This is a genomic window from Sedimentitalea nanhaiensis DSM 24252 (assembly GCF_000473225.1).
Classification (GTDB): Bacteria; Pseudomonadota; Alphaproteobacteria; order Rhodobacterales; family Rhodobacteraceae; genus Sedimentitalea; species Sedimentitalea nanhaiensis.
In genome coordinates this window covers 224,657-326,789 of record NZ_KI421509.1, presented here as the reverse complement: position 1 = coordinate 326,789, position 102,133 = coordinate 224,657, and the positions used below count along the sequence as shown (strand labels likewise).

General features: G+C 60.1%; 92 protein-coding genes, 5 tRNA genes and 3 pseudogenes (1 of these 100 only partly in view). 62 read left to right on the top strand and 38 right to left on the bottom strand.

What is annotated here, in order from left to right; translation table 11 throughout:
• A tRNA-Met gene (locus NANH_RS0103185) sits at positions 1–99 on the top strand.
• A 626-nt stretch (positions 100–725) separates the two neighbouring features.
• On the opposite strand, the gene drt3b is transcribed toward NANH_RS0103185, so the two are convergent.
• From drt3b to NANH_RS25290, 3 genes and pseudogenes are all read right to left on the bottom strand, one after another.
• Complete coding sequence (gene drt3b / locus NANH_RS0103180) at positions 726–2,807, bottom strand: antiviral reverse transcriptase Drt3b (RefSeq protein ID WP_027260734.1); 2,082 nt, start codon at positions 2,805–2,807, stop codon at positions 726–728.
• The gene (drt3a, locus tag NANH_RS0103175; protein WP_081710407.1) at positions 2,800–3,843 is read right to left on the bottom strand and encodes an antiviral reverse transcriptase Drt3a; all 1,044 of its coding nucleotides are present in this window, start codon (positions 3,841–3,843) and stop codon (positions 2,800–2,802) included. The genes drt3b and drt3a overlap by 8 nt, the downstream gene beginning before the upstream one ends.
• A 143-nt stretch (positions 3,844–3,986) precedes the next feature.
• Positions 3,987–4,943, bottom strand: a pseudogene (locus tag NANH_RS25290) (IS5 family transposase).
• Between NANH_RS25290 and NANH_RS28340 the strand changes: the two are divergent.
• Positions 4,834–5,340 carry a thermonuclease family protein gene (locus NANH_RS28340; protein ID WP_139236684.1) on the top strand — a complete coding sequence of 169 codons (507 nt, stop codon included), beginning with the start codon at positions 4,834–4,836 and terminating at the stop codon, positions 5,338–5,340. The pseudogene NANH_RS25290 and the gene NANH_RS28340 overlap by 110 nt on opposite strands.
• 167 nt (positions 5,341–5,507) lie before the next feature.
• On the opposite strand, the gene NANH_RS28335 is transcribed toward NANH_RS28340, so the two are convergent.
• Positions 5,508–5,858, bottom strand: coding sequence for a hypothetical protein (locus NANH_RS28335; RefSeq protein ID WP_139236686.1), 351 nt, complete (start codon positions 5,856–5,858; stop codon positions 5,508–5,510).
• A 216-nt stretch (positions 5,859–6,074) separates the two neighbouring features.
• On the opposite strand from NANH_RS28335, the gene NANH_RS0103160 reads away from it, so the two are divergent.
• The 3 genes from NANH_RS0103160 to NANH_RS0103150 all read left to right on the top strand — a co-directional run bounded on the left by NANH_RS0103160 (position 6,075) and on the right by NANH_RS0103150 (position 7,719).
• A complete protein-coding gene (locus NANH_RS0103160) occupies positions 6,075–6,545 on the top strand; it encodes a hypothetical protein (protein WP_139236688.1) in 471 nt (156 codons plus the stop codon).
• A gap of 147 nt (positions 6,546–6,692) precedes the next feature.
• The gene (locus tag NANH_RS0103155; protein ID WP_027260730.1) at positions 6,693–7,316 is read left to right on the top strand and encodes an SEL1-like repeat protein; all 624 of its coding nucleotides are present in this window, start codon (positions 6,693–6,695) and stop codon (positions 7,314–7,316) included.
• Between the two features lie 40 nt (positions 7,317–7,356).
• Positions 7,357–7,719, top strand: a complete 363-nt coding sequence (locus NANH_RS0103150; RefSeq protein WP_139236690.1) for a hypothetical protein — start codon at positions 7,357–7,359, stop codon at positions 7,717–7,719.
• 483 nt (positions 7,720–8,202) lie between these two features.
• Here NANH_RS0103150 and NANH_RS0103145 read toward each other — a convergent pair.
• Positions 8,203–8,301, bottom strand: a tRNA-Met gene (locus tag NANH_RS0103145).
• A 123-nt stretch (positions 8,302–8,424) separates the two neighbouring features.
• On the opposite strand from NANH_RS0103145, the gene NANH_RS28330 reads away from it, so the two are divergent.
• A complete protein-coding gene (locus tag NANH_RS28330) occupies positions 8,425–8,589 on the top strand; it encodes a hypothetical protein (protein ID WP_154665558.1) in 165 nt (54 codons plus the stop codon).
• Here NANH_RS28330 and NANH_RS0103135 read toward each other — a convergent pair.
• The gene (locus NANH_RS0103135) at positions 8,571–9,278 is read right to left on the bottom strand and encodes an IS6 family transposase (RefSeq protein WP_027260728.1); all 708 of its coding nucleotides are present in this window, start codon (positions 9,276–9,278) and stop codon (positions 8,571–8,573) included. The two genes, NANH_RS28330 and NANH_RS0103135, sit on opposite strands and share 19 nt — an antisense overlap.
• Positions 9,279–9,695: 417 nt before the next feature.
• Here NANH_RS0103135 and NANH_RS29770 point away from each other — a divergent pair, with 417 nt between their 5' ends.
• Complete coding sequence (locus tag NANH_RS29770) at positions 9,696–10,031, top strand: hypothetical protein (protein ID WP_407694671.1); 336 nt, start codon at positions 9,696–9,698, stop codon at positions 10,029–10,031.
• A gap of 562 nt (positions 10,032–10,593) precedes the next feature.
• Here the strand turns inward: NANH_RS29770 and NANH_RS0103130 are convergent.
• The 3 genes from NANH_RS0103130 to NANH_RS0103120 form a co-directional block, all read right to left on the bottom strand.
• Positions 10,594–10,911, bottom strand: coding sequence for a type II toxin-antitoxin system RelE/ParE family toxin (locus NANH_RS0103130; RefSeq protein WP_027260727.1), 318 nt, complete (start codon positions 10,909–10,911; stop codon positions 10,594–10,596).
• 4 nt (positions 10,912–10,915) lie between these two features.
• The gene (locus NANH_RS0103125; protein ID WP_027260726.1) at positions 10,916–11,170 is read right to left on the bottom strand and encodes a ribbon-helix-helix domain-containing protein; all 255 of its coding nucleotides are present in this window, start codon (positions 11,168–11,170) and stop codon (positions 10,916–10,918) included.
• Between the two features lie 99 nt (positions 11,171–11,269).
• A complete protein-coding gene (locus tag NANH_RS0103120) occupies positions 11,270–11,575 on the bottom strand; it encodes an XRE family transcriptional regulator (RefSeq protein ID WP_175543445.1) in 306 nt (101 codons plus the stop codon).
• Between the two features lie 250 nt (positions 11,576–11,825).
• Here NANH_RS0103120 and NANH_RS25285 point away from each other — a divergent pair.
• Positions 11,826–12,422: pseudogene (locus tag NANH_RS25285) on the top strand (recombinase family protein); the annotation flags it as partial.
• A gap of 52 nt (positions 12,423–12,474) precedes the next feature.
• Here NANH_RS25285 and NANH_RS0103110 read toward each other — a convergent pair.
• Positions 12,475–13,179 (bottom strand): IS6 family transposase, encoded by a 705-nt coding sequence (locus NANH_RS0103110; RefSeq protein WP_027260724.1) that lies wholly within the window; start codon positions 13,177–13,179, stop codon positions 12,475–12,477.
• A 31-nt stretch (positions 13,180–13,210) separates the two neighbouring features.
• Entirely contained in the window at positions 13,211–14,077 is an 867-nt protein-coding gene (locus NANH_RS27350) for a LysR family transcriptional regulator (RefSeq protein WP_051372219.1), read from the bottom strand.
• A gap of 93 nt (positions 14,078–14,170) precedes the next feature.
• On the opposite strand from NANH_RS27350, the gene NANH_RS0103100 reads away from it, so the two are divergent.
• The 10 genes and pseudogenes from NANH_RS0103100 to NANH_RS0103050 all read left to right on the top strand — a co-directional run bounded on the left by NANH_RS0103100 (position 14,171) and on the right by NANH_RS0103050 (position 26,515).
• On the top strand, positions 14,171–14,395 hold the full coding sequence (locus NANH_RS0103100) for a hypothetical protein (protein WP_027260723.1): 225 nt from the start codon (positions 14,171–14,173) through the stop codon (positions 14,393–14,395).
• A 64-nt stretch (positions 14,396–14,459) separates the two neighbouring features.
• The gene (locus tag NANH_RS25275; protein WP_051372218.1) at positions 14,460–14,990 is read left to right on the top strand and encodes a GNAT family N-acetyltransferase; all 531 of its coding nucleotides are present in this window, start codon (positions 14,460–14,462) and stop codon (positions 14,988–14,990) included.
• A gap of 644 nt (positions 14,991–15,634) precedes the next feature.
• On the top strand, positions 15,635–17,377 hold the full coding sequence (locus tag NANH_RS25270; RefSeq protein WP_081710405.1) for a PHA/PHB synthase family protein: 1,743 nt from the start codon (positions 15,635–15,637) through the stop codon (positions 17,375–17,377).
• 3 nt (positions 17,378–17,380) lie between these two features.
• Positions 17,381–18,154 carry an enoyl-ACP reductase FabI gene (fabI, locus tag NANH_RS0103085; protein ID WP_036049330.1) on the top strand — a complete coding sequence of 258 codons (774 nt, stop codon included), beginning with the start codon at positions 17,381–17,383 and terminating at the stop codon, positions 18,152–18,154.
• Positions 18,144–19,553 carry a bifunctional enoyl-CoA hydratase/phosphate acetyltransferase gene (locus NANH_RS0103080; protein ID WP_036049327.1) on the top strand — a complete coding sequence of 470 codons (1,410 nt, stop codon included), beginning with the start codon at positions 18,144–18,146 and terminating at the stop codon, positions 19,551–19,553. The genes fabI and NANH_RS0103080 overlap by 11 nt, the downstream gene beginning before the upstream one ends.
• Complete coding sequence (locus NANH_RS25265) at positions 19,550–20,752, top strand: acetate/propionate family kinase (protein WP_051372217.1); 1,203 nt, start codon at positions 19,550–19,552, stop codon at positions 20,750–20,752. The genes NANH_RS0103080 and NANH_RS25265 overlap by 4 nt, the downstream gene beginning before the upstream one ends.
• 569 nt (positions 20,753–21,321) lie before the next feature.
• A pseudogene (locus NANH_RS0103065) lies at positions 21,322–22,507 on the top strand (IS3 family transposase).
• 347 nt (positions 22,508–22,854) lie between these two features.
• Positions 22,855–24,078, top strand: a complete 1,224-nt coding sequence (locus tag NANH_RS0103060; RefSeq protein WP_027260720.1) for an ABC-three component system protein — start codon at positions 22,855–22,857, stop codon at positions 24,076–24,078.
• A complete protein-coding gene (locus NANH_RS0103055; protein ID WP_027260719.1) occupies positions 24,075–24,563 on the top strand; it encodes a three component ABC system middle component in 489 nt (162 codons plus the stop codon). The genes NANH_RS0103060 and NANH_RS0103055 overlap by 4 nt, the downstream gene beginning before the upstream one ends.
• Entirely contained in the window at positions 24,560–26,515 is a 1,956-nt protein-coding gene (locus NANH_RS0103050) for a DUF3732 domain-containing protein (RefSeq protein ID WP_027260718.1), read from the top strand. Before NANH_RS0103055 ends, NANH_RS0103050 begins: the two co-directional genes overlap by 4 nt.
• Positions 26,516–26,775: 260 nt before the next feature.
• Here the strand turns inward: NANH_RS0103050 and NANH_RS0103045 are convergent.
• A tRNA-Met gene (locus NANH_RS0103045) sits at positions 26,776–26,874 on the bottom strand.
• A gap of 123 nt (positions 26,875–26,997) precedes the next feature.
• On the opposite strand from NANH_RS0103045, the gene NANH_RS28325 reads away from it, so the two are divergent.
• The 3 genes from NANH_RS28325 to NANH_RS0103030 are packed head-to-tail and all read left to right on the top strand — an operon-like array spanning position 26,998 to position 29,317.
• Positions 26,998–27,225: a DUF3489 domain-containing protein gene (locus tag NANH_RS28325; RefSeq protein WP_051372216.1), complete on the top strand. Its 228-nt coding sequence runs from the start codon at positions 26,998–27,000 to the stop codon at positions 27,223–27,225.
• Positions 27,222–27,641, top strand: coding sequence for a DUF2924 domain-containing protein (locus tag NANH_RS0103035; protein ID WP_074920537.1), 420 nt, complete (start codon positions 27,222–27,224; stop codon positions 27,639–27,641). The genes NANH_RS28325 and NANH_RS0103035 overlap by 4 nt, the downstream gene beginning before the upstream one ends.
• Positions 27,638–29,317, top strand: coding sequence for a recombinase family protein (locus NANH_RS0103030; protein WP_027260716.1), 1,680 nt, complete (start codon positions 27,638–27,640; stop codon positions 29,315–29,317). The genes NANH_RS0103035 and NANH_RS0103030 overlap by 4 nt, the downstream gene beginning before the upstream one ends.
• Before the next feature lie 34 nt (positions 29,318–29,351).
• Here NANH_RS0103030 and NANH_RS27345 read toward each other — a convergent pair whose 3' ends face one another.
• Complete coding sequence (locus tag NANH_RS27345; RefSeq protein ID WP_051372215.1) at positions 29,352–30,068, bottom strand: DUF5681 domain-containing protein; 717 nt, start codon at positions 30,066–30,068, stop codon at positions 29,352–29,354.
• The gene (locus NANH_RS0103020; RefSeq protein ID WP_027260715.1) at positions 30,065–31,366 is read right to left on the bottom strand and encodes a site-specific DNA-methyltransferase; all 1,302 of its coding nucleotides are present in this window, start codon (positions 31,364–31,366) and stop codon (positions 30,065–30,067) included. Before NANH_RS0103020 ends, NANH_RS27345 begins: the two co-directional genes overlap by 4 nt.
• A 136-nt stretch (positions 31,367–31,502) precedes the next feature.
• Here NANH_RS0103020 and NANH_RS0103015 point away from each other — a divergent pair, with 136 nt between their 5' ends.
• Together NANH_RS0103015 and NANH_RS0103010 are read left to right on the top strand one after the other, a co-directional pair.
• Positions 31,503–31,832, top strand: coding sequence for a helix-turn-helix domain-containing protein (locus NANH_RS0103015; protein WP_027260714.1), 330 nt, complete (start codon positions 31,503–31,505; stop codon positions 31,830–31,832).
• Positions 31,833–31,841: 9 nt separating this feature from the next.
• On the top strand, positions 31,842–32,714 hold the full coding sequence (locus NANH_RS0103010; protein ID WP_161631357.1) for an ImmA/IrrE family metallo-endopeptidase: 873 nt from the start codon (positions 31,842–31,844) through the stop codon (positions 32,712–32,714).
• A 383-nt stretch (positions 32,715–33,097) separates the two neighbouring features.
• Here NANH_RS0103010 and NANH_RS0103005 read toward each other — a convergent pair.
• A tRNA-Ser gene (locus NANH_RS0103005) sits at positions 33,098–33,187 on the bottom strand.
• A 295-nt stretch (positions 33,188–33,482) separates the two neighbouring features.
• Between NANH_RS0103005 and NANH_RS0103000 the strand changes: the two genes are divergently transcribed.
• The 8 genes from NANH_RS0103000 (at position 33,483) to NANH_RS0102965 (ending at position 41,353) form a co-directional block, all read left to right on the top strand.
• On the top strand, positions 33,483–34,433 hold the full coding sequence (locus NANH_RS0103000; protein WP_027260712.1) for an SPOR domain-containing protein: 951 nt from the start codon (positions 33,483–33,485) through the stop codon (positions 34,431–34,433).
• A gap of 16 nt (positions 34,434–34,449) precedes the next feature.
• Positions 34,450–35,610, top strand: a complete 1,161-nt coding sequence (locus NANH_RS0102995; protein WP_027260711.1) for a D-alanyl-D-alanine carboxypeptidase family protein — start codon at positions 34,450–34,452, stop codon at positions 35,608–35,610.
• Positions 35,607–36,245 (top strand): dTMP kinase, encoded by a 639-nt coding sequence (gene tmk, locus NANH_RS0102990; protein WP_027260710.1) that lies wholly within the window; start codon positions 35,607–35,609, stop codon positions 36,243–36,245. Before NANH_RS0102995 ends, tmk begins: the two co-directional genes overlap by 4 nt.
• Positions 36,242–37,369, top strand: coding sequence for a DNA polymerase III subunit delta' (locus NANH_RS0102985; protein ID WP_027260709.1), 1,128 nt, complete (start codon positions 36,242–36,244; stop codon positions 37,367–37,369). Before tmk ends, NANH_RS0102985 begins: the two co-directional genes overlap by 4 nt.
• A gap of 18 nt (positions 37,370–37,387) precedes the next feature.
• Complete coding sequence (locus NANH_RS0102980) at positions 37,388–38,194, top strand: TatD family hydrolase (RefSeq protein WP_027260708.1); 807 nt, start codon at positions 37,388–37,390, stop codon at positions 38,192–38,194.
• On the top strand, positions 38,194–38,991 hold the full coding sequence (locus NANH_RS0102975) for an MBL fold metallo-hydrolase (RefSeq protein WP_027260707.1): 798 nt from the start codon (positions 38,194–38,196) through the stop codon (positions 38,989–38,991). Before NANH_RS0102980 ends, NANH_RS0102975 begins: the two co-directional genes overlap by 1 nt.
• Positions 38,992–39,043: 52 nt before the next feature.
• Complete coding sequence (locus NANH_RS0102970; protein WP_027260706.1) at positions 39,044–39,976, top strand: AEC family transporter; 933 nt, start codon at positions 39,044–39,046, stop codon at positions 39,974–39,976.
• Positions 39,977–40,090: 114 nt separating this feature from the next.
• A complete protein-coding gene (locus NANH_RS0102965) occupies positions 40,091–41,353 on the top strand; it encodes a SulP family inorganic anion transporter (RefSeq protein WP_027260705.1) in 1,263 nt (420 codons plus the stop codon).
• Here NANH_RS0102965 and NANH_RS0102960 read toward each other — a convergent pair.
• Positions 41,350–42,081: an aspartate/glutamate racemase family protein gene (locus tag NANH_RS0102960; protein WP_027260704.1), complete on the bottom strand. Its 732-nt coding sequence runs from the start codon at positions 42,079–42,081 to the stop codon at positions 41,350–41,352. The genes NANH_RS0102965 and NANH_RS0102960 overlap by 4 nt on opposite strands.
• A gap of 139 nt (positions 42,082–42,220) precedes the next feature.
• Between NANH_RS0102960 and NANH_RS0102955 the strand changes: the two genes are divergently transcribed.
• From NANH_RS0102955 to NANH_RS0102935, 5 genes are all read left to right on the top strand, one after another.
• Positions 42,221–43,471, top strand: a complete 1,251-nt coding sequence (locus tag NANH_RS0102955; protein WP_027260703.1) for an NAD(P)/FAD-dependent oxidoreductase — start codon at positions 42,221–42,223, stop codon at positions 43,469–43,471.
• A 42-nt stretch (positions 43,472–43,513) separates the two neighbouring features.
• On the top strand, positions 43,514–44,485 hold the full coding sequence (locus NANH_RS0102950) for a TRAP transporter substrate-binding protein (protein ID WP_027260702.1): 972 nt from the start codon (positions 43,514–43,516) through the stop codon (positions 44,483–44,485).
• Positions 44,486–44,548: 63 nt separating this feature from the next.
• Positions 44,549–45,262 carry a TRAP transporter small permease gene (locus tag NANH_RS0102945; RefSeq protein ID WP_027260701.1) on the top strand — a complete coding sequence of 238 codons (714 nt, stop codon included), beginning with the start codon at positions 44,549–44,551 and terminating at the stop codon, positions 45,260–45,262.
• Entirely contained in the window at positions 45,259–46,569 is a 1,311-nt protein-coding gene (locus NANH_RS0102940; protein WP_027260700.1) for a TRAP transporter large permease, read from the top strand. The genes NANH_RS0102945 and NANH_RS0102940 overlap by 4 nt, the downstream gene beginning before the upstream one ends.
• Positions 46,570–46,575: 6 nt before the next feature.
• Entirely contained in the window at positions 46,576–47,499 is a 924-nt protein-coding gene (locus tag NANH_RS0102935) for a hypothetical protein (RefSeq protein WP_027260699.1), read from the top strand.
• 15 nt (positions 47,500–47,514) lie between these two features.
• Here NANH_RS0102935 and NANH_RS0102930 read toward each other — a convergent pair.
• The 3 genes from NANH_RS0102930 to lon all read right to left on the bottom strand — a co-directional run bounded on the left by NANH_RS0102930 (position 47,515) and on the right by lon (position 50,696).
• Positions 47,515–47,590 (bottom strand) — tRNA-Val (locus NANH_RS0102930).
• A gap of 54 nt (positions 47,591–47,644) precedes the next feature.
• The gene (locus tag NANH_RS0102925) at positions 47,645–48,214 is read right to left on the bottom strand and encodes a histidine phosphatase family protein (RefSeq protein ID WP_027260698.1); all 570 of its coding nucleotides are present in this window, start codon (positions 48,212–48,214) and stop codon (positions 47,645–47,647) included.
• Between the two features lie 70 nt (positions 48,215–48,284).
• Positions 48,285–50,696, bottom strand: a complete 2,412-nt coding sequence (gene lon / locus NANH_RS0102920; RefSeq protein WP_027260697.1) for an endopeptidase La — start codon at positions 50,694–50,696, stop codon at positions 48,285–48,287.
• 413 nt (positions 50,697–51,109) lie between these two features.
• Between lon and NANH_RS29210 the strand changes: the two genes are divergently transcribed.
• Positions 51,110–51,715: a VPLPA-CTERM sorting domain-containing protein gene (locus NANH_RS29210; RefSeq protein WP_245601384.1), complete on the top strand. Its 606-nt coding sequence runs from the start codon at positions 51,110–51,112 to the stop codon at positions 51,713–51,715.
• A 66-nt stretch (positions 51,716–51,781) separates the two neighbouring features.
• Here NANH_RS29210 and tgt read toward each other — a convergent pair whose 3' ends face one another.
• Complete coding sequence (gene tgt, locus NANH_RS0102910; RefSeq protein WP_027260695.1) at positions 51,782–52,912, bottom strand: tRNA guanosine(34) transglycosylase Tgt; 1,131 nt, start codon at positions 52,910–52,912, stop codon at positions 51,782–51,784.
• Between the two features lie 121 nt (positions 52,913–53,033).
• On the opposite strand from tgt, the gene NANH_RS0102905 reads away from it, so the two are divergent.
• The 6 genes from NANH_RS0102905 (at position 53,034) to NANH_RS0102875 (ending at position 58,530) form a co-directional block, all read left to right on the top strand.
• Entirely contained in the window at positions 53,034–53,924 is an 891-nt protein-coding gene (locus NANH_RS0102905) for an SPFH domain-containing protein (RefSeq protein ID WP_027260694.1), read from the top strand.
• The gene (locus NANH_RS0102900) at positions 53,924–54,193 is read left to right on the top strand and encodes an NfeD family protein (RefSeq protein WP_027260693.1); all 270 of its coding nucleotides are present in this window, start codon (positions 53,924–53,926) and stop codon (positions 54,191–54,193) included. Before NANH_RS0102905 ends, NANH_RS0102900 begins: the two co-directional genes overlap by 1 nt.
• A gap of 303 nt (positions 54,194–54,496) precedes the next feature.
• Positions 54,497–56,578, top strand: a complete 2,082-nt coding sequence (locus NANH_RS0102890; RefSeq protein WP_027260692.1) for a hypothetical protein — start codon at positions 54,497–54,499, stop codon at positions 56,576–56,578.
• On the top strand, positions 56,571–57,617 hold the full coding sequence (locus NANH_RS0102885) for a type 2 periplasmic-binding domain-containing protein (protein WP_051372214.1): 1,047 nt from the start codon (positions 56,571–56,573) through the stop codon (positions 57,615–57,617). Before NANH_RS0102890 ends, NANH_RS0102885 begins: the two co-directional genes overlap by 8 nt.
• Positions 57,618–57,776: 159 nt before the next feature.
• Positions 57,777–58,139, top strand: coding sequence for an SUF system Fe-S cluster assembly protein (locus tag NANH_RS0102880; protein ID WP_027260690.1), 363 nt, complete (start codon positions 57,777–57,779; stop codon positions 58,137–58,139).
• A 37-nt stretch (positions 58,140–58,176) separates the two neighbouring features.
• Entirely contained in the window at positions 58,177–58,530 is a 354-nt protein-coding gene (locus tag NANH_RS0102875; RefSeq protein WP_027260689.1) for a HesB/IscA family protein, read from the top strand.
• A gap of 2 nt (positions 58,531–58,532) precedes the next feature.
• Here NANH_RS0102875 and NANH_RS0102870 read toward each other — a convergent pair whose 3' ends face one another.
• Positions 58,533–59,450, bottom strand: a complete 918-nt coding sequence (locus NANH_RS0102870) for an isopenicillin N synthase family dioxygenase (RefSeq protein WP_036050359.1) — start codon at positions 59,448–59,450, stop codon at positions 58,533–58,535.
• Positions 59,451–59,558: 108 nt separating this feature from the next.
• Between NANH_RS0102870 and tpiA the strand changes: the two genes are divergently transcribed.
• Positions 59,559–60,311, top strand: a complete 753-nt coding sequence (tpiA, locus tag NANH_RS0102865) for a triose-phosphate isomerase (protein ID WP_027260687.1) — start codon at positions 59,559–59,561, stop codon at positions 60,309–60,311.
• An 80-nt stretch (positions 60,312–60,391) separates the two neighbouring features.
• On the opposite strand, the gene NANH_RS0102860 is transcribed toward tpiA, so the two are convergent.
• Positions 60,392–62,011, bottom strand: a complete 1,620-nt coding sequence (locus NANH_RS0102860) for a long-chain-fatty-acid--CoA ligase (RefSeq protein ID WP_027260686.1) — start codon at positions 62,009–62,011, stop codon at positions 60,392–60,394.
• A gap of 195 nt (positions 62,012–62,206) precedes the next feature.
• Here NANH_RS0102860 and NANH_RS0102855 point away from each other — a divergent pair, with 195 nt between their 5' ends.
• Positions 62,207–62,683 (top strand): acyl-CoA thioesterase, encoded by a 477-nt coding sequence (locus NANH_RS0102855; RefSeq protein ID WP_036049315.1) that lies wholly within the window; start codon positions 62,207–62,209, stop codon positions 62,681–62,683.
• A gap of 125 nt (positions 62,684–62,808) precedes the next feature.
• Here NANH_RS0102855 and pgi read toward each other — a convergent pair whose 3' ends face one another.
• Genes pgi through zwf form a run of 3 tightly spaced genes read right to left on the bottom strand, consistent with a single transcriptional unit; the run spans position 62,809 to position 66,560 of the window.
• Positions 62,809–64,431, bottom strand: coding sequence for a glucose-6-phosphate isomerase (pgi, locus tag NANH_RS0102850; RefSeq protein WP_027260684.1), 1,623 nt, complete (start codon positions 64,429–64,431; stop codon positions 62,809–62,811).
• 3 nt (positions 64,432–64,434) lie between these two features.
• The gene (pgl, locus tag NANH_RS0102845) at positions 64,435–65,106 is read right to left on the bottom strand and encodes a 6-phosphogluconolactonase (protein ID WP_027260683.1); all 672 of its coding nucleotides are present in this window, start codon (positions 65,104–65,106) and stop codon (positions 64,435–64,437) included.
• Entirely contained in the window at positions 65,103–66,560 is a 1,458-nt protein-coding gene (gene zwf, locus NANH_RS0102840) for a glucose-6-phosphate dehydrogenase (protein WP_027260682.1), read from the bottom strand. The genes pgl and zwf overlap by 4 nt, the downstream gene beginning before the upstream one ends.
• Positions 66,561–66,872: 312 nt before the next feature.
• Between zwf and NANH_RS27340 the strand changes: the two genes are divergently transcribed.
• Positions 66,873–68,438 (top strand): caspase family protein, encoded by a 1,566-nt coding sequence (locus NANH_RS27340; protein ID WP_051372213.1) that lies wholly within the window; start codon positions 66,873–66,875, stop codon positions 68,436–68,438.
• 21 nt (positions 68,439–68,459) lie between these two features.
• Here the strand turns inward: NANH_RS27340 and NANH_RS0102830 are convergent, their stop codons facing one another.
• Positions 68,460–68,729 (bottom strand): usg protein, encoded by a 270-nt coding sequence (locus tag NANH_RS0102830; protein WP_027260681.1) that lies wholly within the window; start codon positions 68,727–68,729, stop codon positions 68,460–68,462.
• Between the two features lie 206 nt (positions 68,730–68,935).
• Between NANH_RS0102830 and gyrA the strand changes: the two genes are divergently transcribed.
• A complete protein-coding gene (gene gyrA, locus NANH_RS0102825; protein ID WP_027260680.1) occupies positions 68,936–71,680 on the top strand; it encodes a DNA gyrase subunit A in 2,745 nt (914 codons plus the stop codon).
• A 93-nt stretch (positions 71,681–71,773) separates the two neighbouring features.
• On the opposite strand, the gene NANH_RS0102820 is transcribed toward gyrA, so the two are convergent.
• The 3 genes from NANH_RS0102820 to NANH_RS0102810 all read right to left on the bottom strand — a co-directional run bounded on the left by NANH_RS0102820 (position 71,774) and on the right by NANH_RS0102810 (position 75,202).
• Complete coding sequence (locus NANH_RS0102820; protein ID WP_027260679.1) at positions 71,774–73,243, bottom strand: carboxypeptidase M32; 1,470 nt, start codon at positions 73,241–73,243, stop codon at positions 71,774–71,776.
• Positions 73,240–74,394 (bottom strand): heme A synthase, encoded by a 1,155-nt coding sequence (gene ctaA, locus NANH_RS0102815; protein WP_027260678.1) that lies wholly within the window; start codon positions 74,392–74,394, stop codon positions 73,240–73,242. Before ctaA ends, NANH_RS0102820 begins: the two co-directional genes overlap by 4 nt.
• A 61-nt stretch (positions 74,395–74,455) precedes the next feature.
• Complete coding sequence (locus NANH_RS0102810) at positions 74,456–75,202, bottom strand: RNA methyltransferase (RefSeq protein ID WP_027260677.1); 747 nt, start codon at positions 75,200–75,202, stop codon at positions 74,456–74,458.
• Between the two features lie 137 nt (positions 75,203–75,339).
• On the opposite strand from NANH_RS0102810, the gene NANH_RS0102805 reads away from it, so the two are divergent.
• The 4 genes from NANH_RS0102805 to NANH_RS0102790 all read left to right on the top strand — a co-directional run bounded on the left by NANH_RS0102805 (position 75,340) and on the right by NANH_RS0102790 (position 78,654).
• On the top strand, positions 75,340–75,981 hold the full coding sequence (locus NANH_RS0102805) for a thiamine phosphate synthase (RefSeq protein ID WP_027260676.1): 642 nt from the start codon (positions 75,340–75,342) through the stop codon (positions 75,979–75,981).
• An 85-nt stretch (positions 75,982–76,066) separates the two neighbouring features.
• The gene (locus NANH_RS0102800) at positions 76,067–76,963 is read left to right on the top strand and encodes a PfkB family carbohydrate kinase (protein WP_027260675.1); all 897 of its coding nucleotides are present in this window, start codon (positions 76,067–76,069) and stop codon (positions 76,961–76,963) included.
• A complete protein-coding gene (locus NANH_RS0102795) occupies positions 76,960–77,874 on the top strand; it encodes a pseudouridine-5'-phosphate glycosidase (protein WP_027260674.1) in 915 nt (304 codons plus the stop codon). The genes NANH_RS0102800 and NANH_RS0102795 overlap by 4 nt, the downstream gene beginning before the upstream one ends.
• Before the next feature lie 78 nt (positions 77,875–77,952).
• Positions 77,953–78,654 (top strand): DUF502 domain-containing protein, encoded by a 702-nt coding sequence (locus NANH_RS0102790; RefSeq protein ID WP_027260673.1) that lies wholly within the window; start codon positions 77,953–77,955, stop codon positions 78,652–78,654.
• 52 nt (positions 78,655–78,706) lie between these two features.
• Here the strand turns inward: NANH_RS0102790 and NANH_RS0102785 are convergent, their stop codons facing one another.
• Both NANH_RS0102785 and NANH_RS0102780 read right to left on the bottom strand, forming a co-directional pair.
• Positions 78,707–79,741, bottom strand: coding sequence for a patatin-like phospholipase family protein (locus NANH_RS0102785; RefSeq protein WP_027260672.1), 1,035 nt, complete (start codon positions 79,739–79,741; stop codon positions 78,707–78,709).
• Positions 79,742–79,817: 76 nt separating this feature from the next.
• Positions 79,818–80,591, bottom strand: coding sequence for a 3-hydroxybutyrate dehydrogenase (locus tag NANH_RS0102780; RefSeq protein ID WP_027260671.1), 774 nt, complete (start codon positions 80,589–80,591; stop codon positions 79,818–79,820).
• 321 nt (positions 80,592–80,912) lie between these two features.
• On the opposite strand from NANH_RS0102780, the gene NANH_RS0102775 reads away from it, so the two are divergent.
• Together NANH_RS0102775 and NANH_RS0102770 are read left to right on the top strand one after the other, a co-directional pair.
• Positions 80,913–82,730, top strand: coding sequence for an extracellular solute-binding protein (locus tag NANH_RS0102775; RefSeq protein WP_036049311.1), 1,818 nt, complete (start codon positions 80,913–80,915; stop codon positions 82,728–82,730).
• Positions 82,731–82,873: 143 nt separating this feature from the next.
• Positions 82,874–83,110, top strand: a complete 237-nt coding sequence (locus NANH_RS0102770; RefSeq protein WP_036049308.1) for a hypothetical protein — start codon at positions 82,874–82,876, stop codon at positions 83,108–83,110.
• 14 nt (positions 83,111–83,124) lie between these two features.
• Here NANH_RS0102770 and NANH_RS0102765 read toward each other — a convergent pair whose 3' ends face one another.
• Positions 83,125–83,748 (bottom strand): helix-turn-helix domain-containing protein, encoded by a 624-nt coding sequence (locus tag NANH_RS0102765; RefSeq protein ID WP_027260668.1) that lies wholly within the window; start codon positions 83,746–83,748, stop codon positions 83,125–83,127.
• A 64-nt stretch (positions 83,749–83,812) separates the two neighbouring features.
• Here NANH_RS0102765 and NANH_RS0102760 point away from each other — a divergent pair, with 64 nt between their 5' ends.
• From NANH_RS0102760 to NANH_RS0102740, 5 genes are read left to right on the top strand one after another with little or no spacing between them, the layout of a single operon-like run.
• A complete protein-coding gene (locus NANH_RS0102760; RefSeq protein WP_027260667.1) occupies positions 83,813–85,330 on the top strand; it encodes a class I adenylate-forming enzyme family protein in 1,518 nt (505 codons plus the stop codon).
• Positions 85,327–85,992: a DsbA family oxidoreductase gene (locus tag NANH_RS0102755; RefSeq protein WP_027260666.1), complete on the top strand. Its 666-nt coding sequence runs from the start codon at positions 85,327–85,329 to the stop codon at positions 85,990–85,992. The genes NANH_RS0102760 and NANH_RS0102755 overlap by 4 nt, the downstream gene beginning before the upstream one ends.
• Entirely contained in the window at positions 85,989–86,384 is a 396-nt protein-coding gene (locus NANH_RS25245; RefSeq protein ID WP_051372211.1) for a potassium channel family protein, read from the top strand. Before NANH_RS0102755 ends, NANH_RS25245 begins: the two co-directional genes overlap by 4 nt.
• A 48-nt stretch (positions 86,385–86,432) precedes the next feature.
• Positions 86,433–86,579 carry a hypothetical protein gene (locus NANH_RS28315; RefSeq protein ID WP_154665556.1) on the top strand — a complete coding sequence of 49 codons (147 nt, stop codon included), beginning with the start codon at positions 86,433–86,435 and terminating at the stop codon, positions 86,577–86,579.
• Between the two features lie 55 nt (positions 86,580–86,634).
• Positions 86,635–88,299 (top strand): hypothetical protein, encoded by a 1,665-nt coding sequence (locus tag NANH_RS0102740; RefSeq protein WP_027260665.1) that lies wholly within the window; start codon positions 86,635–86,637, stop codon positions 88,297–88,299.
• 246 nt (positions 88,300–88,545) lie between these two features.
• On the opposite strand, the gene NANH_RS0102735 is transcribed toward NANH_RS0102740, so the two are convergent.
• The 3 genes from NANH_RS0102735 to NANH_RS0102725 form a co-directional block, all read right to left on the bottom strand.
• Entirely contained in the window at positions 88,546–89,040 is a 495-nt protein-coding gene (locus tag NANH_RS0102735) for a DUF992 domain-containing protein (protein WP_036049303.1), read from the bottom strand.
• Between the two features lie 87 nt (positions 89,041–89,127).
• A complete protein-coding gene (mfd, locus tag NANH_RS0102730) occupies positions 89,128–92,649 on the bottom strand; it encodes a transcription-repair coupling factor (protein ID WP_027260663.1) in 3,522 nt (1,173 codons plus the stop codon).
• Between the two features lie 31 nt (positions 92,650–92,680).
• The gene (locus tag NANH_RS0102725; protein WP_027260662.1) at positions 92,681–93,208 is read right to left on the bottom strand and encodes a hypothetical protein; all 528 of its coding nucleotides are present in this window, start codon (positions 93,206–93,208) and stop codon (positions 92,681–92,683) included.
• A 118-nt stretch (positions 93,209–93,326) separates the two neighbouring features.
• Here NANH_RS0102725 and hemB point away from each other — a divergent pair, with 118 nt between their 5' ends.
• The 3 genes from hemB to NANH_RS0102710 all read left to right on the top strand — a co-directional run bounded on the left by hemB (position 93,327) and on the right by NANH_RS0102710 (position 97,095).
• Entirely contained in the window at positions 93,327–94,325 is a 999-nt protein-coding gene (gene hemB, locus NANH_RS0102720; RefSeq protein WP_027260661.1) for a porphobilinogen synthase, read from the top strand.
• 217 nt (positions 94,326–94,542) lie between these two features.
• Entirely contained in the window at positions 94,543–96,297 is a 1,755-nt protein-coding gene (locus NANH_RS0102715; protein WP_036049300.1) for a M10 family metallopeptidase C-terminal domain-containing protein, read from the top strand.
• A 186-nt stretch (positions 96,298–96,483) separates the two neighbouring features.
• Positions 96,484–97,095 (top strand): lipid-binding SYLF domain-containing protein, encoded by a 612-nt coding sequence (locus tag NANH_RS0102710; protein ID WP_051372209.1) that lies wholly within the window; start codon positions 96,484–96,486, stop codon positions 97,093–97,095.
• A 55-nt stretch (positions 97,096–97,150) separates the two neighbouring features.
• On the opposite strand, the gene NANH_RS0102705 is transcribed toward NANH_RS0102710, so the two are convergent.
• On the bottom strand, positions 97,151–98,023 hold the full coding sequence (locus tag NANH_RS0102705; RefSeq protein ID WP_027260658.1) for an NAD(P)-dependent oxidoreductase: 873 nt from the start codon (positions 98,021–98,023) through the stop codon (positions 97,151–97,153).
• A 117-nt stretch (positions 98,024–98,140) separates the two neighbouring features.
• Here NANH_RS0102705 and NANH_RS0102700 point away from each other — a divergent pair, with 117 nt between their 5' ends.
• On the top strand, positions 98,141–100,609 hold the full coding sequence (locus tag NANH_RS0102700; protein ID WP_027260657.1) for a penicillin acylase family protein: 2,469 nt from the start codon (positions 98,141–98,143) through the stop codon (positions 100,607–100,609).
• Positions 100,610–100,648: 39 nt separating this feature from the next.
• Here the strand turns inward: NANH_RS0102700 and hflX are convergent, their stop codons facing one another.
• Positions 100,649–101,920: a GTPase HflX gene (gene hflX / locus NANH_RS0102695; RefSeq protein ID WP_027260656.1), complete on the bottom strand. Its 1,272-nt coding sequence runs from the start codon at positions 101,918–101,920 to the stop codon at positions 100,649–100,651.
• Positions 101,920–102,133: the 3' portion of an RNA chaperone Hfq gene (gene hfq, locus NANH_RS0102690; protein ID WP_027260655.1), read on the bottom strand. 26 nt of this gene lie beyond the right edge of the window; the window shows 214 of its 240 coding nt (coding positions 27–240); the start codon falls outside the window, past its right edge; its stop codon occupies positions 101,920–101,922. Before hfq ends, hflX begins: the two co-directional genes overlap by 1 nt.

The following is a 102,133-nucleotide window of genomic DNA, read 5'->3' as shown; positions in this document are numbered from 1 at the left end:
GCGGGTCCGGCGCAGTGGAGCGTGACGAGGCTCTCGCTGAACCACGATGCGGTTCAGGCTCATAACCTGAAGGTCGTAGGTTCAAATCCTACTCCCGCAACCAAAATAATACAGTATTATCAATACGCTAGAAGCCACCTCCGGGTGGCCGCGCGCGTTCCCGAAACACCACTGGAAGCACTGTGGAAGCAAACGGACGCGGTTCGGATGTGTGACGCAAGCGCAACACACAAGCCAGATCAACACATCCAGAACCAGTGCAACCACAACCGCGAACGGCCCAAACCGGTCATTCCGAGGGGCCTCCTCGCGGCGTTGCCGACTCCGAAAAGCTGACATTCGAAAATGAAGCATCCAACCCCATTCAACCCATGAATATGGTTTCAGCAGACACACCATGCGATCTTTGAACTAAAGGTATGAACCTAGTAGATTTTTAATAAGAGGCGTGAACATCTACTTGAATTTGATGTCCACGCCAATAACCCGACCTTAGGTGTGTGCAGCATGCTTCAACAAATTCCGCCTCTAGAAGGCGTGCAGATCAGCAGACATGCCGCCCTTCCTAAGAAGTAATGTCCCGAAAGACACAACGCCAATCAACCCGCAAACACAGTACTGGTATCGACTGAACGTAGTCAGTACGGCCAAGCGTTCTGCTGCAAATCTCGCGAAATTACTGCAAAGCGATGACGCCGGAAGGCAGAGTCGCCCTAGTTGTTAGACTAAGCATATGAACGCTTCAATTCTTTCTTCTCAATAAGGCGGAGGAGATTGATGCTGTCCCACGTCGTGAACCAAGGATTCTGCTCAAAATTCGTGATTGCAGCAGCGACATGCTCATTTGTCGGTATCTGGATCGAACCACCGCCACCTCCCAGCCGTTGTTGCCCATTGTAGCCCGTCAAAATTCTCCTGACCATTTTTCTTCGATAGTCAGCGCTTATGAACGGGCAGCCCATCAGATCAAGAAATAGATGGAGGCGTTCGGAGCAAGTCGCCAAATTAGGCTCCTTCAGGATGAAAGATTCCGCACCCTGCAGTAGTTCCAATTGCTTCGTTTTGCACTTTGGATCATCTCCAAGAACAAACAACTTGGCGACAACTTCAAAATACCCTACCTTCGAGGAAGCTCCTTTAAACTCATCTAGAAGCTCAACATAGTAAACACCCCCAAAGTCAAATGGTTTGGTCGCGCAAATTACATTGAGTATCTCGATTGAGGTCGAATACTGCCGTTCGTCCAGATCAGTAAGTGAGCTGCTGCCAACAAGACGCGAAACCCAAAGCTGTACCCGTTCCTTGGTGGCCAAAAAGTCATCCGGGGTATGTTTTTTTAAGAATTCAGCAGTTTGAACAAGGACATATGAGATATCTAAAGAAGTGTTTACGCTCGGAGCAAGAGAGAAAAGATGAAACGCAACCTCAAGATAGAAATCATAAAGATCAGTGGCTTGTGACAGGCACTCCTCTCGGCTTATCACACTTCCATCAAGCAAAGCGATTTCTTCGGGCAAAGCCAGCAACTGTTCGCTATCTCTTGTAAGTTGATGCGTCCTCCACTTTATGGCCGCCAACATATAAGCAGACACGCCCTCATAGCCCAATTCGGCATCTACACAAATTGCGCGAACTCGCTGAACAAGTGCGCGCATTAGCTTATGCCTTGATCGGATTCTCTTAGCTGTCACCAACACAACATTTGTTTGCTGTCTGCCCGGAACACCTGCGATCTGGTTTGGACGCGTTAGGTTGTCGATAACATCAGCAACTAAAGTATTGGCTTGCTGTATTGCCGAAGATTTTTTGCTGGCGAAGGGACGATACGTGATCTCCGCTTTTCCGGGATTTAGATGAAGTTTGTATTCGTCCAGGCAGTCAGAAAGTTCGGCGGAAATCTCGTCACAGTTTCTTCGATTTCCACTGAAAAAATAGTAATTGTCGACATATCGAAAAGCTGAATAGTCTACGCCATTTGTGAGCCCTTTCTTCGTAAGCCGCCGCTCTAGCTCATCATCCACCGCTGACAATATAGTTTCAGCGAATATTCGACTGACTTCTGGGCCAACAATGATTCCGTTGGTTTCATTCCTATTCATTGACTGCATAAGACGATCAAAGGAGGCCCCGTACATTTCGGCACTAGTATTTCTTTTGGCTTCTTTGAGCGACCTTGTGGCCCAAGAAATCGAGTGAGTATAAATACTGTGGAAGCACTTCGAAATATCTTGCGAGGACATAAAGTGGAATTTTCGTTCTAATGAATCGAAGAGCCTTGATCCCAAAAAGTTATGAAGTCTCCCGTAACCGGCGTACGCAAAGAAGCTGGCTGGATGCTTTGTAAACTTATCTTTGTCCACGGTTGAAATCGTAGAGAACTTGAGCTCGTTACTGGCTTCTAAGGGACCTGCGATATAATATTTGCTCGCAGTGCAGACAGGCCGTCGGATAGAGAATGAGCTGGTGTTACAGTAGTACGTGAGCAGTGAGTCATATCTAGAGTAAAAGTTGCAAATTTCGAGTTGCGCGCGAGGATGCGGCAAGCCGAGTTTGCGTAAGGATTCGGCATCTTTGACGATTTTGTAAGAAAGTGGCTCCGTGGCTTGCTTGCCAGAATTTGGAGGAAGAACAAAGGTTTCGATTATTGTCTTTGAGAATGTATCAAACTTCTTCCAATCACGGATGTTAAGGTAGAAGCCATCGTTTCCGATAGGAATAGGTAGCTCAGCCGGAGTCGTGTCGCTGAGGAGAGCCCGGTTGAAGTCGCTTGGATCAAGTAAGATCTTCTGAACAGTCTTCCTAGGCATGTTGCCAAGCCTTCATCAAATGGACGAGCTTCTGCTCATTGAATCCGACGTACTTCTTCTTTTGAACGTGGGCGCATAGGTCAAGGTACTGAATTCTCTTCCGATTCCGCCTTGTAAGCGGTGCAAGTGCAAGCCTTGCAGCCAGATTTGAGGATCGTGACGAAAGGACGCTGTGATAAAAGGATGAAAGCTCGCGCAGTGCTGGCGAGGGATGGTCAATTAATGGGTAACTGTTACACATTCCGCTAGACAACCATCGCTCGGAGTTTCTATCGTAAAACCTATAGCCGCTGTTTATTAGAAGAAACCTGTCTAAGAGATCATCTTGGTTTCCATCTCGAAGGTATTGCTTGATGGACAAGATAAATCTTGTTTTACGCTTGTCGATCTTCGATTTGCTTATGTCGATCGTTAGCTTTCGGGCATTTAAAGTCTTGTCATGGTTCGCTTCAGAAAGAATTTGCGAAACGGTGAACTTGTATCCCAAATAATCCAAAGCATACCTGTTGGTGCTTCCCTTGTTTTCCTTCTTCGGCAGTAGCTGGAAGGCTTTTTTATTTTGAGACGGATTAGGCATTAAACCTGTCGGAAGATTAACCTCGATCCGCTGGGTCAGGTCGGGTTCAGTGATATGTGGGGCGGCGACAATTACAATATCGTCAACATACCTTGCATAGAAATGAACTCCCTCAGACCGAGAGATTTCCTTGTCCATATTTAACAAAAATACCTCGCTCAGGGTGCCATTTAAAGCCAAACCTGCAGGAATTCCAGAAGCACCGGCGGCCTCTAAATCGGCTAAATACTTGTCGAGCATTCTTATTGTCGTGCCTGAACTGCTCAAGCGCTTATGGCAAGCTTTGCGCAGCTCATCCCTATCAATCGAAGCGTAAAACTTCTTTATGTCATATTTTGCGACAACATACGGCAGCCCATTCCCCAAGAGTTGACTTAGGCGAGATACGACATAGTTCCTGTCAGCCTGTCGAACTCTTACTATGCGCCTAATATTCTCGTTCAAGCGCCTAAGAAGTATGGGAACGTCTGATCAACCGGTTCGGCTGCGCCGAGATTTTGGCTTGATGGTCTGGCAAGGCGTGAGACAGGTTGTTTGCGGCCGGTCAAGCGGCTTCAGGGCTGCCATTTCGGCGTTTTGGCGTATTCTGGGCGGACTCATCCTCATGCCATCAGCCTCCGTCGCACCAGAAACAGGTTCCCGAGTGCGAACAGCGTGAAGAGCTGGGCGCGGTTCTTGGCGAGGCCCCGGTAGCGGGTTTTCACGTGGGCAAACTGGCGCTTCACGATCCGGAACGGATGCTCGACTTTGGCTCTCACCATCGCGATCACCCGGTTGATCCGTTCGTCGAGGGAATGCAGCTTGCCACCCTTGGGCGCCTTGCGCATGACGCCCCAGAACTTGCCCGGTCCCGTGAACGCCGCCTCGCGCTCGGCGCTGACATAGCCCTTGTCGGCCCAGACCGAAGTTTCCTCGCCGTGCAGCAGGTCGTCCCAGACCTGGCTGTCGTGCAGTCTGGCGGTCGAGGTGTCCAGGCTGTGAACAACGCCGCTGTCCGCATCGACGCCGATGTGGGCTTTCATACCGAAATACCAGTCATTTCACTTCTTCGTGGACGACATCTCGGGGTCGCGTGCACCCGCCTTGTTCTTCGTCGAGGACGGCGCGTCGATGATGGTCGCATCGACCAAAGTCCCCGAGCGCAGGGTGATCCCCTTGTCTGCCAGATGCGCGCTCACCTCCGCGAAAATCGCCTCAGTCAGCCCATGCCGTTCGAGCAGGTGGCGAAAGTTGAGGATCGTAGTCTCATCCGGAATGCGGTCGTCACCCAGCTCGATCCCGGCAAAGCGGCGCATCGCATCGCTGTCATACAGCGTCTCTTCTGCCATCGGGTCGCTCAGGGCATACCAATTCTGGAGGAAATAGACCCGCAGCATCATCTCCAGCGGCATCGGCGGGCGACCGCCCTTGGAGCCGACTTTCGGGTAGTGCGGAGCGATCAGCGCCAGCATGCGGCCCCAGGGCACCACCTCATCCATCTCCGCCAGAAACTGTTCCCGCCGCGTCACCTTCTTCTTCATCACATCGCGAAGACCGGGAAAAACAGGTTGCTTTGGCATCGGAACGGCTCCTTGGCGGGTTGCCTCAAGTCTACCAGATCACGCCAGAAGCGGCAGGTTTTTCAGATGTTCCAGTGGTACAAAGATACGAATTGCCGGAATTGATGCACCGGAACTGGATCACCCATGGGGGAAAAAGTCAAAGTTCGCGGTCGTAAAGATGTGCAAAGGCGAAATTGTGACTGCCGAAATTAGCGAAGAGGTTTCTTACGACCGCGTCGTTGCAAAGTGCTTTCTGTCCGATGGTACGGACATTGCCGCTGAACTAGTCAAGCAGGGCTTGGCTTTGGATTGGCCGAAATATTCTGGCGGGGCATATCGTCAGCTTGAACCTGACGGAACTAGAAAAAAGCTATGGCGCGCTGCCGCGAGGCAACGCGGAAAGATGAACCCTTAGGCCAGTTTCGTTCTCTCACAGGCCCGAACCTTGCCGCCACAGATTCTGATGTCTCATAGGAAATTCGTTACCTGCCGCTTACCACTCTTGGTGGAAAGGTCTGCTCTCAGCCCGAACTCGACATTCGAGCCACACGTAGCGACAGCTATGCTGCGAATGCGAAAGGCTCAGTCGATTTCCCCATAAGCAGCGCTCAGGCGACGCAGTTCTGAACAGGCTTCATGCAGCGCTGAAAAGGCATTGCCGACACCCTGCCTGATATCACCGGCTTCTGCCGCATTCCGCACGGCAGTGATCACTTGCGTCGCAATTTCGGACGCATACCCGGTTGCCGTGGATTGGACGGCAGCTTCGATCTCGCCGAGATATAGCGGTATGTTGTCTTGAATATCGCTTTCAGACAAGCGCGCAATGAAGGACTGCGAGGGCATTTGTTCCGCTAGCCTGGCGAGCAACCGGATGTCACTTTCCAATTCCTCTTTTGTCGCTGGACCATCGATCTGGATTCTACAAGCCACGCAAATTTCCCTGTTTAGGAACGGTAAACTCTCTGGACCCGGCTGCCCAGACAGGTCAAGACCGGAAAAGATCGCCAAAACAGAGTGCCACGATCGCGCCGTGTGGTGAGCAATTGCGGGACGCAACTATGTAAGGTTAGTATCCCAAAGTACATTTCATGGGGACACCGGCCCAAGCATGTAGCCCAAAAGTCACGTTTCTCAAGGATGCTAAAATTGAAGACCATTCTACTGACCTGCCTTGCTGTTCTTGGCTTTTTGCAAGCCGCGCACGCGGAGGAGGAGAACCGCTGCGGATTGCCGTCTGCCCAGGACGCTGATGAACTCTGCGAGGGGCTGACACATTTGCTCCCTCATTTCGCCGATGACTTCGATCTATCCCGGCTTGATGGCCGCTATGCATTGGCTTGCGGGATGATGAAGGGCATCGAGCTCTCCGGCGCGTCCGCCGAGAACAAAACACGGGTGCTTGTGGATCAGCATGAGGCAACCGGTGTCTTCCAGCCTAAAGCCTTTTTTGGTCCCTCGAGCGGCCCTTTGAGCTTCATCCTGGCGATTGCCTACACGGACCCTCAAACCGGCGAGGAGAAAACCTTTTCGGTGAATGGAGATCATCAAGGGTTTTACATACTGGAGGATTGGGACGGAGTTCGAAGGTTGTCAAAATGTTCGGAGGCCGCGGAATAGGCCGGGGCATTCTGGAAGGCGCCACAACTATGAATTTCCAAGCTTCCAAGTGAAACCGCAAATTCCACAGCACGCTAAGCGTGCAATTCATCTTCGGGTACAACTTTAGCGACATGTACCATGCATGCACCAAATAGGAACTTGAAAATGTTTAAGAATTTTATTTTTCTTCTTATTTTTCTCAGCGCGCCTTTAGCCGCTTGGGCTGACACGACCAAGAGTGATATCTACTGGGCCGTCCTCAGATCTGACAGTGCCAACCTGGTACACCCAGGGATTGAAATATTCAATTTCCAAGAGCAACGACAGTTTTCCAATGAACTCTCGGACAGTGCTTGCGAAGGCAATCAAGTCGCATATGGCAAACTTGAAGCGGCTGCGTCTCTGGGAAATGCAACGGCGAATACCGCTCTCGCATGGCTTTACGGAGCACAGCACTGCCACTATTTTCAGAACAACCCTGAACTGGTCACGAGCCTGTACAAGCGCGCTGCAGAACAAGGGTACCCCATTGCAATGACCAGTTATGGGATCAAGTTGCTTCGAGGCGAAGGAACCGCAAAAAATCATTATGTTGGAACCGTTTACCTGTTGAATGCCGCCTTATCCGGTTGGGGTAATGCGGGCTTGTTCCTCGCCGAGCATATTCTTCTCGGTGTGAATGCAGAATATGACCGGGACGTTGCGCAAGCTCTCTATGATGAATTCCGCTACAGCGCGTATAACGACGAATTGATTGGAAGCGTTGAAAACCTATTGGCGCAACACTGAGCAGGCGGCGTCAATATAGGTGAAATCTGCGGGGTAAATGATGCCCGATACACATGCATTCTCCTCCAGACTGCACGTGCCCATTGAGCGGTACAAGCAAGCTCTGGAAGAACTCGCCCGCCGTGCAGATGCCTGCGGCATATCAGGCTATGAAGAGGAGGGCGATATCGTCCTTCCTCCGCTCTATGACAGCGAAGCGCATGTTGAATTTTTTGACAGTATCACCCGGCAACCGGAGCAGTATCACGCGTTACTGTTGCTGCAAAAGGTGAACCTGCTGGAGGACACCCTTGTATATCTACAGCAGTTTGGTAAGCCTTATGCCGATACGGCCATTCAGGAGTTGATCCGCGTTTTGCGAGGTCCGGCGGTGGGTATTGCCCCCATAGATCCTGAAGCCTAAGGAGGCGGATCCCTCCGGACTACCCGGCGCGAGGGAAATCCTCCCGTTTTTCGGGGGCTTGGTGGTGGAATTTCCGCGGCCGTTTTCAGTGTTTGGGCAGGCGGTCATCCCGCCGTTACTCAACTTGGGACGATCATTTTTGTCCCGCAGTGTGTGAATTCACCGGCTCCAGAACCTCGCAGTCGTAGCGAACGGCGGAAACGGCGGGCTGCACCGCAGCAGAAAACCTCGGCTGGTTGCGTCAAGCGGCCGAGGTTGCAATGGGCGCTTCCTGCGCAGTGCTGCCGTTGGACTTGGATACATCGGATGTCAGCATTCCACTTATCTTGCTTCATGCTTTTCGGACCTGGGCACCGAGGCCAGATCTCGAGGGGCGTTTTACTTGTCTGAGCGTAGCACCGTTGTAGCACCATGGGGAAACGTCGGAACGCCGAAAGCGCCCCGAGGGTCGCTAGCGTGTTGTAATTGATGTATTATTTTGGTTGCGGGAGTAGGATTTGAACCTACGACCTTCAGGTTATGAGCCTGAACCGCATCGTGGTTCAGCGAGAGCCTCGTCACGCTCCACTGCGCCGGACCCGCCGATGGAAACAACTGGACTACTTGCCCGAACCACGCATCACTGGACCCAGGCCCGACGCGTTCGGGCTCTCCCCGGTACCGGGGCGCGGCAACATGCCAGCCTCGAAATCCGAGGAAAGATTCATGACAAAACGCGAAGAGACCAAGGCAGCCAAGGTGCAGGCGATGCTTCGGCGCCCCTCCGGTGCCACCCATGTCGTCGATGTCACCGCAGACGGTGCTGTCAGACCGATTCTAACCAGTCTCAGTTTTCGTCAAACCACCGGAACCTATGCTGAACAAAGCTGACGCCACTCGGCGAGAGCGGCGGTACGGTTCAGCTTGAAGTTCTGTCTGGTGTAGAGATGGCGCTCCTGGTTGAAATGGTTAAGGACCGAGGCGTGGACGGAAACGAATTTCTGCAAACTTCGCATCCGCCGGAAGCACTGCATTGCCCGTTCTCGTCGTCGAAACGGCAGGTGCGAATTTTCGGCCCTGTTGTTCGACCAGCGGCCGGTTTCTTGTCGGTGTGACGCGCCGATGACCTTCAACGCGGCGCCGTACGAGCGAAGCAAATCTGTCACGAACACATGCGGACGACCGTGCCGCTTCATGGATTTCTTCAAGAATTTCAAGGCGGCTTTCTTGTCCCGCGTCTTCGTCACGAAACTTTCCAGAACCTCGCCCTCGTGATCTACAGCCCGCCAAAGATAGTGGCGCTCGCCGTTGATCTTCACGAACATCTCGTCGAGATGCCAGCGCCACTGCGGCGCGGATCGCATGCGGTCCACGCGCTTGCGCCGGATCTCAGAAGCGAATTTCGGCCCGAACCGGTTCCACCAGAACCGCACCGTTTCGTGGCTGATGTCGATGCCGCGCTCATGCAGCAGGTCCTCCACATTGCGAAGCGAAAGCGGGAACCGAATGTACATCATCACCGTCAGGCGAATGATTTCGGGGCTGCTTTGAAAGTACTTGAAAAGATCTGGTTTCGTCATGAGCCAAGGCTACGAAACCGCCCTGCCCGCCTCAACCGGAATCCTTCTGACAATGCTGCAGAAGAAGCAGCGCGGCCCAACCCGGACGGCAAGGAATGAGTCCATTCCGTCCGATGCGTCTTAGCAGAAGAAGCAGCGCGGCCCAACCCGGACCTTCGCGTTCCTTTCATAGCGCCGCGTCATGTCTTAGCAGAAGAAGCAGCGCGGCCCAACCCGGACCGTCGATAAGTGGCTGGCGATGGGTCCGATGTCTTAGCAGAAGAAGCAGCGCGGCCCAACCCGGACCGCTGCCAGACGCGCCCCAGATCGCGATTTGTCTTAGCAGAAGAAGCAGCGCGGCCCAACCCGGACGGTCGATAAGGTGCACGTTGCGGGCCAAGCGTCTTAGCAGAAGAAGCAGCGCGGCCCAACCCGGACGTGGTCGACATCGGCCTGCGCATGCTGACCGTCTTAGCAGAAGAAGCAGCGCGGCCCAACCCGGACGTGCGGGTCAAGGGCATGATTGCCTCCGGCGTCTTAGCAGAAGAAGCAGCGCGGCCCAACCCGGACCAGCGGAACAGGGACCCGTTGCCTTTGGCCGTCTTAGCAGAAGAAGCAGCGCGGCCCAACCCGGACCTGACCTCCGACCTCAAACATATTCACAAAGTCTTAGCAGAAGAAGCAGCGCGGCCCAACCCGGACGGCAGTGCCGATCAGACCGGTGTCGGCGGCGTCTTAGCAGAAGAAGCAGCGCGGCCCAACCCGGGCATGTAGCTGCGAAAACACCCCCGCTGCCGGCACTACTACGTAACTAGCTGCCCTTTGATTTGGATTTCAGACCCATCCGAAGCCCATTTTGAAAGTCGAAATCGCAAGTGAGGTGAATAGAAAAGGTTGTTTGAATACAACATGTTAAAGCTTTGAACCAAAACACCCTTAGTCAACAGCTTTGGAGAATGTCGGGGGAGAGAGAACCATTTTCGGTCCAACGACCGAAGTGGCAGTCAACAGCCCTGTCGCTACAACCTTTGAAAACAACAACAAGATCCGGCGACAGTGAAAAACGGAGAATGAGTTTTCTTTTGTAGGTGGCGGAGGGGACGGGACTGGCGTCGAACCTTCTCCACATCAAGACACTGATTTTAAATTATTATTTTCGCGCAATGCACCCCACGAGCGCTTCCAGTACTGCAAGCGTCTCAAATGGTGATGCCGTCTGGCGAGAGCGGCATCCTCCCCACCTCCAGCAAGTAGGTGGCTACTGTTGCCGCTGGACCGAGCAAACATTGAAGATTCCACGCTGCGCAAATCTGATGCCTTTTGAAAAGGCGTCCGATCATCCGAGCCCAAAATCATCGCGAAACTGGTCGATCTGGTGCATGCGCTCGTGCAGGATGGTCACGATCCCGATGTCACCATTCGAGAGATGACGCCAGTAGACGTAATGGCGTTCGTAGCGAAAGAAAAACCCCTCAACGCCGAATTCGGCAGGGATGGGTTTTGATGCGACGCCGTGGGCAGCGATCTTGTCGAAGGACCCGAACAGGCCGGTGATATATTTCTCAGCCTGATCGTCGCCCCACCTTTCGCGGGTGTAGCGGTAGATGTCATCAAGACGGTGCGACGCCCCTTCCTGGATACGGATGGAGGTCACCGGATCAGGCCCGGTTCCGCGCGATCACCTCGGCTGCGGTCAGCGGTTGATACGTCTGCTCCGAGGCCGCGAAAGCATGAGTCAACTCGGCCTTCAGGCGGTTGAAGGCTTCCTGCTCCGCCCTCTCCTTGTCACGCCGGATCAAGTCGCGGATGTATTCGCTTACGTTCTCATAAGACCCGTCATCGCCCACATTGGCCGACACGAAGTCACTCAGAGCCCCACCAAGGCGGACGGTCATCGTGGTCGTTCGGGACATGGCGCAGCACCTTTCACTTCGCGTGTATTCAATATAACCAAAAATGAACGCAAAACAAGAGTGGGCTGCACCCTGCTCCCGCCGATCATCGTTCGCCCCTCAATCGTCTGCCTCCTCGACAATGTGGCGGCCCGCAAGTGCAAGAACAACATAGAGCACAGCATCCGAATGCCGCGCGAGGGCGATCAGATGGTCGCCGCTCGGCCCCCGCTCGCCCGAGAACCAGTACTTCACGGTGCGTTCGCTGGCACCCGTCCAGCGCATGGCCATTTTGATTGCCCTGTGTGTGTCGTGCAACTCTTCGTGCAGAGCCATCGCTATGGCGGTTCGATAATCGGTTGGTTCTTCGACCAGGTGCACAAATGTGCCCATTTTCGGCACAACTGTGCCCATCTTCACGCGCATTTTCACGTCCTTCTTCGTTAAACAATTGAAGAACCATGAAAACGACGGGAGTCGATTTTGCCCGTTGCGGGTCATTGGACCGCGCTTGACGGACACTACTGATTTTAGGAGCGCAGTAATGAATTGGAATTTGAAAAATGACCGCCGGGCAAACGGAAAGACCTTGCCCGCTTCAGGAAACGACTTTCCAGACGAGTTTGTGCGAGATGGAAAAATTGAACCCAAAAAAGGCTGAAAAGGAAAACCCGATTTGAATAACGGTCGATACAACAGCGAGGACAAAGGCGACGAGGCCGGACAGGATATCCCGGCCGTCGCCTATGTGCGGATGTCGACCGATCACCAGAAGTACTCCACCGAGAACCAGCTCGACACCATCCGGAACTACGCCGCCGCCCGGGGCCTGCAAATCCTGCGCGTCTTCGAGGACTCCGGTCGGTCCGGGTTGCGGTTGGACGGCCGCGAGGCGCTGCAGAACCTGATGGCCGAGGTCCGAACCGGCCAGGCGGATTTCAAGGCCATTCTGGTCTATGACGTCAGCCGCTGGGGTCGGTTTCAGGATGCTGATGAGGGGGCTTACCACGAGCATGTCTGCTCTCGTGCCGGGATCCGGGTCCACTATTGTGGCGAGCAGTTCGAAAACGACGGCAGCATCGGCTCCAACCTTCTGAAAACCGTCAAGCGGGTGATGGCGGGCGAATACAGCCGCGAGCTCTCAGTGAAGGTCTTCGCCGGTCAATGCCGCCTGGTTGAGCCTGGCTACCGGCAAGGCGGAGCGGCTGGATACGGCCTGCGTCGGGTGCTCATCGACGAACACGGCAACCCGAAGGGTGCCTTGTCCCGCGGGGTGCTGTCAGACGAATTCGAACTAGTCTCAGCTTGTCGCCAAGCGCGTGAACCTATCCGGAACAAAGCTGACGCCATTCGACAAGGGCGGCGGTTCGGTTCAACTTGAAAAGTTTGCGAGATGAAAGGCTGCGCTCGTGGTTGAAGTGGTTTGAGACAGAGGCGTGCACGGAGGCGAATTTCTGCAGACTTCGCATGCGCCTGAAACGAAGCATGGCTCGTTCTCTTCGTCGGAAAGGTAAGTGCGAGTTCTCAGCCCTATTGTTCAACCAGCGGCCGGTTTCCTGCCGAGCACCCGCGCCGATCTGTTTCAAAGCGGCTCCGTAGGATCGGAGCTGGTCAGTAACAATCTCCTCAGCTCTGCCATGCTTTCGCATTGCTTTCTTTAGGAATTTCAATGCGGCCTTCTTGTCTCGGGTCTTCGTGACATAGCTTTCAAGCACTTCGCCTTCGTGATCCACAGCCCGCCAAAGGTAGTGCGTCTGGCCATTGATCTTCGCAAACATCTCGTCGAGGTGCCAACGCCAACGGCTGGATCGCATCCCCGCGATCCTGCGCTTTCTGATCTCAGCGGCGAACACAGGACCGAAGCGATGCCACCAATACCGGACTGTCTCGTGGCTGACATCGACACCTCGTTCATGCAGCAGATCTTCCACATTCCTGAGCGACAACGGGAACCGAATGTACAACATCACCGCTAGGCGAATGATCTCTGGGCTCGTCTTGAAGTAGCGAAATGGGTTAGGATTGGTCATCCGGTAAGGCTACGAAACCGCCCTGCCCGTCTCAAGCGATTTTGCTCTGACAGAACCCCCTCACGTTTTTTCGCCGATATGCTGCAGGTGAAATGACAAGCCACACCGCTACCGACAGGTTGTCGGGTGTATAAAGGCAGGCGGTCAGTTTCTCGTTTTTTTCGCCAAGAGGTCTGGGCAATGGCCCCAGGACCTCGCCTTTGCTGATCGTCGCGACCATGGACCCAAGATCAGAGCACCTGGTCGCCACTTGATCCGGATCGATCAGACCAAGCAACCAGTTGTTGAGCGCGTGGGGCACATTTTGACCATCGAACAAAGCGAATTTGTGACGCTGCAATTGGTCCGAGTGCGAAGGCAGAGGGCCGGGGTAGTCACGGGACGCGTAAAGCCCTCCTGACAGAACGCCGAGCTTGCGGCAGATTAGATCTTCATCCTTGATCTCGGATGCAATGCGCAGGGCGATGTCGCCGTCGCCTGCGCTCAGATCTAGGAACCTGTTGCTCGGGATCACTTCTATTGGGGTATCAGGGTAAGTGGCCCTGAACTGGGTCAGGATTTCGTAAATCGCGTCCGTAAATACCAGGATTGGTGCTGAAAATCGGATCGGACGAGTCACGCTGTCGCTCAACTCGGCGGCGGAGGCACCGAAGGACAGCACCGCAGCCTCGACCTGTTCCGCCTCCGCCACCAGCCTTTTGCCTTGAGGCGTCAAATGAAAGCCCCGCGTATCGCGATCGAACAGGACCACTCCAAGCTCATGCTCAAGCTCATCAACCCTGCGGGCGACGGTTGGCTGAGTAACGCCAAGCTCTCGTGATGCCGCGAGGGTCGAGCCGCTGCGGACGACCAAAAGGAAGGCTTTGATGCTTGTCCAGTTGTTGGGCGCGCTCTTCATTTATTCAGAACAGCACAAATTCTGGATGGATACCATCGTTTCAGACCGCCGCTTACGCTTGGACCCACTATTGGACTTGGAAAGGGCGGAACCATGAGCTTGATCGATATCACCGGAACTCCAATACTTCCGCGGCTGGCGTATCTGCGCTCCGTCTTCGCGCTTGCCCGATGGAAGCCCGAAGTCAAAGAAGACAGCAAGAAACGAAGCCGGGAAAGGCTCGATTTCATGCTTGAAATGATGAAGTCACATCCTGAGCACTTCCAGAGCGAACAGGACTTTCAAAACATGATGCACTTCTACCCATCAAGGTTCTGAGTGCCATGGGGCATGGAGTATGACGAGCAGTTATTCATATGATCAGCGGGAAAGGTCGAAGAAAATGGAATGCGCAATCGAGTTGTCATTTGCAAAAAGTGAGCGGGACATTGAGGCGGTGCGAAGCTTGATGCGCGAGTATCTTGTCTGGCACCAGATCCGCTATTCCGAGTCCCGTGACCAGTTGGAAAAGCACGTCGACTACAAGGCCCATGAGTTGGCAATTGATCGCCTCCCGGGGGAGTATGACTCACCCAAATCCTGCTTCCTCATGGCGCGGCGTGGACATGACGCCCTTGGTTGCGTCGCGGTGCGCGACTTGGGCGAAGGCATTGCGGAAATGAGGCGGATGTTCGTCAGTCCGCAAGCGCAAGGTTCGGGAGTGGGAAGACGTCTGGCAACAGGAATCATGAAAATCGCGAGCGCTTTGGGCTATGCGACGATGCGTCTGAATACCGGGCCGCTACAGACAGAGGCCGTGAATTTGTATCAAAAACTCGGGTTCAAAGCAGTCGAGCCCTACAATGACCTTCCACCCGCACTGAGAGAACGTCTCGTTTTCATGGAATGCGACCTGATGTCAGCCGAAGCCTGATGGTTTAACATTTCATTTTTTGGCAGCTTCGGGCTCACTGCCGACCTCGGATGCGGTGCGGCATCCCTCCAAAGCTCCATGACCTCCCGGATGGGGACGGCCCTTGCCGGTCGTTCGTGCAGTCGGCAGCGAAGGACTGCTTCGAGCCGATTGTGTTGAAAAACCCGAAAAATCCACACCCTCATTTTTCCGCCAAAATCCGTTGCATCCGAAGAGCTCGCCCTATTTTCGCGCAGGGGGATTTTGGAGCTGCGCACATCGCCAAACCATTGATTTGGCCGACCCCCTGGCCAAATTTCCCAACTGGCACTCTACGACAAAGTTTTTCACCGTTTTTAGGTGAGAACCGAGTTTTTCAACACAATCAGCCCAACCTGCGAATTGGATTTTCATGCTGCGTGCGCATGCAGCACGGAAACTGCTGCAATGGCGTAAATTTCGATGCCGCCATAGAGCGGCAGAACCGGTCATTCATGCAGGTCTCAGCATGGCTAGGTGGTCGAGATTTCATTGAACAGGGCAAAGCAACCAGAAGGGGCAAACACGCGAAGCGTGCGCTCTAACCGATCCTCGATCATCGTAACACGGGTGTTACGATGTCGATCTAGGGAAGGTGCTTAAGCGTATTCTCTAAGGTAGTCGAAATGAAAGACACAGGCAAAACGGCGGGCCTACGAACTGCCGACCACGATGAAAGTAGAGAACCCGACAATCGCGCATTGCGTCAGAAGCTGACGAAATTCACACGAGGCGGTCCGCCGATTTCCACCATGACGATGATGAACGATTGGGCACTGCACCTGGCCGCGGCGCCGGACAAACAGCTTTCGTTGATGAAAAAAGCGCAGGAAAACTGGTTCGCGTGGTCACAATTCGTGATGGCCGGGTGCCCTGATGACCCGGAAGCCAGCCCGATCGCGCCGCAAAAGGGTGACCGACGGTTTTCAGGTGAAGCCTGGGCCAAGGCACCCTTTGCAGCACTGGCGCAGGGATTTCTTCTGGCCGAGAATTTTGCCGATCACGCGACATCCGATGTGCCCGGCCTGACCCCGGCGCATGACGCGTCGATGACGTTCCTGGCGCGACAGCTCATGGGCGCCTTTGCCCCGTCAAACTTTCTGATGACCAACCCCGAGGCTCTGTCAAAAACAATCGAAACACGCGGCGAAAATCTGCAAAATGGCGGCGCGGCTTTTCTGCGCGACTGGCAGGCGCTGACCGGGCAAGACGCGCTGCATCCGCCATCTCGTGTTGGCAAGGATCTGGCCGTGTCCCGCGGAAAGGTGGTTTTGCGCACGCATCTGATGGAGTTGATCCAATACGAACCCACGACGGACAAGGTACACCCCGAACCCATTCTGATCGTGCCTGCGTGGATCATGAAATACTATATCCTTGATCTGAGCCCTGAAAACTCCGTCGTGCGCTACCTGACGGATCAAGGCTTTACTGTCTTCATGATGTCGTGGCGCAATCCGGATGCTGCGGATGCAGATTTGGGCATGGCAGACTATCTCGAACAGGGCCCCCGCGCGGCGCTGGATCACATCTGCACCAAGACCAAGGCCAAAAAGGTACATGGGGTCGGCTATTGCCTTGGGGGCACGCTTTTGTCGATTGCCGCGGCCAGCATGGCGCGAGATGGCGATGACAGGCTGGCCAGCATGACATTGCTTGCTGCGCAGACGGATTTCAGCGAAGCGGGCGAATTGATGATGTTCATCAATGAAAGCCAAGTGTCCTTTCTCGAAGACCTGATGGCCAGCCAGGGCTATCTGGAAGCAACCCAGATGATGAGCGCGTTTCAGATGATGCGGTCAAACGATCTGATCTGGTCGCGCATGGTGCGCACCTATCTTTTAGGCGATGACGAACCGGCGATGAATGACCTGATGGCATGGAATGCGGACAGCACCCGGATGCCGGCGCGGATGCATTCTGAATACCTGCGGCAGATGTTCCTGAACAATGATCTGGCGACGGGGCGGTATGCTGTGGACGGGCACGCTGTATCCCTGCGCGATATTCGGATCCCAGTCTTTGGTGTGGGCACGGAAACGGACCACATTGCACCTTGGAAATCGGTGTTCAAGATACACGCGCTCGGCCATGCAGATGTTACGTTTGCGCTGACCAATGGCGGACACAACGCCGGGGTTTTGTCCGAACCGGGCCACAAACGCCGTCACTTCCGCGTGTACACCACTCGTGATCAGGACCGGGCATTGACGCCCGACGATTGGCTGGAAACAGCCAAAATGTCCGAGGGCAGTTGGTGGCCTGCGTGGACCAAATGGCTGGGCACGCAATCGTCCGAAAAGGCGCTGCCCCCAAAAATGACCGGTGATCTCAGCGATGCTCCTGGCACCTACGTGATGATGGAATAGAATATGTTGCCCAACACTGATTTTCTGAGCGGTAAAGTTGGTTTGGTTGTCGGCGTTGCCAACAACCATTCCATCGCAGCGGGTTGTGCCCGTGCTTTTGCTGCCTCTGGCGCTGAATTGGCCATCACCTACCAAAACGACAAGGCGCGTAAACATGTCCAGCCAGTAGCCGAAGCCGTTGGCGCGGGGATATTCTCGCCGCTTGATGTCACTGACGCTGACCAAACCGACGCTGTATTTGACACGATCCGCAAGAAATGGGGACGGCTCGATTTTCTGGTCCATTCCATTGCCTTTTGCCCGCGCGACGACCTGCATGGCCGCGTTGTCGACTGCTCTCAGCAAGGATTTGCATTGGCGATGGACATCTCGGTGCATTCGCTGATCCGGCTGGCCAAGCAGGCCGAACCTCTGATGGCCGATGGCGGCACGATCCTGACCGTGTCCTACCACGGGGCGGACAAGGTGGTGGATCACTACAATATCATGGGGCCTGTCAAAGCAGCCCTGGAATCTACTGCGCGGTATTTGTCGGTGGACCTGGGCGGCAAGAATATCCGGGTGAACACGCTTTCGCCGGGACCGCTGGAAACACGGGCCGCGTCGGGGATTGATCACTTTGATGCCTTGATTGATGATGCCAGAAAACGTGCACCTTTGCACCGTCTGACGACCATCGAGGAAGTCGGCGCAATGGCGGCTTGTCTGGTGTCCGATTTTGCCCGATCTGTCAGTGGAAATACCGCCTATATTGACGGGGGCCATCATGTTGTCTGAGGGTTCTGCGGATATCGGCTACATTGAAAATCGACCCTTTGACGATATCGAAGTGGGCGATTTTGCAGAGCTTGAGAGGACGCTCACCGCGCAGGACATCGACGCCTTCGCGGTTGTATCGGGTGATGTGAACCCGGCCCATGTGGACGCGGCTTTTGCCGAAGAGGACATTTTTCACAAAGTCATCGCCCATGGCATGTGGGGCGGCGCATTGATTTCCAACGTGCTTGGAACCCAATTGCCGGGGCCAGGCACGATCTATCTTGATCAGTCTTTGAAGTTCCTGAAGCCGGTTGGCATCGGTGATACTGTGACCGTCCGCGTTACGGTCGCAGAGAAACACGAAGAGAAAAAGCGCCTTACGCTTGACTGTTTGTGCACCAACGGGGACGGCAAGCCGGTTATCACCGGTCAGGCCAAGGTCATTGCCCCGGACAAGAAAATTCGCAGACCGCGCGTGATGATGCCAGATATCGTCATGCACAGGCGCGGTGCAGCGCATGACAGGCTGGTGGCTGCGGCACAGAAATTCCCTGCGCTTCCGACCGCAATTGTTCATCCTTGCGATCCCTCATCGCTGACCGGCGCGCTGCAGGCCCGAGAGCTGGGCCTGCTTGATCCGTTTCTATTGGGACCGCAGGAACGCATCAAAGCCGTGGCACAGGAAGCGGGCCTTGATCTGAGCGGGATCGAGATTGTTCACACCAATCATAGTCATGCTTCGGCGGAAACAGCGGTGCAACTTGTCCGCGATGGGCGCGCCCGCGCGTTGATGAAAGGGGCGTTGCATACAGACGAGGTGATGTCTGCCACTGTGGCAAAGGCAACTGGCCTGCGTTCCGAGCGTCGGATGAGTCATGTCTATGTGATGGATGTTCCAACTTACGCCAAACCGCTCTTGATCACTGATGCGGCCATCAATATCGTACCGGACCTTCAAACCAAGGCAGATATCATCCAGAACGCAATTGATCTGGCCAGTGCACTTGGGATCGAACAGCCCAAGGTCGCGCTGCTTTCGGCGGTTGAAACGATCACCCCGCGGCTGCAATCAACCGTCGAGGCCGGCGCGTTGTGCAAGATGGCGGATCGCGGTCAGATTTCGGGCGGATTGCTGGACGGTCCCTTGGCTTTTGACAACGCAATTTCCATGCGCGCCGTGGCGAGCAAGGGCATTGCTTCGCCAGTAGCGGGACAAGCCGACATTCTCGTCGCTCCTGACCTTGAATCCGGTAATATGATTGCCAAGCAATTGATGTATTTGGCGGGCGCTGAGTCGGCTGGTATCGTACTGGGCGCTCAGGTTCCAATCATCCTGACCAGCAGGGCTGATGATAGCCGTACGCGCGTTGCGTCTGCTGCGATTGCGGTCTTGTGTGACGCTGCAGTGCGGACATGAAACGCATCCTGACACTGAATGCCGGGTCATCATCGCTGAGGTTCGGCCTGTACCGCGATTGCGAAGATCCGGTTGAACTGGTGCATGGACAAGTTGATGGAATCGGAAACTCCGCTCAGCTGGTTCTGAGCACGCCGGACGGCAAGGCTTCGCATCCTATTGATGCGTCGACCCAGGCGGAAGCCTTGAACGCGATCATGCAGGCGGTAACGCCCCACCTTAAAGGGCATACAATCGGCGGCGTCGGCCACCGCGTTGTGCATGGGGGACCGGATTTCGCAGAACCAATGCTCTTGACGCCAGATGTCATGCAGGCGCTTCGCACCTATGAGCCTCTCGCGCCGCTGCATCAGCCGCACAATTTGGCCGGCGTCCTTGCCGCACAAAAGGTATTTCCAGATGCCATTCAGGTCGGCTGCTTTGATACGGCGTTCCACCGGGGCCATCCTTGGGTCAACGATGCATTTGCCATTCCGCGCGCGCTCTATGACGAAGGCGTTCGGCGGTATGGATTTCACGGGCTCAGCTATGACTATGTGACCGGCGTGATTGCCCGCGACTTCCCTGATTTGCATCGCGGTCGCATTATCGTTGCCCATTTGGGAAACGGTGCATCGATGTGTGCAATACGTTCTGGCAAGAGTGTTGGGTCAACAATGGGCTTTTCAGCGCTGGACGGTTTGCCCATGGGCACCCGCTGCGGCCAGATTGATCCTGGGGTGGTCCTGTATCTGATCGAACAAAAGGGCATGGCACCCCATGATGTGCTGCGGATGCTTTATGAGGCCAGTGGACTGCTGGGGCTGTCGGACGAGACGAGCGACATGCGCGATTTGCTTGCGTCCGACCGACCCGAAGCGGCACAAGCCATCGACTACTATGTATTCCGCGCGCGACGGGAGATCGGGGCGCTTTCTGCAGTTCTTGGCGGTCTTGATGCCTTGGTGTTTTGCGGTGGTGTTGGCGAAAATGCGGCACCCATTCGCCGGCGCATCGGGCAGGAAATGGCCTATCTTGGGATTGAGATCCATGCAGAACGCAACGAGCAGAACGCATTGCACATTGGCTTAGGGCCGACAAGCGTCATGGTGATCCCGACAGATGAAGAACGCGTCATCGCGCGCGCCGTTCGAGCCGTGAAGGCCGCACCTCATGACCCAAAGCGAGAAAAATGCCAAGTCAAACTCATTTCCATATGACGGGCCGTTTATAGGCCTTTCGTGACACCCGCCAGCGGATGGCGCCACCAATAGCAAACCTAAAACCCAGTTCTCCGAGCGACAGGTAAGTCCTCAGTTTGACTTCTATGATTGCGACCCCGGCAGGAGGGCACCGCTTATCAAGGCATTGATCGGCGGGTGTGGCGACATCGGCCGCACCGCACTTCTGCAAACAGTTTCTATGATATCAGTAGCTGCGCAAGCAGTAGATACAGCAAAACCCCGCGTCCTTCGCGTTCAGACACCTGCGTCGAAAGTGCAGTACGGGTGCGACCTTCGAGGCTGTTCATCAATGACTGCTCTGGCGACTTGGGCTGCAACGCAGCAGTGACCGTGCTGCAAGAGCGAATGAATGCTGCGTCAGCAATAGCCGCTTGCACAAGTCCGGTTTGTCCCGCAGACCGTAATTTCGCTGATCATTATAATTCGAGGTCGCCGCGAATGGCAGCAATGACGGGCCGCACCGCAGCATTGACCTGAGACTGACCTGAGACCTTAAACCTCCTCCACTTTTGAGTAGGATCTGTCCCAAGCATTGGAGACGGAATATGAAGAAGTCACGATTTTCAGAAGAGCAGATCATCGGGATGATCAAAGAGCAGGAGGGCGGTGTCCCAACGGCTGAGGTGTGCCGCAAGCATGGCATCAGCACAGCGTCGTTCTACAAATACAAATCGAAGTTCGGCGGAATGGACGTGTCCGATGCCCGCAAGCTGAAGGCGCTTGAGGATGAGAACGGCAAGCTGAAGAAGCTGCTGGCAGAACAGATGCTGGATAACGCCATGCTGAAGGATGTGAACTCAAAAAAATGGTGACGCCCGCGGCAAAGCGGAAAGCGGTGGTTCATCTTTGTGATCAGCACGGGGTGAGCCAGCGGCGGGCGTGCGATGTGTTGGACGTGGATCGGTCGAGTGTGCGGTATCGCAGCATCCGACCAGATGATGCTGACCTGCGCAAAGCCATGAAGGATGTGGCTGCTGAACGTCGGCGCTTCGGTTACAGGCGCATACACATCATGCTGGAGCGTCAAGGCATCTACATGAACCAGAAGAAGCTGCGGCGTTTGTATCGCGAAGAAGGGCTCCAGGTGCGTAAGCGTGGTGGCCGGAAACGCGCCCTGGGCACGCGCCGCCCGATGATCGTGCCAGAGACCATCAATGAGCGTTGGAGCCTGGATTTCGTTTCGGACGCGTTCACAGATGGACGCAGGTTCCGCGTTCGGGCGATGGTAGATGATTTTAGCCGTGAATGTTTGGCTCTTGTTCCGGATACATCGCTGTCGGGCGCGCGGCTGACGCGTGAATTGGACGCTATCATTCAGGTGCGCGGAATGCCGAAGACAATTGTCAGCGACAACGGGACCGAAATGACCAGTTCAGCGGTTTTGAAATGGTGCCAGAAAACAAAGATCGACTGGCATTACATCGCTCCAGGAAAGCCAACACAGAACGCTTTCATCGAGAGTTTCAACGGCAGTTTCCGCGATGAGTGCTTGAACGAGACGCTGTTCTCGTCCCTCGCAGACGCCAGATCAGAGATCAAAAAATGGAAGGAGGATTACAACCGAAACCGGCCGCATTCGTCGCTGGCAAATCTCACGCCGAACGAGTTCGCAGACAAAATGACGTTGCAAAAGCAGGCCGCATGAGGCCAGAAAACAAAACCCGGATTCTCCCAAAGGCTGGAGGAGAGATGGGTCTCAGGTCACGACGAACACCCTGTCCCGTTGGATGAGCGGATCGGGAAGGCACAAGCAAGGTATCGGTGGGCGTGAGGCGGGCAGAAGGGGCGGATTTTGTTGAAAAACTCGGTGCCCGACGGAAAAATGACAAATCGGCAGAACAACTTCCCACGAACGCACCATTTTGCAAACAACGTCGGCCAGAGGGCGTTCTGGGAGAACGATGTTCCGAATTCTTAAAGCGAATTTCGGACAGCGGAGTTTTTCAACAAAATCGGCGGGAAGCGGAAGTTCGCTGCGCCTTGCGCCAATGTCTGAAATCAGCAAGTGTGCCATAAGGTGATTTTCGGATCAGAGGTCCCTACCGGCCAATTGGCTAATCTGACTGGACGGGAGAACTATGGTCGAAAAAGAAACTGATAAGTTCTCAGCAGGCGAGCAGGGCCTTGGATATATTTACCAAGGTCGTCTTGCGTTGCTTCGCCTCCTTCAGCTTCCAGAAGATGCGGCAGTCTTCATTGAAAAAGACGACGATCTCGATTTCATTGACACCGAAGGCGGTAAGTCCTTGGCTTCGCTAAAGCACAAGGCGATTGGCGATAAACTGACAGACCTGTCGACAGATTTCTGGAAATCAGTCAACATTTGGCTGGTGCGATACAAGCGGGATGGCCTTGCTGCGTCAAATATGCAGTTCTTCCTTTTTACCACCGGCACCGTGTCGACCGATTCATTTCTTACTCGCTTCCTCCCGGAACTGGCCTCCTCTTCCAGCCATGAGGCAACACTTGCCGAACTGGCCACCGCCACGCTCTCTAGGTCAAAGTCAAAACTCATCACACCGATCGCAGCTGCGTTTAACGAATTAAGCGATTCAGCGAAGCAAGACTTTCTCGAGCGCATCCTGATCCTCGATGGGAACCCGCGCATCAGTGACATCCCGGCAATCATCCGGGAAAAGCACATGCGAAGCATAAGGCGCGAACACCGCCAGTTCGTCTTAGAACGACTGGAAGGTTGGTGGACCGATGCTGTGATCAAGCAGTTGACTGGCGCCAGGCCGGAAGGGATTTTCGGCCACGAAGTGTCGGATAAGCTTTCCAACATCACCGAGGAATACAAAACAGACAATCTGCCAATCACCTTCCGCGGAAAGGTGCCCGCCAGTGAGATTGACACCGATGCCGATCCGCGCCTTTTCGTCAAGCAAATGCACGAGATAGGCATCTCTTCCAACCGTATCAGGAGTGCGATCCTAGATTACTACAGAGCGTTCGAGCAGCGGTCGGCTTGGGCGCGCGAGAACCTGCTCGTATCGGGAGAGGTAGAGGAATACGAGGATCGTCTCGCAGAGGAATGGAGCCGCTACAGGGACGTTGTTTTCGAGAAACTCTCGGACGACAGCGCCGAGGACGCGCTGCGCGAAGCCGGAGCCACTCTCTACAACTGGGCAGAATTTGAGACCGGCAAGATCGAGTCCCTTCGCATTCGCGCGCGTGTGACGGAACCCTATGTCGTCCGAGGCAGCCTTCACATTCTCGCGGATACCACGCCTGAACCTAGAGTTTATTGGCATCCACGATTTATCGAACGCGTATACAAAGTGTTAGGGGTGGCCTCGTGAAACGATGGGACCAACGCCCGTTCGAGATTCGTAATCTATTCAACCCGGCATTTTGCGGCTTGGTCTTGTTCCGTTCGTTGAACGGATATGAGGACGAAGATGCACGAGGCATGCCCTTTTCACTGTCACTACTCGTCCTGCCGCTCTGCTTGCACAAAGACTCGCGCGAGGTAATTGTCAGTAGTCCGCGCAGCTACCTGCTTAAGACGACGGAGAAGAACCAGCAACTGATGGTGGGCTTCGGCGATCGGGTTTCGGAGATGCTACCCTATGCCTTCGAGGGATTTGGTCTGCTTATGGAAAGGGGCTGCATCAATGTCGCAGATAACGGCCGCATCCAAACCGTGCCCAAGAAGGTGCGCAAGACCGTCAGTGGAACGGCCGAGACTGTTGATTGCCAAAAAGTCGCGCGGATAGTTGGTAGAGAATTTGCACGCATTGCTGACCGGGCAACCATTTATGCAACATTTGGAATTCGCCCATGAAGATCAGGTCCATCCACATTTACAGCCATGGCGGCCAGCGCCGCGACCTGTACTTCAAGGTTGACGGGCTTAACGTCATTACCGGTCGCTCTTCTACTGGCAAGTCCGCACTCTCAGAGATTATCGAATATTGTATGGGACGATCTTCGTTCAACGTCCCGGAAGGAATAATCCGTGACAAGGTGGCATGGTTCGCCGTGATCTACCAATTTGAAAAAGAGCAGGTTCTGGTCGCTAAGCCAACACCGCCTCACGGTGGTGCGAGTTGCAGCACTGCAATGCTGCGAAGGGGCAATCAGTTGCCAATACCCGCGTTCGAAGATCTGCTAGCCAACACTGACGACGATAGCATCGTCGAACTCCTGTCACGCCTGCTCGGAATTCCAGAAAATCGGACCGAAGTTGCGCTTGAACACAGCCGCGCCAGCTACGACGCCAACGTCAAGCACACGTTTTACTACCTGTTTCAAAAGCAAGGACTGGTCGCAAACAAGGACCAACTTTTCTACCGCCAGAACGAACAATTCCAGCCGCAGGCAATACGCGATACCCTGCCAATCCTGCTTGGCGTCTCCTCTCACGACCGCTTCGAATGGGAGTCGAAGCTACGGATTGCGCAGCGGGATCTGAGAATCAGCAACAAGAAGCTAGAGCAGGCGCGCAATGCAGTCGATACGTCGCACGAGCAGGCAATCGGTCTGCACTCGGAAGCGACGGCGGTTGGGGTGATCGGAAGCGCCGATGAAAATCAAAATGCAGAAGCAGTCATTGCAGCATTGAGCTCTGTATTGTCTTGGAAACCTGAAAAGGTGCCTGACGACGACGCTAGCCGGATTTCCCTGTTGGAAGAAGAGCTGGCTCAACTGCGCCAGGATCGGCGAGACACTCAGGCAAGAATTGATTCGGCGCGACAGTTCGCCAAGAGGGCGGGCGGCTACGAAAACGAGGCCGCTGAACAAATAGATCGTCTCACTTCGATCAAGGCACTGCCGAAGAATCCCGACAGCGGCGAATGGCAATGGCCGTTCAGCGAACGGAACCTAGCGCTCGACTCCCCGCTTGCTGCCGTCCTGCTAAACGAGCTTGAATCGCTAGATAAGGAGTTGCGCGTCGCCACCGGTCAGCGCCCCAAGCTCGACGCCTACTTGGCTGAATTGATTGCTCAGGCGGACGGCATCGCAACCGACGTCAGACAGAAAGAAACGGAGCTGTCCGCTGCGATCGCAGCCAATGAGGTCATTGCCCAAATGGGCAGTCGCAACAATGCTGCCGCGCGCGTGGTAGGCCGTATCAGCCTTTTCTTGGAAAGGCTCCCTCCAAACGAAGAACTTGCCAGACTTGAATCGGAGAATCGCCGTCTCATCAAGAGGGTGACGCAACTCGAGGAGGAAATCGGCACCGACGATAGCGATGAACGCCTAGCCTCAATTCTCAACAACATCTCTGCGCAAGTCACGCGGTTCATCCGGAAATTCGAGGCCGAATTCCAAGACTTCCCCGCGCGGCTCAACCTACCACAGTTGACGATCATCTTCGATCGGCCTGAGCGTCCAGTCCCTATGAGTCGCACAGGAGGCGGCGAAAACCATTTAGCCTATCACCTTTCTGCATTACTCGCTCTGCACCTATTCGCTGCGCAAAACAACCGCCCAATCCCACGCTTCCTGTTGATTGATCAGCCGACCCAAGTCTACTTTCCGTCTGAGAAAGTCTACAAGGAGGCCGACGGCTCTTTCCAAAAAACAGAGGCTGATGCGGATCTAAACTCGGTTCGTCGCTTGTTCGAGCTGCTGTTAAAATATACTCAGAATGACGTGCCCGGCTTTCAACTGATCGTCACCGAGCACGCGAACCTCCGTGATCAATGGTTTCAGGACGCATTGGTCGAAGAACCGTGGACCAAACCCCCAGCGTTGGTTCCTGAGGAGTGGCCAAACCTCGACGAGGTTTAAGGTCGAGATTGTTTGTGAGGATTCTAAACACGGAAGCAAATTGAAAGTCAGACCTTCGAAGAACTGGTCGCAATGACCGTTATGGGCCGTTTGCGTTGGCACTGGTTTTTGTTGTGCTGATCTAGCTTGCGTGTTGCGTGTCCGCAACAGTCACAAGCCGCGTCCGTTTGCTTCCACAGTGCTTCCAGTGGTGTTTCGGGAACGCGCGCGGCCACCCGGAGGTGGCTTCTAGCGTATTGATAATACTGTAATATTTTGGTTGCGGGAGTAGGATTTGAACCTACGACCTTCAGGTTATGAGCCTGAACCGCATCGTGGTTCAGCGAGAGCCTCGTCACGCTCCACTGCGCCGGACCCGCCGATGGAAACAACTGGACTACTTGCCCGAACCACGCATCACTGGACCCAGGCCCGACGCGTTCGGGCTCTCCCCGGTACCGGGGCGCGGCAACATGCCAGCCTCGAAATCCGAGGAAAGATTCATGACAAAACGCGAAGAGACCAAGGCAGCCAAGGTGCAGGCGATGCTTCGGCGCCCCTCCGGCGCCAGCCTTCAAGCCATCTGCACGGCAACCGGCTGGCAGCCGCATTCGGCTCGTTCAGCGCTCAGCACAATGCGCAAGAAAGGCCTGCCCATCGAGCGCCGTCTGGCCGGGAAGGCAGGTGCGCCAGCAATTTACCATATGCCGTCAGGCGCGGGGGATGAATGATGGCGGCACCTGGTGAGATAAGGGATCTGGAGGCGATGGAACGGCCGGATCTGCTGGACCTCTGGCATGATATCTTCGCCGGACCCGCCCCGAAGATGCTGAGCCAGCCCTTCCTCCGCCGCTTCATCGCCTTCGAATTGCAGACCCGCCGCCACGGCGGGCTGCCCCGGCAGGTGAAGACCGCGCTTGCGAAGACAACCGATCAAACCCCGCGCGCCAAAAGCCCCGCCCTCAAGCCCGGCGGCCGGCTGCTCCGCGAATGGAACGGGGTCACCCATGTCGTCGATGTCACCGCAGACGGTTATCTCTGGAAAGGCCAGACCCACCGCTCGCTCTCGGCCATCGCCCGCGCCATCACCGGCGCCCACTGGTCCGGGCCGCGGTTCTTCGGGCTGACCGGAAAGCCAGGTTCATGAGCCAGCGCCCCAAGATCCGCTGCGCCATCTACACCCGCAAATCCTCGGACGAGGGGCTCGACCAGGAGTTCAACTCGCTGGACGCCCAGCACGAGGCCTGTGCTGCCTATGTCGCCAGCCAGCGCCACGAGGGCTGGAAGCTGCTGCCCGCCCGCTTTGATGATGGCGGGGTCTCCGGCGGCACCCTGGAGCGCCCGGCCCTGCAACGCCTGCTCGCCGAGATCGAGGCCGGGCGCATCGACATGGTGGTGGTCTACAAGATCGACCGGCTGACCCGGTCGCTGGCCGATTTCGCCCGGCTGGTCGACCGGCTGGAGGCGGCGAACTGCTCCTTCGTCTCGGTCACCCAGGCCTTCAACACGTCCTCCTCGATGGGCCGGCTGACGCTGAACGTGCTCTTGTCCTTCGCCCAGTTCGAGCGCGAGGTCACCGCCGAGCGCATCCGCGACAAGATCGCCGCCTCCAAGAAGAAGGGCCTCTGGATGGGCGGCAACCTGCCGCTGGGCTATGACCGCGATCCCGACACGAAGGCGCGGACTCTGGTGGTCAATCAAGGTGAAGCCGCAACCGTCCGGCGTCTCTTCGCCCTCTATGCAGAACAGGGCTGCCTGCGCCGGGTCGCCGAACGCGCCGCCGACGAAGCACTGCGGTCAAAACGCCGGATCCGCGCCAGCGGCAAGGTCTCGGGCGGCGGCCCGCTGTCCCGCGGCCAGATCTACTACCTGCTGCGCAACCCGGTTTATCTCGGCAAGATCCGCCACAAGGAGAAGGTCTGGCCGGGCCAGCACGACGCCATCATCGACCAGGATCTCTGGAACAGGGTGCAGGAGAGAATGCAGGTCGCCGCCAACCGATCCAGATCGCAAGGCAAGCCCGGGGCATTGCCCCGCTCCACCGACCCCGGCGCCTGGCTCACCGGAAAGCTGCACGACGAGACCGGCGACCGGCTGACCCCGACCCACACCACCCGGAAAGGGCGACGCCTGCGCTACTACGTCTCCAACCGGCTGATCGCAGGCGGCGCCGATCCCGCCGCCTGGCGCCTGCCGGGCCCGGCGCTGGAGACCAGCATCCGGAACATCATCGCCACACATCTGACAGAGGCCGCCGGGTCGCACCGGATTCTCGACACTCCCGATGCCGGAAGCGCTGACACAATGACCCGGGCCGCGAGCGACCTGATCGCCCGGCTGAACAGGGACACCGGTGTGCTTTGCGCCGACCTTCTCTCCTCCGCCACCCTGCGGCGCGGCGAGATCGACCTGGAGCTGGATGTCGGAGCGCTGGTCCGGGCACTCGGGGTTCCGGAAAAGAACCTGTGTCCGGCCCTGGCCCACATAACGGCCCCGTTCGATCTCCGCCGCCGCGGGGTCGAAGCCAGGATCATCGCCGGCGATATCGCGCCGGACCCCGATCCGCATCTGCGCGCCATGCTGATCCGCGCCCATGGCTGGGCCCGCGCATTGAGGTCCGGCACGCAACTCTCCGACATCGCCCGCCGTGAAGGCGTTCCCGGATCCTTCATCCGGACCCGCACCCGACTCGCCTTCCTGTCGCCGGGACTCCAGGCCGCGATCCTCGACGGCAGCCAGCCTCCCGAACTCACCCTCAAACGCCTGGTCAGCGTCTCCCATCCGCTGGCCTGGGCCGACCAGGAGCGCCTGTTCGGATTTTGAGAACGCCGCTTCATCCCGGGAACCGGAGAGCCTCTCAATACCCGATCTGGTCGAGCAGTTGGTCAATGGCCTCCAGCGATCGCTCGATTTGCCGGATGTCATCCTCCAGACGCGTCCTGGCGCCCTCGTCCGTCTCCGTCTCGTATTCTTGTCGTACGAACGCGAGGTCTTCGGAGAACCCGTCACGCCTTCTCCGCCACAGCTCCAGCTGCGCGACCTGGTCTTTCGTCGCCGGGCCCTTGATCGTTGCCAGGCCGGTGTTCATGTCCAGCTTCACCTGGTCCGGATGTGGCAACGGCGGCGGCAAATCCGTGATGCCCAGTTTTTCGCGCCGGCGCAGTTCCGTTTCCCATTCGACCTTGTACTCGACCGCGGTTCTGAACCATTCATCCGCAAGCGCCTTGTTCTGGCGCTCGGTCGTCGACAGCATCTCGGCGAACAGCCGCTGTGCGCGATGCTGACCCTTGGCCGCGTTGACAGCAAGGGCGCGCATGACGGCCTGCGCCATCGGCACGCTCACGTTGCGATCGCCATCCCGCACGGTGATCTCGCGATAGGCCTCATCCAGGACGATCTCCTTCAGCCGTTCCTCGTTGAGCCGCGGCCGCTTGTTCTTCGCGCCTTTCGGGCGACCCTTCGGGTTGCCCGACCGTCCAGGCCTGAACCGGGACGACTCCGGCGGCTTGCCATAGCCGACCTCGTACCGGGCCCCCGGTTTTGCAGCCGGCAGCTTCTTTCCGTCCCGGCTCATTCCGCGGCCTCCAGCCCGGCAGTGGACAGGTTCCAGCCGCAGACCAGCTGCTCCGCCTCATCCTTTGCCCAGGCCTCCCAGCGGGCGAGGATGCGGTCGCAATAGACGGGATCGAGTTCGCAGAGAAAGCCCCGTCGCCCGGTCTTGGCCGCCGCGATCAATGTCGAGCCCGATCCGCCGAAGATGTCGAGCACGATGTCCCCGCGCCCCGACACGTCCCGGATCGCATCGGCGATCATCTGCACCGGCTTCACCGTCGGATGCAGCGCCAGTTCCTCCATGCGCCCGGCGCGCATCGTGTTGACCCCGCGATACTGCCAGACATTGGTGCGATAGCGCCCGTGCTGGCCCAGTTCGAAGGTGTTGACATGCGGTTCCGCGCCTTTCTTGAAGGCGAAGATCAGCTCGTGGCGCGAGCGGTAGAAAGTCCCCATGCCGCCGTTGTCCTTGGCCCAGACGATCAGGTTCTTCAGCGCGTCATAGACAGCATGTCCCGCCGCCAGCATCTCGCCCATGTGGCGCCAGTCCATGCAGAGGAAGTGGATCGACCCGTCCAGGCTGTGATCGGCCAGGTTGCGAAAGGCGCACTCAAGGAAGCTTGTGAACTCGGTCCGGCTCATCTCGCCCGCGGCCATCGCGAATTCGCGATGCTGCGTCTTGCCGGAATTGCCCACATGCCCGTCGATCGGCACGTTGTAGGGCGGGTCCGAGAACACCATCCGCGCCGCTTCACCTTCCATCAACGCCCCGATCACGCCCGAATCCAGCGCATCGCCACAGACCAGACGGTGAGGTCCCAAATGCCAGATGTCCCCGGGATTCACCCGCCGCGGCGCAAGTTCGGCGCCCGCCTCGTCATCGGGATCATCCGGTTCCTCCGGTTCGACCATCTCCAGCAGGCTGTCGATCTCCGGGATCGAGAAGCCGGTCACGCCGATGTCGAAATCGAGATCGGCCGTCAGCAGCGCGCCCAGCTCCGCCGCCAGCAGGTCCTCGTCCCAGCCCGCGTTCAGCGCCAGCTTGTTGTCCGCCAGCACATAGGCCCGCTTCTCGGCCTCGCTCATGTGATCCAGCCGCAGGCACGGAACATCCGGCAATCCCAGCAGCCGCGCCGCCGCCACCCGACCATGGCCGGCCAGGATCACGCGCTTCTCGTCGATCAGCACCGGATTTGTGAACCCGAATGCCTCGATGCTGTCGGCAATCTGTCGGATCTGCTTCTTCGAATGGGTCCGAGCATTGTTTGCCCAGGGTGTCAGATCGCCGATGGCAATCTGCGTGATCTTTGCGTGGGGCATCTGCTGCCTCCTCTTGTTGGTACGGCCCGCCGCGGGAATCGCCCCGTCGGCCCTCTCCGTTCGATTTATCTTACGACTGGCATTTCGTCAACTACAGGCGTATAATGGCGTTCGGCAAGGCAGACGGGAGACCAACATGGAAATCGGTGAGAAGCTGTTCAGCCTGCGGCAGAAAACAGGTGAGTCCCTGCAGCAGGTGGCCGACAAGGTCGGCGTCTCCAAGGCGCATGTCTGGGAATTGGAGAAAGGTCGCAGCCGCAACCCATCATTCGATCTGGTGCGCAAACTGGCAGAGCATTACAGGGTTGGGATCGACGTGCTGACAGGCGATGCGCCAGAGCCAAGCTCAGACGATCTGCAGATCGAGCGCATGCATCGCGGTCTGGAAAAGCTCTCAGAGCGTGATCGCGCCATTGTCGAACAGATGATTGAAAGCATGAAGATGAACCGGTCGGGCCACCCCTGACAGATGCAGTTGGACCGGATCGAGCTGGCGGATATCCACGCGCCCAAACGCCTCGCCCGCGCAGTGCATGATCAGATCGGCACGCTGAACTCTCCGGTCATGATCCCAGGGCCCGTGCCGGTCATGGAGATCGCCCGGGCATTGGATATCGCCGAGGTGCGGATTGGCGGCTTCGACGGTTTTGAAGGCATGCTGTTGACAGATGTGGTACGCAGTTGCGGGGCCATTCTGGCCAACAACAAGCATGGTGATCGGCGCGCCCGGTTCACCATCGCGCATGAACTCGGGCATTTTTTGCTCGAACGGCACGTACCAACGGATCCGAAGGGCTTTGCCTGCAAGGTTGCCGACCTGCGAGAAACCCGCACCGGTCAATGGCATCGCCGGCAGGAATCCGAGGCCAATACCTTTGCCATCGAACTGCTGGCGCCACCTGCCCTGTTCGATCGCTACCTGTCCGATGCTCCCGATATCAAGGATGCGCTGCAGGCACGCGATGGTCTGGATCTCAGCCTGGAAGCCTGCCTGCGCCGGATGCTCGAACGGCGGGATGAACCCCTGGCGCTGGTCTTCTCTCACGAAGGCCGGGTGCGATATGTGATCCGGGACAACGGTTTGCCATATTTGCCACTGAACAAGGGCGACCCGATTCCAAGCGCAACGCCTGCTTCCATCAAGATCAGACAAGGCCGTGTCGGTATCTCCGAACCAGGCCCGAACGTTGCTCGTGCCTGGTTCGACAAGGCAGACTTCGACTTGCACGAACAGACCCGGCTTGCCGACAACGGGCACGCCGTCACCCTGCTCTGGTCCGACCTGCCGGTCGAGGCGGAGGACGACGACGGCGCCCCGCCGGAATTGGGCGTTCCCCGCTTCCGATAGACAATCCCGCCCTTCCCTGTTCCCGTCGGCAGTTTCCCTGATAAGGGCGTGTCAATTCCCTGTTGCCACATTCGAAATTCCCTGTTCCGACAAGAACAGGGAACGCCCCGCAACCCATTGAATTCTTTACTGTCATCAGAGCGCAGACTCCCAGAACCACAGGACTCGAGATCAAAAGCAACCGATTTCCCTGTAGATTCCCTGTAAACCGGCAATCCACCGCCATAGCGAACCCCGAAATATCGGCCACTGAGACTTTCCGGATTACTACCGCCAGATCGTGCCAGTTCAACAGCCTCAAGCCGCGGCGCGGCCCGACAACCCCCGGAAATTGCGGCGTAATATTGGATCAGATAACGCTGTTGAAATGAGACCGGTATGGCTGGCGGGGAGACAGGGATTCGAACCCTGGGGACGCTCTCACGTCCAACGGTTTTCAAGACCGCCGCATTCGACCACTCTGCCACCTCCCCGGTGTCGCGTGGTGATCGCGTTCTAGGACAAGCTTGAAGCCTCTGCAAGTGACACCGGGTGCAAATAGAACGCCGCTCGGCCCAATCCGTGCGGTCTCTAGGCGGGAACGTATTTGGGTTCCGATCAGGGACCAATAATCTCGCGGATATATCGTTTGGCACCCTGCTGCAGACTTTCCATGCCATGCCAGTCGGGCTATGATCGCATCAAAAGGACAATGCACGCCCAGGTGGAATGACCGGACAACCGGCAACAGGGTGCTGCTTTCGCCCGCACACAGGCAAGGAATGGGTTATGATCCGAACGGCATTTGGCAGCAGGCGCGCGCTTGGCCTGACCGGGGCGGCGCTTGCGATACTTGCGTTGACGGGCTGTGACGACAGCCCCGCGTTTCTGAAATCGGTGGATGCTGCGGCGGCCTCGGGCGACGCCGCCACCAATAGTACCAAACTGGTCGAACAGGATGTCGAGGCACCAGAGGTCTTCGAGGCCACCGAGGCCGCTCTGTGGGACGGGCGACCGTCTCTGGGCGGTGTCTGGGTGGCGCATCCGGATGTCACCGATCCGCAGCGGGTCCTGATCCGTAACACCGCCAACAACAAGGAAGTGATCGGGGCCTTGTTCCGCCGCGAGCGGGATATTCCCGGCCCGCGCATTCAGGCATCGTCGGACGCCGCCGAGGCGCTTGCCATGCTGGCTGGCGCACCTGTCCAGTTGTCGGTTACAGCCCTTGTCCGCACAGAGGCCGCCCCCGAACCTGAAACCCAGGACAGCGCCCCGGAATCTTCCACCGGCACCGAGACCGTTGCTGTCGCAACGGCGGGCATCGAAGCCGCCACGCCAACGGATTCGCCCGAAGCCGAACCGGTACTTTCGGCAGACCCCAAACCGAAAAAGGGTTTCCGCTGGCCCTGGTCCAAACCGGATCCCGTGCCCGTTGCCGCCGCGACTGCTATGGTCGCCGCCCCTGCCGCGATCGTGTCCGAACCGCTGGTCCAACAGACCCCGCCTCTGAACAAACCCTATATCCAGATCGGCATTTTCAGCGTTGAGGAAAATGCCGACCGCGCCGCCACACAGATGCGCGCGGCCGGTCTGACACCAACCGTCTACGAGCAATCCTCGGATGACAAAAAATTCTGGCGCGTTGTGGTCGGCCCCGCCCAAACCACGGCGCAACGCTCGGCCCTGCTGAAATCGGTCGAAGGCACCGGATTTTCCGACGCCTATTTCGTAACCAACTGACCTGGGAGACTATCCCGTGACACCTGCATTTCGCCATTTTGTTTCGGCCCTGTTTCTGGGGCTGTTGCCGCTGTCTGCGGCTGCCTTCGACACCTCGGCCAAGGCAGCCTTTGTGATCGATCAGGGCACCGGCACGGTACTGCTGTCCAAGAACGCGGACGATCCGCTGCCGCCCGCCTCGATGTCCAAGCTGATGACGCTGTACATGCTGTTTGATGCGCTGCAGGACGGGCGGGTCAGCCTGGGCGAACAATTTTCCGTATCGACCCGCGCCAAGAACATGGGCGGCTCGACGATGTTTCTGAATGAGCTGGACCGCCCCACCGCAGACGAGCTGATCCAGGGCATCATCGTCTCCTCGGGCAATGACGCCACCGTGGTCGTGGCCGAGGGCCTGGCCGGCTCGGAAGAAGCCTTTGCCCAGCAAATGACCGAGATGGCCAAGCAACTGGGAATGAAAAATTCGACCTTCGCCAATGCGTCGGGCTGGCCACATCCCTACCAGCGGATGAGCGTGCACGATCTGGGCATTCTCGCCATGCATCTGATCGAGGATTTCCCTGAATTTTATCAGTATTTCAGCCAGAAGGAATTCAACTACAAGGATCGCTCGCCCGCGAACCGCTTTAATCGCAATCCGCTGTTGGGATTGGGCATCGGGGCTGACGGGCTCAAGACCGGCCACACCGAAGAGGCCGGGTATGGTCTGGTTGGTTCGGCGAAACAGGGCGACCGGCGGGTGATCTTTGTGCTGTCGGGCCTGCCCAGCCAGACCGCCCGCACAGAGGAGGCTCAGGCCGTCGTTGGCTGGTCGTTTCGTCACTTTGTCGAAAAGACCGTCGCCTCGGCAGACACGCCCGTCGCCCAGGCCCAGGTCTGGATGGGAGAACAACAATCGGTAGGGCTGGTGCCGCCCAACGATCTGAAACTGCTGCTGCCGGCGTTGAACGACACCTCGGTCGCCGCCGAGGTTGTCTATCAGGGTCCGCTGCGGGCGCCTATCACCAAGGGCGATCCGTTGGCCGAACTGGTGCTCAAGCCCGAAGGGTTGCCGGAAATCCGCCATCCGCTGGTTGCGGCTCAGGACGTGCCAAGCGGCGGTTTCGTGGTCAAGGTCAAGACCGCCGCCGAACAGCTGATGACTCGTTTGATCGACGGCCCTTCGGAGGCGATGTGACCGCTACGCCCGCTGGTCGGGGCCTTTTCCTCAGCTTTGAAGGCATCGATGGATCCGGAAAATCCACCCAGGCGCGGCTATTGGCCGAGACTTTGCGCGCCTCCGGACACGAGGTGGTGCTGACCCGCGAGCCCGGCGGCTCGCCGGGGGCCGAGGAAATCCGCCGACTGGTGTTGCAAGGCGACCCAGACCGCTGGTCGGCCGAGACCGAATTGCTGCTGTTCACGGCAGCGCGCCGCGATCATATGGAACGCACCATCCGACCCGCCCTGTCTGCCGGCAAGGTGGTGATTTGCGATCGGTTCGCAGACAGCACCCGGATGTATCAGGGCCTGTCGCGCGGCGATCTGCGCGGCATCGTGGACTGCCTGCACACATTGATGATCGGGCTTGAACCGGACCTGACCCTGCTGATCGACATGGATCCCGACACCGGTCTGACCCGGGCCCGGGGCCGGCAGGGCGACGAGGAACGGTTCGAGGATTTCGGCCCCGACCTGCAAAAAAAGATGCGTGCGGGTTTTCTGGCGCTGGCACAGGAATATCGCGCGCGATTTCGGGTGATCGACGGGAATCGCCCAGTTGACGCCGTTGCCGCCGATGTCCGCATGACCGCCCTGCGGATGCTCGCATGAGCACCGACCATCTCCCCGCCGATCAGGCCCCCGGCGCGCCACATCCGCGCGAAACCGCGCGGTTGTTTGGTCAGGACGCCGCACAGGATGACTTTCTGCGGGCCTTTACCTCGGATCGGCTGCATCACGGCTGGCTGCTGACAGGTCCGCGCGGGGTCGGCAAGGCCACGCTGGCCTGGCGCATCGCCCGGTTTCTGCTGGCCACCCCCCCACCGCAAAACGACGGGATGTCCGGCGCACCGCTCGGCCCAACGACACTGGACATCGATCCGGATCATCCGGTTGCGCACCGCGTGCAGGCCGGTGCCGATCCGGGCCTGGCCACCATCACCCGCACCGTGAATGACAAAACCGACCGGATGCGCGAAGAAATCGTCGTGGACGACATCCGCCGCCTGAACCGCTTTTTCGGCCTGTCTGCGACCGACGGTGGACGACGCGTCGTGATCGTGGATGCGGCGGACGAAATGAACACTTCTGCGGCCAACGCGCTGCTGAAAATGCTCGAGGAGCCGCCCGCGCGCACCACGCTGTTGCTGATCAGCCACCAACCCTCGCGCCTGTTACCGACGATCCGTTCACGCTGCCGCACTCTGCGGCTGGCTCCACTGAACAGTGCCCACATGCAGGCCGCTCTGGCCCAGACCGGGGTCGTGTTGCCCGACACTCAGCAACAGACCGAATATCTGGCGGCGCTGGCCGCCGGTTCCGTGGGTGCGGCATTGCGGCTGATCAATCAGGGGGGGTTGCAGATCTATGCCGAACTCATTGCCATACTCGAGTCGCTTCCCCGGCTGGACCGCCGCCGCGCGCTGGCCCTGGCCGAGGCCGCCGCGCAAAAGGGCGCATCGGACAAGTTCGAACTGCTGCTGAACCTGATCGACATTGTCATGGCCCGGCTGGCGCGCACCGGCGCCACCGGCAGCCCCCCTCACCCCGAAGCCGCATCTGGCGAATCCCGGACACTGGCCCGTCTGGCCGCAAATCCGGCCATGGGCCGCGCCTGGGCTGAAATCGCAGGCGACATAACGGCCCGGACCCGACACGGCAAGGCGGTCAACCTTGACCCCGCCTCGCTTGTCCTAGATACGGTTTTCAAAATGCAGGAAACCGCGGCGGGCTGATCCCGTCACCCGAAGGCCATGACCGAAACACCCCAGATCACCGACAGCCACTGCCACCTCGATTTCCCCGATTTCGAGGGTCAGCTGGACACCATCATCGCCAATGCCGCGCAGGCGGGTGTCACCCGTATGGTCACCATCTGCACCCGGCTGCGCCAGGAGCCCACCGTGCGCGCCATCGCCGAGGCCTACGCGCCGGTGTTCTATGCCGCCGGCACCCACCCGATGAGCGCCGCCCAAGAGCCCATGGCTACGGTGGACCAGTTGACCGCGCTGGCGCAGCATCCGAAATTTGTCGGCATCGGCGAGACCGGATTGGATTACCACTATACCGCCGACAGTGCGCAGATCCAAAAGGACAGTCTGCGCATCCACATCGCTGCGGCCCGCGACACCGGCCTGCCCCTGATCATCCATGCCCGCGCAGCGGATGACGACATGGCCCGCATCCTGACCGAAGAATACCGCAACGGTGCCTATAGCTGCGTCATGCACTGTTTCTCTTCTTCCGCCGACCTGGCCCGCGCAGCGCTGGATCTGGGCTTTTACCTGTCCATGTCCGGCATCGCCGCGTTTCCCAAAAGCCAGGATCTGCGCGACATCTTTGCCGCTGCTCCTATGGACCGTATCCTGGTGGAGACCGACGCGCCCTATCTGGCCCCCCCGCCCTACCGCGGCAAGCGCAACGAACCCGCCTATACCGCCCATACCGCCCGCAAAGGGGCCGAGGTGTTCGGGCTGGACTATGACGATTTCGCCGCGCGGACACAGGCCAATTTCGACCGGCTGTTCCACAAGGCCGCCCAGTTCAGGGCCGCCGCCTGATGGGTGAAATGCGCTTTACGATTCTGGGCTGCGGCTCGTCGGGTGGTGTGCCACGTCTGGGTGGACACTGGGGCGACTGTGACCCTGAAAACCCGAAAAACACCCGCCGACGCTGTTCGATGCTGGTGGAACGCGACGGACCCGGCGGCACCACCAGCGTGTTGATCGATACCTCGCCCGACCTGCGCAGCCAGTTGCTGGGCACCGGCACCGGGCGGTTGGACGGGGTTGTCTATACCCATGGCCACGCCGACCACGTTCACGGCATCGACGATCTGCGCATGATCGTGTTCAACATGCGCAGCCGCGTGCCGGTCTGGGCCGATGGCGACACCCAGAACGATCTGATCAGCAAATTCGGATATGCTTTCGTGCAACCCAAAGGGTCGCCTTATCCGCCGATCCTGACCCTGAACACCATCGACGGGCCGTTTGAAATCGACGGCCCCGGTGGGGTGATCCCGTTCCGCCCCTTTCGGGTGGGGCATGGCTCGATTGATGCGCTGGGGTTTCGCATCGGCGGACTGGCCTATCTGCCCGATGTGGCTGAAATCTATGATGACGCCTGGGAAGCGCTGACCGATCTGGACTGCTGGATCGTCGACGCCCTGCGAAGAACGCCGCACCCGACCCATGCGCACCTGGCCCGCACCCTTGAATGGATCGAGCGGGTTCAACCCAAACAGGCCGTGCTGACCAACATGCATATCGACATGGATTATGACACGGTTTCAGCGGAAACCGCCGATAACGTCATTGCCGCCTATGACGGCCTGACCCTGCGATACCCGGCGTGAGACGCCCCGCGTCCCTGCCGCCAAGCCTATCCGCCTTCCGCGACCGCGACACATGTTCCAGACCCTGATCAACGTCGTCCTGCCGGTCTTTCTGGTGATCGGCACCGGCTATGTCACGACGCGCGTGCGCTATTTCAGCCAGTCCCAAATCGACGCGCTGATGCGTTTTGCGCAGTCCTTTGCCATCCCTTGCCTGCTGTTTCGCGCCATCGCCAATCTCGACATGTCGCTGGGGTTCGACCCCGCGCTGCTGTTCAGCTTTTATGCCGGTGCCGGTCTGTGCTTTGCCCTTGGCATCCTGGGCGCGCGACTGCTGTTTTCGCGCGATTGGGAGGACAGTATCGCCATCGGATTCTGCTGCCTGTTTTCCAACTCGGTGCTGTTGGGGCTGGTGATTACCGAACGCGCATACGGGCCGGACAACCTGGTCGGGAACTACGCCATCATCGCCTTTCATTCGCCGTTCTGCTATGCGCTTGGCATCACCGCGATGGAGATTGTGCGCAACCGCGGCAATGGCGGCCTGCGCACCGCGCGTGCCACCCTGTCGGCAATGTTTCGCAACGTGCTTATCCTGGCGATCATGCTGGGCTTCATCGCCAACCTTTCGGGCCTGACAATCCCGACGGTGGTCGATGACGCGCTGGCCCTGATCATTCGCGCCGCCCTGCCCTGTGCGCTGTTTGCACTGGGGGGCGTGCTGGTCCAGTACCGTCCCGAAGGCGATCTGCGCACCATCGCTTTCGTCTGTGCAATCGCGCTGCTGGTGCATCCTGCCCTTGTCTGGAGCTTTGGCACCGCCCTTTCCTTGCAACAGGACCTGTTCCGCTCGGCGGTTCTGAACGCGGCGATGGCACCCGGAATCAACGCCTATATCTTTGCCAATATGTACGGCCGAGCCAAACGCGTGGCCGCGTCGTCGGTGCTGATGGCCACCGGTCTTTCCATCCTGACCGTCTGGATGTGGCTGACTTTCCTGGGATGACGCTCTCCGACCCTGGAGTGGCGTTTTGCCCTTGCCCGCGGTCCCGGTAACGCCCTTGCCATCGCACCCGACAGCACCTAGTTTGCCGACGTCTTTCAAATACATTTTCCTGACATGAAACCCAAGATCCTGACGACGCTCCCGCGGTATTCCCGGGACCTCTTTATCGCCGATCTGATCGCAGGCATCACCGTCGCCATGGTGGCCCTGCCGCTCAGCCTGGCGATTGCCATCGCTTCGGGCGCGAACCCGGCCAAAGGCCTGGTGACCGCCATCGTGGCGGGGCTTCTGATTTCGTTGCTCGGAGGCAGCCGGGTGCAGATCGGCGGGCCCACCGGCGCATTCATCGTCGTCGTCTTCGGCGTCATCGCCGAGCATGGCTATGACGGTCTGGTGCTCGCGACTTTCATGGCCGGACTCATCCTGTTGACCGCCGGCTGGCTGCGGGCCGGTCGCCTGATCGCATTGGTGCCCGAGGCGGTGATCAACGGGTTCACCATCGGGATCGCCGTCATCATCGCCACCAGCCAGCTGAACGATCTCTTCGGCTTTGACACCGCCGCAGTGCCCGCCGAATTCTTTGCCAAACTCGAAACCCTCTGGGCGGCCCGCGCCTCGCTCAACCCCGCCGCCTGTGCCATCGGTGTGACCTCGATTGCGCTGATCGTTCTGCTGCGCCGTCTGGCCCCGCGATTTCCGGGCCTGATCGTGGCGGTCGCCGGCACCTCCTGCGCGGTGGCGGTGTTGGCGCTGCCGGTCGATACCATCGCGTCGCGGTTCGGTGACCTGCCCCGCACCCTGACGCTGCCCCCGTTTCCCGAGATCAGCATCGCGCGTCTGCAGGAACTTCTGCCCTCGGCCTTCGTCATCGCCTTTCTCGCCGGTGTCGAATCCCTGTTGTCGGCGATCGTCGCCGACCGAATGATCGGGGGTGCGCACCGCCCCAATGCCGAACTGATCGCACAAGGAGCAGCCAATATCGGCTCGTCCCTGTTTGGCGGATTGCCCGCCACCGGCGCAATCGCCCGCACGGCGACCAACATCCGCGCCGGAGGCAAGACCCCGGTCGCGGGCCTGATCCACGCCCTGACCATCCTTCTGGTCATGCTGCTCGCCGCGCCTCTGGCCGGATACCTTGCCATGCCCGCGTTGGCCGGGCTGCTGATCGTCACCGCCTGGAACATGAGCGAGCCGCACAAATGGGGCGGTTACATGCAGCAGCGCCGCTCGGACCTGTTCCTGTTGGTTCTGACCCTGGTGCTGACCGTGGTTGCGGATTTGACGGTTGCCATCGGCATCGGCGTGGCGCTTGGTTTGGCCCTGCGGTTGCGTCGCCGCGATGTGCCGCCGTCGGACTGGTCCGCGCCAGACCGCTAGGGAACGACAAGGGACGGCTCGAACCGGGGTGGCGTCAGACCGGCCTGAAACCAGCGTAAAAAACTGACAATCGAATAAACAGGCACCCCCGTGGCCGCCGCGATGTCGCCCGCGTAGGGGCCCATATTGGTGCATTCCAGCACGATGGCTCCCAAATCGGGATGCGCCGCCTGCAGCGCCAGCGCCGCGGCGACATTGTCCCGCCGCGCCAGCTCCACATCCAGCTTTCGCGCATTGCCCAGAATCGCTCGGGTGAATTCCGCACCGCCCTCGGTCGAGCCGACCGGCGTTCCCGGCGGCACACCCGCCGCCGCCAGATGGGCCCCGGTCAGAGATCTGGCCGAAATCGTCAGAATACCCGCCCGCCGCTGCGCCGGAAGCAAACGGTTGACCATAGCCACCTGCATCAACGATGAGGTCACAACCGGCACCGGGACCGCCGCTGCCAACGCGTCCTGAAACAGCGTCAGGAACCCGCAACTGGTGGTAATCCCCCAAGCCCCCTCTTGCACCAGCGCAAGGGCGGCGTCGATAAACGGCTCCAGCAACCCATGCGCCCCCTGCCGCACCACACGCTCGGGCGAGGCATCGTTCACCACACGATACAGCACCGGGAACGGCCATGTGGCAGGGTGGCCGATATCGCCGGGAATGCGCGGAAACCGCGTCTTGAGCATGAGAACCCCCACCGCTGCCTGCCCGCCTGTTTCGCCCGATGTTGCGTTCATCGCTTGCCTTTCCCTCGGTTTGGGGCTGACATGCAGCCGATCATACTCTGAAGTGCCCGAGGCCCCGCCCCGCGGATCAAACCGCAAAACACTGCCGGGATTTCGCAGACTTCAGCGCACTGTAACCGGGAAGCGAGACGTGACGAAACAGGCGACAAGCACATTGGTCATTGGCGCGGGGATCGTGGGCGTTTCCGCCGCCCTCTGGCTGCAACGGGCCGGGCACAGCGTCACTTTGCTGGACCGGATCGGGCCGGCGGGGGGCACCTCGCATGGCAACGCCGGGGTGTTGGCGTCCGGGGCCGTGGTGCCGGTGACGGTGCCCGGCCTGTTGACCAAGGCCCCCCGGATGCTGCTGGACCCCGACCAGCCCCTGTTCCTGAAATGGGGCTACCTGCCGCGCCTGACACCTTTCCTGGCCAAATACCTCAAGAACGGTCGCGAGGCACAGGTCCAGCGCGCCTCGCATGCGCTGACGGAACTGTTGCATGACAGCCCAGAGCAGCATCTGGCGCTGGCCCGCGACACACCCGCTGCGGCATATGTCAAACCCGGCAGCTATCTGTTCGGCTATACGGACAAGGCCGCCTTTGAGGCCGATGCCTATGGCTGGAACATACGGCGTCAGCGCGGATACGCCTATCACGAGCTGACCGCCCAACAGATGCAGGATCACGATCCGGCGCTGGCTGGCCGGTTCGGATATGGCGTGGATTGCCCCGGCCACGGGCAGATCACCGATCCTGGCGCCTATGTTGCCGCCCTTGCCGATCACTTCGTTGCCAATGGCGGCACCTTGCAGATCGGCGAACTGATGGATTTCGATCTGGGCGATGGCGCGGCCGTCGCCGCGATCACCGACACCGGGCGGATCGCAGCCGACAGCTATGTGCTGACCACCGGCGCATGGAGCGGCCCGCTGGCCCGGAAACTGGGCATCGCTGTGCCGCTGGAATCCGAACGCGGCTATCACATCGAATTCGTGAATCCGTCGATCACGTTCAGATCGCCGGTGATGGTGGCGGCGGGCAAGTTCGTGGCCACGTCGATGAACGGTCGGCTGCGGTGTGCCGGCATTGTCGAATTCGGCGGGCTTTCCAATCCTCCTTCCCGCGCGCCCTTCGATCTGCTGAAACGCCAGGTCGCGCGGTTGTTTCCAGACCTGACCTGTGACGATACTGTGGAATGGATGGGCCACCGCCCGGCAACCTCGGATTCGATTCCGGTGATCGGCGCGACCCCGGGCGCGGCGAATGTCTTTGTCGGCTATGGTCATCACCATATCGGGCTGACGGGGGGGCCAAAAACCGGCCGCTGGCTGGCGCAGATGATATCCGGGCAACCGGTCAATACCGATCTTTCGGCCTTTTCACCGGACCGAGAGGCATAAAAAACGACACAACTAAAAACGACACAACAGAGAGGGCGACCGATGAAACTGACCAACATGATGGGCGCAACCGCCGCCGCACTGACCTTTGCCGCCACCGTACAGGCAGAAAGCTGGGACATGCCGATGGCCTATTCAGCCACCAACTTTCACTCGGAGATGGGTGTCGTCTTTGCCGACAAGGTGCGCGATTACACCGGCGGCGAGATCGACATCACCGTGCATCCGGGCGGATCCCTGTTCAAGGGTGGCGAAATCAAGCGTGCCGTCCAGACCGGGCAAGTGCCGATCGGCGAACGGCTGATGTCCAGCCACGCCAATGAAACCCCGCTGCTGGGGTGGGACAACGTACCCTTTCTGGCGACATCCTTTGCGGATAACGAAAAGCTGTGGCAGGCCGCCAAGGGTCCGGTGAACGAGGCACTGGCAGAACAGAACCTGGTGACGCTCTATTCCTGCCCCTGGCCGGGCCAGGGTTTCTATTTCAACAAAGAGGTGAACTCGTCCGCCGACACGCAGGGCCTCAAGTTCCGCAGCTACAATACCGCCACCGCCGCCTTTGCCGACGCGCTGGGAATGATTCCGGTGCAGGTCGAAGCCGCCGAACTGTCGCAGGCGCTGGCCACCGGCGTGGCCGAAGCCTTCATCTCGTCCGGCTCGACCGGCTATGACCGCAAGGTGTGGGAGCATCTAGACCATTATTACAAGGTCAACGCCTGGCTGCCGCGCAACTATGTGATGGTCAACAAACAGTCGTGGGAGGCGCTGGACGCCGACACCCAGGCCGCGGTGCAAAAGGCCGCCGACGAAACCGGAGCGGCCTGTCTGGCCAAAGCCGAGGAGCTGTCGGACTGGTATTTCCAGCAGCTCGCGGAAAACGGCATGAAGGTCGTGGATGCGGGCCCTGAATTTCTGGCCGAGCTGCAGGCCATCGGTGCCGCTATGCAGGCCGAATGGCTCGAGGCGGCCGGAACACAGGGTCAGGCGATCATCGACGCCTATCAGGCCAACTGATCCCCCTTGTTCCGCGGCCCGGCATCACCTGCCGGGCCGCTGTTTTCTGGCAAGGAGGAAAAGATGCGAGATTGGCCTGACCTAATGGGGCTGCCACTGTGGGGCTGGCTGTTTGTGTTGCCCATGGTGCTGGTCCTGCTCTGTGCATGGCGTCCGGCATCGCTACGCCGTCTGCTGACGCCGGTCTGGGCGGTTCTGGACCGGCTCTATCTGCTGGGCGGGGGCCTGTCCGCCGTATTCATGGTGCTGATTCTGGTGATCATCGTGTTTCAGATGATCGCCCGCTGGAGCGGCCTGCCCTTTCCCGGCTCGACCGAATTCGCCGGATATGCCATGGCCGCAACCTCGTTCTTTGCACTGGCCTATGCGCTGAATCGCGGCTCGCATATCCGGGTATCGATCTTTCTGAATCTCAATCCCTTCACCCATCGCTGGCTGGATTTCTTCGCCACCCTGACCGCCGCGATCGTCGCCACCTATTTCGCGCGCTACGCGGTCAGGACCAACATCTTTTCCAAGCTTCTGAACGACCGCACCCAAGGTCAGGACATGGTGCCCGAAGGGCTGTTGTCGGCCCTTGCCATGTTTGTCACCCCGCCCGGCCAATGGGGCGCCCTCTGGGCCGAAACCGGCAGCGACTGGGTGTTCACCCCGATCTGGGTGCCGCAATTGCCGATGTCCATCGGCACCATCCTGCTGGCCGTCGCGCTGTGGGACAACCTGACCCGCATGGCGGCCACCGGCATCAGCCGCATCCGGTCGGAGGCCGTGGAATGAGCGAAATCTACACAACCATCATCTTTCTCTTCGTGCTCTTCGCATTGCTGGGCAGTTCGGTCTGGATCGGTCTGGCGCTGATGGGCGTGGCCTGGGTCGGGATGGAGCTGTTCACCTCGCGCCCGGCAGGCGACGCCATGCTGACCACGATCTGGAGCAGTTCGTCCAGCTGGACCCTGACCGCGCTGCCGCTGTTCATCTGGATGGGCGAGATCCTGTATCGGACCCGTCTGTCCCAAGACATGTTCCGCGGTCTCGCGCCCTGGATGCGCAGCCTGCCCGGAGGGCTGTTGCACACCAATATCGCCGGCTGCACGATCTTTGCCGCGGTCTCCGGATCCTCGGCCGCGACCCTGACCACCGTGGGCAAGATGTCGATCCCGGAATTGCGCGCACGCGGTTATCCCGAATACATGATCATCGGCACGCTGGCCGGGGCGGCGACACTGGGGCTGATGATTCCGCCGTCGCTGACCCTGATCGTCTACGGCGTGTCGATCAACGAAAGCATCACCAAGCTGTTTATGGCCGGGATCATTCCGGGGCTGGTGCTGGCGGGACTGTTCACCACCTATATCGTGGGCTGGCATTTCCTGCGCCCCAACGAACATGCCCGGCCCGAACCCCGCCTCGGCCTGCTCCAGATGCTGGCCGAAAGCCGCTTTCTGATCCCGGTCCTGCTGTTGGTGTCGCTGGTGATCGGCTCGATGTATTTCGGCTGGGCCACCGCCACCGAAGCGGCAGCCGTCGGGGTGCTGGGGGCACTGATCCTGGCCGGGGCACAGGGTTCACTGTCCTGGGCCACTTTTCGCGAAAGCCTGATGGGGGCGACGGCTACCTCCGCGATGATCGCACTGATCCTGATGGGCGCTGCGTTTCTGTCGCTCGCCATGGGGTTCACCGGCCTGCCGCGCGCACTTGCCGCCTGGATCGACCAGATGAACCTGTCCCCTATCGTGCTGATCGTGGCGCTGACCCTGTTTTACATTGTGCTGGGCATGTTTCTGGACGGGATTTCGTCGGTGGTACTGACCATGGCCATCGTCGAGCCGATGATCCGTCAGGCCGGGATCGACGTGATCTGGTTCGGTATCTTCATCGTCGTTGTGGTCGAAATGGCCCAGGTCACCCCGCCAATCGGCTTTAACCTGTTCGTGCTGCAAGGCATGACCAATCACGAAATCTCGTACATCGCCAAGACCGCGATCCCGATGGTGCTGTTGATGGTGGTGATGGTGATCATCCTGATCATCTGGCCCGAACTTGCCACCTGGCTGCCCAACACTATCCGCGCCGCGCCAGGCTAATCCCCGATGCACCGGTTTCACCCGCTGAGCCTGGCCGCAACCCATGCCCGCGCGGTGCTGGTGGCGGGGCTGATCATCGGCATCGCCCTGCCCGACCTGGCGCGATTTCTGGCCGGTTGGATCCCCGAGATGGTCATGGCTCTGTTGTTTCTGGGAGCCTTGCGGCTGTCGCCCGCCGACCTTCGCCCACTGGGAACGGACCTGCCCGGCGCTCTGGCCCGCGTGCTGGCTCTGCAGCTGGCCCTGCCGCTTGCCCTGCTGACGGTTGCCTATGTCACCGGAACGCAAAGCGCCTTGCCGATCCTCGCATTGGTGCTTCTGGCTTGCGCGCCGCCCATCGTCAGCAGTCCCAACATCGCCGCGATCATGGGGCTCAGCGCACCGGTGGCGATGCAACATATGGTGATCGGCAGCGTGCTGTTGCCGCTGACAGCTCTGCCGCTGTTCTGGCTGATGCCAGCCCTGGGCTCGGCGGATGCGGTGCTGGCCGCTGTGCTGCGCCTGCTGGTCGCCATTGCGCTGGCCGGCGGCGGCGCAATCCTGTTGCGCCATCTGCTGCCGGTCCCCGGCCCGCGCACCCTGCGGCATCTGGACGGGCTGTCGGTGCTGGCGCTGGCGGTCTTTGTCATCGGCCTGATGCCGTCGGTCTCCTCGGCGATCACCCAGGATACAGCCGGTTTCGCCTATTGGCTGGCCATCGCCTTTGCCGCCAATTTCGGCACCCAGGCCGTTGCCCTGTGCCTGTCCCGCCACCGCGCCGCACCGCACGTTGCCGGAGCGCGGGCGCTGGTGGCCGGAAACCGCAATATCTCGTTGTTCTTCGTCGCACTGCCGCCCGATATCACCGCGCCAATGTTGGTGTTTCTCGGCTGCTATCAACTGCCAATGCTGCTGACACCCGTGCTGCTGCACAGGCTTTACACGCGCTAGCCAGGGAAAGGAGGATGGTGGGTGATGAGAGACTCGAACTCCCGACATCTTCGGTGTAAACGAAGCGCTCTACCAACTGAGCTAATCACCCGTGCCCATATCTGTGATCGTGCGTTTACGAAAAGCCGGTGCCCGGCGCAAGCCCTTATGACAGCATCCGGCTGATACCGTCGCGAATATGGTAAACGACACCCTGTCCGCCGCCCAACGTCTCAAACGCCTCGGTTGGCAATCCCTGCGCCACGCAGCGCATCACCCGCGAGGTGATTCCATGGGTCACGATGACGCTTGGGCCTGACAGCGCAGACAGAAACGCAGCGGCGCGACTCTCAAGCTTCAGCAGGCCCTCGCCCCCCGGGACATGGTCATACCAGCCCAGCCCGTCGGTTTCGAACAGATCCGGCGCGCCGGCGGCAATGTCATCGCGCAACTGCCCGGCCCATTGCCCCAGTCCGATCTCGCGCAAACGCTCGTCCTGTCGGATCGTCCCCGCCCGACCCTGCGCCGCAATCCGCGCGGTTTCCCAGGCCCGACCCTGCGGGCTGGAATACCAGTCCCAACCGCCGGTGCCAAAATCCCGCAGAATGGCGGCCTGGCGCTGTGCCTGTTCCCGCCCCAGCGGTGTCAGGGGCGAATCCAGCGCGCCCTGAAGACGACCCTCGCGATTCCACTGGGTTTCGCCGTGGCGCAGAATCAGGAATTCGGGAAAAGACATCGCGTGCCCCGGTCGGTTCTGGGCAAAAAGGGCGGACCACGTCGGTCCGCCCCCATCGCTTTACGTCGGATCAGTGCGCTGTCGCACCGGCCCCATCGTCGGGCTTGGCCAGCGCCGCCTTGGCTGCGGCCGCCTCTTCAGCGGCTTCGTCCCATTCGATCGGCTCGGGCGCCCGCACCAGCGCATGTTTCAGCACTTCGGACACGTGCTTGACCGGAATGATCTGCATCCCATCCTTCACGTTGTCGGGAATATCGGCCAGATCCTTTTCGTTCTCTTCCGGGATCAGCACGGTCTTGATGCCGCCCCGCAACGCCGCCAGCAGTTTTTCTTTCAGGCCGCCAATCGGCATCGCGTTGCCGCGCAGACTGACCTCGCCGGTCATGGCGATGTCCTTCTTGACCGGGATCCGGGTCAGCACCGACACGATCGACGTCACCATCGCCAGGCCGGCGCTGGGGCCGTCCTTGGGCGTGGCGCCGTCGGGCACGTGAACGTGGATATCCAACGTGTCGAATTTGGGCGGCTTGACCCCGATCTGCGGACTGATCGAGCGGACATAGGAACTGGCCGCGTCAATGCTTTCCTTCATCACGTCACCCAGTTTTCCGGTGGTCTTCATCCGGCCCTTGCCCGGCAGCCGCAGCGCTTCGATCGGCAGCAATTCACCCCCGACGCTGGTATAGGCCAGCCCGGTCACGACCCCGATCTGATCTTCCTGCTCGGCCAGACCATAGCGGTATTTGGGCACGCCCAAAAAGTCGCTCAGATTCTCCGGCGTCACGACAACGCTTTCGGCTTCGGACTTGATGATCCGGGTCAGGCTCTTGCGGGCCACCTTGGCGATTTCGCGCTCAAGGTTCCGCACCCCTGCCTCGCGGGTATAGGTGCGGATGATTTCGGTCAGCGCTGCATCGGTCAGTTCGAACTCCTTGGCCTTCAGCCCGTGGTTCTTGATCTGTTTTCCGATCAGATGCTGCTTGGCGATTTCGCGCTTTTCGTCCTCGGTATAGCCAGCCAGCGGGATGATCTCCATCCGGTCCAGCAGTGGGCCCGGCATGTTATAGCTGTTGGAGGTGGTCAGGAACATCACGTTGGACAGGTCATATTCAACCTCAAGATAGTGATCCATGAACGTGTTGTTCTGTTCCGGATCCAGCACCTCCAGCATCGCAGATGCCGGATCGCCCCGGAAATCCTGACCCATCTTGTCAATTTCATCCAACAGGATCAGCGGATTGGTGGTCTTGGCCTTTTTCAGCGCCTGGATGATCTTGCCCGGCATCGACCCGATATAGGTCCGGCGATGGCCGCGAATCTCGCTCTCGTCGCGCACACCACCCAGAGAAATGCGGATAAATTCCCGCCCGGTGGCGCGTGCCACCGATTTGCCAAGGCTGGTCTTGCCGACGCCCGGAGGGCCGACCAGACACATGATCGGACCCTTCATCTTCTTGCTGCGCTGCTGCACGGCAAGGTACTCGACAATCCTCTCCTTGACCTTTTCCAGGCCATAATGATCGTCGTCCAGAACCTTCTGCGCCTTGCCGAGGTCTTTTTTGACGCGCGACTTGGTGCCCCACGGGATCGACAGCATCCAGTCCAGATAATTGCGCACGACAGTCGCCTCGGCGCTCATCGGGCTCATGTTCTTGAGCTTCTTGATCTCGGCGTTCGCCTTCTCGCGGGCTTCCTTGCTCAGCTTGGTTTCGGCAATCTTCGCTTCCAGCTCGGCAATCTCGCCTTCGCCCTCTTCGCCATCGCCCAGTTCCTTCTGAATGGCCTTCATCTGCTCATTCAGATAATATTCGCGCTGGGTCTTCTCCATCTGGCTCTTGACGCGGGTCTTGATCTTTTTCTCGACCTGCATCACCGACAACTCGCCCTGCATCAGCCCATAGACCTTTTCAAGCCGCTCGCTGATGCTGAGCGTCTCCAAAAGATCCTGCTTCTGCGCCACTTCGATGCCCAGATGCCCAGCCACCAGATCGGCCAGCTTGGCCGGTTCGGTGCTTTCGCCCACCGCGGCCAGCGCCTCTTCGGGGATGTTCTTACGCACTTTGGCATAGCGCTCGAATTCGCTTCCAACCGTGCGCACCAACGCCTCGGTCGTGGTCACATCGCCCGGCATCTCGGTCAGATACTCGGCGCGGGCCTCAAAAAAGCTGTCGTTTTCCAGGAATTCGGTAATGCGCACACGTGCCTGGCCCTCGACCAGCACCTTGACGGTGCCATCGGGCAATTTCAGCAATTGCAGCACATTCGCCAGAACACCGGCCTTATAGATACCATCGGCTTCGGGGTCGTCCTCGGCGGGGTCAATCTGACTGGACAGCAGGATCTGCTTGTCATCGGCCATCACCTCTTCCAGCGCACGCACCGATTTCTCGCGGCCCACAAACAGCGGCACGATCATGTGCGGGAACACCACGATATCGCGCAGCGGCAGCACCGGGTAAGAGGAATTCAGGGGTTCTTGCATGCTCTATCCTTATCGTTGGCAAGACGGCGCTGGTCCCGCTTTGCGGCAACCCCCGGCCATCTCCGGTCTTCGGAACAGTAAAGTGGGGCGCTAACCTCGGGTTTTCAAGCGCGCCCTGCCGTCTGGCGGACAGAATGACCGCGCGGCAAGGTGACCGCAACCGGCCAAATGCCGCAAAACGACAAAAACATCGGGATAAATGACGCACCGCGCCCGCTACTCCAAGGCCCTAGTACCTTCGGACGCTTCGCGCCCAGGTTGAAACACCTCTGAGTAGAGTAAAATCAATGTGTTACACACATTTTTTAGAACCGGTGCCCATGACAGGGAGTTTACCGCCCCAAAGGATTATGATATGCTTTCCCCAGATAGAATAGGTAATAGATTTAGGGTCTGATATGAAGTGTCTCGGTTTGACAACGGTTTTTGCAACGATTGCCGCACTGGGCCTTGTCGGCGCGGCGCAGGCCGCGACGGTAAACGGGGCCACCAGCGGATTGGCCGGAGCCAATACAGAACTGGCATTCGACGAGGTTCCCCTGACGACGAATGACATCGTAACCGATCAGTTCGCTGCCTTTGGCGTTACATTTTCGCCCAATCTGGTTTATTATGGCAACCCGGCGGAATACCCGAATTTCACCGATCCGGCATTGGGAAATTTCAGCCCGATCGTCAATCCGTTCTTCCTGGATTTCACGTCGAACGTAACCGCCGCCACATTCGCGATCGTCACCAACCTTGGCGCAAGCACCTTTACCGCGCTGCTGGACGGGGCCGAGGTCGAGAGTTTCAGCGCGACGACCGATCTCGTGTCGACCGCGAATTTCTTTGGCTTTACCGACATCCTGTTCGATCAGATCCGCGTCGACGTCGGATCGAACGGCGTCATGTTCATGGACAATCTCGCCTTCAATGCCGCACCGACGGTTTCGGTTGTTCCGCTGCCTGCGGGACTGCCGCTGTTGTTGGGGGCCCTGGGCGGATTTGCCCTGCTGCGTCGGCACCGCGTCACCTGACGCGGCCAGCATACCGGCAAAGGCCTCTCCTCCCTGAACACCGGCACGGATGCCCGTCCGAGGACCTTATAGCGGCTCAATATCTCCCTGCGCGCGCGCCGCGTGGAAATCCGCCTGCCAGTCGGCAAACGTTCCCCCTGCAATCGCCGCGCGCATGCCCGCCATCAGATCCTGATAGTACCGCAGGTTATGCCAGGTCAGCAGCATCGAGCTGATGATCTCCTGACTGCGGAACACATGATGCAGATAAGCCCGGCTGTACCCGCGACAGGCCGGGCAGCCGCAATTATCGTCCAGCGGGCGCGGATCGTCCTGATGCCGCGCGTTCTTGATGTTGAGCACCCCGTGACGGGTAAACACCTGCCCGGTGCGCCCGGATCGCGACGGCAGCACGCAATCCATCATATCGATACCCCGGGCCACGGCGCCGACGATATCGTCGGGCTTGCCCACCCCCATCAGATAGCGCGGCTTGTCCGTCGGCAGCGTGTCGGGCGCATGGTCCAGGCAGGCAAACATCGCCTCCTGCCCTTCGCCCACGGCCAGACCGCCGACCGCATAGCCGTCAAATCCGATTTCGGTCAGCGCCGCCGCCGATTGCGCGCGCAGATCCGTCTCCAGCCCGCCCTGCTGGATTCCAAACAGCGCATGGCCAGGCCGATCGCCAAACGCGTCCCGCGACCGCGCCGCCCACCGCATCGACAGCTCCATGCTTTCGGCGATGCGCGCCCGGTCGGCGGGCAAGGCAGGGCATTCGTCAAAACACATCACGATATCACTGCCCAACAGCCGCTGGATCTCCATGCTGCGCTCGGGGGTCAGCTCGTGACGCGATCCGTCGATATGGCTTTTGAATGTCACGCCGGTTTCGGTCAGCTTGCGCAATCCAGCCAGGCTCATCACCTGAAACCCACCGGAATCGGTCAGGATCGGCCGCTCCCAGTTCATGAACCGGTGCAGCCCGCCCAGCCGGTCGATCCGTTCCGCCGTGGGGCGCAGCATCAAATGATAGGTGTTGCCCAGCAAAATGTCGGCCCCGGTAGCGCGCACGTTTTCGGGCAGCATCGCCTTGACCGTCGCCGCCGTGCCCACGGGCATAAAGGCCGGCGTGCGGATCTCGCCGCGCGGGGTGGATATGACGCCCGTGCGGGCTTTGCCATCGGTTGCGTTCAACGCAAAGGAAAATCTGTCGCTCATACCCGCCCGGTTACCCGCGCGCGTCGCAAAAAGTAAAGGCCGCGATGTCGCCAAGGCCCGGATTAACTTGATAATCAGGGTGGGCATGGTCAGATACGTCCAAGCAACCCAAGGAGTTCCCATGACCGAAGACCAGCTATTCGCCCTGCTCGGAGATACCGGCATCTACCTGTTGGGCGCCCTGCTGCTGATCGTGATCATCTTCAAAGGGGTGAGGATCGTTCCACAATCGGAAAAGCATGTGGTCGAACGCTTTGGCCGGCTGCATTCGGTGCTCGGGCCGGGCATCAACTTCATCGTGCCCTTCCTGGATGTGGTGAAACACCGCATCTCTATTCTGGAACGGCAATTGCCCAACGCCACTCAGGACGCGATCACCAAGGACAACGTACTGGTACAGATCGACACCTCGGTGTTCTACCGCATCCTTGAACCGGAAAAGACCGTGTACCGCATTCGCGATGTGGACGGGGCCATCGCCACCACGGTGGCCGGGATCGTACGCGCCGAGATCGGCAAGATGGATCTGGACGAGGTGCAATCCAACCGGGCGCAGCTGATCGGGCAGATCCAGACCAGCGTCGAGGATGCGGTGGACGATTGGGGCATTCAGGTGACCCGGGCCGAGATCCTGGACGTCAACCTGGATCAGGCGACCCGCGACGCGATGCTGCAACAGCTGAACGCCGAACGCGCCCGCCGCGCCCAGGTCACCGAGGCCGAAGGCTCCAAGCGCGCGGTTGAACTGAATGCCGATGCCCAGCTTTATGCTGCCGAACAGATCGCCAAGGCGCGGCGCATCCAGGCCGATGCCGAGGCCTATGCCACCGGCGTCGTCGCGGCCGCGATCCGGGAACACGGGCTTGAGGCGGCGCAATACCAGGTTGCGCTGAAACAGGTCGAGGCGCTCAATACCCTCGGCGCGGGTGACGGCAAGCAAACCATCATCCTGCCGGCCAATGCACTCGAAGCCTTTGGTGACGCCTTCAAGATGCTCAGGGGGCGCGGCTGATGGCGCTGCTCTCGCTGTGGTGGGCCTGGCTCTGTGCCGCCCTGATCCTGGGCATCGCTGAAATCATGGTGCCCGGCTTCATCTTTCTGGGCTTTGCCATCGGCGCGGTTGCGGTCTCGATCCTGCTGGCGCTGGGGCTGCTTGTCTCATTGCCGGTGCTGCTGCTGATCTTTGCGGCGCTGTCGCTGATCACATGGCTGGTATTGCGCCGACTCTTTGCCCTGCCCCGTGGACAGGTCAAGACTTTCAAGGACGACATCAACGGCTGATCCACCCGATCACGGCCGCTCAAACTGTCCCGGCGGCACGGGCCCCCACACCGGTCACAACCATAACCTGCGGGTATCGCTGGGGTATTCTCGCGCAAAAGTTGCCGATAACAAAGAATCGTGGTACGTTAACCAATTATTGACACGAATATCTTTGGAGACGACCATGAACCACGCAATTTTCAGCGTCATCCTTGCCGTCTTGGTTTTGCCAGCAATGCCGCTGACCGACGCGTTTTATGCAGGCCCCTGCAATCCCGAAGTGCAGGATTGCCCCTAAGACGGGCCGGGTAAGCCGGGCCGGTGATCGACTGGATCTATGTCGGAGCGGTGATTTTCGGCGCGATTTCGCTGCTGATTGAGGCGGATCGCAATTATCGCACATCCCTGAGCAACCATCCCTTTCCCTATCACGCGATCCTGGAAAAGGTCGAACTTGAAAACCTCTGTACCCCGCGCGAATGGCTGTCAGGGTTTCTGTTCTATTCGCTGCTCTATTTGCTGGCCTATGTGCTGATCCTCAGTTCGACCGAATTGTTCCTGCTGGTGCGCAACGCCAACCTGGCCGAACTTCAGGTGGGCGCAAACAACGAGTTTGTCGGTCCGCTGTCGGATCCGGTGTCGCTGGCCGACAGCACCTACGGCAAACCTATCTTTGTCTCCGCCTTCCTAATCGCATTCCTGTCCGTCGGGGCCATGCGCCCGATCGAAACCTACATGAGGGCGCTGGCGCATCGGCTGGCCGGGGTGCCGCGCGGGGTCTACAAGGTGCTCGAGCGGCTGCAGACCGTCAATTACCTCAAGCTCAACCGCGCCTTTCCCAGCCCGCTGCTGAACAAGTTCGAAAAGCGGCTGAAAACGGCGGACATGACCGACCTGTCAGACCAGTATATCGGCGACATCCGCACCCAGCTCAGCTCGATCGACTGCCTGTCCCCCTCGGTGACCGCCGGCTTCAGCCGCCTGCATTTTCCGATGACCCATTTTGACGCTTTCAAAGAGGTCCCCGGCCAGCTCAGCGCGGAGATCGACGCGATCGAAGAAGACATCGACAAGCTCGAACCAACCGAAGCCAATCTCAAGGTCCTGCATGAAAAGGCGGTGATGACCGCCAACAGCGCCAAAGCCGTTTTTGCCGTGTTCTACGTGCGCAACAACCACGCGATCAAGAACACCGACCCGAATTCGCCGATTGCGCGGATCGAAAAACTGATCACCCGCGGCTATCGGATCGAACTCAATGCCTTTGCCATGTCGATCTGCATCAGCTTCATCCTCTCGCTGGGGGTCTGCTTTTACGCCTATTACAGCTGGAACGAAAGCCGGGTGTGGGACAAACCCACCCTGGCTGACAGCCAGATCGACACCACCTGGAAACGTCTGTTCGAGGACAACGAGACCACCGAACTGGAAGCCTGCAAAAAGGCCGCAACCACGCCTTCCGCCGACATCGCGCCACGCTGTGAGCTGGCGATCAGGACCGCCACCGACAAGATCGCGACCGAAAACCCGGACAACCCGCCCGCAGTGACCGCCGATGACATCGACGCCAGCTGGATCCCCCTCACCGCCCAACAAGAGGAAGACCGCCGCAAAAGATGCGCCACCGCCCTGCAGAAACTCGCCCGTGGCAACTCGGTGACGATGCAGGAAACCTGCCGAAAGGCAATCGACGCCGGCAAGAGATCCTGGCTGCGCGATCAGTTCGCGCGCTTTGCCTACTGGTCATTCTGGGATACCCTGCAACGCGGCATGATGGTGTTCGGGGTCGTGGTTTCGACCATCTTCTTCCGCGAGGTCCGCGTCGACCAGAACTCGTGGAAACCCTGGTCGTTCAAGCGCATCCCCTTCTTGCGCCTGCTGTCGATGAGCTTTTCTCCCGCCGTCATCGGCGTATTTGCCCTGTCGTCCGGCGCTGTGATCAAACTGATCTGGGACTCCAATTTCGACGTCACCCAGCGCCAGATCACCATCCTGTTTCAGGGCGATTGGATCTATTTCGCCTGGCATCTTCTGCCTGGCATGTTCCTTAGCCTCGCCACCCTGACCCTGATGGACAAACACGACGACTGGGCCTTTCTGACCAGCCTGATCGCGGGGCTGATCGCTGCGGCATTCCTGCTGTTCCTGTCCTGGGTGATTTTCCACCTGACGACCCTTGACACTCGGTCAACCACATTCGAGCTGCCGGTCTGGCTGGGCGGCCTCACCATCGACCATGCCGGACGGGACACCCTGATTACCGGCATCCTGCCCGCCTCGTTTGTGGTGTTGTTCGCGTGGCTGCTCGAAGCCACCGAAGAGGCCAAGACCACCACCACACTGCCATCGCGGCTCTGGGCACGCCTGTCCGGAGCCGCACCGGGAGGGGATAGCAATGCATAAGGTCTGCCTCTTTGCGCTCGCCATCGTTCTCGCCGCCACCGCCAGCATCGCCCAGACCGACGACCGTCTGCGAATAGGAGTGCGCAGCGACGCCCGCCCGTTTTCTTACCGATCCGCACATAATGTCGACGTTCTTACCGCCGCCACGCCAGGCCCGCTGGCAAAGCGGAAATACACCGGATTCATGGTCAAGATCTGCGATGCGGTGCTGACCAACATGCTGATCAACCCGGTAGACAAATCAGACCCCTTTACCGAACAGGACATCGTCATCGTCGATGTGGATGCGCTGGTCGCCCAAAACCCCGAGGGCAGCCGCTTTGACTATTTCGGCACCCTGCCCCCAAATGGCCCGGCGCGGCTGACCGGCGACAAGTTCGATATCCTGTGCGATCCCGCCACCATCACCAACGAACGCCGTTCCGGGCTGATCCTGTCGCCGCCGCTGTTTCTCAGCGGCATCAGCTTTATCGACCGTCCCGATGTGACCAAACCGCCGCAACCGGCGCGCAACGAATGCCCGAGCCATCCGATCTTCGGCCTGGTCGGCAACACCACCGCCGCGCAATCCGGGATCCGCGCCATTCTGGCGGCGGACGAGTTACCCCGCTATCGCAGCCTGCTGATCGATTTCCTCAACGAACGCCCCAGCACCTGCGCCAAGGGCCCCCAGAACTATTCCGCGGTCAAGGTCTATGCCGGCCACACCCAGGCCGCCAAGGCATTCTGTCAGGATGACCCTGAATTCTATTACTACCTCGGCGATCAGGAAATCATCAGCGCCAACGCCCGGATGAATCCGGGGTGCGAGTTCGAGAACGCCGGGCGCACCTTTACCACCGACCGCTATGCCATTTTCGGCAAGCTCAATTACGACACTCCCAACCGTGCCCTGCATGTCGCCCGGTTCTTCGAAATCCTGTCGCAGAAGGTGCCGTTCAGTCCCTCCATTCTGGACACCGCCTTTTCCGACACATTCATCGCCGACAAATCCCGCGCTCTCGAATTGTTTTTCTGGAGCATTCGCGGTCCGCAATAGCTCTGCCCGCTCCCGCGAAACCAGCGCTGCGCCCGCTGACAGACCGACGTGCTGTCTTCACCTGCGTATGTACAGGGCATGTACGGAATACAGACCGCCACTGGACGTGCCGCCCGATGTTTCCTATATAATCACTCAGGAACAAATCCCGAGGCCCCGATGAATAACGCTCCCGAACCCCTCGAAGGTGCGCCGCTGATTGCGCCATCTTCCACCGATCACCCCCTGTACGATCAGGTGGTCGAGGCCTGCCGCACCGTTTACGATCCGGAAATCCCGGTCAATATCTACGAGCTGGGCCTCATCTATACCATTGATATATCGAATGAAAACGAGGTCCGCGTCACCATGTCCCTGACTGCGCCTGGCTGCCCTGTCGCAGGTGAAATGCCCGGCTGGCTGGCTGATGCAATCGAACCCATCCCCGGTGTCAAACAGGTCGATGTGCAACTGACCTGGGAACCGCCCTGGGGTATGGACATGATGAGCGACGAAGCCCGTCTGGAACTGGGTTTCATGTAACGAGCAGCGTGTAACACGCTGACAAGGAAGATAAATAATGTTTGGCATCCCCGGAAAACAAGCCGTGACCCTGACCCCCGCAGCGGCGGCGCAAATCACGCGACTGATGGCCAAAAACGATCATTCCGGCCTGCGCATCGGCGTCAAGAAGGGCGGCTGTGCGGGTATGGAATACACCATGGAATATGTGCAAGCCACTGATCCAAATGACGAAATCGTCGAACAGGATGGCGCGCGCGTGATGATCGCTCCAATGGCGCAAATGTTTCTTTTCGGTACCGAAATCGACTATGAAACCAGCCTTCTGGAATCGGGTTTCAAGTTCAACAACCCCAATGTCTCCGAAGCATGCGGGTGTGGGGAATCGATTAAATTCAATGGTATGGACTAGGTTCAGCCTGCCGTTTTCAGATGCAGATACGTTTCGCCAAACCGGCGGGTCAGATGTTCGCCCGCCAACCTGACCTGATCTGATCCGGGCGGTGCCACATTGGTGTCATAGGACGGATTCAAAAACAGCGGCGCCGAGATCCGCTCTCCACCGCCGCCGACGACCCGATGCAGTGTTGCCTTGACCCGGCCACCAGTCCAGATTTCCAGCATCTCCCCGAAATTGATGACAAATTTCCCGGGCGGTGCCTGCACATCACGCCATGTACCGTCCGGCATCCGCACACTCAGCCCGGGCGCGCCATCCATCGCCAGCAGCGTCAAACACCCATAATCCGTGTGCGCGGCGATCCCAAAATCCTTGTGCCCGGCCCAATCCGGTCGCGCGGGGTAGTAATTGCCCCGCAACAGTGCCATCGGCGGATCGAACGCGGCGGCAAAGCTGTCTACTCCCAAATCGAATGATGCAGCGATACAGGTCAGAACCTGCCGCCCGACCTCAAGCGCCTCTCGGTAATAGGTTTCGATCTCGGCCCGAAAGCCAGGCGCCGAGTCCGGCCATTGGTTCGGCGCATAGACGCCAAGCTGGCGTGCCGCCATCGGATGGTCAGACGGTAGCTCATAGCCACAGTCGAATACCTCTTTGAAATCGGGGTTGGCATCGGGGTTGACCTGCTCCGACCCCGGCCCGCCCCAGCCACGGTTGGCGCCGGTGCGGGCCATGTCGACGGGACGTTTCTGCGCCTCCGGCAGATGAAAGAAGTCTCGGTACGCCTGAAGGACCCGTGCGATTCGCACAGCGCTCAGCCCGGTGTTGGCCACAGTCAGGAAACCGATCTCGCCCACCGCCAATTTCAGACGGGCCATTTCGGACTGATCCCCTGTCTTCAGCTTTTCCAGGTCCAGTTCCGGTATGTTCATGCCGCCCGCCCTTTTCAGTGGCCACATACGGTGCTCGAAGCACCGGCCGATTGTCTGCCCGCCAAGCGAATGTTACCACGGGACAAACATGAATTACAGGATTTTGGCATGCGACTGAAACTGGCGGCGGGCAACTGGAAGATGAATGGCACCGGCGGGGACCTGCATGTGCTGACCGAACTCGCCCAACGGCACACGCATCCCGCCTGCGAGCTTCTGATCTGTCCACCCGCGACCCTGTTGCATCGGGCCGCACAAGCTGTCGAGGGCGCAGAGATTGCTGTAGGCGGGCAGGATTGTCACCCACAGGGCAATGGGGCCTATACGGGCGACATCAGCGCGCAGATGTTGATTGATGCGGGGGCCAGTGCGGTCATCCTGGGGCATTCCGAGCGGCGTCAGTATCATGCCGAAGCGGATGAAACCGTGTGTGCCAAGGCCCTTGCCGCACAGGCGGCCGGACTAACCGTCATCGTCTGCGTCGGAGAGTCTTTGGCTCAGCGCGAAGCGGCTGAAACACTGCAGGTCATAGCCGGTCAGATTGCAGGGTCGGTGCCCGACCTGGCCAGCGGGAATGCTCTGGTCATCGCCTATGAGCCGATCTGGGCAATCGGAACGGGTCTTGTCCCGGACACCGGACAGATTGCTGAAGTGCATGATTTTATGCGTACCCGTCTTCAGGACCGGTTTGGGGCGGAAATCGGCGGCCAGATCCGGCTGCTTTATGGCGGATCGGTAAAGGCCACCAATGCCGAAGAGATCTTTGCCGTGCCCAATGTCGACGGCGCGCTGGTTGGCGGGGCCAGCCTGACAGCGGCTGATTTCTCGCCTATCGTCAGGGCGCTTGAAAGCAGCACCTGACCGCAGGTCAGAGCTGTGACGGCCCACCGGCAAACGGTTTGGTATCCGATTGCCGGTGGCTCCGATCAAAGCGTCTTTGGTCAGCGGGTCAGCGCATCGGCAAATTGTTCGCGCAGATTGCGCTTTAGAACTTTGCCAGTGGCGTTCAGGGGCAGTTCGTCGACGAACACTACCTTGTCCGGGACCTGCCAACTGGCGATCTTGCCCTCGTAGAACGCCAACAGTTCCTCTTCAGTCGGAGTCTCACCTTTGGCAGCCACAGCAACCAACAGCGGCCGTTCGTCCCATTTTTTGTGATGCACCCCGATCACCGCCGCATTGGCCAGCTTTGGATGGGCTACGGCAATGTTTTCCAACTCTACCGAGCTGATCCATTCACCGCCGGATTTGATGATATCCTTAGAGCGGTCGCGGATCGTCAAAAAACCGTCCGGATCGATCGTTGCCACATCCCCGGTCGAGAACCAGCCATTCTGAAGGGTGTTCTGGTCCTCCATGCGGAAATAGCTCTCCAGAACCCAATGGCCCCGCACCATCAGGTCGCCCTGGCTCTCGCCGTCGTTGGGCAGGGTGTTGCCCTCCTCATCCTGGACTCTCAGTTCAACACCGAATGGCGGTCGTCCCTGACTCTCGCGCAGCTTGTGCAGCTCGTCGATGGGCAAGTCGCGATGTTTGGCCAACGGAATGTTCACCGAACCCAGGGGGCTCATTTCCGACATGCCCCAGGCGTGGATCGTATCCACCCCAAAATCCTCGCGGAACTGTGTCATCATCGCTGGGGGGCAGGCGGATCCGCCCACCACCGTTCGTTGCAGACTGGACAGCTTGCTGCCCATTCCCTTGGCGTGTGCCAGCAGCCCCAGCCAGATCGTGGGAACCCCCAACGCCAAAGTCACTTTTTGCCCATCGATCAGCTTGACCAGGCTTTCGCCGTCCAATCCCGGCCCCGGCATCACCAACCGGCTGCCTGCCATCGCTGCGCAATAGGGTACACCCCAGGCGTTGACGTGGAACATCGGCACCACCGGCATCACCGAATCCCTCCCGGTCAGGGCCAGCGCGTCGGCCTGGTTGGCCGCAAATGTATGCAAGAGTGTTGAGCGATGCGAATACAATACGCCCTTAGGGTTGCCGGTCGTTCCGGAGGTGTAGCACAGGCTGGATGCGGTGTTTTCGTCGAATTGCGGCCACTCGAAATCCGGATCCCCCGTTTCCAGAAGCTCATCATAAAACAACAGGCCCGGAATCTGCTCGGCTGCGGCGTCGTCGCGCGGCCCCATCAGAACGATGTGCTTTAGGTTGGAAAAATGCTCGCCCAGTTTGCCAGCGATGGGCAAAAAGGTCGCATCCAGGAACAGCACCTGATCGTCGGCATGGTTGACGATATAGATCAGCTGTTCGGGAAACAGCCGCGGATTGATTGTGTGGCACACAAAGCCGGCACCGGACACGCCAAAGTAGATTTCCAGATGACGGCGATTGTTCCAGGCGATGGTGCCACAGCGCGCCTGCGGCTCTAACCCCAACTTGGTCAGCGCCGAGCCCAGACGGCGCGCATTGGTGGCCACTTCGGCCCACGTGCTCTGGCTCAGGCCGCCGTTGGTTTCCACAGATACGATTTCGGTCGCGCCGTGGTAATTTGCCGCGTGATCGATCAGCGACGAAATCAGCAAGGGGGCAGTCATCATCTGACCCAGCATGGCAGGCTCCTTTAACAGGTTTGAGGCCGGAATCTGATCCCAGCCGGTTTTTTTGCTCTGAAGCGCAGCCATGGGAACGCGTCACCGCGCGATCTACTCTGGCTGGTCTCCTCCTTCGGGCAACCTGACAATGAAAGTGCATCTTGGCAATATCGGGGTTGCCCAACCAGGCCCTTACAGTTAGCGATTTCGGGTATGACCTTGCGTTACCACACCCCCCTGACGCCCGACGAGCAGACCGCATTCGGCCTGGCAGCACCACAACCGCTGGCCCTTGCGGACAGGGTGCGTTATGCGGAGCTGGATGTGCTGAACCACGTCAACAACAAATCGTACATGGGATGGTTCGAAACCCTGCGCGTCGCGCATTTCGAGCAGGTCTGCGCACAGTTCTACCGGAATCTTCCGCAACCGCGCACAGTTTTGCGAAATGCGGACATGCGGTTTCTCAAGGAGATGGTAATGGGAGAAGATTACATCGCAACCGCCCGCATTACCAGTTATCGCAACACGTCATATACAATCGAACAGCAATTATGGTCCAGGGATCTGCGCGCCACACTCACCGGTGTGATGGTCATGCTCTATCCGGATGGCTCGGGACGCTACCCTCTGCCCGCTGCCCTGCGCGCCCACCTGACCAAGACCGAAGGGGCAAAGCCGCAAAGCTGAATCCATGCCGCCCGATACAAGGCACGGGAATTCTGGCAAGACTCCGACCAGATAGTTCTCATTTTCTTGGTCCCGATATTGAGAAGAGGTTGTGCAAGAACAGCAACCGGGTGCCCGGATCGCCGTCAATCGGCACCGCCAGCGTGTCTATGGACATATTCGACAAGTGCCGCCGTGGATGCATTGCGACCCTGCACCGGCTCGGTTCCGTCCACGATCGGCCCCAGAGATGTTGCCATCTGCTTGCCGAGCTCCACGCCCCATTGATCGAACGAATTGATCCCCAGAACCGCACCCTCGACAAAAACGCGGTGCTCATACAGCGCGATGATCTGGCCCAGGACAAAGGGGGTCAGTTGGGGGTAGATCAGCGTCACGGACGGACGGTCACCGGGAAAGACCCGGTGACGGGCCTGGCGCTCTAATTCTTCGCCGCCCAATCCCTGTGCCATCAGCAACGCGCGCGCTTCTTCCAACGATCGACCGCGCATCAAAGCCTCGGACTGCGCCAGACAGTTGGCGATCAGCAAACGGTGATGATGGGCCAGATCCAGCTCGTGCCCCGTGGCCGCTACCATGAATTCGCAAGGAACCGTTCCAGTGCCTTGGTGGATCAGTTGATAGAAGGCGTGCTGCCCATTGGTGCCCGGCTCGCCCCAGACCACGGGACCCGAGGGCATTGGCAACGTGCTGCCGTCCATCGCGACGCGCTTGCCGTTGGATTCCATTTCCAACTGCTGCAAATAGGCTGGCAATCGTTCCAGACGTTGATCATAGGGCAGCACGGCGCGGGTCGGATAGCCACAGACCTGGTGATGCCACAGCCCGACCAAAGCCAGCATAACCGGCAGATTTTCTGGCCAGTCCGCAGCCTGAAAATGCAGATCCATCGCCTGACCGCCGCGCAGGAACGCGTCAAATGCCTTTGGCCCGATGGCCAGCATCAGCGACAGGCCGATCGGACCCCAAACCGAATAACGTCCGCCAACCCAATCGGCAAAGCCGAACACGTGATCCGGGTCGATCCCAAATTCCGCGGTCTTGTCATCGGCCGTCGATACGGCAGCGAACTGCCGGGCAGGATCGCCGCCACCGTCAATCATCCAGGCCCGTGCTGTGCGGGCGTTGGTCATGGTTTCGATGGTACTGAATGTCTTGGAGGCGACGATCACCAACGTCCGCCGCGCATCCAGCCCACGCAGGCAGTCGGCGATATCCGCCCCATCGACATTTGACACGAAATGGCAGCGGGGACCGTCATGAAAGGGGGACAGCGCGCGCACTGCCATGGCTGGCCCCAGGTCCGAGCCGCCAATTCCGATATTGACCACATCCGTGAACGCCCCGCCAGTAGCTGCAGTTGTCCCGGCCCGCACCGCATCGGCAAAGCTGCGCATGCGCGCCAGCGTCCGCAACACGTCTGGCATTACATCCTGCCCGTCGACATACACCGGCCCGCCATCCAGATTGCGCAAGGCGCTGTGCAATGCCGCCCGCCCTTCTGTTTCGTTGATGGGTGCGCCTGCAAACATCGCCGCGCGGCGTCTGGCCACATCCTCGCTTTCGCACAACGCGATCAACGCATCACGAACCGGCGCGTCGATCATGGTCTTGGAATAGTCCAGATGCATATCTTGCGTAGACGCACTGAACCCTTTGGCCCGGTTAGGGTCGGCGGCAAAAAGCCCCTCGATCCCCGTGCCCGACTGGGCCGTGCGCAGCGCCTTCAGATCATTCCAGTCAGCCATGTCTTACTCCGCCCAATGCACCGTCATCTCATCCATTACCGCCCTGATAGGCGCGTCAAGGGGCGGCAGATCCATCGCCCGCTCCAGTGCGGCGCGTTTGTCGGCACCAAAGATCACCAGGTGTTTTGCCAAGGCCCCGTTCAGCACCCGCGCGCTGAGAGTGACGCGCGGCTCTGGCACCGTGTCTGGTCGCAGCGCCGCCAGGATCGGCGCATCCGGAGCCAGCGCTCGTTCTAGTCCCGCGACACCGGGAAACAACGACGCCGTGTGCATGTCAGCGCCCATGCCCAGCAACAGGACCGAGATCGGCAATTCGGTTTCCAGCTTGGCCTCCAGTTCTGCAAAGGCATCCTCGGGGCGCTCTGCCACAGCGTAAAGCGGCACATAGGTCGCCGCCGCCGCCCGCCCTGTCAAAAGCCGCGCCCGGATCAACCCGCCATTGCTGCGCGCGTCGTCCTGCGGCACCCAGCGTTCGTCGGTCGGCAGCACATGCACCCTGTGCCAATCCAGATCGACCGCGCTGAGCGTATCGAATATAGGACCCGGAGTCGTGCCACCGGGCACCGCCAATGACACGCGATCCTGGCGCAACAGGCAACTTTTCAGTGCCCCGGCCAGCATGTTCGCCACATCGATCGCCGCCATCTCGCGATCCGCATATTCCACGATATTCACGGATTGATTCCCCTCCATGCCCTGTGATCTCGTTTCATCAGCAGATCCGCATCGCCCGGGCCGGTACTGCCACTGTCATAGGGTTTTGGCACCTCACCGCGGAGCTGCCAGCCCGCGATGATCGGATCCGTCCAGGCCCAGGCCGCCTCGACCTCGTCGCCGCGCATGAACAGGGTCTGATTGCCCCGGATAACGTCCATGATCAACCGCTCATAGGCATCGGGCGGGTCTTCGCCTTCGGGACCCAGCGCATCGGCAAACGTCATGTCCAGAGGCACGTCGATCAGGCGCATCCCCCCCGGCCCGGGTTCCTTGATCGTCACCTGCAAGGTGATGCCCTCGTTCGGCTGCAACCGGATCGACAGCACATTGGCATGTCGCCCTGCGTCAGGGCCAAAGATGGAATGCGGCGCATCCTTGAACATCACGCTGATCACCGAGGAGCGCGCCACCAGCCGCTTGCCGGTGCGCAGATAGAACGGTGTTCCCGCCCACCGCCAATTGCTGATATGGGTCTTCATCACGATGAAGCTTTCCGTCGAACTGCGCGGATTGCCCACGGCCTCGCGATACCCCGGGTGCTCGCCATCCAGTGCGTTGTATTGTCCGCGCACGATATGGTGCGGCTCCACCGGGTCCAGTGCGCGGATTACCTTAAGCTTTTCATCGCGCACCGCATCGGGATCGAACTTTGCCGGCGGTTCCATCGCGATCAGACACAGCAACTGCATCAAGTGGTTCTGCACCATGTCGCGCATTGCGCCCGCATGGTCATAATATTCGCCCCGCCCGCCTACTCCAACGGTTTCGGCCACGGTGATCTGGATGTGATCGACGTATTGGCTGTTCCAAAGTGGCTCAAACAGCATGTTACCAAACCGCACGGCCATCAGGTTTTGGACCGTTTCCTTGCCCAGATAGTGATCGATCCGATAGATCTGTCCTTCGTCGAAATGCGCCGCCAGGGTTGCGTTCAGATCACGCGCCGAAGCCAGGTCGTGACCAAAGGGTTTTTCTACCACGATGCGGGACTCGTCCGTCGCCATTCCGTGCAGATGGATACGTTCGGCCAAGTCCCCGAACAGGCCCGGACCGACGGAAAAATAGAATGCCCGAACCCGGTCCGGACTAAGCCGGGACGCCAGGTCAGCCCAGCCCTCCGTGCCGCGCGCATCGACCACAGCGTAGTCCAGACAGTCCAGAAAACCGTTCAATGTCCCGCCCTCACAGGCTCGAAGACCCGAAAACTCGCGGATCGCCTCGGCGACGAACCTGCGATATTCGTCGCGGTCATGTGCAGAACGCGCGGCAGCGATCACGCGCGCCGAATCTGGCATTTGGCCAGCGCAAAAACGCCGAAACAACCCTGGAAGAATCTTGCGCCGGGCCAAGTCGCCGGTGCCGCCAAAAATCACCAGATCGAACGGGTCGACGGGAATAACGCGTGATACCATGGTTCTTCCTGCGTCCTCTTTGCTGCATCAGAATGGAAATGTTGGCGTTCACATATACAAAATCTTACCGTTCACAATGATTTCGAACGCTGCCCGGGGACACAAATGTCCTCGCCACTATAGACCACAGCGCCACGTTCGGCCAAGTGGTGGTGCCAGTGCAAAAAGCATGTTTGACACCGCCATAGACCGCTGTGTGAACCAAATTGCTCCGAGTTCTGCTGCAAACCGCTATGATCCGACAAGAATCGGTTCTGCGAGGGCAAAGTGTACAAGGCTATTTTTCTATTTCTATGCTTAGCTTGGACGCCGGTGACGGCATTCGCCGAAAAGCGGATTGGCCTTGTGATAGGCAACGATCTCTATTCGGACGTACCGGTTCTAAAGAAGGCCGGGGCGGATGCGCAGGCAATTTCGGCTGCGCTTGGCCAACAAGGGTTTGACATCGTCACCGTCCTGAATGCCAACCGGCGGGAAATGAACCGGACGATTTCGACCTTTACCGAACAGTTGGAAGCCGGAGATACCGCGTTCGTGTTCTTTGCCGGCCACGGTGTCGAGATCGATGGCGAGAACTATTTGCTGCCCACCGACATCCTTGCCCCCGCATCGGGCGAACGGGATTTCATCAAGGCCGAATCTATCGCCTTATCCGCTCTTTTGGATCGCGTGCGCGCAACCGGCGCGCGGATGACCATCGCGATCATTGACGCCTGCCGCAACAACCCGTTCCAAAAGGCGGCGGGGCGCAGCATTGGCAGCACCCGTGGGCTCGGGCGCATCACTGCGCCACAAGGCACCTTCGTGATCTTCTCTGCAGGGGCCGGTCAATTGGCGTTGGATGAGTTGACCGAAGACGACCCTGCCGACAACTCGGTTTTCACCCGTGCTCTGGTGCCTCGATTGTCCCAACCGGGGCTCGAACTGCGATCCTTGGTGGCCGATCTGCGGGTCGAGGTGCGTGATCTTGCCCAAACCGTGAATCATCGCCAGTTCCCCGCCTATTACGACGAATTGTTGGGGGATTTCTATTTTGCGAGCGCCAAGCCCTCGATCGCTGAGCGCCCTGCCCCCGCGGGAACATCGTCAGGCTCGGATGCCCCGGTGCGCACCATAACGGATCCGATGCGCGCCGATTTCGACCTGGCCCGCGCGATTGGAACGGCGGACGCCCTCCAGTCCTTTCTGGATCGCTACGCCAACCGCCGCGAGGAATTTTCCTATCGCATGGCCGTACAGTTGCTCGATCGAAAACGCCCGCCATCTGCGCAGCCTCCGGAACCCAGAACAGAAACCGCACCTGGCGCCACACAATCGGGCGATCGCCGCACCATCATTCGCGACACGCAGTTGGCCCTGAACGCGGCCGGCTGCTCAGCGGGAACAGCCGATGGGATAATCGGTGCCCGAACGCGGCAGGCTTTTCGCAAATGGCTGGATGAAACCGCGGCCGATCTGCACGAGGCCGATCTGGGCACAGACACGGCACGCCGCGCCGTCATGGTACGCAAAGGGCGGGTTTGTCCCCCAGCGGTTACGGCCCCAGTGCAACCCTCTGCCTCTGCCGCAGCCGGTAGCGCCACAGCCCTCGGCCTCGCTGGCAACTGGCGATACACGGCGACCTGTGCCTTTGTAATAAAGGTCCACGGATCGGTCCGTTTCAAGAGAACCGGCCCAAATGCCTTTCACGGCAACCTGTCGGATTCATTGGGCCAAAAAGCCAACAGCGACGTCTATCTGAATGGCCGTGACATTACCGGAACGGACTATTTTCCGGGCGTTACCGTCAGGTGGCGCGGTCGGCTGGCCGCAGATGGCAACAGCTATACCGCCACCGGTTCGACCGGTTGCTCGGTCTACGCGTCACGCGCGGGCTGAAATCAGCGGCTGCGCCATAGTTCAGTGCAGGGTGAATTCCCCAACCTGATGGTGCCACTCACCCGAAGACAGCAGTTTGCGATGCGTGAAACGCACAGAATGCAACGGCCCTTCGATCTCGCGCTGCCAGAACTCGACGAACTTGAACAACGCCGGGTGGTCCGGTGCCAGATCGTACTCCTGCCAGACAAAACTGTTGAGAACATGGATATAGTCGGGCATGTGGTAATAGATTTCGGCAGTGGTCAGCCCATAGCCTTTCAACATCAATTCGGTTTCAGTCGGTTTCATCGTTACTCTCGCTTTGTTACTCACCTTTTTTGGCTCGATCCTTTCATGATCCGCAAAATTCGTTAAATTTCAACAAAAACAGAATGTTATCACTCTCTCACGCTGGCTGCCAGATTAGCCGAACCTGAGCCATTGCACCCTATATGCTGGGTCTGATAAGGTGCCTAAACACAAGATGGCCGATACAGCAAGAATAGGCAGAATACGTGAACGACACGCCGGAAACTCCTGAAAACATGGATGAAACGCCACCAGAACGGCCCATTTACGATGGGCCGACGGTGTCTATCGAATCCGAAATGCGTACGTCCTATCTGGATTATGCCATGTCGGTCATCGTCAGCCGCGCCATACCCGATCTGCGCGATGGTCTGAAACCGGTGCATCGTCGTATTCTTTATGCGATGCATGAAACCGGCAATACCCATGACAAATCCTATCGCAAATCGGCCCGCCCGGTTGGCGATGTCATGGGTAAATATCACCCCCATGGCGACAGTGCGATCTATGATGCCCTGGTGCGGATGGCACAGGATTTCTCGATGTCCCTGCCCTTGCTCGATGGTCAGGGCAACTTTGGGTCGATGGACGGGGACAACGCGGCGGCCATGCGGTACACAGAAGTCCGCATGGATCGGCCCGCCGCCTATGTTCTGGCCGATATAGACAAGGATACCGTCGATTTTCAGGACAATTACGACGGCAAGGATCGCGAACCAAGCGTCCTGCCAGCGCGGTTCCCCAACATGTTGGTCAACGGAGCTGGCGGCATTGCCGTGGGCATGGCAACGAACATTCCGCCGCACAATCTGGGCGAAGTGATCGATGCAACGCTTGCGTTGATCGAAGACCCGGACCTGACCAGCGAACAGCTGATCCATTTTGTCCCCGGCCCCGACTTCCCGACGGGCGGCATTATGCTGGGCCGCTCAGGCGCGCGCAAAGCCTATCTCGAGGGGCGCGGCAGCGTCATCATCCGCTCGAAGACCCGGGTCGAAGAAATCCGCAAGGACCGGTATGCCATCGTCGTGGACGAAATTCCCTATCAGGTAAACAAGGCCACAATGATCGAAAAGATCGCCGAGGCCGTGCGCGAAAAGCGTATCGAAGGTGTCGCCCATGTTCAGGACGAAAGCGACCGCAACGGTGTGCGTGTGGTGATCGAATTGAAACGCGACGCCACCGCCGAGGTGGTGCTGAACCAGCTGTGGCGCTTTTCGCCGATGCAGACCTATTTCGGCTGCAACATGCTGGCGCTGAACGGTGGCCGCCCCGAGCAGTTGACCCTGCGCCGGTTCCTGACTTCGTTCATCGATTTTCGCGAAGACGTGGTGGCGCGGCGCACTGCATATCTGCTGCGCAAAGCCCGCGAGCGCAGCCACATCCTGTGTGGTCTCGCCGTGGCTGTCACCAATATTGACGAAATCGTCGCCACGATCCGATCTTCTGCCGACGCATCCGAGGCCCGCGAAAAGCTGATGACCCGCCGTTGGCCAGCGGCCTCGATCATGGAATACATTGCCCTGATTGACGACCCGACCCACAAGGCGAACGAAGACGGCACCTATAACCTGTCAGAGACACAGGCCCGCGCCATTCTTGAGCTGCGCCTGCAGCGCCTGACGCAGATCGGGGTCAAGGAAGTCACTGACGAGTTGGAAGAACTCGCTGGCAAGATCAAGGAATACCTTGAGATCCTCAGCAGCCGCGAACGCATCATGGGCATCATCTCGGACGAGCTGCGCGAGGTGAAAGACCTGTTCGCTGTGCCGCGTCGTACGGATATCGTCGACTGGTCCGGTGACATGGAAGACGAGGATCTGATCGAGCGCGAGGATATGGTGGTTACCGTGACCTCGGGCGGATATATCAAGCGCACCCCATTGGCCGATTTCCGCAGTCAGCGCCGCGGTGGCAAGGGGCTGTCGGGCATGCAGACCAAGGAAGAGGATGTGGTCACCACGTTGTTCGTGGCCAACACCCATACCCAGTTGCTGTTCTTTACCACCGAAGGCATGGTCTACAAACTCAAGACTTGGCGGCTGCCTCAAGGCGGGCGCACGTCCAAAGGCAAGGCAGTGGTGAATATTCTACCGATACCGCCGGGGGTGTCCGTGGCTGCGATCATGCCCGTGGACCGTGCCGAGGCGGAATGGGACGATCTGCAGGTTGTCTTTGCCACCTCGGCCGGCACAGTGCGGCGCAACAAGTTGTCGGACTTCACCAATGTGATGCGCAACGGCAAGATCGCGATGAAGTTCGAGGACGAACATGCCGAGACGACGCTGATCAACGCCCGTATCGCCAGCAACGACGACGATGTGATGCTGGTCACCAACTCAGGCCGCGCGATCCGCTTCCCGGCCAGCGATGTGCGCGTGTTCAACAGCCGCAATTCAGTTGGCGTGCGCGGCATCAGGTTGACCGGAAACGACCGCGTCGTATCCATGTCGATCATCCGCCATTTCGACGCAACCTCGGACGAACGCGCCGCCTATCTGAAAATGCGCCGCGCCGTGGCCGGGCTTGCAGATGACGCCGAAGCCACCGATGACGAAGAGACCAACGCCATGGCAACGATCAGCCAGGCACGCTATGCGGAAATGTCTGCGGCCGAAAATCTGATCCTGACCATCACGGCGCGCGGGTCTGGCAAGCTCAGCTCCAGCCACGACTATCCTGTACGCGGGCGTGGCGGCATGGGTGTGGCCGCGATGGACAAGGCGATGCGCGGCGGCAAGCTGGTGGCCTCTTTCCCGGTCGAGATGGACGATCAGATCATGCTGGCAACGTCTGGCGGGCAATCGATACGGGTGCCGGTCGAAGGTATTTCCTTCCGGTCGCGCAGCGCGGGCGGGGTCAAGGTTTTTGATACCGCCAAAGGCGAAGAAGTCGTCAGCGTGGCCTGGATCGCCGATCAGGGCGAGGATGAGGCGATCGAGGACGCATAAACGTTCGCCCGCGTCCGAATTCAAACGGACGCGGGGTTTGAAAGACGCGCCAAAGCGGTATCAAAGTCTTTGATTAACCGTGTCCCGATATGATCAGAGGCCATAAAGCGCGCTGAATTTCTCCTCGAGATAGTCCAGCAAGGGGGTCTCGGTCGGCTCGATGCCGCCGGCCCGCCGGATCAGGTCGCGCGGCAGCAATAGCCCGCCATGCTGTTGCACGGTGTCGCGCAACCAGCCGGTGGCGCCAGACGTGACGCCCTTGGCCAATTGCGTCTCCAGATCCGGAACCGCCTTGCGCAACGCCTGATATAGGCAACCGGCATAGACATTGCCCAGTGCATAGGTCGGGAAATAGCCGAACAACCCCACCGACCAATGCACGTCCTGCAAGCAGCCATTGGAAGGGGTGTCGACCGCATAGCCGAAATCCGCCAGAAAACGGTCGTTCCAGGCGGCCTCCAGATCCGTCACCAGCAAATCGCCGGCCATCAGCGCGCGTTCCAGATCGAACCGCAGCATGATGTGCAGATTGTACTGCACCTCATCCGCCTCGGTCCGGATATAGCCGTTGTCGACCCGATTCACGGCGGCATAGAACGCGTCCGCATCGTTGATCCCGAAATCACCAAAGACGTCCCGCATGCGCCCGAACAGCCATCCGGTAAAGGCGCGGCTACGGCCAATCTGGTTTTCATAGATGCGGCTTTGGCTTTCGTGAACGCCCATTGAAACGCCCTGCCCCAGCGGGGTCAACGCATATGTGGCATCGATGCCCTGCTCATAGGCGGCATGGCCAACTTCGTGGATCGTGGAATAGAAACAGTTGAACGGGTCGGTCGCGCTGGTGCGCGTCGTGATCCGCACATCGTCGCCGCTGCCGGAACTGAACGGATGCACCGCCTTATCGACCCGGCCCCGGCTGAGGTCATAGCCAAAGGTGGTGGCCAATTCCTGGCTCAGCCTCATCTGCGCCGCCTCATCGAACGTTCCGCTGACACCGGCGGGAACCGGCCTATCCAGCGCTGCGGCGCGCAAGTCCACCAGCCGCGGGCGCATCGCGTCGAAGATGTCTGCAATCTGTGCAGCCGTGGTGCCGGGTTCATAGTCCCGCAGCATGGCATCGTAGAGATCACCCCCATCAGCCAGCGCCGCCCCCTCTTCGCGCTTCAAGGCCACAACCTCTTGCAGCACTGGCAGAAACGCCGCCACATCTTCGGCAGCGCGGGCTGCGGCCCATTTGCCCTGGGCTTCGGATGTGACTTGCGCGATGCGTTTGGCCAGATCGGCGGGCACTTTGGTGGCCCGTTCATAGGCGCGGCGGATTTCGCGCAGTTGGGCCTGACCCTGCTCATCGATGGCCTCTGCCGTTTCCAGCCAGTCGCCGACCTGCGGGTCGGACCTGCGCGCGTGCAAGACCGCTTCGATCGCAGCCATTTCCGCACCGCGTTGGCGCGCCGCGCCACAGGGCATCATGGTTTCCTGATCCCAGCCCAAGCGCCCGGCAATCTGCCCCAGCGCCGCTGTCTCGCGCGCATGCGCCATCAGTTTATCGTAAGTGGTCATCTGGTCTCACTCCGGACGGATGTGGCAATGGGATAGGCGGCCAGGAACCGGGCGCGCAGGATCAATACCCAAACCACCACAGCCAGCAGTTGATGCAGGATGGCAATCTGCCACGGGGCACCGTAAAGCACGGTCATGACGCCCAACACGATCTGCAAACACAGCGCGGCAAATCCCGAGTTGAACGCAAATTTCGTCGCCCTGTGGGCACTGCGACGTCCACGCAGCCAAACCACGACGCCAAAGGCAAACAACAGGTATCCGGTGACGCGATGGACGAACTGCACCAATCCGGGGTTCTCAAACAGATTGCGCCACGCCGGCTCAAGCAGCAGCGGATCCGGTGGAAGCAGTTGCCCCCCCATCAGCGGCCAATCGGTATAGCTGCGCCCGGCGTCAATACCGGCCACCAAGGCCCCGATCAGGATTTGCAGAAAGGCGAAATGCATCAGGCCGGTGGACAAGCCAAAAAGCCGCTGCTCACGCGCACGGCGGGCCTGCATCAACGCGCGGTCGGGCCGCCCCAACATGAACACATACCAGGAAATCAGGCCCAGGATGGCAAAGGCCAGCCCAAGATGTACGGCCAGACGATAGCTGGCCACACGGGTCATCCCCTCGCCCTGTGTCACACCCGATGTCACCATCCACCAGCCGATTGCGCCCTGAACGCCCCCAAGCACGCCGACCAGCAATAACCGGCCGGTCCAGCCGGTCGGGATTTTGCGCGCCGCCAGAAATCCAAAAAAACCGGCGGCCCAGACCAGCCCGATCACCCGGCCCAGCTGGCGATGGCCCCATTCCCACCAATAGATCGCTTTGAAATCGTCCAATTGCATCCATTGGTTTTGAATGCGGAACTGGTCAATCTTCTGGTACTTGTCGAACTCGGCCTGCCAATCGGCATCGTTCATCGGCGGCATGGCCCCGGTGAACGGACGCCATTCGGTGATAGACAAACCGCTATCTGTCAGCCGGGTCAGCCCGCCAACCGCGATCATCACCACCACCAGGGCGAACAGCACAACCAACCACAGCCGAATACCACCCCGTGCCCCGGCGCGTCCGCGGTCGATCATGCCCGGCTGGACCGCCGGTTTGGTGTCACCCTCATCCGTGACCTCTTCGAAAATGCTGCGTTTTCCGCTCATGCCCGCCTCGTGTCAGATTTGGCCAGAACCTAGGCGCGTCCGCGCGGCGCGTCCAGCGGCTTCACTCGCCGCGCTCTTTCCAGCGGACCATCTGCCGCATGATCCCATGCAGCATCTGCACATCAGCCGTCGTCAACGGCATCCGCGACCACAGGTTGCGCAGATTGACCTTCATGCTGGCAGCCTTGGTGTCCGGAAAGAAAAACCCGGCCCCATCGAGACGCTGCTCATAGTGCATGGCCAGTTTTTCGACCTCCTGCCCCGTGGCCCAGCCTGCTGTGCCCGGTTCGGTCATTTCGACCTGCACGTGCTGGGTCTGACGCCGCCATTCATAGGCGGTCAGCAGCACGCATTGCGCAAGGTTCAGCGACGCGAACCCCGGATTGACTGGCACCGAGACTATGGCATTTGCGCGCGCGATATCCTCGTTTTCCAACCCGGCACGTTCGGGGCCAAAAAGCACGGCTACCTTTTGCCCCTCCGCGATACGTTCGGCGGCCACCCGCATGGCCCGTTCCGGGCTAAGCACCGGCTTGGTCAGATCACGCGAGCGGGCGGTCGTGGCCATCACATAGGTGCAGTCGCCCACGGCATCGGGCAGATCGGGGAACAGTTGCGCCTCGTCCAGCAGGCGGCCCGCGCCACTGGCCATCGCATCGGCCGCCGGGTTCGGCCAGCCATCGCGGGGCGCGACCAGACGCATCCGGTCCAGCCCGAAATTCCACATCGCCCGCGCGGCTGCGCCTATGTTTTCGCCCATCTGCGGGCGCACCAGGACAAAGGCGGGTTGCGATACATTGCCGGTCATGTCGTCTCCGTTGTTGATCCATTGCCATAAATCCCCGGGCCGCCGGGGGCAAGGTGACGGGATCACTGTTCGCCAATGTCATTTTCATTGTCGCCCCGATCCGATAGAGAACGCCGAAACAGACCAAGGACGCCCCGATGGACAGCCCAGAGCAGCCGCAAATCTATCTTCTGACCCCCGCAACATTCGAACTGAGCCAGTTCCCCGATCGGCTGGCCCGGGTTCTCGACAGCACAGCCATCGCCTGTATCCGCCTTGCGCTGGCCAGTCGGGACGAAGATCAGGTCGCACGCGCAGCGGATGCGCTGCGCGAGGTGGCCCATGCCCGCGATGTGGCCCTGGTGATTGACGATCACGTTCTGCTGGCCGAACGGCTGGGGCTGGACGGGGTCCATCTGAGCGACGCGGCGCGAACCGTTCGGTGGGCGCGCAAAACCCTGGGCCCCGACGCCATCGTCGGCAGTTTCTGCGGTGTATCGCGCCATGACGGGCTTGCGGCAGGCGAGGCCGGAGCAGATTACATCAGCTTTGGCCCGGTCAGTCGTAGCGCGCTCGGCGATGGCTCGGTCGCAGAGATCGACCTGTTTGAGTGGTGGTCCAAGATGATAGAAGTGCCGGTTGTAGCCGAAGGCGCCTTGACGGCCGGTCTGATCGCCGCCCTGACGCCCTGTACGGACTTTTTCGGCATTGGCGACGAGATCTGGCAGGCCGAAGACCCAATTGCCGCGCTCAAACCCCTGCTGGACGCAATGGAACAGGCAGCCAAGGCAACGCAATAGGCCACCCGGACCGGACAGGCATGTCTGGATTTTCCCGCGGTTGGCCCCGCTTGCACACGCCAACGAATGGCGGCACAAGATCGGCATGACAGCACAACCAGACCAGATCCTGTGCATCGGCAGCGTCCTTTGGGACGTCATTGGCCGGTCCGCCAGCCATATGCGCCAAGGCTCGGACGTTCCGGGACGCATCTCTCGCCTTCCCGGTGGGGTGGCCATGAATATCGCGATGACGCTGGTGAGGTTCGGCCTGACGCCGGTTCTGCTGACGGCCATCGGGCGCGATGCCGAAGGCGACGAACTGGTGGCAGCCTGTGCGCAGCTGGGTATGCAAACCAATCACATCTATCGCTCAGAGGATCTGCCGACCGACCGCTACATGGCAGTCGAGGGCGCGAACGGGCTGATTGCCGCCATTGCCGACGCCCATTCGCTGGAGGCAGCAGGCGACAAGATCCTGCGTCCGCTGACGGATGGCTCTCTGGGACGCGATGGCGCCCCCTTTGCCGGGCGGGTTGCGTTGGATGGCAATCTGACACAGTCACTGCTGGAACACATCGCCCAAAGCCCTGCCTTTGCCGCCGCCGACCTGCGAGTCGCCCCGGCCAGCCCGGGCAAGGCAGAACGGCTGCTGCCTTTTCTCAACCACCAACGCGCAACACTCTATGTCAATCTGGAGGAAGCCGGGCTGTTGTGCCAAACCACCTTTGCCACTGCGGACGAGGCAGCCACCGGTTTGCTGGCACGTGGCGCGTTGCGGGTTCTGGTCACCGACGGCGGCAACTCTGCCACCGAAGCGGACGCACACCAGACCATTACGCAAACCCCGCCCGAAGTCTTGGTCACCCGTGTGACCGGAGCGGGCGATACATTTATGGCCGCCCATATTGCCGCCGAAGCCGCCGGAGCAGACCGAAATGCCGCGCTGTCGCGCGCTCTGCAAGCCGCCGCAACCTATGTTTCAGGAGAAACCCCGCTGTGACCGATCTTGTCCTCTCTGCCGAAGTCCAGGCCGCACACGCCTCCAAGACACCCATCGTAGCCTTGGAAAGCACCATCATCACACACGGCATGCCCTATCCGCAGAATGTCGAAGTCGCACGCCAGGTCGAGGACGACATTCGCGCGGAGGGTGCCGCCCCGGCCACCATCGCAGTGCTGGAAGGTCGCCTGCACATCGGACTGGAGCCAGATCAACTGACGGCCCTGGGGCAGGCTCATGGTGTGGCCAAGCTGTCGCGCGCCGATCTGGCAGTTTGCATCGCCACGGGTGGGACAGGATCCACAACCGTTGCTGCCACAATGATCGCCGCACACCGGGCCGGGATCGAGATTTTCGCAACCGGCGGTATCGGAGGCGTGCATCAGGGTGCCGAAACCACATTCGATGTCTCGGCCGATCTGCAGGAATTGGCGCAGACCCCTGTGACCGTCATCGCGGCCGGAGCCAAGGCAATCCTCGACATTCCCAAAACACTGGAAGTCCTTGAGACGCTGGGGGTTCCGGTGATCAGCGTAGGTCAGGACAATTTCCCGGCCTTCTGGTCGGCGCGCTCGCCGCACCGCGCCCCGCTGCGCCTGGATGACCCCGCCGCCATCGCCCGCGCCCATCGAGAGCGCCGCGCGTTGGGCATTCCCGGCGGCCAGCTGGTGGCCAACCCGATTCCCGCCGACGCCGAAATCGCCGCCGAAACCCTGGCCCCGATCATCGCCACCGCACAGGCAGATGCCGCAAAACACCGCATCAGCGGCAAAGCGGTCACGCCGTATCTGCTGCAACGCATCTTTGAACTGACCCAGGGGCGCTCTTTGACTGCCAACATTGCCCTGGTGCGCAACAACGCCCGACTTGCGGCCCGGATCGCCCGAGCCTTGGGCAGTTCCTCAGACTGAGTCACCTCCGCAGGCCGATGGCCATTGTAGCCGGGTCAGCGAGACCCTAGGTTGGCCTGCGAAACCGTTGGAACATCCATGACCACGCCATTTGACGAAGAACCACTTGTCCGCAAGGCCAGCCTGTTTGCCCGACTCCGCTCGTCCTTTCTGACCGGGCTGGTTGTGATTGCGCCGGTCGGCCTCACAATCTGGCTGATCTGGAGCGTTATCGGCTGGATCGATGGGGTCGTATTGCCGCTCGTGCCGCACCGGTTGCGACCCGAAGAATATATCGGCATCAACCTGCGTGGCGTCGGTGTCATCATATTCTTGCTGTTCACGGTTTTTGTTGGCTGGATTGCCAAGGGCTTGATCGGACGTTCACTGATCCGCTGGGGGGAAAGCCTTGTCGACCGAATGCCGGTCGTGCGCTCAATCTATTCCGGGATAAAACAGATTTCCGAAACCGTTTTCGCCCAGTCCGAGCGCAGTTTCGAAAAAGCCTGCCTGATCGAATACCCGCGCCGGGGCATCTGGGCGATCGGCTTCATCTCGACCAACGCCAAGGGCGAAATCGCCAAACGCGCGCAGACCACAGGCCAAATGATGAGCGTGTTCCTCCCCACCACGCCGAACCCGACCTCGGGCTTTCTGCTGTTCCTGCCCAGCGAGGACGTGATCGAACTGGACATGTCGGTGGAAGAGGCGGCCAAACTGGTGATTTCTGCCGGGCTGGTCTATCCAAACGGCAAGGATCCGACCGAGCCGCCTGAAATCGCACCATCGACCGATCGGTGACAGAACATCGTGCATTGCGTGTATTGAATTCGCCGGTTAATCGCAGACGCCGTTAGCTGTACATCTCGGCCAGATCCACGGTGCTGCGGTTATTCAGATCGCCCTTATGTGCTGCCAGAAACGTCTCGGCCGCGATGCGCCCCGCAGACTTGAGCCGGTCCAGAACAATGCCGTTCGGAATCGTCTTGGTTGCTACCGACAACTCGTTCATCAGCGCATCATCGGCAATCATGTGCACCAGCACCCGGTTCATACGCTCGGTCGACAGAGTTCCATCTGCAAGCAGACGCTGAACAAAACCGATGGCTCGCAACTCGCGCAGCAGCGAGGAATTGAAACTGATTTCATTGATCCGGTTCTGGATCTGATGTGGCGTGGTGGGCACGCTGTCGCGTTCTAGCGGGTTGATGTTGACGATCACGATATCAGCCGGCAGCCGATCCGCGAACAGCGGAAACAGCGCCGGATTGCCGGAATACCCGCCGTCCCAATAGGCTTCGCGGCGCCCGGTCTGAGGATCGTCGATCTCGACCGCCTGAAACAGCGTTGGCAGACAGGCCGACGCCAGAATCGCATCGGTTGTGATGTCGTCGCCCGAAAATACCCGGATCTTCCCGGTTCTCACCCGTGTTGCGCAGATGAATAGCTCCGGGCCGACCTTTGAACAGACCTTGCCGAAATCAAAGGTCTGAACAATCTTTTCCAGCGGGTTGCGATAGAACGGGTTGTAACTGTAGGGCGACACCACGCGCGACAGAAAGTCGGTCATTGCAAAGACCGGAGAATTCTCAAGTGCCCAAGCCACCTGGGCCAGATCGACACCGCGCATCCAGTCAAGCAGCCGCGCATCTTGCTGCACCCCGATGCTGGACCACAGCCAGTCCAGGTTGGCGCGTGCGCCGTCTCGTCCACCATTGAGCAGCCCGGCCTTCAACGCCGCGCCATTCAGTGCCCCCGCCGACGTGCCCGAGATCCCCGCGATTTCGATGTCCTCATCTTCAAGGATCCGGTCCAGAACCCCCCAGGTAAAAGCGCCATGCGCGCCTCCCCCCTGCAGGGCCAGATTGACCCGTTTGACTTCGCCCATGACCTGGCTTCCTTTTGCGGGAAATACTCCGGGGGTGTGGGGGCTGGCCCCCACCGAACCTGCGGCACGACAATCGTTACAGCGCGGTCCATCCGCCATCGACGGAAATCGTGGTCCCGGTGATCTGGGCCGCGGCATCCGAACACAGGAACACGGCCGTACCGCCCAGCTGTTCCACGGTTGCAAATTCCTTGGATGGCTGCCGAGCAAGCATCACATTGCGGATAACCTCTTCGCGGCCCATGTCGTATTCCTTCATCGTGTCCGGAATTTGGGCTTCGACCAAAGGGGTCAGAACATATCCAGGGCAGATCGCATTCGCGGTGATCGGTTCTTCAGCGGTTTCCAGCGCCACCGTCTTGGTCATGCCGACGATACCGTGCTTGGCCGCGATATAGGCGGCCTTATACGGGCTGGCGGTCAACCCGTGGGCGCTGGCGATATTCACCACCCTGCCCCAACCCGCCTTGCGCATCATCGGCAAGGCGGCCGCAGTCGTGTGAAAGGCGGAATTCAGGTTGATGGCGATGATCGCATCCCATTTCTCGACCGGGAATTGATCGATGGGTGCCACATGCTGGATGCCCGCGTTGTTGATGAGGATGTCACAGTCGCCCGCCTGTCCGATCAATGCGCGGCATTCCGCACCCTTGGACATGTCCGCCTTGATGTAGCGGGCAGAAACCCCGGTCTCGTCAGCGATCTGACGCGCCAAAACATGGTCTTCCTCGTTGTCGGTAAACGAATTCAATACAACATTCGCTCCGGCCCGGGCCATTTCCCAGGCAATCCCCAACCCGATCCCCGAGTTCGATCCGGTAATGACGGCAGTTTTTCCATTCAGCGACATGACGACCCCTCATTGTTGCAATACATGGCTTGCAAACTGTCATGCTGCAGGTGCAAAGGGAACGGCAAATCAGATCGCAGGCCTAACTTTGGCGTTTGGAGCCGGTATCGCAGGATGTGCTGCAAGAGGTCAAAAAAAACGCCCGCACGAAGCGGGCGTTAAGTTATTGAGGCAGGTTTCATACAGGCAAGAAACCTATCGAGCAGTGAGACCTTTATACGCAATTCCCATGCGGCATCCAAGCTAAAAGTTTGAAAAGACGTGAATCCCTCGTTAGCCTAAACGTTAATAAAATAAAGACAGAGCAGGATTGTTGCCAAAGTGCGACCAGAATTTTTCCAACGCGCATGCGCACTGATCATAGGATTCGCCACCTTTGCGGCGACCAATGCCGCATCGGCAGAATCATCCCATGGCATAGCTATGTACGGCACCCCCGCCCTACCACCGGATTTTGTGTCTCTGCCCTATGCCAACCCGGACGCGCCCAAGGGTGGACGCGTCGTTTTCGGCAACACCGGGGGCTTTGATTCGCTCAACCCGTTCGTTCAGAAAGGCACCGCGCCCTGGCAATTGGGATTTTGGGGTTATGAGTCCTTGATGGGCCGATCCTGGGACGAACCGTTCACGCTGTATGGAGTGTTGGCCGAATCGGTGCGTACCGCCCCGGACCGGTCCTGGGTCGAATTCGACCTGCGCGCCGAGGCCCGTTTCTCGGACGGCAGCCCGGTGACAGTCGAGGACGTGATCTGGTCCTACCAGACCCTGGGCAGCCAGGGTCATCTTCGCTATCGCGGCATGGCCAGCCAGATATCCGATATCCGGCAAACCGGGCCACGCACCGTGCGGCTGGAATTCAACACCGACAACCGGGAACTGGCCCTGATCGCCGGGATGCGCCCGGTGCTGAAAAAGGCGCAATGGCAGGGCAAGGATTTTACGGCATCGGGCCTGGATGAAATCCCCATCGGAACCGGTGCCTATGTGGTCAGCGACTTTGAAGCCTCACGCCATGTGACCCTGCGGCGCAATCCCGACTATTGGGGCAAGGACCTGCCGTTCCGCCGCGGCACCCAGAACTTCGACGAAATGCGCATCGAATTTTACGGCGACCAGACCGTTCTGTTCGAAGCCTTCAAAGCCGGAGAACTGAACGTCATCCGCGAGTTCAACGCCGAAAAATGGGACCGGCAATATGGCTTTCCTGCGGTGCTGCGTGGCGACATCGTAAAGACCGAGATCCCGCATCGCCGCCCCTCGGGCATGACCGGGTTTGTGATGAACACGCGCCGTACACCGTTTGACGATTGGCGTGTGCGAGAAGCGATGCTGCTGGCATTTAATTTCGAGTTCATCAACGATACCATCACCGGTGGCGTGCAACCACGCATCACATCCTATTTTTCGAATTCGGACCTGGCGATGCGTTCCGGGCCGGTCGACGATAAGGTTCGGAAATTGTTGACACCCTATTCCGACAGTCTGCTGCCCGGGGCGCTGGACGGGTACAGCCTGCCGGTCAGTGATGGAACCGCCCGGAACCGGGGCAATCTGCGGCAGGCCATGGGCTTGTTGAACCAGGCCGGCTGGCGAGTAAGCGACGGCGTGCTGCGCAATGAACAGGGCCGGATCTTTGCCTTTGACGTGCTGCTGAGGCAGGGCGATACCGGCAACCAGACGGTAATCGAACTCTATGCGCGCGCGCTTGAACGGTTGGGAATCGCCGTGTCCGTCAGCACGGTGGATGATGCACAATATACCGCCCGTATCAGTGCGCAGGACTTCGATATGACGACCTTTCGCCGCGACCTTTCACTGTCACCGGGCAACGAACAACATCTCTATTGGGGCAGTTCGAGGGCCGACACGCCAGGCACGCGCAACCTGATGGGAGTTGCCTCGCCAGCGGTAGACGGGATGATCGACGCCATGTTGCAGGCCGGAACCCGCGAGGATTTCGCCACCGCCGTACGAGCGTTGGACAGGGTGCTGACCACCGGGCGGTACGTGATCCCGATCTGGCAATTCGACGTAGGCCGAATCGCCCATATTCGCGAATTGCGATATCCTGCGCGCCTGCCGATCTATGGCGACGGCATCGGCTTTCTACCCGATGTCTGGTGGTATCAGGCAGAGTGATGGCCACGCCCGCTCTGCCGCGACCCGCGCCCCCTGATCGGCCATTTTTCGCCTGCGACGGATCGCCGCATTCTCCTGCTCCGACGCGGCGATAAGCTATGGTCTGGGAGGGTAAGCGAGTGTCAATGGGGAGCCACACACGCATGACCTGGAAGAACACCACCGACGACTTGGCCGCCTGGTTCACACGGTTGCAAAGTCGGTTTCCATATCTGGATGACAGTGCAATGCCGCACGCGACGCGCGGACGCGCCCGTTTCGAGGCTTATCTGGCGCAAACCCATAATCTGTCGCTGACCGAAGCTCATGAAGAGGTCGACGATTTTCTGTATATCGAGTCGCTGATACGCGAAGCGGACGACAGTACCGAAGCGGCCTGAATCCCCCCATACGATCAGACCAACGATGTTACCCACAGTATAGTTGCGTCTTCGTCGCTGATCGACACCACGTTGTGCCCCATCGTAGCATCGTAATAGGCGCTGTCGCCACGACGCATGCTGACCGGTTCGTAAAACTCGGTGAACAGCTGTATCATTCCGGTCAACACGTACAGGAATTCCTCGCCGTCGTGGCGCACCCAACCGTCGAACTCTTCCATCGTGCGGGCGCGCACGCGAGCGCGGTAGGGCAGCATCTGTTTCTTGCTCAGCGTATCGGCCAGCAGTTCGTGTTCATAGGTTGCCGTGGCCTGAGCAGAGCCTTCGCCCGACTTCGTCACGGCCATGCGACCGTTGACCTGCTCGCGCTGGGGCGGGGTGAACAGTTGTGGCACGGTTATTTCAAGCCCAACCGCCAGCTTTTTCAAGGCGTCGTAGGTCGGAGACATCTGACCATTCTCTATCTTGGACAATGTCGAGCGCGCCAGCCCCGCCTGACTGGCCGCTTGCTCTAACGTCCATGACCGCGCCTTGCGTAAATCGCGCACCCGCGCGCCCAGATCCAGCGGTTCGCCACCGGTTTCCTGGCCCGAGTTGCGGGCAATTCGGATCAGGGATTTCGGGTCGCGCTGTGTCATTGCGCCTCTATAGGCAGGCTCGGCGCTGCTTGCAACGACCGCTGCATCGGGCTAGCCACGGGCAATGTTATCGATCTTTGACCAGGGGCCTCCGCCGCCCTGCCCTGTACCGTTCAACCTGGCCGCTCATGTGCTGGGCCAGACCTGTGCGGACCCCGAAAAGGTGGCATTGTCCGTGCTGGGCCTGCAGGCCGCGCAGGATCTGACCTATGCCGGATTGGAACAGGCTGTGCGTGGCACCGGCACTGGCCTGCTAGATGCAGGATTGACGCCTGGCGACATGATATTGATGCGCCTGGGAAACACATTGGATTTCCCCATCGCCTATCTGGGTGCGATTGCAGCCGGGTTGGTACCAGTCCCAACCTCGTCGCAGCTGACCGAGGCGGAAACCGCCCGGATGATCGAAGAACTGGCACCCGCCGCCGTGCTGCGCGATCCCGGCGTGGCCTGCGCACCACACCCGCTTGAATTGTCGCTCGCGGATCTGCGCAACATGTATGAAATGCCCCCCTGCGACTGGGCGATGGGCGATCCCGATCGGCTGGCCTATGTGGTGTATACCTCGGGTACATCGGGCAAACCTCGCGCTGTGGCCCATGCACACCGGGCAATCTGGGCGCGCCAGATGATGATGGACGGGTGGTACGGATTACGCCCCGACGATCGATTGATGCATGCCGGGGCGTTCAATTGGACCTATACGCTGGGCACCGGCCTGATGGATCCCTGGACCATCGGCGCTACGGCGCTGATCCCCGAGCCCGGAACAGACCCAGCAGTGTTTCCCGACCTTCTGAAACGATATAGCGCAACAATTTTTGCTGCTGCACCAGGAGTTTATCGAAAGTTTCTCAGAGATGACGTTCGGGTGAATCTGCCTGACCTGCGCCACGGGCTATGCGCCGGCGAAAAGCTGTCGCCACATCTGCACCGGACCTGGACCCGCGCCACCGGCACCGAGTTATACGAGGCATACGGCATGTCCGAATGCTCGACCTTCATCTCCTCCGGCCCGACCCATCCCGCACGTGGCGAGGCATTGGGACAGCCGCAAACGGGGCGCAGGGTGGCAATCGTCGACGAAACGGGTCCCGTCGCGCAAGGCGAACCCGGTGTCATTGCCGTGCGCCGCGACGATCCCGGTCTAATGCTGAGCTATCTCAATGCGCCCGAAGAGACTGAGGCACGGATGCAGGGCGACTGGTTCCTGACCGGCGACATCGGGGCCATGGCGGTGGACGGTCAAATCACCTATCTGGGCCGCAACGACGACATGATGAACGCCGGTGGCTACCGGGTTTCACCGGTCGAAGTCGAAGCCGTCCTGTCCGCCCACCCGGGCATCACCCAGATCGGCGTCACCGATATCGAAGTCAAGCAGGACACCCGTATCATCGCCGCCTTCTATACCGGCCCCGCCATACTGGACGACAGCGACCTGCACACCTATGTCCAGGACAAGCTGGCGCGCTACAAGCAACCGCGCGCCTATATCCACCTGCCCGCGCTCCCCGCCGGCCCCAATGGCAAGCTGCTGCGCCGCGCCTTGCCCGCATATTTCAAGGCTCCGAATACATGAACGACCAAACCATCACGCTTGACATCATTTCCGACCCGATCTGCCCCTGGTGTTATATTGGCAAGACCCATTTGGACGCGGCTCTGGCGCAGGTGCCGGACCATCCTTTTGTGATCCAGTGGCACCCGTTCCAGCTGAATCCGGACATGCCGCCCGAAGGTATGGACCGCCGGGCCTATCTCGAAGCCAAGTTCGGAGGCAAGGAAGGTGCCGTGCACGCCTATGCTCCGGTTGTGGAGCGCGCAGCAGCGGCGGGTTTGACGATCAATTTCGAGGATATGCAGCGCACGCCCAACACATTGGATGCGCACCGCCTGATCCACTGGGCCGGCATCGAAAGCAAGCAGACCCAAGCGGTGGACGCGCTGTTTCAGGCCTATTTCGTCGACGCGAGGGACATCGGCGACCATGAGGTTCTGGCCGATATCGCGGATTCCATCGGAATGGATGCGTCGGTGGTGATGCGCCTTCTGACGTCCGATGCCGACAGGGACGACATTGCCAATCGCGACACCCATAGCCGCGAAATGGGCGTGACCTCGGTGCCGACCTTCATCGTTGCGGGCAAGCATGCCGTGCCCGGCGCGCAGCCGCCCGATTTGTGGCGGAAAGTGATCGGTGAACTGCAAGAGCAGTTGAAGAAAGGCGACGGGGCGGCGTGAGACAGATCAAAGCTCAAACTGTCATCATCAGCCTGGTCGGTATCGTGCTCTCGGGCACGGTGTTTTTTCATCTGGCCGAAGGCTGGAGCTGGCTGGATTCCTATTTCTTCACCGTCGTGACCATTTCCACGGTCGGCTATGGGTCGCTGGTGCCAACCAGCGCCCTGGGCAAGCTGGCCACCACCGGGTTTATCTTTGTCGGGCTGGGGATTTTCGCCGTCGCGATCCAGCAGTTCGCGGTGTTTCAGATGCGCAAGCGCGAAGAGCACACCGAATGGCTGATCGGGCATCTGGGCCATCGCCCGAAGGACAGCGCGGCCGCAAATGAGGACGATCGGCCGACCACACCGGTCACAGACCAACAGAGCGGCCGCTCTGATGCGCACAAATAGCCCAGGCGCCGCGCAATCATTGCGATCGTCGGCTGGCGCGGAATATTTGTGCTCTCGTTGACCTGCCTTGCCTGGATGGGCCTGCTGTTTGACCGAACAGCTCTGTCGCTGGCCAGCGGCATCACGACGATGGCGGTGCCCGGTTTTGCGCTGATGCCGCACATGGCACGGGTCAAAGACCGCATGTCGCTCTAGCGCCTGTATCTACAAGCATATTCCGGTTATAATGCCGCGTCTTCGGAGGCTCGACATGCAGGAATATTATGACCTCGGCACCCACAGCTGCCGCGTTACCACCCGGTCCGAGCAGGCCCAGACATGGTTTGATCGCGGGCTGGTCTGGACCTATGGCTACAATCACGAAGAAGCGGTCGCCTGTTTTCAGCGGGCGCTGGAACATGACGCCGATTGCGCCATGGCCCATTGGGGCGTCGCTTATGCGGGCGGGCCCAACTACAACATGCCGTGGGAGCTGTTTGACGAGGCAGGCCGGGCCAAGGCGCTGGCGCTGGCCTATGACGCGACCCAGGCGGCGCTGAACCTCGCGCAGGGGTGCACGCCGGTGGAGCAGGCTTTGATCGCGGCCCTGCCCGCGCGGTATCCCCAGCGCGAACTCCACGCCGATATGCAGGTCTGGAACCAACATTTTGCCGACGCCATGCGCGCGGCGTTTGCGGGTTGTCCGGATCATCTGGATCTGCGGACCATCTATGTGGAAGCGCTTTTGAATCTGACGCCGTGGAAGATGTGGGATCTGGCCAGTGGCGCGCCTGCGCAGGGAGCAGCGACGCTGGAGGCCCAGCAGGTGCTGGAAAGCGCCATGGCCGATCAGCCCGGCGCGATGACGCATCCGGGTCTGTTACATCTGTATGTGCACCTGATGGAAATGTCACCTTTTCCTGAGAAGGCGTTGAAGGCAGGAGATGTTTTGCGCACGCTGGTACCGGATGCAGGTCATCTGGTACATATGCCGACCCATATCGACGTGCTGTGCGGGCATTATCAGAATGTGGTGCATTGGAACCGAAAGGCAGTCGAAGCCGATTTGAAATATTACCAGCGCGAAGGCGCGTTCAATATCTATACCGGCTATCGGCAGCACAACTATCACTTTGTCATCTATGGCGCTCTTTTCCTTGGACAAATGGAACCTGCGCTAGAGGCGGTGCGCGGCATGGCCGTGACCGTTCCCCAAGAGATGCTGCGGATCGAAAGCCCGCCGATGGCGGACTATTTCGAAAGCTACATGGCGATGGAGCCGCACGTCTTGATCCGGTTCGGACGCTGGGACGAGCTGATTGCGATGTCACCGCCCAAAGACCCCGAATTGTTCCGCACCCTGACGGCCACCACCCATTACGCACGGGCGCTGGCCTTGGCTGCGACCGGGCGCGTCGCCGAGGCGGAGGCCGAAGAACAGGTGTTCCTGACCGCCAAGGACCAGGTGCCAGAGAGCCGGCTTCTGCACAATAACACTGTGTGCGACCTGCTTGAAATTGCAGCTGAAATGCTGCGTGGAGAAATCGAGTACCGCAAGGAAAATTTCGCTGCCGCCTTCGATCGTCTGCGCCGGTCCGTGGCGCTGGACGACGCCTTGCCCTATGACGAGCCGTGGGGCTGGATGCAGCCTGCGCGCCACGCCTTGGGGGCACTGCTGTTTGAGCAGGGCCATGTGGCCGAGGCCGAAGCCGTGTATCGCGAGGATCTGGGCCTGGGCGGCGCGCTGTCGCGCGCCAGCATTCATCCCGATAACGTCTGGAGCCTCAAGGGCTTGCATGACTGCCTGAAAGAACGCGGCGAGGCCGTCGAGATCGTTCAGGTCAAACAACGGCTGGATCTGGCGCTGGCCCGTGCCGACCGGGCGGTGGGTGCGTCGTGTTTCTGCGCCCAGGCGGCAATGCGGGCGGCGTGCTGACGCACAGGTTAGCGAAAGCTCACCACGGCCTGGCCGCCCCTGGCGCGAACCTGCCGCAAACCCCATGTTAACAAGGCTGGACCGGCCAAACCCTGCATGTGGCTTCCGGTGCATATCCTGTACATACCGCGTACATACGCGGGTCTGCCCCCGGCAGGGTTAACCGCGCCTACGGTGCCAACGGGAAGGCCTGAAGGATGATCAGGGAGGCGGGGTCACCGGCCGGGACCGATGACCGCCAGAGGCTTATTCGGTGACGTAATCCAGTTTGATCTGGGCCAGACCGCCCGCGATGTTCAGACCCTTTTGGTCCTGCACGCTGAACGGTTGCAGCGTCAGATTGTTGCCGACGCTGAACAGCGCGTTGGCCCCGACACCGCCGGCCACGGTGGCCTCGGCGGTGACGCCGTCATATTTGCCGGCCAGCGCACCCGCGTCCGCCTTGCCCGACGGGGCCAGCACGGCCCATTTGATATGGCTTTCCTTGGTCACGCCGATGTCGACGCCGATCTTGGTGACGCGCCCGGTGTATTTTTCGGTGCCGCCGTCCTTGCGCTCGAAGGTGCAGGTCATGTCTTTTTTCGACCCCAGCAACAGGCCGACACCGCCTTCGACGGTGCATTCGAGCATGCCGATCTGGGTGTTCTTGTCATCGGCCGTTGCGGCGGTGGCCAAGCCGAGCGCGGTGACCGCGACGGCACTGGCCAGCGCGGTGCGGGTCAGTTGGAAAACATTGGTCATGGTCGCTCCTGTCGGTTGAAATGATACGCCACATTAGCGTCAGCCGGTCGATGTTCAATGTCTGCTTGCACGGCGCAGAGGATTTCTTCAGGCAGGCGATTTGCCGCCCGTTGCGGCCCTGGCTTTGGCCTGCTTGCGGGCCTGAACGAGTTTTTCCACAAGGTCGCGGGCAAGAGCAAAGGCCCCTTTGATCTTGTCGCTTTCCTTGCTCCAGTCGCGGCGCACGACGATCTTGTTGTCCTTGACCTTGGCCAGCCCGTTCTGATCCTGAATGAACTGCACCAACCCTTCGGGGCTGGCGAATTTGTCATTGTGGAACTGGATCGTCGCGCCCTTGGGACCGCCGTCGAGCTTGGCAATGCCGGCGCGCTTGCACATCGCCTTGATGCGCACCACCAGCAGCAGGGTGTTGACCTCGCGCGGGAGTTTACCAAAGCGGTCGATCAGCTCGGCGGCGAAACCTTCGAGTTCGACCTTGGTGCTCAGGCTGGACAGGCGGCGGTAGAGACCAAGGCGCACGTCCAGATCGGGCACATAGGCCTCGGGGATCAGCACCGGTACACCGAGATTGATCTGCGGTGCCCATTGGTCGTCGGCCTCGCTCAGCCCTTCCATCTGACCCGAGCGGATCTTGGCGATCGCCTCTTGGAGCATGGATTGATAGAGTTCGTAGCCGACGTCGCGCATCTGGCCCGACTGTTCCTCGCCCAGCAGGTTGCCGGCGCCGCGAATGTCCAGATCCTGCGACGCGAGGGTAAAGCCCGCGCCGAGGGTGTCGAGCGACCCCAGCACACGCAGGCGTTTTTCGGCCGTTGCGGTCAGCCTGGCGCGCGGCCTGGTGGTGAGATACGCATAGGCACGGGTCTTGCTGCGCCCCACCCGGCCCCGGATCTGGTAAAGCTGCGCCAGTCCGAACATGTCGGCGCGGTGGATCACCATGGTATTGGCGGTCGGGATGTCCAGCCCGGATTCGACGATGGTGGTGGCCAGCAGCACATCGTATTTTCCGTCGTAAAAGGCATTCATGCGGTCGTCGAGTTCGCCTGCCGCCATCTGGCCATGGGCGACGATGACGCTGACTTCGGGAACCTGATCCTTGAGGAACTCTTCGATGTCAGCCAGATCGGTGATGCGCGGCACGACATAGAACGATTGCCCGCCGCGATAATGTTCGCGCAGCAGCGCCTCGCGGATGGTGACGGCGTCAAATTCGCTGACATAGGTGCGGATCGCCAGCCGGTCGACCGGCGGCGTGCCGATGATCGACAGGTCGCGCACGCCGGACAGCGACAGTTGCAGGGTGCGCGGGATCGGCGTGGCGGTCAGGGTCAGCACGTGGATGTCGCTGCGCAGCGCCTTGAGCCGTTCCTTGTGGGTGACGCCGAAATGCTGTTCTTCGTCGATGATCAACAGGCCGAGGTTCTGAAACCGGACGCCTTTGGCCAACAGGGCATGGGTGCCGATCACGATGTCCACGGTGCCCTTGGCCATGCCGTCACGCGTCAGTTGCGCATCCTTGGCGGACACAAAGCGCGACAGTTGCCGCACCTGAAAGGGAAAGCCACGGAAGCGGTCCGCGAAGCTGGCGTAGTGCTGGCGCGCCAGCAGGGTCGTGGGGGCGATGATGGCGACCTGTACGCCGGACATGGCGGCGACAAAGGCGGCGCGCATGGCAACCTCGGTCTTGCCGAACCCCACATCGCCGCAGATCAGCCGGTCCATCGGCTGGCCGCTGGACATGTCGCCCAGAACGTCGGCGATGGCCCCCAGTTGATCGTCGGTTTCCTGATACGGAAAACGGGCGGAAAAGGCCTCCCACGCGTGGTGCTCGGGTTCCAGGACCGGTGCCCGGCGCAGGGCGCGTTCGGCGGCCACCCGGATCAGGCGGTCGGCCATCTCGCGGATGCGTTCCTTGAGCCTGGCCTTTTTGGCCTGCCATGCGCCGCCGCCCAGTTTGTCCAGCAGACCCTCTTCGTGGCCATAGCGCGACAGCAGTTCGATGTTTTCGACCGGCAGATACAGCCGCGCGGACTCGGCATATTCCAGGCTGAGGCATTCGTGGGCGGCCCCGGCGGCGGTGATCACCTCCATCCCCTGATAGCGCCCGATGCCGTGGTCCACATGCACCACCAGATCGCCGGGCGACAGGGATTGGGTTTCGGTCAGGAAGTTTTCGGCCTTGCGGCGTTTGCGCGCCCTGCGGATCAGCCGGTCCCCCAGCACATCCTGTTCGGCGATAACGGTGAGAGTCCTGTGTTGGCCTACCGTTTCGCTGCTTGAGGCCAGTGGCCCCTGAAACCCGTGCTCCAGTGCCCAGACCGCCAGGTGCAGACCGCGTTTGCCGATGCGGGTGGCATTGGCGATGGCGATGGTTTCGGCCAGCCCTTCGTCTTCGATCAGCCCCGCCAGACGTTCGCGCGCGCCTTCGGAATAGGAGGCGATGACCACCGGCCCCTGCTGCATCCGGGCGCGGATGTGGTCGGCCAGCGCACCGAACAGGCTGATCTGTTCCTGCTGGCGTTCGGGGGCGAAATTGCGCCCGATGCGCCCGCCCGCGTCGATCACACCGGGGCCGGTGGCCTGGGGCAGCGGGTTGAACTGTAACACGCGGCGGTCGGCGACGGCGGCGGTCCAGGCGGCATCGTCCAGATACAGCAGGTCGGGCGGTGCGGGTTTGTAGACGCTGTCGATACGCGCCTTGGCCTGCATCGCCAGTTTGCGGGTCTCGTATTGATCGGCGATGCTGTCCCAGCGCGACAGGCGCGACGCGGTGACCTGATCGTCCAGCGACACCGGCACGCCGGGCAGATAGTCGAACAGGGTTTCCAGCCGGTCATGAAAGAACGGCAGCCAGTGTTCGATACCCTGATGCTTGCGCCCGGCGCTGACCGCCTCGTAGAGCGGATCGTCGGTGCCCGCCGCGCCGAATTCGATGCGGTAGTTCTGCCGGAAGCGGGTGATTGCGGCGTCGTCCAGAATGACCTCGGACACCGGAGCCAGTTCTATCATGTCGAGCTTTTCGGTGGTGCGCTGGGTACCGGCGTCAAAGCGGCGCGCCCCGTCCAGCACATCGCCGAACAGGTCCAGCCGCACCGGGCCGGTGTCGCCGGGGGGATAGATGTCGATGATGCCACCACGGATGGCATAGTCACCCGGCTCCATCACGGTCGGACTTTGGGAAAAGCCCATGCGCACCAGAAACTGGCGCAACGCGGTCTCGTTCATGCGGCTGCCGACGCGGGCGGTGAACGCCGCCTCGCGCAGCACCGCGCGCGCGGGGACACGCTGGGTGGCCGCATTCAGCGTGGTCAGCAGCACAAAGCGCGTCGGCATCTGATGCACCAGCGCGGCCAGCGTCGCCATCCGCGCCGCCGAGATATCGGCATTGGGCGACACCCGGTCATAAGGCAGGCAGTCCCAGCCCGGAAAGGTCAGCACCGGCATGTCCGGTGCAAAGAACGCCAGAGCCGCGCGCAGGGCGGCCATACGTTTGTCATCGCGCGCCACATGCAGGACCGGCGCGTCGCTTTTGGCGATCTCGTTCAGGATCAGCCGCGCATCGAACCCTTCGGGCGCGCCGCTGACGGTGATATGTCCGGATGCGGTCATCTGGATGTCCCTGTATTGGTCAGGTTTCGGTTCAGCCGCCCAGAACGCCGATGGTCAGGTTCTGATACATGCCCCACATCGCGGTGACAAAGATCGACAGCGCACCGATCAGCTGCGTGTACAGGCGATGGCGTCCCAGACGCTTGTGCAGCAGCTCGCCGCGCGCGTCCTCGCTTTCGATCAGCTTGGCGGTCGACAGCGACAGGGCACCGACGATCGACAACGGAAAGGCCAGCAGCAGCACCGCCTGAGCGAATTCGACCCGGTACCAGAAGGCCAGCATCGCCAGCCCCGACAGCAGGAAGCACGACAGACCCAGCAGCCACAGCCCCGACACGCGGGCGATATAAAGCAGACGGTTGACGTTGATACGGGCCAGGTCTTCGAGGTCGATTGCAGCCTGTCCGCCGACACGACGGGCGCGCTGGACCATGTCGTATGGCACGCCCAGGGTCCAGTGCGTTGCCGAGGACCACGCCACCGCAAGAACGATCCAGAACCACAGGTTCGAGAAGGACCGCATGTCGATCAGTTCAAAAACAGAGTTGTACCAATCCAACCGTTCTGCCCTTATTACTCTTGTTTGTCCGGCTGCGGTAATATGCAAGCCGTTGATCCCCTTGAAGGGCACGGCTTTCCATGCCACCCAATAGCCGATTGTTCAAGGAGCGCCCGCGATGAAACCTACAGTTGCCCCCTTTCCTGCGGCCCGTTTGCGACGCACGCGCCAATCCCCGGCGATCCGCGGGCTGGTGCGGCAGAACACATTGGCCAAAGAGGACCTGATCTGGCCGGTGTTCGTGCGCGCCGGCGAAGGGATCGAGGAACCGGTACCGTCCATGCCCGGGGTGATGCGGCGCAGTGTCGACAAGGTGGTGGTGGCAGCGCGCGAGGCGGTCGATCTGGGCATTCCGGCGATCTGCGTCTTTCCCTATACCGGTCTGGACGAGCGCACCGAGGATTGCGCCGGGGCCTGGGACCCGGACAATCACGCCAACCGGGCGATCCGCGCCATCAAGGCGGCGGTGCCGGAGCTGGCGGTCATGACCGATGTGGCGCTGGATACCTATAACATCAACGGCCATGACGGGTTCGTGGTGGACGGCGAGATCGTCAACGACGCCACCGTCGAGGCGCTGGTGAAAATGACGCTGGCACAGGCCGAGGCCGGAGCCGATATCATCGGGCCCAGCGACATGATGGACGGGCGCATCGAAGCGATGCGCACCGCTTTGGAAGCGGCGGGCCATCAAAATGTGATGATCCTGAGCTATGCGGCAAAATATGCCAGCGCCTTTTACGGACCGTTTCGCGATGCGGTCGGGGCCAGCGCGGCGCTGACCGGGGACAAGAACACCTATCAGATGGACCCGGCCAATTCGGACGAGGCGCTGCGCCTGGTCGAACGCGACCTGCGCGAGGGCGCGGACATGGTGATGGTCAAACCCGGCCTGCCCTCTCTGGACATCTGCCGGCGGGTCAAGGACACGTTTGGCGCACCGACATTTGCCTATCAGGTCAGCGGTGAATATGCGATGATACAAGCGGCTGCGCAGCAGGGATGGATCGATGGCGAGCGGGTGATGCTGGAAAGCCTGATGGCGTTCAAACGCGCCGGATGCGACGGCATTCTGACCTATTTCGCGCCACAGGTCGCGCGGCTGTTGGCACGCTGACGCAATTCGGCTGGTGGCTGACGCCCAGATCGCGGCCTGCCGCCAAAGGCGCGACCGCCATATGTGGTGTAGGGTCTCGCAGGGGAAAGCCGCAACGCAATCGGCGGAGCCTTGCCCGCACTTTGGCTGTTGGTGTCTTGGGCGATGGGATTTTGGTAACCTTTTGCTGACATCAAAAAGGCCCATGGCCGGGGTCTTTGTGGTAGCGGGTTGAGCGATGAGCGGTATTGGTAATGCGACGCGATATGTTTCCGCCTCGGGAGATGCGGGGATCGACGGCATTCTGGGCGACCGGGCGTGGGATGACGCCGCCCTGCTGATCGGCGCGCCCCCGACGCCGGATGTCTATTCGGGCGGCTATGGCTCGGGCGAAGACAGCGGTCATGTGCAGGCCACCGCGGAGATGACCGCGATGATGCAACGCAGTCTGGACCGTCAGGCGGGATCGGCGGCGGATGACGGGTTTTCGCTGGAGGGGTTCACCGGACAGACGGTTCAGCAAAGCACGGCGGCGTCGGCCCATATCCGGATCGCGCAGACCGATGACGACCCGTTCGGCTATGGCACCGCCTGGGCCTATTACCCGTCGACGGGCGCGGCCAGTGGCGATGTGTGGTTCAGCACCGTCAGCTATGACTATACCTACCCGGTGGCCGGGAATTATGCCTATGTGACGATGGTTCACGAACTGGGCCACGCGCTGGGTCTGGAACACGGGCACCTCACCGGCAGCTATGGCACCGTGCCGACATCGCAGGATTCGATGGAATACACGGTGATGACCTATCGGTCGTATATCGGAGCGTCGCCGGGGAATTACAGCAACGAGACCTGGGGGTATGCGCAAAGCTGGATGATGCTGGACATTGCCGCATTGCAGCACATGTATGGCGCGAATTTCACCACCAACAGCGGCGATACGGTGTATAAATGGTCACCGGGTTCGGGGGCCACACTGGTCAATGGCGGCATCGGTATCGACCCCGGCGCAAATCGCATTTTCGCCACGGTCTGGGACGGCGGCGGAACGGATACCTTTGACCTGAGCGCTTACGCGACAGCGCTGGATATCGACCTGGCACCGGGGGCGGCATCGGTGTTTGACAGCGCACAGCTGGCGCGGCTGGGGCCGGGCGAATACGCCCGGGGCAATATCTATAATGCGCTGCTGTACCAGGGCGACACCCGGTCGCTGATCGAACATGCCACCGGCGGGACGGGCGACGATCGCATGTCGGGCAATCAGGCCGACAACCGGTTGCGCGGGGGCGATGGCAACGACACGCTGATGGGCCAGGCGGGCAACGATACGCTGATGGGCCAGCGCGACGACGATATCCTGTATGGCAACGCCGGCAACGACACGCTGAAAGGCAACGGTGGCAACGACACCCTTTATGGCAATGGCGACGACGATCTGCTGATCGGACATGGCGGTCACGACAGCCTTTACGGTCAGGATGGCAACGATGTATTGCGCGGCATCGCCGGGCAGGACACGCTGGATGGTGGCACCGGCGACGACCGGCTGTTCGGCAATGGCGGCGCGGACACGCTGTCGGGCGGCGCAGGGCAGGACAAGCTGTTCGGGGCCGCAGGCTTTGACATGCTTTACGGCGAGGCTGGCAATGACCAGCTGACCGGGGGGCGCGGGGCGGACCAGATGACTGGCGGGGACGGTGCGGATGTCTTTCGTTTTGTCGCCGTCAACGACAGCCCGGTCGGAGGCGGCATCGACACGATCCTGGATTTCACCCCCGGCAGCGACCGGATTGACCTGAGCGGTCTTGCCGCCACGCCGCTTGGCTTTCAGGGCTTTGGCAACCATTCCGGCAGCGCGCCCGACGTGATCCTGCAGCATGTCAGCGGCGACACACGCATTCTGGCGGATCTGGATGGCGACGCGCAGAGCGATCTGCGCATCGACCTGTCCGGTGTGCTGACCCTGAGCGGGGCGGATTTCATATTCTGACCTCGCAATCATGGCATGTTGAACCTTCAGTGAACACACGCATACAGGTCGCAACCGGGGTATGAGCAGCAACAACACGCCAATTCAGGTCGCTTGGGTCGTGACAGCTGTGCGTTTCAAGGGTATATATTGCGTCAAGGCCGGAAAATACGGCCATATCAGGCACGATTACAGGCAAATCAGAACATGAGCAGCACACCCAAAATCCAAACCAGAATTCCCGCGCCCGGACTGTCGCCCTCACCGCTGACGCGGCGCGGTTTTGCGCTGACCGCTCTTGCAGGCGTGGCCGTCACGGCTGGCTGCAACAATGGCATCGGCAGCAGTGGCGCCGCCACTATCGATGCGCGCGTCGATGCAACCCTCAACCAGATGTACAGCCAGTATCCCAACACCGTGGAACTGGCCCAGAAGTCGACCGGCATGCTGGTGATGCCGCTGGTCACCGAGGCCGGATTCGGTTTTGGCGGCGGCTATGGGCGCGGCGCCTTGCGGGTCAATGGGGTCACCGTGGACTATTATTCCAACACCAAGGCCAGCGCCGGGTTCCAGATCGGGGCCAAGCAATACGCCCATGTTCTGTTCTTCATGACCCAGGACGCGCTGGAAGGGTTCCGCCGCTCCAGCGGTTGGACCGCCGGTGCCGAGATCGACTATGTGGTGACGGATTTTGGCGAATCCGCCTCGACAGACACCAACCTGTTGAACACACCGGTGCTGGCGGCTGTCTTTGGCCAGGCCGGGCTGTATGCCGGGGCGTCGCTGGAAGGCGCAAAATACAACCGCATCATTCCCTGAACAGGAATGGCCGTATCTCAATGAGATACGGCCATTTGTTCACCCAATCCCGCGATCAGGTCAGCGCGCGCAGACGCTTGATCAGGCTGGAGGTATCCCAGCGCCCGCCGCCCATCTGCTGAACATCCTTGTAAAACTGGTCGACCAATGCCGTAACCGGCAGGCTGGCCCCGGTTTCATCCGCCGTATCCAGGCAGATTCCCAGATCCTTGCGCATCCAGTCCACCGCAAAACCATGTTCGAACTGGTCGTCAATCATGGTTTCGTAGCGGTTTGACATCTGCCAGCTGCCCGCCGCGCCCTGACTGATCACTTCGACCACGGCGCGCCCGTCCAGCCCGGCCTTGTCGGCAAAATGAAGCGCCTCGGACAGCCCCTGCACCAGCCCGGCAATGGCGATCTGGTTGCACATCTTGGCCATTTGGCCGGCCCCTGAGTCGCCGATGCGGCGACAGATCCGCGCATAGGCCGCGATGATCGGTTCGACCCGTGCATAGGCTTCGGCGTCGCCACCGCACATCACCGACAGCACCGCGTTTTCCGCCCCCGCCTGCCCGCCCGAGATCGGCGCGTCGACAAAGCTGAGCCGCGCGGCTTGAGCGGCGGCATATAATTCGCGGGTGACCCTGGCCGACACCGTGGTGTGATCGACAAAAACCGCCCCGTCCGGCATGCCCGCAAACGCGCCGTCGTCGCCCAGGCACACGCTGCGCAGATCGTCATCGTTGCCCACGCAGGCCATCACGATTTCGGCCCCATCCGCCGCTGCGCGCGGTGTTTTCGCATAATCGCCGCCATGTTGGCTGGCCCAGTCGCGGGCCTTGGCCGTGGTGCGGTTATAGACGGTTACATCGTGCCCTGCGGCCCGCAAATGTCCGGCCATCGGGAATCCCATGACCCCAAGACCCAAAAATGCCAGTTTCGCCATGTGCTTTTCCTTCGATCCCGCGTAAAACAGACTGGGAGACAGATAGCAGGCAATCCCACCGGACAAAATCGGCAAATACCGCAAAAGATCCGATGCAGAGGCGACAAGAGGGCAAATATGGGAATCGTGTTTCGCTGGTTATTGCGCCTGGCGGTTGGGCTGGTCGTGCTGATCGTTCTCGCCGTCGGGCTGGTCTACTACCTGGCCAGCCGGTCGTTGCCGAATTACAACCAGACGGTCGAGGTCGTGGGGCTGGAAGCTCCGGTCGAGATCGTGCGCGACAACGCCAATGTTCCGCATATCTTTGGCGGCTCCGACGGCGATGTTTTCTTTGGGCTGGGCTATGCCCATGCGCAGGACCGGCTGTGGCAGATGACAATCCTGCGCCGCACCGCGCAAGGCCGTCTGTCCGAAATCCTGGGAACGCGTACGGTCAGCTATGATCGGTTGCTGCGCCGCCTGGATCTGTACCGGCTGGCGGTGCAATCGCTTGAGGACCAGGACGCGGCGACGCAACAGGCCTTGTCGGCCTATGCCGCCGGGGTCAACGCCCGGCTGGCCGAGATCAACCGCGAGGCACTGGGGCGCGGAGCCCCCGAGATGTTCCTGTTCAATGCCCCGATTGCGCCCTGGTCGCCGGCGGATTCGCTGGCCATCGTCAAGCTGATGGCACTGCGCCTGACCGGGCAGGTCGGCGAAGAGGTGCTGCGCGCGCGGGTGGCGTTGATGTTGAACGACCCCGCCCGGCTGATGGATATATTGCCGGATGCCCCCGGCACCGGGGTTGCCGCCTTGCCGGAATATGCCAGCCTGTTTCCCGATGCGCCGCGCTATACTGCCACCGTGCCCAGATCGGACGATCCGTTGTCGCCGGTGGCACCACGCGGTCTGGCCGGGGCCAGCAATACCTGGACTGCGGCGCCGTCACGTTCGGCCTCGGGGGGGACGCTGTTGGCCAATGATCCGCATTTGCCGCTTTCGGCCCCGTCGATCTGGTATCTGGCGCGACTGGAGCTGGCCGGCGGCGGTGTCATCGGTGGGACGATCCCCGGTGTGCCGGTGGTTCTGACCGGACGCAGCGCGCGGCTGGGCTGGGGGCTGACGTCGTCGCATCTGGACGATCAGGACGTGTTCATCGAACAGCTGAACCCGGACAACCCCGAGGAATACCTGACCCCTGAAGGGTACAAGACGTTCGAAAGCCGCCCCTCGATCATCAAGATCAAGGACGCGCCGCCGATCACCCTGACCCTGCGCTGGACCGACAATGGGCCGGTGCTGCCCGGCAGCGACTTTGATCTGGGCGCGGTGACGCCGCCGGGCCATGTGGCGTCTCTGAGCTGGACCGCGCTGAGCCCCGATGACACGTCGGTGTCCGCCGCGATCGCACTGATGGGGGCGGGTACGGTGCAAGAGGCCATCGCCATCGCCGAGAGGTTTCTGGCACCGTCGCAGAACCTGTCCCTGGTCGATCAGGACACCATCGCGATGAAGCTGATCGGAACTGTGCCCAAACGCGACCCCAGCCATCAGACCCAGGGGCGGATGCCATCGCAGGGCTGGCTGGCCGAGAACCTCTGGCAGGGGCGGATGCCCTATGCGCAGAACCCGGAATTCGTCTCGCCGCGCGGGGGTATTCTGGGCAACACCAACAACAAGGTGGTGGACCGGCCGTTTCCGAACCACATTTCGTTCAATTGGGGCGATACCCAGCGGGTGACCCGCTGGCAGCGGCTGATGCAGTCGCGCCAGGTCCACACCCGCGACAGCTTTATCGAGGCGCAGCTGGACACGGTCAGCGTCACCGCCCGTACGCTGCTGCCGCTTATCGGGGCCGACCTGTGGTTCACCGGCGAGGCCGCGCCCGAAGGCACGCCCCAGCGGCAACGCCAGATCGCGCTGTCGCTGTTGGCGGACTGGAATGGGCAGATGAACGAGCACCTGCCCGAGCCGCTGATCTATGCGGCCTGGGTGCGGGCGTTGCAGGACCGGCTGATCCGGGACGAGCTTGGCCCGCTGGCGGACGAATTCACCCGTGTCTCTCCACTGTTCATCGAGCGGGTCTATCGCGATGTCGAGGGGGCCGCGGTCTGGTGCGATGTGCGCAATAGCGCGCCCAAGGAGACCTGTACCGACATGGCGCGGCTGGCGCTGGACGACGCGCTGATCTGGATCGGCGAAACCTATGGCACCGCGCTGGAAAGCCTGCGCTGGGGCGACGCGCATCAGGCCCGGCAGGATCACGAGGTTCTGTCCGAGGTGCCGGTGCTGCGCTATTTTGTCAATATCCGCCAATCCACCAGCGGCGGCGACAACACGCTGCTGCGGGGAGCTACGTCCGGACGCGGTCCGGAACCGTTTCAGAACGTACATGGGGCGGGATATCGCGGCGTCTACGATTTTGCCGATCCGGACAGTTCCGTGTTCATTACCTCGACCGGGCAGTCGGGGCATTTCCTGTCGCGTTATTATGACGATCTGGCACAGCTGTGGCGGCGCGGCGAATATATCCCGATGTCGCTGGACGAGGGTCTGGCGCGCGCGGCGTCGGTTGGCGTCACAATACTGACCCCGCAGGAAAAATAGATCCGGCACCCGCGCGCCGGCATGTTGCAGGGGTGCGGGTTATAACACCGCGAACTGCGCCTGTTGGCGCGGGGTCCACAGGACGGTGATGTCAAACCCGTCGTCGGTCTGGGTCTCGGATTGCACCAGATCCTGTGCGAACAACCAGGCGCGGCGCTTGCCGTCGGCAAAGGTCAGATGCAGGTCGGCCAGCAGCCGAACGCCCTGCAGCGCCGTGGCAATCGCGCTCAGAAGGGCCGCGATTCCCTCGCCGGTCAAGGCCGAAACCGCGTGAATGTTGTCATCGCGCCCCGCCCGCGCCAGCGCGGCATCGCGTGCATCGGGCGCCAGCAGATCCAGCTTGTTCCAGACCTCGATCTGCGGGCGTTCGGTGTCCACCCCCAGCGACGTCAGAATCGCGTCGACGTCGCGGGCCTGGGCCTCGGTATCGGCATGGCTGATGTCGCGCACATGCACGATCAGATCCGCGCCCAGCACCTCTTCCAGGGTGGCGCGAAAGGCGGCGACCAGCTCGGTTGGCAGATCGCTGATAAAACCCACGGTGTCGGACAGGATCACTTCGGGGCCGTCCGGCAACCCCAGCCGCCGCATGGTCGGATCCAGCGTGGCAAACAGCATGTCCTTTGCCATCACGTCAGCCCCGGTCACGCGGTTGAACAGGGTCGATTTGCCGGCGTTGGTATATCCCACCAGCGCGACGATGGGGTACGGAACCTTGGCCCGTGCGGCGCGGTGCAGCGTGCGGGTCTTGACCACCTTGTCGAGTTGCCGGCGCAGGCGCACCAACTGCTCGTCGATGGCGCGGCGGTCGGCTTCGATCTGGGTTTCGCCCGGTCCGCCGACAAAGCCCAAACCGCCGCGCTGACGTTCCAGGTGGGTCCAGGCCCGCACCAGCCGGGTGCGCTGATAGGACAGCGCCGCCATTTCCACCTGCAACACGCCTTCGCGGGTCGCGGCACGGTCGGAAAAGATTTCGAGGATCAGGCCGGTGCGGTCCAACAGCTTGACCCCCCAGGCTTTTTCCAGGTTGCGTTGCTGCACCGGGCTGACCTGCCCGTCCACCAGAACCAGCTCGATATCCTGCGCCTGGAACCGGGAGCCCAGTTCCTCGATCTTGCCTTTGCCGAACAACATTCCGGCATGGGCCTTGGGCAGGCGCACGATTTCGGAGCCGATCACCTCGAGATCCGGCAGGGCCGCAGCCAGCGCGACGGCCTCGTCCAGCGCCGGTTCGGCGGGACGTCGGGAATTGTCCGATTTGATGTCGGGATGCAATACCCAGGCGCGGGTGCGAATCCGGTCGTGATGCATCAAGTGGCGTCTTCGCCCTCATACAGGCTGATCGGCTGGGCCGGCATGATGGTCGAAATCGCATGCTTGTAGACAAGCTGGGATTGACCGTCACGGCGCAGCAGAACGCAGAAATTGTCGAACCAGGTGATGACGCCCTGCAATTTGACGCCGTTGATCAGAAAAATCGTGACCGGGACTTTGGTTTTACGTACATGGTTCAGGAACGCGTCC

Bases quoted from the DNA above. Each gene is read 5' to 3' on its own strand.
- drt3b (WP_027260734.1), bottom strand. From the start codon at position 2,807: ATGCCTAGGAAGACTGTTCAGAAGATCTTACTTGATCCAAGCGACTTC.
- NANH_RS28340 (WP_139236684.1), top strand. From the start codon at position 4,834: ATGCGGCCCCAGGGCACCACCTCATCCATCTCCGCCAGAAACTGTTCC.
- NANH_RS0103155 (WP_027260730.1), top strand. From the start codon at position 6,693: ATGTTTAAGAATTTTATTTTTCTTCTTATTTTTCTCAGCGCGCCTTTA.
- NANH_RS0103150 (WP_139236690.1), top strand. From the start codon at position 7,357: ATGCCCGATACACATGCATTCTCCTCCAGACTGCACGTGCCCATTGAG.
- NANH_RS28330 (WP_154665558.1), top strand. From the start codon at position 8,425: ATGACAAAACGCGAAGAGACCAAGGCAGCCAAGGTGCAGGCGATGCTT.
- NANH_RS0103135 (WP_027260728.1), bottom strand. From the start codon at position 9,278: ATGACGAAACCAGATCTTTTCAAGTACTTTCAAAGCAGCCCCGAAATC.
- NANH_RS0103125 (WP_027260726.1), bottom strand. From the start codon at position 11,170: ATGTCCCGAACGACCACGATGACCGTCCGCCTTGGTGGGGCTCTGAGT.
- NANH_RS0103120 (WP_175543445.1), bottom strand. From the start codon at position 11,575: ATGCGCGTGAAGATGGGCACAGTTGTGCCGAAAATGGGCACATTTGTG.
- NANH_RS0103110 (WP_027260724.1), bottom strand. From the start codon at position 13,179: ATGACCAATCCTAACCCATTTCGCTACTTCAAGACGAGCCCAGAGATC.
- NANH_RS27350 (WP_051372219.1), bottom strand. From the start codon at position 14,077: ATGAAGAGCGCGCCCAACAACTGGACAAGCATCAAAGCCTTCCTTTTG.
- NANH_RS0103100 (WP_027260723.1), top strand. From the start codon at position 14,171: ATGAGCTTGATCGATATCACCGGAACTCCAATACTTCCGCGGCTGGCG.
- NANH_RS25275 (WP_051372218.1), top strand. From the start codon at position 14,460: ATGGAATGCGCAATCGAGTTGTCATTTGCAAAAAGTGAGCGGGACATT.
- NANH_RS25270 (WP_081710405.1), top strand. From the start codon at position 15,635: ATGAAAGACACAGGCAAAACGGCGGGCCTACGAACTGCCGACCACGAT.
- fabI (WP_036049330.1), top strand. From the start codon at position 17,381: ATGTTGCCCAACACTGATTTTCTGAGCGGTAAAGTTGGTTTGGTTGTC.
- NANH_RS0103080 (WP_036049327.1), top strand. From the start codon at position 18,144: ATGTTGTCTGAGGGTTCTGCGGATATCGGCTACATTGAAAATCGACCC.
- NANH_RS25265 (WP_051372217.1), top strand. From the start codon at position 19,550: ATGAAACGCATCCTGACACTGAATGCCGGGTCATCATCGCTGAGGTTC.
- NANH_RS0103060 (WP_027260720.1), top strand. From the start codon at position 22,855: ATGGTCGAAAAAGAAACTGATAAGTTCTCAGCAGGCGAGCAGGGCCTT.
- NANH_RS0103050 (WP_027260718.1), top strand. From the start codon at position 24,560: ATGAAGATCAGGTCCATCCACATTTACAGCCATGGCGGCCAGCGCCGC.
- NANH_RS28325 (WP_051372216.1), top strand. From the start codon at position 26,998: ATGACAAAACGCGAAGAGACCAAGGCAGCCAAGGTGCAGGCGATGCTT.
- NANH_RS0103035 (WP_074920537.1), top strand. From the start codon at position 27,222: ATGATGGCGGCACCTGGTGAGATAAGGGATCTGGAGGCGATGGAACGG.
- NANH_RS0103030 (WP_027260716.1), top strand. From the start codon at position 27,638: ATGAGCCAGCGCCCCAAGATCCGCTGCGCCATCTACACCCGCAAATCC.
- NANH_RS27345 (WP_051372215.1), bottom strand. From the start codon at position 30,068: ATGAGCCGGGACGGAAAGAAGCTGCCGGCTGCAAAACCGGGGGCCCGG.
- NANH_RS0103020 (WP_027260715.1), bottom strand. From the start codon at position 31,366: ATGCCCCACGCAAAGATCACGCAGATTGCCATCGGCGATCTGACACCC.
- NANH_RS0103015 (WP_027260714.1), top strand. From the start codon at position 31,503: ATGGAAATCGGTGAGAAGCTGTTCAGCCTGCGGCAGAAAACAGGTGAG.
- NANH_RS0103000 (WP_027260712.1), top strand. From the start codon at position 33,483: ATGATCCGAACGGCATTTGGCAGCAGGCGCGCGCTTGGCCTGACCGGG.
- NANH_RS0102985 (WP_027260709.1), top strand. From the start codon at position 36,242: ATGAGCACCGACCATCTCCCCGCCGATCAGGCCCCCGGCGCGCCACAT.
- NANH_RS0102980 (WP_027260708.1), top strand. From the start codon at position 37,388: ATGACCGAAACACCCCAGATCACCGACAGCCACTGCCACCTCGATTTC.
- NANH_RS0102975 (WP_027260707.1), top strand. From the start codon at position 38,194: ATGGGTGAAATGCGCTTTACGATTCTGGGCTGCGGCTCGTCGGGTGGT.
- NANH_RS0102970 (WP_027260706.1), top strand. From the start codon at position 39,044: ATGTTCCAGACCCTGATCAACGTCGTCCTGCCGGTCTTTCTGGTGATC.
- NANH_RS0102965 (WP_027260705.1), top strand. From the start codon at position 40,091: ATGAAACCCAAGATCCTGACGACGCTCCCGCGGTATTCCCGGGACCTC.
- NANH_RS0102960 (WP_027260704.1), bottom strand. From the start codon at position 42,081: ATGAACGCAACATCGGGCGAAACAGGCGGGCAGGCAGCGGTGGGGGTT.
- NANH_RS0102950 (WP_027260702.1), top strand. From the start codon at position 43,514: ATGAAACTGACCAACATGATGGGCGCAACCGCCGCCGCACTGACCTTT.
- NANH_RS0102945 (WP_027260701.1), top strand. From the start codon at position 44,549: ATGCGAGATTGGCCTGACCTAATGGGGCTGCCACTGTGGGGCTGGCTG.
- NANH_RS0102940 (WP_027260700.1), top strand. From the start codon at position 45,259: ATGAGCGAAATCTACACAACCATCATCTTTCTCTTCGTGCTCTTCGCA.
- NANH_RS0102935 (WP_027260699.1), top strand. From the start codon at position 46,576: ATGCACCGGTTTCACCCGCTGAGCCTGGCCGCAACCCATGCCCGCGCG.
- NANH_RS0102925 (WP_027260698.1), bottom strand. From the start codon at position 48,214: ATGTCTTTTCCCGAATTCCTGATTCTGCGCCACGGCGAAACCCAGTGG.
- lon (WP_027260697.1), bottom strand. From the start codon at position 50,696: ATGCAAGAACCCCTGAATTCCTCTTACCCGGTGCTGCCGCTGCGCGAT.
- tgt (WP_027260695.1), bottom strand. From the start codon at position 52,912: ATGAGCGACAGATTTTCCTTTGCGTTGAACGCAACCGATGGCAAAGCC.
- NANH_RS0102905 (WP_027260694.1), top strand. From the start codon at position 53,034: ATGACCGAAGACCAGCTATTCGCCCTGCTCGGAGATACCGGCATCTAC.
- NANH_RS0102900 (WP_027260693.1), top strand. From the start codon at position 53,924: ATGGCGCTGCTCTCGCTGTGGTGGGCCTGGCTCTGTGCCGCCCTGATC.
- NANH_RS0102885 (WP_051372214.1), top strand. From the start codon at position 56,571: ATGCATAAGGTCTGCCTCTTTGCGCTCGCCATCGTTCTCGCCGCCACC.
- NANH_RS0102880 (WP_027260690.1), top strand. From the start codon at position 57,777: ATGAATAACGCTCCCGAACCCCTCGAAGGTGCGCCGCTGATTGCGCCA.
- NANH_RS0102875 (WP_027260689.1), top strand. From the start codon at position 58,177: ATGTTTGGCATCCCCGGAAAACAAGCCGTGACCCTGACCCCCGCAGCG.
- NANH_RS0102870 (WP_036050359.1), bottom strand. From the start codon at position 59,450: ATGAACATACCGGAACTGGACCTGGAAAAGCTGAAGACAGGGGATCAG.
- tpiA (WP_027260687.1), top strand. From the start codon at position 59,559: ATGCGACTGAAACTGGCGGCGGGCAACTGGAAGATGAATGGCACCGGC.
- NANH_RS0102860 (WP_027260686.1), bottom strand. From the start codon at position 62,011: ATGCTGGGTCAGATGATGACTGCCCCCTTGCTGATTTCGTCGCTGATC.
- NANH_RS0102855 (WP_036049315.1), top strand. From the start codon at position 62,207: ATGACCTTGCGTTACCACACCCCCCTGACGCCCGACGAGCAGACCGCA.
- pgi (WP_027260684.1), bottom strand. From the start codon at position 64,431: ATGGCTGACTGGAATGATCTGAAGGCGCTGCGCACGGCCCAGTCGGGC.
- zwf (WP_027260682.1), bottom strand. From the start codon at position 66,560: ATGGTATCACGCGTTATTCCCGTCGACCCGTTCGATCTGGTGATTTTT.
- NANH_RS0102830 (WP_027260681.1), bottom strand. From the start codon at position 68,729: ATGAAACCGACTGAAACCGAATTGATGTTGAAAGGCTATGGGCTGACC.
- NANH_RS0102820 (WP_027260679.1), bottom strand. From the start codon at position 73,243: ATGACCACTTACGATAAACTGATGGCGCATGCGCGCGAGACAGCGGCG.
- ctaA (WP_027260678.1), bottom strand. From the start codon at position 74,394: ATGAGCGGAAAACGCAGCATTTTCGAAGAGGTCACGGATGAGGGTGAC.
- NANH_RS0102810 (WP_027260677.1), bottom strand. From the start codon at position 75,202: ATGACCGGCAATGTATCGCAACCCGCCTTTGTCCTGGTGCGCCCGCAG.
- NANH_RS0102805 (WP_027260676.1), top strand. From the start codon at position 75,340: ATGGACAGCCCAGAGCAGCCGCAAATCTATCTTCTGACCCCCGCAACA.
- NANH_RS0102800 (WP_027260675.1), top strand. From the start codon at position 76,067: ATGACAGCACAACCAGACCAGATCCTGTGCATCGGCAGCGTCCTTTGG.
- NANH_RS0102790 (WP_027260673.1), top strand. From the start codon at position 77,953: ATGACCACGCCATTTGACGAAGAACCACTTGTCCGCAAGGCCAGCCTG.
- NANH_RS0102785 (WP_027260672.1), bottom strand. From the start codon at position 79,741: ATGGGCGAAGTCAAACGGGTCAATCTGGCCCTGCAGGGGGGAGGCGCG.
- NANH_RS0102780 (WP_027260671.1), bottom strand. From the start codon at position 80,591: ATGTCGCTGAATGGAAAAACTGCCGTCATTACCGGATCGAACTCGGGG.
- NANH_RS0102770 (WP_036049308.1), top strand. From the start codon at position 82,874: ATGACCTGGAAGAACACCACCGACGACTTGGCCGCCTGGTTCACACGG.
- NANH_RS0102765 (WP_027260668.1), bottom strand. From the start codon at position 83,748: ATGACACAGCGCGACCCGAAATCCCTGATCCGAATTGCCCGCAACTCG.
- NANH_RS0102760 (WP_027260667.1), top strand. From the start codon at position 83,813: ATGTTATCGATCTTTGACCAGGGGCCTCCGCCGCCCTGCCCTGTACCG.
- NANH_RS0102755 (WP_027260666.1), top strand. From the start codon at position 85,327: ATGAACGACCAAACCATCACGCTTGACATCATTTCCGACCCGATCTGC.
- NANH_RS0102740 (WP_027260665.1), top strand. From the start codon at position 86,635: ATGCAGGAATATTATGACCTCGGCACCCACAGCTGCCGCGTTACCACC.
- NANH_RS0102735 (WP_036049303.1), bottom strand. From the start codon at position 89,040: ATGACCAATGTTTTCCAACTGACCCGCACCGCGCTGGCCAGTGCCGTC.
- mfd (WP_027260663.1), bottom strand. From the start codon at position 92,649: ATGACCGCATCCGGACATATCACCGTCAGCGGCGCGCCCGAAGGGTTC.
- hemB (WP_027260661.1), top strand. From the start codon at position 93,327: ATGAAACCTACAGTTGCCCCCTTTCCTGCGGCCCGTTTGCGACGCACG.
- NANH_RS0102715 (WP_036049300.1), top strand. From the start codon at position 94,543: ATGAGCGGTATTGGTAATGCGACGCGATATGTTTCCGCCTCGGGAGAT.
- NANH_RS0102710 (WP_051372209.1), top strand. From the start codon at position 96,484: ATGAGCAGCACACCCAAAATCCAAACCAGAATTCCCGCGCCCGGACTG.
- NANH_RS0102705 (WP_027260658.1), bottom strand. From the start codon at position 98,023: ATGGCGAAACTGGCATTTTTGGGTCTTGGGGTCATGGGATTCCCGATG.
- NANH_RS0102700 (WP_027260657.1), top strand. From the start codon at position 98,141: ATGGGAATCGTGTTTCGCTGGTTATTGCGCCTGGCGGTTGGGCTGGTC.
- hflX (WP_027260656.1), bottom strand. From the start codon at position 101,920: ATGCATCACGACCGGATTCGCACCCGCGCCTGGGTATTGCATCCCGAC.